This window comes from Bacillus sp. J41TS8, from assembly GCF_018333035.1.
Classification (GTDB): Bacteria; Bacillota; Bacilli; order Bacillales; family Bacillaceae; genus Bacillus; species Bacillus paralicheniformis.
Window position 1 is genome coordinate 172,140 of the sequence record NZ_BORF01000002.1, and the last position, 115,343, is coordinate 287,482.

At 48.3% G+C, this 115,343-nt stretch carries 120 protein-coding genes, 1 riboswitch and 1 other annotated feature (2 of these 122 cut by a window edge); of the genes, 118 read left to right on the plus strand and 2 right to left on the minus strand.

What is annotated here, in order from left to right; all coding sequences use genetic code 11:
• From KI350_RS04330 to KI350_RS04500, 35 genes are all read left to right on the plus strand, one after another.
• Positions 1-1,676, plus strand: partial view of a S8 family peptidase gene (locus KI350_RS04330; RefSeq protein ID WP_212930443.1) — the final stretch only. Its footprint begins 2,623 nt before the window's first position; 1,676 of the gene's 4,299 nt are visible here — the last part of the coding sequence; its start codon lies beyond the left edge, outside the window; the stop codon is at positions 1,674-1,676.
• 182 nt (positions 1,677-1,858) lie between these two features.
• On the plus strand, positions 1,859-2,788 hold the full coding sequence (gene spoIIGA, locus KI350_RS04335) for a sigma-E processing peptidase SpoIIGA (protein ID WP_009328548.1): 930 nt from the start codon (positions 1,859-1,861) through the stop codon (positions 2,786-2,788).
• A 59-nt stretch (positions 2,789-2,847) separates the two neighbouring features.
• A complete protein-coding gene (sigE, locus tag KI350_RS04340) occupies positions 2,848-3,567 on the plus strand; it encodes an RNA polymerase sporulation sigma factor SigE (protein ID WP_003181573.1) in 720 nt (239 codons plus the stop codon).
• A 139-nt stretch (positions 3,568-3,706) separates the two neighbouring features.
• Complete coding sequence (gene sigG / locus KI350_RS04345; RefSeq protein WP_003181576.1) at positions 3,707-4,486, plus strand: RNA polymerase sporulation sigma factor SigG; 780 nt, start codon at positions 3,707-3,709, stop codon at positions 4,484-4,486.
• A 135-nt stretch (positions 4,487-4,621) separates the two neighbouring features.
• The gene (locus KI350_RS04350; RefSeq protein WP_009328547.1) at positions 4,622-5,419 is read left to right on the plus strand and encodes an ABC transporter ATP-binding protein; all 798 of its coding nucleotides are present in this window, start codon (positions 4,622-4,624) and stop codon (positions 5,417-5,419) included.
• Positions 5,420-5,686: 267 nt separating this feature from the next.
• Complete coding sequence (locus tag KI350_RS04355; RefSeq protein WP_073411173.1) at positions 5,687-6,574, plus strand: putative RNA methyltransferase; 888 nt, start codon at positions 5,687-5,689, stop codon at positions 6,572-6,574.
• Between the two features lie 84 nt (positions 6,575-6,658).
• Positions 6,659-6,892: a YlmC/YmxH family sporulation protein gene (locus KI350_RS04360; protein WP_011197962.1), complete on the plus strand. Its 234-nt coding sequence runs from the start codon at positions 6,659-6,661 to the stop codon at positions 6,890-6,892.
• A gap of 223 nt (positions 6,893-7,115) precedes the next feature.
• The gene (gene pgeF, locus KI350_RS04365; RefSeq protein WP_026080858.1) at positions 7,116-7,955 is read left to right on the plus strand and encodes a peptidoglycan editing factor PgeF; all 840 of its coding nucleotides are present in this window, start codon (positions 7,116-7,118) and stop codon (positions 7,953-7,955) included.
• Positions 7,956-7,962: 7 nt separating this feature from the next.
• On the plus strand, positions 7,963-8,658 hold the full coding sequence (locus KI350_RS04370) for a YggS family pyridoxal phosphate-dependent enzyme (protein WP_003181591.1): 696 nt from the start codon (positions 7,963-7,965) through the stop codon (positions 8,656-8,658).
• Positions 8,655-9,107 carry a cell division protein SepF gene (gene sepF / locus KI350_RS04375; protein WP_003181594.1) on the plus strand — a complete coding sequence of 151 codons (453 nt, stop codon included), beginning with the start codon at positions 8,655-8,657 and terminating at the stop codon, positions 9,105-9,107. Before KI350_RS04370 ends, sepF begins: the two co-directional genes overlap by 4 nt.
• Before the next feature lie 10 nt (positions 9,108-9,117).
• Positions 9,118-9,384 (plus strand): YggT family protein, encoded by a 267-nt coding sequence (locus KI350_RS04380; RefSeq protein ID WP_025804499.1) that lies wholly within the window; start codon positions 9,118-9,120, stop codon positions 9,382-9,384.
• A 135-nt stretch (positions 9,385-9,519) separates the two neighbouring features.
• Positions 9,520-10,296, plus strand: a complete 777-nt coding sequence (locus KI350_RS04385; RefSeq protein ID WP_009328544.1) for a YlmH family RNA-binding protein — start codon at positions 9,520-9,522, stop codon at positions 10,294-10,296.
• 95 nt (positions 10,297-10,391) lie between these two features.
• Complete coding sequence (locus tag KI350_RS04390; protein ID WP_003181601.1) at positions 10,392-10,886, plus strand: DivIVA domain-containing protein; 495 nt, start codon at positions 10,392-10,394, stop codon at positions 10,884-10,886.
• Between the two features lie 62 nt (positions 10,887-10,948).
• Positions 10,949-11,178: a binding site (T-box leader), on the plus strand.
• A 51-nt stretch (positions 11,179-11,229) separates the two neighbouring features.
• The gene (gene ileS / locus KI350_RS04395; RefSeq protein WP_061576667.1) at positions 11,230-13,998 is read left to right on the plus strand and encodes an isoleucine--tRNA ligase; all 2,769 of its coding nucleotides are present in this window, start codon (positions 11,230-11,232) and stop codon (positions 13,996-13,998) included.
• A gap of 260 nt (positions 13,999-14,258) precedes the next feature.
• On the plus strand, positions 14,259-14,624 hold the full coding sequence (locus KI350_RS04400; protein ID WP_003181606.1) for a TraR/DksA C4-type zinc finger protein: 366 nt from the start codon (positions 14,259-14,261) through the stop codon (positions 14,622-14,624).
• A 44-nt stretch (positions 14,625-14,668) separates the two neighbouring features.
• Positions 14,669-15,208, plus strand: a complete 540-nt coding sequence (gene lspA, locus KI350_RS04405) for a signal peptidase II (protein WP_009328542.1) — start codon at positions 14,669-14,671, stop codon at positions 15,206-15,208.
• A gap of 1 nt (position 15,209) precedes the next feature.
• The gene (locus KI350_RS04410) at positions 15,210-16,124 is read left to right on the plus strand and encodes an RluA family pseudouridine synthase (RefSeq protein WP_003181613.1); all 915 of its coding nucleotides are present in this window, start codon (positions 15,210-15,212) and stop codon (positions 16,122-16,124) included.
• Positions 16,125-16,301: 177 nt separating this feature from the next.
• Entirely contained in the window at positions 16,302-16,850 is a 549-nt protein-coding gene (gene pyrR, locus KI350_RS04415) for a bifunctional pyr operon transcriptional regulator/uracil phosphoribosyltransferase PyrR (protein ID WP_003181615.1), read from the plus strand.
• 202 nt (positions 16,851-17,052) lie between these two features.
• A complete protein-coding gene (gene pyrP / locus KI350_RS04420; protein ID WP_003181617.1) occupies positions 17,053-18,357 on the plus strand; it encodes a uracil permease PyrP in 1,305 nt (434 codons plus the stop codon).
• 143 nt (positions 18,358-18,500) lie between these two features.
• Complete coding sequence (locus KI350_RS04425) at positions 18,501-19,421, plus strand: aspartate carbamoyltransferase catalytic subunit (protein WP_003181618.1); 921 nt, start codon at positions 18,501-18,503, stop codon at positions 19,419-19,421.
• Entirely contained in the window at positions 19,405-20,691 is a 1,287-nt protein-coding gene (locus KI350_RS04430; protein ID WP_003181620.1) for a dihydroorotase, read from the plus strand. The genes KI350_RS04425 and KI350_RS04430 overlap by 17 nt, the downstream gene beginning before the upstream one ends.
• Positions 20,688-21,782: a carbamoyl phosphate synthase small subunit gene (locus KI350_RS04435; protein WP_003181622.1), complete on the plus strand. Its 1,095-nt coding sequence runs from the start codon at positions 20,688-20,690 to the stop codon at positions 21,780-21,782. Before KI350_RS04430 ends, KI350_RS04435 begins: the two co-directional genes overlap by 4 nt.
• A complete protein-coding gene (gene carB / locus KI350_RS04440; RefSeq protein WP_212930444.1) occupies positions 21,767-24,979 on the plus strand; it encodes a carbamoyl-phosphate synthase large subunit in 3,213 nt (1,070 codons plus the stop codon). Before KI350_RS04435 ends, carB begins: the two co-directional genes overlap by 16 nt.
• Complete coding sequence (locus tag KI350_RS04445; RefSeq protein WP_003181626.1) at positions 24,976-25,746, plus strand: dihydroorotate dehydrogenase electron transfer subunit; 771 nt, start codon at positions 24,976-24,978, stop codon at positions 25,744-25,746. Before carB ends, KI350_RS04445 begins: the two co-directional genes overlap by 4 nt.
• Entirely contained in the window at positions 25,746-26,681 is a 936-nt protein-coding gene (locus KI350_RS04450; RefSeq protein ID WP_011197965.1) for a dihydroorotate dehydrogenase, read from the plus strand. Before KI350_RS04445 ends, KI350_RS04450 begins: the two co-directional genes overlap by 1 nt.
• Positions 26,650-27,369 (plus strand): orotidine-5'-phosphate decarboxylase, encoded by a 720-nt coding sequence (gene pyrF, locus KI350_RS04455; RefSeq protein WP_003181630.1) that lies wholly within the window; start codon positions 26,650-26,652, stop codon positions 27,367-27,369. The genes KI350_RS04450 and pyrF overlap by 32 nt, the downstream gene beginning before the upstream one ends.
• A complete protein-coding gene (gene pyrE, locus KI350_RS04460) occupies positions 27,366-27,995 on the plus strand; it encodes an orotate phosphoribosyltransferase (protein ID WP_306420062.1) in 630 nt (209 codons plus the stop codon). Before pyrF ends, pyrE begins: the two co-directional genes overlap by 4 nt.
• 163 nt (positions 27,996-28,158) lie before the next feature.
• Positions 28,159-28,265: riboswitch (SAM riboswitch) on the plus strand.
• 102 nt (positions 28,266-28,367) lie between these two features.
• Positions 28,368-28,484 (plus strand): YezD family protein, encoded by a 117-nt coding sequence (locus KI350_RS04465; protein WP_369878884.1) that lies wholly within the window; start codon positions 28,368-28,370, stop codon positions 28,482-28,484.
• An 85-nt stretch (positions 28,485-28,569) separates the two neighbouring features.
• Positions 28,570-29,271 (plus strand): phosphoadenylyl-sulfate reductase, encoded by a 702-nt coding sequence (locus tag KI350_RS04470; RefSeq protein ID WP_023857233.1) that lies wholly within the window; start codon positions 28,570-28,572, stop codon positions 29,269-29,271.
• 11 nt (positions 29,272-29,282) lie between these two features.
• Positions 29,283-30,347, plus strand: a complete 1,065-nt coding sequence (locus KI350_RS04475) for a sulfate permease (protein ID WP_079289137.1) — start codon at positions 29,283-29,285, stop codon at positions 30,345-30,347.
• A 25-nt stretch (positions 30,348-30,372) separates the two neighbouring features.
• The gene (gene sat / locus KI350_RS04480) at positions 30,373-31,509 is read left to right on the plus strand and encodes a sulfate adenylyltransferase (protein ID WP_020451336.1); all 1,137 of its coding nucleotides are present in this window, start codon (positions 30,373-30,375) and stop codon (positions 31,507-31,509) included.
• A gap of 13 nt (positions 31,510-31,522) precedes the next feature.
• Positions 31,523-32,116, plus strand: a complete 594-nt coding sequence (gene cysC / locus KI350_RS04485) for an adenylyl-sulfate kinase (protein ID WP_020451337.1) — start codon at positions 31,523-31,525, stop codon at positions 32,114-32,116.
• Positions 32,117-32,267: 151 nt separating this feature from the next.
• On the plus strand, positions 32,268-33,041 hold the full coding sequence (cobA, locus tag KI350_RS04490; protein ID WP_020451338.1) for a uroporphyrinogen-III C-methyltransferase: 774 nt from the start codon (positions 32,268-32,270) through the stop codon (positions 33,039-33,041).
• Position 33,042: 1 nt separating this feature from the next.
• Positions 33,043-33,828, plus strand: a complete 786-nt coding sequence (locus KI350_RS04495) for a sirohydrochlorin chelatase (protein ID WP_023857232.1) — start codon at positions 33,043-33,045, stop codon at positions 33,826-33,828.
• Positions 33,809-34,303 carry a precorrin-2 dehydrogenase/sirohydrochlorin ferrochelatase family protein gene (locus KI350_RS04500; protein ID WP_079289136.1) on the plus strand — a complete coding sequence of 165 codons (495 nt, stop codon included), beginning with the start codon at positions 33,809-33,811 and terminating at the stop codon, positions 34,301-34,303. Before KI350_RS04495 ends, KI350_RS04500 begins: the two co-directional genes overlap by 20 nt.
• 18 nt (positions 34,304-34,321) lie before the next feature.
• Here the strand turns inward: KI350_RS04500 and KI350_RS04505 are convergent, their stop codons facing one another.
• Positions 34,322-36,034 carry an Rqc2 family fibronectin-binding protein gene (locus KI350_RS04505; protein ID WP_023857230.1) on the minus strand — a complete coding sequence of 571 codons (1,713 nt, stop codon included), beginning with the start codon at positions 36,032-36,034 and terminating at the stop codon, positions 34,322-34,324.
• Positions 36,035-36,180: 146 nt separating this feature from the next.
• Between KI350_RS04505 and KI350_RS04510 the strand changes: the two genes are divergently transcribed.
• The 17 genes from KI350_RS04510 to spoVM all read left to right on the plus strand — a co-directional run bounded on the left by KI350_RS04510 (position 36,181) and on the right by spoVM (position 53,792).
• Positions 36,181-38,853: a calcium-translocating P-type ATPase, SERCA-type gene (locus tag KI350_RS04510; protein ID WP_020451342.1), complete on the plus strand. Its 2,673-nt coding sequence runs from the start codon at positions 36,181-36,183 to the stop codon at positions 38,851-38,853.
• A 109-nt stretch (positions 38,854-38,962) separates the two neighbouring features.
• The gene (locus tag KI350_RS04515) at positions 38,963-39,838 is read left to right on the plus strand and encodes a YicC/YloC family endoribonuclease (RefSeq protein ID WP_020451343.1); all 876 of its coding nucleotides are present in this window, start codon (positions 38,963-38,965) and stop codon (positions 39,836-39,838) included.
• A gap of 75 nt (positions 39,839-39,913) precedes the next feature.
• Positions 39,914-40,183, plus strand: a complete 270-nt coding sequence (gene remA, locus KI350_RS04520; RefSeq protein WP_003181657.1) for an extracellular matrix/biofilm regulator RemA — start codon at positions 39,914-39,916, stop codon at positions 40,181-40,183.
• 7 nt (positions 40,184-40,190) lie between these two features.
• Entirely contained in the window at positions 40,191-40,805 is a 615-nt protein-coding gene (gene gmk, locus KI350_RS04525; protein ID WP_003181659.1) for a guanylate kinase, read from the plus strand.
• Positions 40,806-40,807: 2 nt separating this feature from the next.
• Positions 40,808-41,008, plus strand: a complete 201-nt coding sequence (gene rpoZ, locus KI350_RS04530; RefSeq protein WP_020451344.1) for a DNA-directed RNA polymerase subunit omega — start codon at positions 40,808-40,810, stop codon at positions 41,006-41,008.
• Between the two features lie 82 nt (positions 41,009-41,090).
• On the plus strand, positions 41,091-42,308 hold the full coding sequence (gene coaBC / locus KI350_RS04535) for a bifunctional phosphopantothenoylcysteine decarboxylase/phosphopantothenate--cysteine ligase CoaBC (protein ID WP_023857227.1): 1,218 nt from the start codon (positions 41,091-41,093) through the stop codon (positions 42,306-42,308).
• Complete coding sequence (gene priA / locus KI350_RS04540) at positions 42,305-44,722, plus strand: primosomal protein N' (RefSeq protein ID WP_020451346.1); 2,418 nt, start codon at positions 42,305-42,307, stop codon at positions 44,720-44,722. Before coaBC ends, priA begins: the two co-directional genes overlap by 4 nt.
• A gap of 29 nt (positions 44,723-44,751) precedes the next feature.
• On the plus strand, positions 44,752-45,234 hold the full coding sequence (gene def / locus KI350_RS04545; RefSeq protein ID WP_020451347.1) for a peptide deformylase: 483 nt from the start codon (positions 44,752-44,754) through the stop codon (positions 45,232-45,234).
• Positions 45,235-45,238: 4 nt separating this feature from the next.
• Positions 45,239-46,189 (plus strand): methionyl-tRNA formyltransferase, encoded by a 951-nt coding sequence (gene fmt, locus KI350_RS04550; protein WP_020451348.1) that lies wholly within the window; start codon positions 45,239-45,241, stop codon positions 46,187-46,189.
• Positions 46,179-47,525, plus strand: coding sequence for a 16S rRNA (cytosine(967)-C(5))-methyltransferase RsmB (gene rsmB / locus KI350_RS04555; protein WP_025811373.1), 1,347 nt, complete (start codon positions 46,179-46,181; stop codon positions 47,523-47,525). The genes fmt and rsmB overlap by 11 nt, the downstream gene beginning before the upstream one ends.
• Positions 47,525-48,610 (plus strand): dual-specificity RNA methyltransferase RlmN, encoded by a 1,086-nt coding sequence (rlmN, locus tag KI350_RS04560; RefSeq protein ID WP_023857226.1) that lies wholly within the window; start codon positions 47,525-47,527, stop codon positions 48,608-48,610. The genes rsmB and rlmN overlap by 1 nt, the downstream gene beginning before the upstream one ends.
• 7 nt (positions 48,611-48,617) lie before the next feature.
• Positions 48,618-49,382 (plus strand): Stp1/IreP family PP2C-type Ser/Thr phosphatase, encoded by a 765-nt coding sequence (locus KI350_RS04565; RefSeq protein WP_023857225.1) that lies wholly within the window; start codon positions 48,618-48,620, stop codon positions 49,380-49,382.
• Positions 49,376-51,349 carry a Stk1 family PASTA domain-containing Ser/Thr kinase gene (pknB, locus tag KI350_RS04570; protein WP_023857224.1) on the plus strand — a complete coding sequence of 658 codons (1,974 nt, stop codon included), beginning with the start codon at positions 49,376-49,378 and terminating at the stop codon, positions 51,347-51,349. The genes KI350_RS04565 and pknB overlap by 7 nt, the downstream gene beginning before the upstream one ends.
• 12 nt (positions 51,350-51,361) lie before the next feature.
• Positions 51,362-52,246 (plus strand): ribosome small subunit-dependent GTPase A, encoded by an 885-nt coding sequence (gene rsgA, locus KI350_RS04575; protein WP_025811374.1) that lies wholly within the window; start codon positions 51,362-51,364, stop codon positions 52,244-52,246.
• A 3-nt stretch (positions 52,247-52,249) separates the two neighbouring features.
• Complete coding sequence (gene rpe / locus KI350_RS04580; protein WP_025811375.1) at positions 52,250-52,906, plus strand: ribulose-phosphate 3-epimerase; 657 nt, start codon at positions 52,250-52,252, stop codon at positions 52,904-52,906.
• Positions 52,907-52,981: 75 nt separating this feature from the next.
• On the plus strand, positions 52,982-53,626 hold the full coding sequence (locus tag KI350_RS04585; RefSeq protein WP_025811376.1) for a thiamine diphosphokinase: 645 nt from the start codon (positions 52,982-52,984) through the stop codon (positions 53,624-53,626).
• An 85-nt stretch (positions 53,627-53,711) separates the two neighbouring features.
• Complete coding sequence (gene spoVM, locus KI350_RS04590; RefSeq protein ID WP_003221545.1) at positions 53,712-53,792, plus strand: stage V sporulation protein SpoVM; 81 nt, start codon at positions 53,712-53,714, stop codon at positions 53,790-53,792.
• 122 nt (positions 53,793-53,914) lie between these two features.
• On the opposite strand, the gene rpmB is transcribed toward spoVM, so the two are convergent.
• Complete coding sequence (rpmB, locus tag KI350_RS04595) at positions 53,915-54,103, minus strand: 50S ribosomal protein L28 (protein WP_003181685.1); 189 nt, start codon at positions 54,101-54,103, stop codon at positions 53,915-53,917.
• 286 nt (positions 54,104-54,389) lie between these two features.
• On the opposite strand from rpmB, the gene KI350_RS04600 reads away from it, so the two are divergent.
• From KI350_RS04600 to KI350_RS04925, 66 genes are all read left to right on the plus strand, one after another.
• Positions 54,390-54,752, plus strand: a complete 363-nt coding sequence (locus KI350_RS04600; RefSeq protein ID WP_003181687.1) for an Asp23/Gls24 family envelope stress response protein — start codon at positions 54,390-54,392, stop codon at positions 54,750-54,752.
• A 17-nt stretch (positions 54,753-54,769) separates the two neighbouring features.
• Complete coding sequence (locus KI350_RS04605) at positions 54,770-56,443, plus strand: DAK2 domain-containing protein (protein ID WP_025811378.1); 1,674 nt, start codon at positions 54,770-54,772, stop codon at positions 56,441-56,443.
• A 179-nt stretch (positions 56,444-56,622) separates the two neighbouring features.
• Positions 56,623-57,285 carry an L-serine ammonia-lyase, iron-sulfur-dependent subunit beta gene (gene sdaAB / locus KI350_RS04610; protein ID WP_020451357.1) on the plus strand — a complete coding sequence of 221 codons (663 nt, stop codon included), beginning with the start codon at positions 56,623-56,625 and terminating at the stop codon, positions 57,283-57,285.
• 17 nt (positions 57,286-57,302) lie between these two features.
• On the plus strand, positions 57,303-58,205 hold the full coding sequence (gene sdaAA, locus KI350_RS04615) for an L-serine ammonia-lyase, iron-sulfur-dependent, subunit alpha (protein WP_020451358.1): 903 nt from the start codon (positions 57,303-57,305) through the stop codon (positions 58,203-58,205).
• Positions 58,183-60,231: an ATP-dependent DNA helicase RecG gene (gene recG, locus KI350_RS04620; protein ID WP_023857219.1), complete on the plus strand. Its 2,049-nt coding sequence runs from the start codon at positions 58,183-58,185 to the stop codon at positions 60,229-60,231. Before sdaAA ends, recG begins: the two co-directional genes overlap by 23 nt.
• 117 nt (positions 60,232-60,348) lie before the next feature.
• On the plus strand, positions 60,349-60,915 hold the full coding sequence (gene fapR, locus KI350_RS04625; protein ID WP_020451360.1) for a transcription factor FapR: 567 nt from the start codon (positions 60,349-60,351) through the stop codon (positions 60,913-60,915).
• Between the two features lie 17 nt (positions 60,916-60,932).
• Positions 60,933-61,925 (plus strand): phosphate acyltransferase PlsX, encoded by a 993-nt coding sequence (gene plsX / locus KI350_RS04630; protein ID WP_020451361.1) that lies wholly within the window; start codon positions 60,933-60,935, stop codon positions 61,923-61,925.
• A 17-nt stretch (positions 61,926-61,942) separates the two neighbouring features.
• Positions 61,943-62,902: an ACP S-malonyltransferase gene (fabD, locus tag KI350_RS04635; RefSeq protein ID WP_065644115.1), complete on the plus strand. Its 960-nt coding sequence runs from the start codon at positions 61,943-61,945 to the stop codon at positions 62,900-62,902.
• Complete coding sequence (gene fabG, locus KI350_RS04640) at positions 62,889-63,632, plus strand: 3-oxoacyl-[acyl-carrier-protein] reductase (RefSeq protein ID WP_023857217.1); 744 nt, start codon at positions 62,889-62,891, stop codon at positions 63,630-63,632. Before fabD ends, fabG begins: the two co-directional genes overlap by 14 nt.
• Positions 63,633-63,708: 76 nt before the next feature.
• Entirely contained in the window at positions 63,709-63,942 is a 234-nt protein-coding gene (gene acpP / locus KI350_RS04645; protein WP_003181706.1) for an acyl carrier protein, read from the plus strand.
• Positions 63,943-64,086: 144 nt separating this feature from the next.
• Positions 64,087-64,836 (plus strand): ribonuclease III, encoded by a 750-nt coding sequence (rnc, locus tag KI350_RS04650; RefSeq protein ID WP_023857216.1) that lies wholly within the window; start codon positions 64,087-64,089, stop codon positions 64,834-64,836.
• 99 nt (positions 64,837-64,935) lie between these two features.
• Complete coding sequence (gene smc, locus KI350_RS04655) at positions 64,936-68,496, plus strand: chromosome segregation protein SMC (protein ID WP_065644116.1); 3,561 nt, start codon at positions 64,936-64,938, stop codon at positions 68,494-68,496.
• 16 nt (positions 68,497-68,512) lie between these two features.
• Positions 68,513-69,499, plus strand: a complete 987-nt coding sequence (gene ftsY / locus KI350_RS04660; RefSeq protein WP_065644117.1) for a signal recognition particle-docking protein FtsY — start codon at positions 68,513-68,515, stop codon at positions 69,497-69,499.
• Positions 69,500-69,632: 133 nt separating this feature from the next.
• A complete protein-coding gene (locus KI350_RS04665) occupies positions 69,633-69,956 on the plus strand; it encodes a putative DNA-binding protein (RefSeq protein WP_065644118.1) in 324 nt (107 codons plus the stop codon).
• Between the two features lie 15 nt (positions 69,957-69,971).
• Entirely contained in the window at positions 69,972-71,312 is a 1,341-nt protein-coding gene (gene ffh / locus KI350_RS04670) for a signal recognition particle protein (protein ID WP_020451368.1), read from the plus strand.
• Positions 71,313-71,419: 107 nt separating this feature from the next.
• The gene (gene rpsP, locus KI350_RS04675; protein WP_006638197.1) at positions 71,420-71,692 is read left to right on the plus strand and encodes a 30S ribosomal protein S16; all 273 of its coding nucleotides are present in this window, start codon (positions 71,420-71,422) and stop codon (positions 71,690-71,692) included.
• The gene (locus KI350_RS04680) at positions 71,692-71,937 is read left to right on the plus strand and encodes a KH domain-containing protein (protein WP_023857213.1); all 246 of its coding nucleotides are present in this window, start codon (positions 71,692-71,694) and stop codon (positions 71,935-71,937) included. Before rpsP ends, KI350_RS04680 begins: the two co-directional genes overlap by 1 nt.
• Positions 71,938-72,074: 137 nt before the next feature.
• On the plus strand, positions 72,075-72,461 hold the full coding sequence (locus KI350_RS04685) for a YlqD family protein (RefSeq protein WP_020451370.1): 387 nt from the start codon (positions 72,075-72,077) through the stop codon (positions 72,459-72,461).
• 4 nt (positions 72,462-72,465) lie between these two features.
• Positions 72,466-72,990: a ribosome maturation factor RimM gene (gene rimM, locus KI350_RS04690; protein ID WP_065644119.1), complete on the plus strand. Its 525-nt coding sequence runs from the start codon at positions 72,466-72,468 to the stop codon at positions 72,988-72,990.
• Complete coding sequence (gene trmD, locus KI350_RS04695; protein ID WP_065644120.1) at positions 72,987-73,718, plus strand: tRNA (guanosine(37)-N1)-methyltransferase TrmD; 732 nt, start codon at positions 72,987-72,989, stop codon at positions 73,716-73,718. The genes rimM and trmD overlap by 4 nt, the downstream gene beginning before the upstream one ends.
• Before the next feature lie 138 nt (positions 73,719-73,856).
• Entirely contained in the window at positions 73,857-74,204 is a 348-nt protein-coding gene (gene rplS / locus KI350_RS04700; RefSeq protein WP_003181728.1) for a 50S ribosomal protein L19, read from the plus strand.
• A 114-nt stretch (positions 74,205-74,318) separates the two neighbouring features.
• Complete coding sequence (gene ylqF / locus KI350_RS04705; RefSeq protein ID WP_065644121.1) at positions 74,319-75,170, plus strand: ribosome biogenesis GTPase YlqF; 852 nt, start codon at positions 74,319-74,321, stop codon at positions 75,168-75,170.
• Positions 75,171-75,247: 77 nt separating this feature from the next.
• Positions 75,248-76,015 (plus strand): ribonuclease HII, encoded by a 768-nt coding sequence (locus KI350_RS04710; RefSeq protein WP_065644122.1) that lies wholly within the window; start codon positions 75,248-75,250, stop codon positions 76,013-76,015.
• A gap of 24 nt (positions 76,016-76,039) precedes the next feature.
• Entirely contained in the window at positions 76,040-77,737 is a 1,698-nt protein-coding gene (locus KI350_RS04715; RefSeq protein ID WP_065644123.1) for a hypothetical protein, read from the plus strand.
• Positions 77,734-78,018: a FlhB-like flagellar biosynthesis protein gene (locus KI350_RS04720; RefSeq protein ID WP_025811381.1), complete on the plus strand. Its 285-nt coding sequence runs from the start codon at positions 77,734-77,736 to the stop codon at positions 78,016-78,018. Before KI350_RS04715 ends, KI350_RS04720 begins: the two co-directional genes overlap by 4 nt.
• 175 nt (positions 78,019-78,193) lie before the next feature.
• Positions 78,194-79,354 (plus strand): ADP-forming succinate--CoA ligase subunit beta, encoded by a 1,161-nt coding sequence (gene sucC / locus KI350_RS04725; protein ID WP_020451378.1) that lies wholly within the window; start codon positions 78,194-78,196, stop codon positions 79,352-79,354.
• An 18-nt stretch (positions 79,355-79,372) separates the two neighbouring features.
• On the plus strand, positions 79,373-80,275 hold the full coding sequence (sucD, locus tag KI350_RS04730; RefSeq protein WP_020451379.1) for a succinate--CoA ligase subunit alpha: 903 nt from the start codon (positions 79,373-79,375) through the stop codon (positions 80,273-80,275).
• Between the two features lie 112 nt (positions 80,276-80,387).
• The gene (gene dprA / locus KI350_RS04735) at positions 80,388-81,290 is read left to right on the plus strand and encodes a DNA-processing protein DprA (RefSeq protein ID WP_065644124.1); all 903 of its coding nucleotides are present in this window, start codon (positions 80,388-80,390) and stop codon (positions 81,288-81,290) included.
• A 202-nt stretch (positions 81,291-81,492) separates the two neighbouring features.
• Complete coding sequence (topA, locus tag KI350_RS04740) at positions 81,493-83,568, plus strand: type I DNA topoisomerase (RefSeq protein ID WP_065644125.1); 2,076 nt, start codon at positions 81,493-81,495, stop codon at positions 83,566-83,568.
• A 75-nt stretch (positions 83,569-83,643) separates the two neighbouring features.
• Positions 83,644-84,948: an FADH(2)-oxidizing methylenetetrahydrofolate--tRNA-(uracil(54)-C(5))-methyltransferase TrmFO gene (trmFO, locus tag KI350_RS04745; protein WP_065644126.1), complete on the plus strand. Its 1,305-nt coding sequence runs from the start codon at positions 83,644-83,646 to the stop codon at positions 84,946-84,948.
• Positions 84,949-85,014: 66 nt separating this feature from the next.
• Positions 85,015-85,929: a tyrosine recombinase XerC gene (gene xerC, locus KI350_RS04750; protein WP_065644127.1), complete on the plus strand. Its 915-nt coding sequence runs from the start codon at positions 85,015-85,017 to the stop codon at positions 85,927-85,929.
• 13 nt (positions 85,930-85,942) lie between these two features.
• Entirely contained in the window at positions 85,943-86,488 is a 546-nt protein-coding gene (gene hslV, locus KI350_RS04755) for an ATP-dependent protease subunit HslV (RefSeq protein ID WP_020451384.1), read from the plus strand.
• A 16-nt stretch (positions 86,489-86,504) separates the two neighbouring features.
• Positions 86,505-87,908, plus strand: coding sequence for an ATP-dependent protease ATPase subunit HslU (gene hslU / locus KI350_RS04760; RefSeq protein ID WP_025811384.1), 1,404 nt, complete (start codon positions 86,505-86,507; stop codon positions 87,906-87,908).
• Between the two features lie 38 nt (positions 87,909-87,946).
• Positions 87,947-88,726, plus strand: coding sequence for a GTP-sensing pleiotropic transcriptional regulator CodY (gene codY / locus KI350_RS04765; protein WP_003181756.1), 780 nt, complete (start codon positions 87,947-87,949; stop codon positions 88,724-88,726).
• Positions 88,727-89,077: 351 nt separating this feature from the next.
• Positions 89,078-89,467 (plus strand): flagellar basal body rod protein FlgB, encoded by a 390-nt coding sequence (gene flgB, locus KI350_RS04770; RefSeq protein ID WP_020451387.1) that lies wholly within the window; start codon positions 89,078-89,080, stop codon positions 89,465-89,467.
• Complete coding sequence (flgC, locus tag KI350_RS04775) at positions 89,467-89,919, plus strand: flagellar basal body rod protein FlgC (protein WP_025811385.1); 453 nt, start codon at positions 89,467-89,469, stop codon at positions 89,917-89,919. The genes flgB and flgC overlap by 1 nt, the downstream gene beginning before the upstream one ends.
• 13 nt (positions 89,920-89,932) lie before the next feature.
• Complete coding sequence (fliE, locus tag KI350_RS04780; protein WP_020451389.1) at positions 89,933-90,250, plus strand: flagellar hook-basal body complex protein FliE; 318 nt, start codon at positions 89,933-89,935, stop codon at positions 90,248-90,250.
• 50 nt (positions 90,251-90,300) lie between these two features.
• Complete coding sequence (fliF, locus tag KI350_RS04785; RefSeq protein ID WP_020451390.1) at positions 90,301-91,902, plus strand: flagellar basal-body MS-ring/collar protein FliF; 1,602 nt, start codon at positions 90,301-90,303, stop codon at positions 91,900-91,902.
• 13 nt (positions 91,903-91,915) lie between these two features.
• Positions 91,916-92,932, plus strand: a complete 1,017-nt coding sequence (gene fliG / locus KI350_RS04790) for a flagellar motor switch protein FliG (protein ID WP_020451391.1) — start codon at positions 91,916-91,918, stop codon at positions 92,930-92,932.
• On the plus strand, positions 92,916-93,683 hold the full coding sequence (fliH, locus tag KI350_RS04795) for a flagellar assembly protein FliH (RefSeq protein ID WP_020451392.1): 768 nt from the start codon (positions 92,916-92,918) through the stop codon (positions 93,681-93,683). Before fliG ends, fliH begins: the two co-directional genes overlap by 17 nt.
• Positions 93,683-94,996, plus strand: coding sequence for a flagellar protein export ATPase FliI (gene fliI / locus KI350_RS04800; protein WP_031305149.1), 1,314 nt, complete (start codon positions 93,683-93,685; stop codon positions 94,994-94,996). Before fliH ends, fliI begins: the two co-directional genes overlap by 1 nt.
• 2 nt (positions 94,997-94,998) lie before the next feature.
• Positions 94,999-95,442, plus strand: coding sequence for a flagellar export protein FliJ (fliJ, locus tag KI350_RS04805; RefSeq protein WP_020451394.1), 444 nt, complete (start codon positions 94,999-95,001; stop codon positions 95,440-95,442).
• 13 nt (positions 95,443-95,455) lie between these two features.
• A complete protein-coding gene (locus KI350_RS04810; RefSeq protein ID WP_023857208.1) occupies positions 95,456-96,070 on the plus strand; it encodes a MotE family protein in 615 nt (204 codons plus the stop codon).
• Position 96,071: 1 nt separating this feature from the next.
• Positions 96,072-97,454: a flagellar hook-length control protein FliK gene (locus KI350_RS04815; protein WP_023857207.1), complete on the plus strand. Its 1,383-nt coding sequence runs from the start codon at positions 96,072-96,074 to the stop codon at positions 97,452-97,454.
• Positions 97,454-97,921: a flagellar hook assembly protein FlgD gene (flgD, locus tag KI350_RS04820; RefSeq protein ID WP_023857206.1), complete on the plus strand. Its 468-nt coding sequence runs from the start codon at positions 97,454-97,456 to the stop codon at positions 97,919-97,921. The genes KI350_RS04815 and flgD overlap by 1 nt, the downstream gene beginning before the upstream one ends.
• A 27-nt stretch (positions 97,922-97,948) precedes the next feature.
• Positions 97,949-98,749, plus strand: a complete 801-nt coding sequence (flgG, locus tag KI350_RS04825) for a flagellar basal body rod protein FlgG (protein ID WP_025811386.1) — start codon at positions 97,949-97,951, stop codon at positions 98,747-98,749.
• Positions 98,750-98,791: 42 nt separating this feature from the next.
• A complete protein-coding gene (gene swrD, locus KI350_RS04830) occupies positions 98,792-99,007 on the plus strand; it encodes a swarming motility protein SwrD (protein WP_003181786.1) in 216 nt (71 codons plus the stop codon).
• Positions 99,004-99,435, plus strand: a complete 432-nt coding sequence (fliL, locus tag KI350_RS04835) for a flagellar basal body-associated protein FliL (protein WP_020451399.1) — start codon at positions 99,004-99,006, stop codon at positions 99,433-99,435. The genes swrD and fliL overlap by 4 nt, the downstream gene beginning before the upstream one ends.
• A 35-nt stretch (positions 99,436-99,470) precedes the next feature.
• Positions 99,471-100,469, plus strand: a complete 999-nt coding sequence (gene fliM / locus KI350_RS04840; RefSeq protein WP_020451400.1) for a flagellar motor switch protein FliM — start codon at positions 99,471-99,473, stop codon at positions 100,467-100,469.
• Positions 100,459-101,595, plus strand: coding sequence for a flagellar motor switch phosphatase FliY (gene fliY, locus KI350_RS04845; RefSeq protein WP_020451401.1), 1,137 nt, complete (start codon positions 100,459-100,461; stop codon positions 101,593-101,595). The genes fliM and fliY overlap by 11 nt, the downstream gene beginning before the upstream one ends.
• A 26-nt stretch (positions 101,596-101,621) precedes the next feature.
• Positions 101,622-101,984 (plus strand): chemotaxis protein CheY, encoded by a 363-nt coding sequence (gene cheY / locus KI350_RS04850; protein ID WP_003181796.1) that lies wholly within the window; start codon positions 101,622-101,624, stop codon positions 101,982-101,984.
• 12 nt (positions 101,985-101,996) lie between these two features.
• On the plus strand, positions 101,997-102,689 hold the full coding sequence (gene fliZ, locus KI350_RS04855) for a flagella biosynthesis regulatory protein FliZ (protein WP_065644139.1): 693 nt from the start codon (positions 101,997-101,999) through the stop codon (positions 102,687-102,689).
• Positions 102,682-103,347: a flagellar type III secretion system pore protein FliP gene (fliP, locus tag KI350_RS04860; protein WP_043926382.1), complete on the plus strand. Its 666-nt coding sequence runs from the start codon at positions 102,682-102,684 to the stop codon at positions 103,345-103,347. The genes fliZ and fliP overlap by 8 nt, the downstream gene beginning before the upstream one ends.
• 15 nt (positions 103,348-103,362) lie before the next feature.
• On the plus strand, positions 103,363-103,632 hold the full coding sequence (gene fliQ / locus KI350_RS04865) for a flagellar biosynthesis protein FliQ (protein WP_003181801.1): 270 nt from the start codon (positions 103,363-103,365) through the stop codon (positions 103,630-103,632).
• Between the two features lie 7 nt (positions 103,633-103,639).
• On the plus strand, positions 103,640-104,416 hold the full coding sequence (gene fliR / locus KI350_RS04870; protein ID WP_043926383.1) for a flagellar biosynthetic protein FliR: 777 nt from the start codon (positions 103,640-103,642) through the stop codon (positions 104,414-104,416).
• Positions 104,416-105,495, plus strand: a complete 1,080-nt coding sequence (gene flhB / locus KI350_RS04875; protein ID WP_212930447.1) for a flagellar biosynthesis protein FlhB — start codon at positions 104,416-104,418, stop codon at positions 105,493-105,495. Before fliR ends, flhB begins: the two co-directional genes overlap by 1 nt.
• 33 nt (positions 105,496-105,528) lie before the next feature.
• Positions 105,529-107,565 (plus strand): flagellar biosynthesis protein FlhA, encoded by a 2,037-nt coding sequence (gene flhA / locus KI350_RS04880; RefSeq protein ID WP_020451407.1) that lies wholly within the window; start codon positions 105,529-105,531, stop codon positions 107,563-107,565.
• Positions 107,562-108,674 (plus strand): flagellar biosynthesis GTPase FlhF, encoded by a 1,113-nt coding sequence (gene flhF, locus KI350_RS04885; RefSeq protein WP_025811388.1) that lies wholly within the window; start codon positions 107,562-107,564, stop codon positions 108,672-108,674. Before flhA ends, flhF begins: the two co-directional genes overlap by 4 nt.
• A 2-nt stretch (positions 108,675-108,676) precedes the next feature.
• Positions 108,677-109,564, plus strand: a complete 888-nt coding sequence (locus KI350_RS04890) for a MinD/ParA family protein (protein ID WP_033155132.1) — start codon at positions 108,677-108,679, stop codon at positions 109,562-109,564.
• Positions 109,561-110,634: a protein-glutamate methylesterase/protein-glutamine glutaminase gene (locus tag KI350_RS04895; RefSeq protein ID WP_025811390.1), complete on the plus strand. Its 1,074-nt coding sequence runs from the start codon at positions 109,561-109,563 to the stop codon at positions 110,632-110,634. Before KI350_RS04890 ends, KI350_RS04895 begins: the two co-directional genes overlap by 4 nt.
• 5 nt (positions 110,635-110,639) lie before the next feature.
• The gene (locus KI350_RS04900; protein ID WP_145608119.1) at positions 110,640-112,661 is read left to right on the plus strand and encodes a chemotaxis protein CheA; all 2,022 of its coding nucleotides are present in this window, start codon (positions 110,640-110,642) and stop codon (positions 112,659-112,661) included.
• 23 nt (positions 112,662-112,684) lie between these two features.
• On the plus strand, positions 112,685-113,161 hold the full coding sequence (locus tag KI350_RS04905; RefSeq protein WP_003181816.1) for a chemotaxis protein CheW: 477 nt from the start codon (positions 112,685-112,687) through the stop codon (positions 113,159-113,161).
• A gap of 10 nt (positions 113,162-113,171) precedes the next feature.
• A complete protein-coding gene (locus KI350_RS04910) occupies positions 113,172-113,801 on the plus strand; it encodes a chemotaxis protein CheC (RefSeq protein WP_003181818.1) in 630 nt (209 codons plus the stop codon).
• Positions 113,798-114,304: a chemotaxis protein CheD gene (locus tag KI350_RS04915; protein WP_065644146.1), complete on the plus strand. Its 507-nt coding sequence runs from the start codon at positions 113,798-113,800 to the stop codon at positions 114,302-114,304. Before KI350_RS04910 ends, KI350_RS04915 begins: the two co-directional genes overlap by 4 nt.
• 22 nt (positions 114,305-114,326) lie before the next feature.
• Complete coding sequence (locus KI350_RS04920) at positions 114,327-115,091, plus strand: FliA/WhiG family RNA polymerase sigma factor (RefSeq protein WP_003181822.1); 765 nt, start codon at positions 114,327-114,329, stop codon at positions 115,089-115,091.
• A gap of 94 nt (positions 115,092-115,185) precedes the next feature.
• Positions 115,186-115,343: the beginning of a DUF6115 domain-containing protein gene (locus KI350_RS04925; RefSeq protein WP_065644165.1), read on the plus strand. Its footprint extends 355 nt past the window's final position; the window shows 158 of its 513 coding nt (coding positions 1-158); the start codon lies at positions 115,186-115,188; its stop codon lies beyond the right edge, outside the window.

The window sequence follows — 115,343 nt, forward strand, 5'->3', positions numbered from 1 at the left end:
CGGAAGCGTACGGATATGAATCAACCGCCCAAACCGTAAAAATCGAGTCCGACAAGACAACAACGGCAGACTTTGTTTTAAAAGAACTAAAAAAAGGGACGCTCACCGGAACGATAAAAAATAAAAAAACGGGCGAACCCGTCCGGCATGCAAAGTTGTATATCGTTGAAGATGCAGCTGTAAAACCAGTCCAGACGGATGATGACGGAAGCTATTCATTAACGGCCTATGAAGGCTCGTATACGGTAAAGGTCTCTGCAAACGGATATTACAGCAGCGAGTTTTCCGTTGATTTAAAAGGCGATGTCTCGAAAGATATCGAGCTCGATCCTTTCATCGGCTATCCGGGGGAAATAGGCTATGATGACGGAACCGGGGAAAACGCCTGGGCTTTCTATGAATCCGGCAACGGGCTGGCCGTTAAAATGACGCTTGAAAACGGGCAGGAAAAAGCCATGCTGAAAGGCGGTTTGTTTAAATTCTGGGATACAGAATTCCCTGATCCGGGCGGCACTGATTTTGCAGTAGAGGTCTATGATGCTTCGGGTGAAAAAGGCTCTCCGGGCAAAAAAATCGCCGGCCCGTTCAAGGCTGAAGCGCTCCGCACAGGCGAATGGACGACCGTTGATTTAGGTGACGAAGGCATCATCGTCGGAAAAGACTTTTACCTCGTATACGTCCAGACAGAGGATCTGGCCAACTCACCTGGACTTGCTACAGACGAAGACGGAGAATATTCCGGCCGCAACTGGCAGTATACGGACGGCTCATGGTCAAAAGCGCCATCAGACCAAGGCAACTTTATGATCCGCGCTTTGGTCGACTATGAATTGTCGGTGCCTGTGATTACGTCTCCTAAAGACGGATTCATCACCAACCAAAAGAACGCTGTCATTGAAGGGACATCCTCGCCGAATACGACCGTTCATCTCTTTAACGGGGATGAAGAAGCCGGAACAGCGGAAACGGCGGCAGACGGCACTTTCTCAAAAGAAATACCGTTGAATAAAGGGGAAAATGTCATCACCGCGAAATCGTCATCGGCTTCCGGAACGACTGATGCTTCAGAACCGGTCCGGATCGTCCTTGACCAGAAAAAGCCGAAGCTTACAATCGACACGCCGGAAAGCGGCTCAAAACTCAATAAAGAGACCGTCACCGTGAAAGGAACAGTATCAGACGATCACTTAGAATCTGTTCATGTAAACGGCAAAAAAGCAGCTGTTGACAATGGCGAATATTCTGCAAGGATTATGCTTGACAACGGCAAAAATGAAATCAAAGTAACGGCATCGGATGCGGCAGGCAACAAAACGACCAAAAAGGTCACGGTAGATGTCAACTTTGAAGCGCCGCAAATCACCGGCTTGAAACCGGCCGAAGATCTCGAGCTCAAAACGGGAGAAACCGTGAAAATCGAGTTTGAAAGCGCCGCTGATTTGGATGCTGTCTTTGTGATCAGAATGCCGCTGACCAATTTCAAAACCGCTGCCCAAAACGTAACGGAGCTGCCGATCAGAGAAGTCTCAAAAGGAAAATATGAAGGATATTGGACCGCTACTTCAACTGCAAAAGCAAAAGGAGCGGAAATCGAGGTCATCGTCAGAGATGATTACGGCAATGAAACGAGACAAACGGCAAAAGGCAAGCTGTATATCAATGAAAAGCTGAAATAAAGGTGAAAAGACGCTGTCTTTAATGGCAGCGTTTTTTTCGTTTTACGATCGACAAATTCAGTACGAAAACTTCAAAAAATGTACGATTTACGCAACATTAATTGACAGACTTTACCTTTGGGCTTGATTTATACTTAGGAAAACAAACACTAAGGTCACCGAGCCGCAGAAAGGGGAAGGATGTGGAAATCTATTTAGATGCGATATGGCTGTTAAACTTTTGTTTTGACTTGCTGCTTTTAATGATGACCGCATTTATTTTAAAGCGAAGGGTTAAAAAGCGGAGGCTGATCCTAGGGGCATTTGTCGCGTCAAGCATCGTTCTGTTTATGTTTACACCTTTTTCACCGTACGTCCTTCATCCTGCCGGCAAACTGTCGTTTTCGGTTGTGATCGTTCTTGTGGCATTTGGTTTTAAGCGGTTCCGGTTTTTTTTGCAGAATTTGTTTTCTTTTTATTTTGCCACTTTTTTAATGGGAGGAGGGATTATCGGAGCGCATTCTTTGCTTGAAACGGATTCGATCATGGAAAACGGCGTCTTTATGACGAATTGGTCCGGTTTTGGAGACCCCGTCAGCTGGCTGTTTGTCTGTGTGGGTTTTGCGGCTGTATGGCTGTTTTCAAAAAAGCGTTTTGAAGATGCTGAAGCGAAGAAAATTCAATACGAAGAACGCGTCCGCCTAGAGGCCTGCATTGGTGAACATACGCTTCATTTCACCGGATTGATTGACTCCGGAAACCAGCTCTACGATCCAATCACAAAAACGCCCGTCATGATCGTCAATATTGAAAAATTGAAAGTTGTATTGGGAGAAGAGGCAAGTGTGACCATCAAGGAAATGAGCCCGCTTGATGCCGTCGGGAAACTGGATGAAGCACTGCCGTATATCGGGCGGATCCGCCTGATTCCGTACCGCGGGGTCGGCCATCAGCATCAGTTTCTGCTCTGCTTAAAGCCGGATCATGTGCTCGTTTGTACGGAAAGAGAAGTGATTGAAGCGCCGAAATGCCTGATTGGCATCAGCACATCACCGCTTTCCGCTGACGGCGAATTTGACGCCATCGTCCATCCGAAAATGCTGGCCGGAAACCCGGTCAAACACGTTTCTTAAACTTGAAGTCTGTTACATTATCATACTCCTGAAGACGTTTATTTAGAAGGGGGAGGAAGATGAAAAAACTAAAATTAAGGTTAACCTATCTATGGTACAAACTTTTAATGAAACTGGGGCTGAAAAGCGACGAAATTTATTATATCGGCGGAAGCGAGGCGCTTCCCCCGCCATTGTCAAAAGATGAAGAGCAGGTGCTTCTCCATAAGCTGCCTGACGGTGATCAGGCGGCACGAGCGATTTTGATTGAACGAAATCTCAGACTGGTCGTGTACATCGCGAGAAAATTTGAAAATACAGGAATCAATATCGAGGATTTAATCTCCATCGGCACGATCGGGCTCATCAAAGCGGTGAATACGTTTAATCCCGAGAAAAAAATCAAACTGGCTACATATGCTTCCAGATGCATTGAAAATGAAATTTTGATGTATTTAAGAAGAAACAATAAAATCCGTTCAGAGGTATCATTCGACGAACCGCTGAACATCGATTGGGACGGAAATGAGCTGCTTCTCTCAGATGTGCTCGGAACAGAAAACGACATTATTACAAAAGACATCGAAGCAAACGTTGACAAGAAGCTGCTGAAAAAAGCGCTTGAACAGCTCAATGACAGAGAAAAACAGATCATGGAGCTCCGTTTCGGGCTTGTCGGAGGGGAAGAAAAAACACAAAAAGACGTTGCCGATATGCTCGGGATCTCCCAGTCATATATTTCCCGACTTGAAAAAAGAATTATTAAAAGGCTCCGAAAAGAATTCAACAAGATGGTTTAATTTTTTTATGAAATTTGAAGCATTGACAGTCAAGGGTTTTCGGCTCGATCTTCTTATTTTTGGAAATTAACGATGCATATTTTTCCCACCCGAGGAGATACTGAACTTTGTACAGCAGCTCCTGTAGGGAGGGAAAAAAGTGTCGAGGAATAAAGTTGAAATCTGCGGGGTTGATACATCAAAACTGCCCGTACTGAAGAACGAAGAGATGAGAAAGTTATTCAAGCAAATGCAGGATGAAGGAGACACAACAGCGAGAGAAAAGCTTGTTAACGGCAATTTGCGCCTTGTCTTAAGCGTCATTCAAAGGTTTAACAACAGAGGAGAATATGTTGATGACTTATTCCAAGTCGGCTGCATCGGACTAATGAAATCAATTGATAATTTTGACCTGAGCCACAATGTTAAGTTTTCAACATATGCTGTACCAATGATCATCGGAGAAATCCGCAGATATTTGCGCGATAACAACCCGATCCGCGTCTCACGGTCACTCAGGGATATCGCGTACAAGGCGCTGCAAGTGAGAGAACGGCTGATCAGTGAGACAAGCAGGGAGCCGACTGCTCAGGAGATCGCTAAAGAGCTTGAAGTGTCCCATGAAGAAATCGTTTTTGCGCTTGACGCCATTCAAGATCCTGTATCTTTGTTTGAGCCGATTTACAATGACGGAGGAGATCCGATTTATGTCATGGATCAAATCAGCGATGAGCGCAACAAGGATTCGCAATGGATCGAAGAGCTCGCCTTAAAAGAAGGCATGAGACGGCTGAATGAACGGGAAAAAATGATCCTCAGAAAACGCTTCTTCCAAGGCAAGACGCAAATGGAAGTCGCTGATGAGATCGGAATCTCCCAAGCCCAGGTCTCAAGGCTGGAAAAAGCCGCCATTAAACAAATGAATAAGAACATTCACTAAGCCGCAGTCAATCTGCGGCTTTTCACATGCTAAAAATGGAAAATCTCTCATTCACTTTATTAAATATATAAGCTATAATAAAAGAATTATATTTTAATTTATCAGAATATTTACATAAAAAAAGGGGGATTTTAAGTGGTTCTGCAGCTTGAGCATGCTTCACTAAAACGAAACGGAGAGTGGATATTAAAGGATATTGATTGGACGGTGGAAAAGGGGGAGCACTGGGCGTTATACGGATTGAACGGAGCCGGCAAAACCGCACTGCTCAATATGCTGTGCGCTTATTATTTTCCGACAATAGGAAAAGTCACCGTGTTAGGGCGCGAATTCGGAAAAACGGAGCTTGGCGAGAAGCTTCGGCGAAAAATCGGCCTTGTTTCAGCCGCCCTGCAGCAGAAGCTTTATCCTGAAGACAGTGCATTTGAAATTGTTTTAAGCGGCGCCTTCGCTTCGATCGGCCTTTATGAATCGCCTTCACAGTCTGTCAGAGAGAAAGCGGTCGCCCTCTTGGAGGAATTCGGCTCCATCCGCTATGCGGACAGGAGATATGAAACGCTCTCCCAGGGAGAAAAGCAAAAGGTGCTGATCGCAAGGGCCTTGATGGCCGATCCTGAGCTGCTGATTCTCGACGAACCTGTCACCGGTCTAGATTTTATCGCGAGGGAGCAGGTGCTGGATACGGTTGAACAAATTGCCAAGAAAGACAGTGCGCCGTCCATGCTTTACGTTACTCACCATGCAGAAGAAATTCTCCCCGCTTTCAGCCAAACCCTGCTGTTAAAAAAAGGGGAAGTGTTTGCGTTGGGAAAGACAAGAGAGATGATGTCCGGCGAGGTTCTGTCCGAATTTTTCGATATGCCCGTCCAGGCGGTATGGACGGAAGATCGGCCGTACTTGTCCAAGAAAAAAACTGCAAACCTCAATGTTTAAAGCTTCGGATGTGTTTGGGAGCCTCCTTCTATTATGGAGGCTCTTTTTCAGCTTTCATCATCTTAAAGAAGCTGGTAAGATAATAAAGAACGTCATGTTTTAGGGGAGTTCATCATTATGATCATTCAATTCATTCGCTACAGATAATGAAAGGTATAGACAAACGCTTAGCCCATCCACACCTATGGCTTTAAAAATGCCGAAGGAGCGGGTTTATTTGTCTATGCCTTTTTCATTGATCTAAATACGAATGAATGAGGTGTAACAATGATGAATAAAAAATTAAAAAGAGCAGCGCTTATGAAGGAGCATGAAACGATGTTTCAGTGCCCGCTATGCGCCGCGAACATGGCGATCAGCGAGTTAAAAAGCCTTATATGTTCAAACAGACATACGTTTGATATCGCAAAAGGAGGGTATGTCAATGTCGCGACGCATTCTCCTTCTGTTAAATATGATATAGATTTATTTGAAGCCAGAAGAATGTTAGCAGCCGCCGGCTTTTTTGAACCGATGAGAGGCGCGTTGACAGACCGTCTTAAACAAGCCGGCCTGCCGTTTTGCAATTTTGTCAGGATCCTCGATGCCGGCTGCGGGGAAGGTTCGCATTTGACGCGAATCGCTGAAACGCTAGAAGCGCGTTTCGGAACGCCTGTCCTTGGAGTCGGGCTGGATTTGGCGAAAGCCGGGATTGTATCGGCGGCTAAGCAAGAAAGAGAGGCGATCTGGTGTGTCGCCGATCTGGCTGCCGCACCGTTTCGGAATCGTTCATTCGACGCGATCCTCAATATATTGTCGCCTTCTAATTACGCGGAATTCGAGCGGCTGTTATCGGATGACGGCATCGTTTTGAAAGTGATTCCGAGAAGCGGCCATCTGAAAGAACTGAGGAGATTTTTGTACGACGGCTCGGACAAACAAGCCTATACGAGCGAGGATACGGCTGAGCGCTTCGCGTCTCATTTTGATCTGATCGACAGAACGGAGATCGCCTACAGCAAACGTTTAGACCGAATCCAGCTCCCGCCGCTCATCAAGATGACGCCTTTATCATGGCGCGCGCGAAAGGAGCGGATCAATGCCTTTCTAAAGAAGGAATCCGCTGTTATGACCGTCCATCTCGATATTTTAGCCGGCAGGAAAAAAACGAAATAAACCACTGAAAAGGCAGTCTAAATAAAGGACTGCCTTTCATATAATCTTAAAAGGACATTTGATCAGAGGAGGCGTGCGGTGGACATGATGAATATTTCTGATTTCCAGATAAAAGATGTCGTTAACGTATCAAACGGAAAAAAGCTCGGCAGCATCGGCGATATCGATATAAATGTAACGACAGGCAAAATACAGGCGATCGTCATCGGAGGAACGGGGAAAGTTTTCGGATTTTTCGGAAAAGAAGAGGAAATCGTCATTCCGTGGCGAAATATTGTTAAAATTGGAGAAGATGTGATTCTTGTGCGTTTAAGCTGATCTAGCACAATCAGATGCTGCCTGATCAATCGGCGGACCTTTATCCGCCTGCTTTTTTCAAAATGTTGTGAACGATGAGAACGTCTGCAAAAGCAGGGATAAATGTTGCAAACAATACATTTCGTTTAGTTTTTTGAAACGAAACTAAACGAATGCATCAAGATGTGTTAAAATAGGAGCGATATGATGAAAGACTACGATGTTTGTCGAAAGGCTGATCACCATGAATACATATAACCCCTTTCGTCTTGATGCTCCGTCAATGCTTTTGATTGAGGAATGGAATCAGACGGCGGAAACCGGCGGAGCCGTCACAGCCGGATTTACGACAAAAAACGGCGGAGAAAGCGAACCGCCTTTTCACTCATTGAATACAGGGCTGCACGTTCAGGATCATGAACAGCATGTCATCAATAACAGAAAAAAGGTTGCCGACATCCTAAAAACAGATCTGCACGACTGGGTATTTGCTGATCAGACGCATGAAGACCGGATTCATAAAGTGACGGATGGCGATCGCGCCAGCGGCGCTTTCCGATACGATACGGCGCTGAAGGCTACGGACGGACTTTATACAGACAGGCCAAACCTGTTTTTGGCGCTTTGCTTTGCCGACTGCGTTCCCGTTTATTTTTACGATCCGGTCCGCTCGCTGGTCGGCATCGCTCACGCGGGCTGGAAAGGCACCGCACTTGGGATCGCCGCCAGCATGGTTGACACGTGGATCAGGCGGGAAGGGTCGAATCCCGCAGACATCCGTGCCGTGATCGGGCCTGCGATCGGTTCGTGCTGCTACACTGTCGACGATCATGTAATAGACAAAATCAGAAATCTTCCTCTTCAGCAAGAAGACAAAGCCTTTTTGACGATAAAAGAAGGGGAGTACCGTCTCGAATTAAAAGAAGTGAACAGGCAGCTGCTTGTACACGCCGGAATTCCAAACGGCCAGATCGAAGTGAGTTCCCTTTGTACGAGCTGCGAGCGTTCACTGTTTTTCTCCCATCGGAGAGACCGGGGAAAAACCGGACGGATGATGTCCTTCATCGGATTAAAGGAGGTATAGCTTACAGGTGGATGTAAAAAGCAATTTACGACATATAAATGACAGGATCAACGAAGCGTGTATCAAAGCGGGCAGAACGCCCGACGAAATATCCGTCATCGCTGTCACGAAATATGTTTCCCCGGAACGGGCGCAGGCAGCGCTGGATGCAGGAATCAGGCATTTGGGTGAAAACCGTGATACCGGGCTGCTTCACAAGCTCGACGTTCTGAAAGACAGCGAACCGGTATGGCATTTTATCGGAACCCTGCAGACGAGAAAGGTAAAAGCAATCATCGATCATGTCTCATATATCCATTCTTTAGACAGGCTTTCACTGGCCGATGAAATTCAAAAGAGGGCAAAAAAACCGATTGACTGTTTTGTCCAGGTCAACACATCCCTTGAACCTTCAAAACACGGCATGGCAAAAGAAGAAGTTCTTCCTTTTGTAAAAAAACTGTCTGGATACGAAAACATTCGGATCGCGGGATTAATGACGATGGCTCCTTTTACGGATGATGAGAAGGCAATCAGAAGCTGTTTTCGCTTGCTGAGAGAGCTGCGCGACGAGGTGCGCGGCCTTGATCAATGGAACGCTCCGTGCAGCGAGCTTTCGATGGGTATGTCTAACGACTATGCGATCGCAGTCGAGGAAGGCGCGACATTCGTCAGAATCGGATCTTCCTTAGTCGGAAATGAAACTGGAGGTGGACAATCATGAGTTTGAAAAACAAATTTAAAAACTTTTTTTCCTTGGATGATGAGGAATACGAATACGAGTATATTGAAACAGACAGGGAGGAAATCCCTGAAGAGCATGAATCAAAAGACAGAACCGCCTACCAGTCTAAAGCGGCTGGGAAGCAGAATGTCGTAAGTTTGCAAAGCGTTCAGAAATCTTCTAAAGTAGTGTTAAGTGAGCCTCGGGTGTACGCGGAAGCCCAGGAAATCGCAGACCATATCAAAAACCGACGCGCCGTCGTCGTGAACCTGCAGCGCATCCAGCACGATCAGGCGAAAAGAATCGTTGATTTCTTGAGCGGAACTGTATATGCTCTCGGCGGCGATATTCAGCGGATCGGAGCGGACATCTTTTTATGCACGCCTGAGAACGTCGATGTTTCCGGCACGATTTCCGAGCTCATAGAAGAAGAACATCAGAGGTGGTAAATCGCAGATGATCCTACTTTATCAAATTTTAAGCACGCTTTTAACCGTCTATTCTTTTGCGCTCATTATTTACATTTTTATGTCTTGGGTGCCTAATGCAAGGGAATCTTCATTCGGCCGGGTGCTTGCTTCACTTTGCGAGCCTTATCTCGAACCGTTCAGAAGGATCATTCCTCCGCTCGGGATGATTGATATTTCTCCGATTGTGGCGATTTTCGTCCTGAAATTCGCAGATGCAGGGCTTCTTGCGGTTTTCAGAATGCTCGGCGCTTTTTAATTGAGATCATGCCGATTTCCCGTAAGGACTTGCCGGCGGCAGCGGCGCCGCTTTTCATGAGTGTGCCTTCAATCTTTGCGGGCCGAGTATCGGGCTTGGCTGTAGCCAGGCCTCTTTACATAGAAAGGAAAGACAATGAGCGATATTTACCAGCATTTCAGAAAAGACGAAGAGCCGTTTATCGACCAGGCTCTTGAGTGGAAAAGAATCGTAGCGGAACAGTACCGGATGAAGCTGACCGATTTTTTGGATCCGCGGGAACAGGTGATCCTGCAGTCTGTCATCGGTCAGTCGGACGAAGTGAGGCTTGAATTTTTCGGGGGGTTCCCTGAGGCTGAACGAAAGCGGGCTGTGCTGTTCCCCGAATATGCCGAGCCGTCTGCCGAAGATTTTCAGCTTCAAGCCTGGGAAGTCATCTACCCGCAAAAATTTGCCTCCATCGAGCATCGCGAGCTTCTCGGCTCATTGATGGGCATCGGATTGAAGCGCCAAAAGTTCGGCGATCTGATCTTTTCGGACGGAACATGGCAGTTTATCTGTTCGGAAGAAGTCGCTGATTTTGTTTTCACCCAGCTGACACAAATCGGCAAGGTGAAAGTTTCCCTTGAAAAAATTCCGCTTTCAAAGCTTAAAGTACCGGAGCAGGATGTCGAAATAAGGGATGATACGGTTTCATCTTTGAGGCTTGATGCGATTTGCTCGGCAATGAGCAGGCAATCCCGGCAGAAAGCACAGGTTCTTGTGAAAAACGGCCTCGTGAAAGTGAACTGGAAAGTCATCGAAGACCCTTCATATGCACTGGCTGAAGGGGATATGGTTTCGATCCGGGGATTTGGCCGCTTCAGAATGAAAAACATTGACGGCAAAACGAAGAAGGGCAAATGGAGATTGACGTTTGAAAAACAAAAATGACGCGTTTTAACAGTTTTTTCTCCGCCCGGTCGAATTTTGCTTTATAATGTTGACTAGGACAAGTGTACATAAAGAAAAAAATGGAGGTGGGCAGCATGCCTTTGACGCCAAATGACATTCATAATAAAACATTTACGAAAGCGTTCCGCGGCTATGATGAAGATGAAGTGAACGAATTCCTGGCCCAGGTGAGGAAGGATTATGAGATCATTCTGCGCAAAAAAAATGAGCTTGAAACAAAGGTGAACGAGCTTGACGAGCGTCTCGGCCATTTTTCGACCATCGAAGAGACGTTGAATAAATCGATCCTTGTCGCACAGGAAGCGGCAGAAGACGTAAAGCGCAATTCCGAGAAAGAAGCGAAGCTCATCATCCGTGAAGCTGAGAAAAACGCTGATCGGATCATTAATGAGTCTCTTTCAAAATCGAGAAAGATCGCGATGGAAATCGAAGAGCTGAAAAAGCAGTCAAAAGTGTTCAGAACCCGTTTCCAAATGCTGATCGAAGCGCAGCTTGACCTGTTGAAAAACGATGACTGGGATCATTTGCTTGAATACGAAGTAGACGCAGTAATGGATGAAAAGGAATAGATTTTCGTTTGCAATCTTGACATACCGTCATCTGTTCGCATATAATACGTTCATAAATTGAGTGAAAAACGTTTGAGAGGGACAGACATTGATTCCTGAAAACAATGAAAGCGACCCGGGGGCGGTGTAAGCCCGGGATTGTTGGAATCGTTGTGTATCAGCCCTCAAGTTTCCTTTCTGAACCGTCCAGTAGGAAAGGACGTCCCATCACGTTACGATGTTTGAGCGGATAAGCCGAATCGGCTTGTCTAAAAGGGTGGTACCGCGAGATCAAAGCCTTCTCGTCCCTTATGGGATGAAAAGGCTTTTTTTGTTTTAGAAAAGATGTTTTGGAGGAATGGTAATGGATTATAAAGACACGCTCTTAATGCCGAAAACAGATTTTCCGATGAGAGGAAACCTGCCGAACCGCGAACCTGAAATCCAGGGGAAATGGGAGGATATGGACATTTACAGCCTCGTTCAGAAACGTACCGAAGGCCGGCCGATGTTCGTGCTTCATGACGGACCGCCGTATGCGAACGGCGATATTCATATGGGGCATGCGCTTAACAAAGTACTGAAGGATTTCATCGTCCGTTCGAGATCGATGAGCGGCTATCATGCGCCGTACGTTCCGGGCTGGGACACACACGGCCTGCCGATTGAAACAGCGCTCACGAAGAACAAAAAAGTGAAGCGCAAAGAAATGACAGTTGCCGAATTCCGCAAACTTTGCGAAGAATATGCATGGCAGCAAATCGAAGGCCAAAAAGCGCAATTTAAGCGGCTCGGTGTCAGAGGAGATTGGGAAAATCCATACGTGACGCTTAAGCCTGAGTTTGAAGCGCAGCAAATTAAAGTATTCGGCGAAATGGCGAAAAAAGGCTATATTTACAAAGGGAAGAAGCCGGTTTACTGGTCTCCTTCAAGTGAGTCTGCTCTGGCTGAAGCGGAAATCGAGTACCATGATAAACGCTCTCCGTCTATCTATGTTGCATTTGATGTAAAGGATGGAAAAGGCGTATTAACAAACGGCGAAAAGATTGTCATCTGGACGACAACGCCGTGGACAATCCCGGCCAACCTCGGCATCGCCGTACATCCTGAACTGGAGTACAGCGTCGTTGCTGCCGGCGGCGCGCGCTACGTGATGGCAAGCGCATTGATTGAAAGCGTGGCAAAAGCGATCGGCTTTGAAGATCATGAAGTCGTTCAGACTGTTAAAGGTAAAGATTTGGAACATATCGTCGCAGTTCATCCTCTATACGGCAGAGATTCGCTTGTGATGCTCGGCGAACACGTAACAACAGATGCCGGTACAGGCTGCGTTCATACCGCTCCAGGACACGGGGAAGACGACTTTATCATCGGTCAAAAATACGGGCTTGACGTGCTTTGTCCGGTTGATGAAAAAGGACATATGACGAGCGAAGCCCCTGGTTTTGAAGGACTGTTTTACGATCAGGCCAACAAGCCGATTACAGAACAGCTCGAAGAAAAAGGCGCTTTGCTGAAGCTTGATTTCATCACTCACTCCTATCCGCACGACTGGAGAACGAAAAAACCGACTATTTTCCGTGCAACCGCCCAATGGTTCGCTTCCATCAAAGACTTTAGAGGCGAGCTTCTTGAAGCGGTTAAAGAAACTAAATGGGTGCCTGAATGGGGCGAGACACGCCTCTACAATATGATCCGCGACCGCGGCGACTGGTGTATTTCAAGACAGCGCGCATGGGGCGTGCCGATTCCGGTATTTTATGCGGAAAACGGGGAGCCGATCATCACGGACGAAACGATCAACCACGTTTCTGAACTATTCAGGGAGCACGGTTCGAACATTTGGTTTGAAAAAGAAGCGAATGAACTGCTTCCGGAAGGCTTTACTCACCCTGGAAGCCCGAACGGCAAGTTTACAAAAGAGCAGGACATCATGGACGTCTGGTTTGATTCAGGTTCGTCTCATCAGGCCGTACTGGAAGAGCGCGAAGGTCTTGTAAGACCTGCCGACTTGTATCTGGAAGGATCTGACCAATACCGCGGCTGGTTTAACTCATCGATTTCGACAGCGGTTGCCGTAACAGGCAAAGCACCTTATAAAGGCGTGCTTTCGCACGGTTTTGCTCTTGACGGAGAAGGCCGCAAAATGAGTAAATCACTCGGCAATGTCGTTGTTCCTGCAAAAATCATGAACCAGTTCGGGGCAGATATTTTAAGGCTGTGGGTTGCGTCTGTCGACTATCAGGCAGATGTCCGCGTGTCTGACGCGATCTTAAAGCAAGTCGCAGAAGTGTACCGGAAGATCCGCAACACGTTCCGCTTCCTTCACGGAAACATTGCTGATTTTGACCCGGCGAAAGATGCAATCGCTGTGGAAGATCTGAGAGAAGTCGATCAGTACATTTTGATCAAGCTGAACAGCCTCATTGAAAAAGTCAAAAAAGCGTATGAAGAATACGATTTTGCAGTCATTTACCATGCTGTCCACAACTTCTGTGCGATCGAGCTCAGCTCATTCTATATGGACTTTGCTAAAGACGTCGTTTATATTGAACACGCCGATCATAAAGACCGCCGCAGCATGCAGACCGTTTTTTACGAAACGCTGCTTGCGCTTGTCAAGCTGATCGCGCCGATTCTGCCGCATACTGCGGACGAAATGTGGAGCCACTTCACATTCGTATCGGAAAAAAGCGTGCAGCTTACAGATATGCCGGAAACAAGAGACATTCCGAATGCAAAAGAGACGGAAGAGAAGTTCGACAGCTTCATGAAGCTGCGCGACGATGTTCTTAAAGCGCTTGAAACAGCACGGAATGAAAAGATCATCGGAAAATCTTCGGTTGCCAGCTTGACGCTGTATCCGAATGAAGAAGCTAAAGCGCTGCTTTCTTCAATCAAGGAAGACGTCAAACAGCTGTTCATCGTGTCGGAGCTTGCCATCGGCGGAACGGAAGCCGATGCGCCTGAGGATGCGCAGTCGTTTGAAACAGGAAAAATCGTCGTTGCTCAGGCAGAAGGCGAGACTTGCGAGCGGTGCCGCATGGTTTCCAAAGAAATCGGCGAGGATCCCGATCATCCGGAACTCTGCCCTCGCTGTGCTGGAATTGTGAAGACGTATTATCAAAATTAACCATGAAGCGGTTCGGAGTTTTTCCGAACCGCTTTTAGCATGCCGCCAAACCTTATCATTTGCTGTCATGCCTGCTAAGTAAATAAAAAGGATCGGCAGCTAACCTGCTTGAACGCCGCCGCCACATCCTGTGAAAGTCCGCAGTAAGGATGCCATTGCTGACATCGTTTTGTACGTCAGGAAAAATCTTTTGGGCTTGGATACCGGCATTGTCGGTAACACTAAGGTCACAAACGATAAGAGCAGGAGTTGATGTAGGCGTGAACGAGCAGCTGGCGGCAATTCATACCGAACTTCTTCAAATGAAGGAAGAGTTGGAAGCAAGGCTTTTTGAATACTCCTTTTTTCAGCAGGATTCTCAGGGCATCAGTTCGTATCAGCAGGCAACACTTATGTATCATGTAAAAGAAGAGCTTCAGGACGTGCTTTTGGCCCTTTCAAAAATCGAAAACGGAACATACGGCATTTGCGAAGAAACAAATCAGGCTATTCCGCTGGCAAAGATGGCTATTCTGCCGACGGCGCGCACTGCGAACGATTTTTTATATCATGCCCAATTTGAAAAAAAGACGCTTCCTATTTGGGCTGAGACGGATGAAACGTTCAACCGGGCGCTCTACTCATAACATTCTGCAAGAGGGGAGGGCATTTGCCCTCTTGCAGGATGTCAATGAATATTCCTTTACTCCTTTTCTTTTTCTTGTTAAAATGCTTAAATGAAGAGAAACAGAAACTGGAGGAACGGTTTGTGCCTTATTACATAATTGCGCTGCTCATTATCGGTATCGATCAATTTACAAAATGGCTGGTCGTCAGCAAAATGGAGTACGGTGAAAGCATCCCCGTCATCGATGGCTTCTTTCAGATTACGTCGCACAGGAATACAGGTGCGGCATGGGGCATTTTGGCCGGGCAGATGTGGTTTTTTTACATCATTACGACGGTGGTGATCATCGGCATTGTATACTACATTCAAAAACATGCAAAAGGACAAATCCTGCTCGGAATCGCTCTCGGTTTGATGCTTGGCGGTGCTGTCGGCAATTTCATCGACCGCGTGTTCAGACAAGAAGTTGTCGATTTTATCCACGTGACGATCGTCAATTATCACTATCCGATTTTCAACATTGCCGATTCATCTTTATGCATCGGAGTCCTGCTCTTATTTATACAAATGCTGTTAGACGGAAAGAAGAAGAAGGAGCTGTAACATGGAGCATTATGATATGACCGTTCATGAAGAACATAAAGGTGAACGGATTGACAAGTACTTGACCGCAGTTGAAGCGGATTGGTCGCGGACTCAAGTACAGCAGTGGATTAAAGAAGACCGTGTGCTGGTTAACGGAAATGCGGTGAAAGCCAATTATAAAGTTCAGGAAGGGGATGCGGTGTCAGTCCAGGTTCCCGAACCGGAACCGCTGGATGTCACGGCTGAACCGATGGATCTTGATATTTATTATGAGGACCAGGACGTACTGGTCGTCAACAAGCCGCGGGGAATGGTCGTTCATCCGGCTCCCGGCCATTTGACAGGGACGCTAGTCAATGGTTTGATGGCGCATTGTGACGACCTGTCAGGCATCAACGGCGTGATGAGACCGGGGATCGTCCACCGGATTGATAAGGACACTTCAGGCCTGTTGATGGTTGCCAAAAACGACATGGCGCATGAGTCGCTCGTGAACCAGCTTGTCAACAAAACAGTAACGAGAAAATACACCGCGCTCGTCCACGGCGTCATCCCGCATGACCACGGGACGATCGACGCGCCGATCGGCAGGGATAAAAAAGACAGGCAGAGTATGACGGTTACAAGGGAAAACGGAAAGCATGCCGTCACTCATTTTGAAGTAATCGAACGGTTCGACGATTTTACTGTCGTTGAATGCCAGCTTGAAACGGGGAGAACCCATCAAATTCGCGTGCATATGAAATATATCGGCTTTCCTCTCGCGGGAGATCCGAAATACGGACCGAAAAAGACGGTCGATTTCAACGGCCAGGTGCTGCATGCGGGCGTATTGGGGTTTGACCATCCGCGTACGGGAGAATATGTTGAATTTGAGGCGCCTCTGCCTGACGACATGAAAAACCTCCTCGACAAAATTCGAAATAAACGTTGACAGACGTTTTCTTTTTTGAAATAATAAATGCAGTTAAATCAGATTCTTTAACACAGTCCAGAGAGGCTGAGAAGGATACCGGACAAGCGAATCAATGAATTCGTTTAAAGACCCCTCTCTGCCTTTATGCAGAAGGGGTTTTTGTTTTATCCTTTAAAAGATGCGAGGTGTTTGGCCATGCAAGAGCAGGAAAAGGCTGTTGTGCTTGACGAACAGGCGATCAGAAGGGCGCTGACAAGAATCGCCCACGAAATGATTGAACGAAACAAAGGAATGAACAACTGTATCCTTGTCGGAATCAAAACGAGAGGCATCTATCTGGCCAAACGGCTTGCCGAACGGATTGAGCAAATCGAAGGAAACAAAGTCACCGTAGGAGAGCTGGACATCACCCTTTACCGGGATGATCTCTCCAAAAAAACGTCCAATAAAGAGCCGCTTGTCAAAGGAGCGGACATTCCGGCGGACATCACCGATCAAAAGGTGATCCTCGTCGATGACGTGCTTTACACGGGACGGACGGTCAGAGCGGCCATGGATGCGCTCGTCGATGTCGGGCGGCCTTCATCCATCCAGCTTGCGGTGCTTGTCGACCGCGGCCACAGAGAGCTGCCGATCAGAGCCGACTTTATCGGGAAAAACATCCCGACGTCGAAAACCGAAAAGGTCATGGTTCAATTGGAGGAAGTTGACGGACGCGACCTTGCGGCGATTTATAAAAAGTGAATGATAATCCTATAATCCTTTTTTAAATGCATTCCAGTGAGTTTGCAAAGAGGGATGGAACGAAAGAAAGCCGCCTTACCGTGCGGCGGTCTTTGTCTGCCTCTTTGCGCAATTTAAGCAAAGAGGCTTTTTTAATGGGCATAAATCATTTCAGGATATGAAGACATCATAGACAGTGAGTCGATCATCAGGAGGAAAAAATATGAGTCAGAAAAAAGTGAACCTTGGTGTCAGAGAAGTACCAAAACCTTTGAATTGGATATCTTTCAGCCTGCAGCATCTGTTTGCCATGTTCGGAGCGACGATCCTTGTGCCGAAGCTTGTAGGCTTAAGCCCGGGCGTGGCCCTCATTACAAGCGGGCTTGGAACGCTTGCGTATCTCTTGATTACAAAAGGACAGATCCCGGCTTACTTAGGTTCATCCTTTGCATTTATTGCCCCGATTATCGCGGCAAAAGCCGCCGGAGGCCCTGGCGCGGCCATGATCGGCGCATTTATGGCAGGCATCGCCTACGGGCTGATCGCCCTTCTCATCCAGCAGCTTGGAACGGACTGGCTGATGAGGCTTCTGCCGCCTGTTGTCGTCGGTCCGGTCATTATCGTCATCGGACTCGGGCTGGCAAGCACGGCTGTCAATATGGCCATGTATGAAGATTCGGGAGCAAAAGTGCTCGTCTACAGCGCCAAGCATTTTGGCGTCGCAGGATTCACACTCGCGCTCACCATAATCTGCGCGATTTTCTTGAGAGGATTTTTCAGCCTGATTCCTGTCTTGATCGGAATTATCGGCGGATACTTGTTCGCCCTGACCCAGGGAATCGTCGACTTCCAGATGGTTCTTGACGCCAAATGGTTTGCTGTTCCGGACTTCGTGCTTCCGTTTGTCGACTATACGCCGAGCGCGGCGGCTGTCGGAATCGGAATCGCCATGGTGCCCGTCGCTTTCGTGACAATGTCAGAACATATCGGACACCAAATGGTATTAAGCAAGGTCGTCGGCCAGGATTTTATTAAGAAGCCCGGGCTTCACCGCTCGATTTTCGGCGACAGCGTCGCAACGATGCTTGCATCATGCATCGGCGGACCCCCGACAACGACTTACGGAGAAAACATCGGCGTACTCGCCATCACAAGAGTATTCAGCGTATTTGTCATCGGCGGAGCGGCTGTCATTGCACTGTGCTTCGGATTTATCGGCAAAATTTCGGCCCTGATCAGCTCTGTTCCTTCCGCAGTCATGGGAGGCGTTTCCTTCCTGCTGTTCGGTATCATCGCATCCAGCGGACTGCGCATGCTGATCGATAATAAAATTGACTTGGAAAACAAGCGAAACCTGATCATCTCATCCGTCATTCTCGTCATCGGAGTGGGCGGCGCATTTATCAAGATCTCAGGGTTTGAGCTGTCAAGCATGGCGCTTGCGGCGATCGTCGGAGTGGTTTTAAACCTTGTCCTGCCTGAATCAAAGGGAGATCAGGACGGAATTGAAATAGAAGAGCATATTTAAAAACCTTTTAAATGAAGTCCAGAGAGGCTTGAAAGGGTTGCGGAGAGAGAAGTGCAAAAAAGCGCATTCTCTGATTCACTGTACCCCAAGCCGTTATGGCCTGGGGTTTTTTTACGGGAAATTAAGCCTGAGGGGGAGAAAAAATGAAACACTTGACCGCAATGAATGAGCTTAGTCTTGAGGATATTCACGAGCTGATTGAAGAGGCGAGAGAGCTGAAAAAAGGCAAGTCCGATTCCGTTCTCTCCGGAAAGTTCGCTGCCAACCTGTTTTTTGAACCGAGCACAAGAACGCGCTTCAGCTTCGAAGTGGCTGAAAAGAAACTCGGCATGAATGTGTTGAACCTGGACGGTGTTTCAACGAGCGTACAAAAAGGAGAATCGTTGTACGATACCGTCAAGACCCTCGAATCCATCGGCGCTGATGTATGTGTGATCAGACACTCTCATGATCATTATTACGATGAACTCATCGGACATGTCGGCATTCCGGTGATCAATGCCGGAGACGGCTGCGGTCAGCATCCCACTCAGTCTTTGCTCGATTTGATGACGATTCACGAGGAATGGGGCAGATTTGCCGGACTGACGGTATCCATACACGGAGATATCAAGCACAGCAGAGTGGCAAGGTCCAATGCCGAAGTGCTGACAAGACTCGGAGCAAAGGTTCTTTTCTCAGGTCCAGACGAATGGCGGGATGAAGACAATCCATACGGGACATATGTGTCGCCTGACGAAGCGGTTGCACATTCGGATGTCGTGATGCTTCTCCGGATTCAGCACGAACGGCATGAGAAAAAGGCGGCAGAACGCGATTATCTCGAAACATTCGGATTGTCGCTCAAGCGGGCGGAGCTCTTGAAAAAAGACGCGGTCATCATGCACCCCGCACCTGTCAACCGAGGCGTCGAGATTGACAGTGCACTGGTCGAATCCGGCCGGTCGAGGATTTTCAAACAAATGGAAAACGGAGTATATATCAGAATGGCGGTTTTAAAAAGAGCGCTTCTAAACGGCGAAAACAAAAAAAGGGGAGATCAGGCTTATGTCTTATTTAATTAAAAACGGCTTCATGCTCGACGAAAAAGGCGAAAAAGTACAGCGCGATATCAGGGTTGAAGGCGATGCAATCAGCGAGATCGGAAGCCTTGAGGCCGCTTCGGGGGAAACGGTCATCGATGCGGATGGACTTTTCGTCTCGCCAGGGCTTGTTGACCTTCACGTTCACTTCAGAGAGCCGGGCGGCGAGAAGAAAGAAACGATCGAAACAGGTGCAAAAGCCGCAGCGAGAGGCGGGTTTACAACTGTCGCCGCAATGCCGAATACCCGGCCTGTCCCCGATACGAAAGAGCAGATGGAGTGGCTTGTCAACCGCATTGACGAAACGGCATCAGTGAGAGTGCTGCCGTATGCTTCAATCACCATCAGGCAAACAGGTCGGGAAATGACCGATTTCGAAGGGCTGAAAGACGCCGGCGCGTTCGCGTTTACCGATGACGGCGTCGGCGTTCAAACGGCGGGGATGATGTATGAAGCGATGAAAAAAGCGGCTTCGATTAATAAAGCGATCGTCGCTCACTGTGAAGACAATTCACTGATCTACGGCGGCAGTGTACACGATGGGGAATTTGCCAAAGCCAACGGTTTAAACGGGATTCCTTCGGTGTGCGAAGCGGTTCACATCGCAAGGGATGTGCTTCTTGCCGAAGCGGCAGGCTGCCATTACCACGTCTGTCATATCAGCACGAAGGAATCGGTCAGGGTCGTCCGCGACGCCAAAAAAGCGGGAATCCGCGTGACGGCGGAAGTGACGCCGCACCATCTGCTCCTTTCAGACAGCGACATTCCCGGCCTTGATACGAATTATAAAATGAATCCGCCGCTTAGAAGTCCGGAAGACAGGGAAGCGCTCCTTGAGGGGCTTAGAGACGGAACAATTGATTTTATCGCAACGGATCATGCCCCGCATACAGAAGAAGAAAAACAACAGACAATGAGCCTTGCGCCTTTTGGAATTGTCGGCTTGGAGACGGCTTTTCCGCTCCTTTACACGCACTTTGTCAAAACAGGCAAATGGACGCTGAAACAGCTGCACGATTATATGACGGTCAAACCTTGCGAGGCGTTCGGGCTGCCGTACGGGAAGCTTGAAGCCGGACGGTCCGCGGATATTACGCTCATTGATCTTGAACGCGAAGAAAAAATTGATAAAAGCACCTTTCTTTCTAAAGGGAAAAACACGCCGTTTGACGGCATCAGCTGCTTCGGCTGGCCGGCTATGACAATGGCAAAGGGAAAACTCGTTTACCAAGAGGGGAGACTTGTAAAATGAAAAGACGTCTTATATTAGAAAACGGAACGATTTTTGAAGGGGAAGCATTCGGCAGCCTGGAAAACACCATGGGAGAAGTCGTCTTCAACACGGGGATGACAGGCTATCAGGAAATCCTCTCAGACCCGTCATACTGCGGACAAATTGTCACCCTGACCTACCCTTTGATCGGGAACTACGGGATCAACAGAGACGACTTTGAATCCATCACCCCTTATGTAAAAGGGTTTATCGTAAAGGAATTATGTCAACTTCCATCAAACTGGCGCTCTGCTTATACACTTGATGAATATTTAAAAATGAAAAACATCCCGGGACTCTCAGGGATAGACACGAGAAAGCTGACAAGAATGATCAGAACGGCAGGTACGCTGAAAGGGGTATTTGCCGGCCCTGAAGAAGATGCTGGGGCTTTGGTTCAAAAGCTGAAAGAAACGAACCTTCCGACCGATCAGGTCAGCCAAGTATCAACAAAAACGGCATATCCGAGCCCTGGGAGAGGGAAGCGAATCGTGCTCGTCGATTTCGGAATGAAACACGGCATCTTAAGGGAGCTGAACAAGCGCAAATGCGATGTGATCGTCGTTCCCCACAATATAACGGCAGAAGAAGTGATGCAGCTGAAGCCTGACGGCGTAATGCTGTCAAACGGACCCGGAGATCCAACGGACGTACCGGAAGCGATTGCGATGATCCAAAACATTCTCGGCAAGGTTCCGCTGTTCGGCATCTGTCTCGGCCATCAGCTGTTTGCCCTCGCCTGTGGAGCAAAGACGGAGAAAATGAAGTTCGGACACCGCGGTTCCAACCATCCGGTTAAAGAGCTTGAAACCGGCAGAGTATCAATTACGGCTCAAAACCACGGCTATACCGTATCGTCTGTTGAAAACACGCCGCTTGAAGTGACCCATGTGGCGATAAACGACGACACAATCGAAGGGCTTAAACATAAACACGAACCGGCTTTTACGGTTCAATACCATCCTGAAGCTTCACCGGGGCCGGAAGACGCAAACCATTTATTTGATCAATTTTTAGACATGATTGAAACCACAGAGAAAGAAGGGGAAGCGGTATGCCTAAACGCGTAGATATCAAAAAGATTTTGGTGATCGGATCGGGGCCGATTATTATCGGGCAGGCGGCGGAATTTGATTATGCAGGCACACAGGCCTGCCTCGCTTTAAAAGAAGAAGGCTATGAAGTTATTCTCGTCAACTCGAATCCGGCGACGATCATGACGGATACGGAAATGGCCGACCGCGTGTATATCGAACCGCTGACGCTTGAATTCTTAACACGGATCATCCGCAAAGAGCGGCCGGACGCCATATTGCCGACATTGGGCGGGCAGACGGGCCTCAACTTGGCGGTCGAACTGTCAGAGCACGGCATCTTGGCTGAGTGCGGCGTCGAAGTGCTCGGCACGAAATTGGCGGCGATCCAAAAAGCGGAGGACCGCGATTTGTTCAGAAGCTTGATGAATGAGTTGAATGAGCCTGTTCCGGAAAGCGAGATCATCCACTCGCTCGGCGAAGCGCGCGAGTTTGTCGAGCGCATCGGTTTCCCCGTCATCGTCAGGCCGGCATACACGCTTGGCGGAACAGGCGGAGGCATCTGCTCAAACGAAGACGAGCTGAAGGAAATCGTTGAAAACGGCTTAAAAATGAGCCCGGTTCATCAATGCCTGCTTGAAAAGAGCATCGCCGGCTACAAAGAAATCGAGTATGAAGTCATGAGAGACTCGAGCGACCATGCGATCGTCGTCTGCAATATGGAAAACATCGATCCGGTCGGGATTCATACCGGGGACAGCATCGTTGTAGCACCGAGCCAAACGCTGAGCGACCGCGAATACCAAATGCTTCGCAATGTCTCGCTGAAAATCATCCGCGCGCTTGAAATCGAAGGCGGCTGTAATGTTCAGCTGGCGCTTGACCCGGACAGCTTTCAGTACTACATCATCGAGGTTAACCCGCGGGTCAGCCGTTCTTCTGCGCTTGCCTCAAAAGCGACGGGCTATCCAATCGCAAAGCTTGCCGCAAAAATCGCTGTCGGTTTGTCTCTTGACGAAATGATGAATCCTGTTACAGGAAAAACGTACGCGTCTTTCGAACCTGCACTCGACTATGTTGTGTCAAAAATACCGCGCTGGCCGTTTGACAAATTTGAATCAGCAAACCGCAGGCTCGGCACGCAGATGAAAGCGACAGGCGAAGTGATGGCGATCGGAAGAACGTGGGAGGAATCTCTCCTGAAAGCGGTCCGTTCTCTTGAAGCGGATGTCTACCATCTGGAACTGAAAGATGCCGGTGAGATCTCGAATGAAGTGCTTGAAAAACGGATTAAAAAAGCGGGAGACGAACGGCTCTTTTACCTGGCCGAAGCGTTCAGAAGAGGATACACAGTCAGCGACCTCCACGAATTTTCGGCAATTGACCTGTTCTTCCTCCACAAGCTTGAGGGAATCATCCGCTTTGAAGAGAAGCTGAAAGCCGGACGCGGCGACCTCGGCCTTTTAAAAGAAGCGAAAGAGCTCGGCTTTTCAGACCGCTTTATCAGCCTTCTCTGGGAGATGCCTGAACGAAAGCTTTATGATCTTAGAAAAGAAGCAGGCATCACGCCTGTTTATAAAATGGTTGATACATGCGCGGCCGAATTTGAATCGGAGACGCCGTATTTCTACAGCACGTATGAAGAAGAAAACGAATCGGTCAGAACGGACAAAAACAGCGTCATCGTTCTTGGCTCCGGTCCGATCCGGATCGGCCAGGGGGTCGAATTCGACTATGCGACCGTGCATTCGGTCTGGGCGATTAAAGAAGCCGGCTATGAAGCCATTATTATCAACAACAATCCTGAGACGGTTTCAACAGACTTCAGCATATCCGACAAGCTCTACTTTGAGCCGCTTACTGTTGAAGATGTCATGCATATCATCGATTTGGAGCAGCCGAAAGGCGTCGTCGTTCAGTTTGGCGGACAGACTGCGATCAACCTTGCCGACGAGCTCGCAGAAAGGGGCGTCGCCATTCTCGGAACATCCCTTGAAGATTTGGACCGCGCCGAGGACCGCGACAAGTTCGAACAGACGCTTGAAATGCTGCAGGTACCCCAGCCGCTTGGAAAAACGGCGACATCTGTGGAAGGCGCCGTTGAAATCGCAGCCAATATCGGCTATCCGGTGCTTGTCCGCCCATCGTATGTACTCGGCGGACGTGCGATGGAGATCGTCTACCATGAAGCAGAGCTTCTCCATTATATGGAAAATGCAGTAAAAATCAATCCGCAGCACCCTGTCCTGATCGATAAATATTTGACCGGAAAAGAAATAGAAGTGGATGCCATTTCTGACGGTGAAACGGTCGTCATTCCGGGGATTATGGAGCACATCGAACGGGCGGGCGTCCACTCGGGGGATTCGATTGCCGTTTACCCGCCGCAATCCCTTTCAGAGGACATCAAGAAAAAGCTTGAAGCATACACGATTAAGCTAGCAAAGGGCTTAAACATCGTCGGCCTGCTCAACATTCAGTTTGTCCTTTCAAAAGATGAGGTTTACGTCCTTGAAGTCAACCCGAGATCGAGCCGAACGGTGCCGTTTCTCAGCAAAATCACCGGCATTCCGATGGCCAATCTCGCAACAAAGGTGATTCTCGGAGGGAAGCTTGCCGATATGGGCTATACAGAAGGCCTCCAAAAAGAGCAGGAAGGCGTATATGTGAAAGTGCCGGTCTTCTCGTTTGCGAAGCTTAGAAGAGTGGATATCACGCTCGGACCGGAAATGAAATCGACCGGGGAAGTCATGGGCAAAGACAGCACATTGGAAAAAGCGCTATATAAAGGACTGATCGCTTCAGGCATTCAAATTCCGAACTACGGCTCTGTTCTCCTGACAGTTGCTGATAAAGATAAAGAGGAAGGGCTGTTGATCGCCAAGCGGTTCCATGCGATCGGCTATAAAATCTTGGCTACGGAAGGAACGGCAGGCTATTTAAGAGATGCATCCGTACCTGTTAAAACCGTCGGGAAAATCGGCGAAGAAGGTACAAATCTCCTTGATGTCATTCGAAACGGGGAGGCGCAGTTCGTCGTCAATACGCTGACAAAAGGGAAGCAGCCGGCAAGGGACGGCTTCAGAATCAGACGCGAATCCGTTGAAAACGGCGTTGCCTGCCTGACATCCCTTGATACGGCGGAAGCGATTTTGCGGGTGCTTGAAAGCATGAGCTTCCGCGCCGATCATATGCCGGCGATTAAAATCGCCCAAAAGGCGGCCGTCAGATGAGAAAAGGGTATATGACAGTCCGTTCAAACAAGTGCATCGCGGATCATATTTATCAAATGGTGCTTGAAGGGGAGATTGCCGAAGTTTGCGGCGCTCCCGGCCAGTTCCTTCACATCAAGGTCTCAGACTCCCTCACGCCGCTTTTGAGGCGGCCGATCAGCATCGCTGATATCAACAAAGCCGCCCGGCAGGTGACCATCATCTTTCGCAAAGATGGGGAAGGAACGAGACTCCTTTCTTTAAAACAGGAAGGAGATCAGCTCGATGTTCTCGGTCCGCTCGGCAACGGTTTTCCGGCTGAATCGCTTGAACAGGGGAAAACGGCTCTTCTCGTCGGAGGAGGGATCGGTGTTCCGCCGCTTTACGAGCTGAGCAAACAGCTGACAAACAGAGGGGTGCACGCGATCCATGTGTTAGGATTTGCTTCTGCAAAAGATGTCTTTTACGAACAGGAATTCAGCCGTTTCGGCCGGGTGTATGTGGCAACCGCAGACGGCACCCGCGGTTCAAAGGGATTTGTTACAGATGTCATTGAAAACGAGGGGCTTCAGTTTGACTGCATAATGGCCTGCGGACCGACGCCGATGCTGAAAGCTTTAAAACAGCGCTATCCGGATAAAGAGGTATATCTGTCAATGGAGGAGCGCATGGGATGCGGGATCGGCGCTTGCTTTGCCTGTGTCTGCCATACGGAAGAAAGCGAAACGTCTTATGTGAAGGTATGCCTTGACGGTCCTGTTTTCAAAGCCCAGGAGGTGCTGTTATGATGCTTGAAATCAATTTGCCGGGCCTTCAATTGAAAAATCCGATCATGCCGGCCTCAGGCTGCTTCGGATTCGGGAGAGAATTTGCGAACTTTTACGATCTTTCGCGTCTCGGTGCGATCATGATTAAAGCGACGACGAGCGAGCCGCGCTTCGGGAATCCGACGCCGCGCGTCGCCGAGACGCAAGCCGGCATGCTTAATGCCATCGGCCTGCAAAATCCGGGTTTAAAGGCTGTCATGGAACGCGAATTGCCGTGGCTCGAACAGTTCGATACACCGATTATCGCCAATGTCGCCGGCTCGCAGATCGAGGATTATGTTGAGGTGGCTGAAGAAATCAGCAAAGCGCCAAACGTTCATGCGCTCGAGCTGAATATTTCCTGTCCCAATGTGAAAACCGGAGGCATCGCCTTCGGCACGCAGCCGGAAATGGCCGGCGAGCTGACGAAAGCGGTGAAAGAGGTTGCGAGCGTCCCCGTCTATGTGAAGCTGTCGCCGAACGTCGCGAACATTACCGACATCGCTCTTGCCATAGAAGAAGCGGGAGCGGACGGTTTGACGATGATCAACACGCTGATCGGGATGCGGCTCGACTTAAAAACGGGAAAGCCGATTTTGGCGAACAAAACCGGCGGATTATCAGGACCTGCCGTTAAACCGGTGGCCATCAGAATGGTGCATGAAGTCAGCCAAAAGGTCAGCATTCCGATCATCGGCATGGGCGGCGTCCAGTCAGCCGAAGATGTGCTTGAGTTTTTGCTGGCGGGTGCGAGCGCAGTCGCCGTCGGCACGGCAAACTTCGTTAATCCGTTTGCTTGTCCCGACATCATCGACGATTTGCCGCGCGTTTTAGAAAAATACGGATACCGTTCGTTGAACGAGTGTATCGGAAGGAGCTGGAAGGATGAACAATACGCCGCCCATCATCGCGCTTGATTTTGCATCAGCACAGGAAACATATGCGTTTTTGGACCGGTTTCAAGGAGAAGAGCTGTTCGTTAAGGTGGGCATGGAGCTTTTTTATCAGGAAGGACCTGCCATCCTTGAAAATCTGCAGGAGCGCGGCTGCCGCATTTTCCTCGATCTAAAGTGCCACGACATTCCAACGACCGTATACAAGGCGATGAAAAGGCTGGCGGGATTTGGCGTCAGTCTTGTCAATGTGCACGCAGCAGGCGGAAAGCAAATGATGGAGTCGGCGCTTGAAGGCCTTGAAGCGGGGACTCCGGCAGGCCAAAAACGCCCTTCATTAATTGCCGTGACTCAGCTGACAAGCACGTCCTCAGAAATGCTTCAGCGTGAGCTCCTGATTGAAACGCCGCTTCTCGATACAGTTGTCCACTACAGCCGGCTGGCTGAAGAAAGCGGTCTTGACGGCGTCGTCTGCTCCGTTCATGAAGCCGAACACATTTACCGGGCTGTGTCTGTAGATTTTCTGACCGTGACACCCGGAATTCGCATGGCAGATGACAAAAACAACGACCAGGTCCGGGTGGCGACGCCTGGCTACGCAAGGGAAAAAGGCGTGTCGGCGATCGTTGTCGGCCGTTCGATTACCCAGGCGGAAGATCCTGTGTCAGCCTACAGAAGAATAGGACATGAGTGGGAGGGAACCAAGGCATGAAAACAGACATTGCAAACCATTTATTAAAAATCAAAGCGGTTTTCCTGCGCCCGAACGAACCGTTTACATGGGCGAGCGGCATTCTGTCGCCCATCTACTGCGACAACCGTTTGACGCTTTCATATCCGGAAGTAAGAGATGATATCGCTTCAGGGCTTGCCGGACTGATTCAAGACAAATTTCCCGGAGCCGAGATGATCGCCGGTACAGCGACCGCGGGAATCCCTCATGCCGCGCTTGCCGCTGACAGGCTGAGCCTGCCGATGTGCTACGTCAGAAGCAAACCGAAGGCGCACGGCAAAGGAAACCAAATTGAAGGGGCCGTTGTAAAAGGACAGAAAGTCGTTGTGATCGAAGATTTAATTTCAACGGGAGGAAGCGTTCTTGAAGCCGCCGCCGCCCTCACAGAGGCGGGATGTGAAGTGCTCGGCGTCGCCGCCATTTTCACTTACGGGCTTCCAAAAGCCGCCGCCGCCTTCAGCGAAGCAGGCGTTGAATACCACACGCTGACTGATTACGATACGCTGACCGAGGCTGCGCTTGCCGGTGGATATATTACTGAACAGGATGCCGCCAAACTGAAAGAATGGAAAGCGGATCCTGAAAGCAAGTCTTGGATGGATTAATGAAAAAAGCCGTATTCTCCTAATGGGAGAACGGCTTTTTTTGCGTCTTTTTGCAGATTTAAAAATAGTAAAATCGGATTATTTTTATTTTTTATTAATCCTATAAAAAAAGTCGGGTTGACTTTTGTTCGAATTGTGCTAAAATTTTAAAATAACAAAAGCAAACTTATCAAGAGCGGTGGAGGGACTGGTCCGATGAAACCCGGCAACCTGCGTGTGAAGCGTAAGGTGCTACTTCCAGCAAAATGCCCTCATTTTGAGAGATAAGGAATAGCGGAGTTCCTCGTCTTTCTTTCAAATTTGGAAGAAAGATTTTAATTTTTAGGGGCAGAGGAGGAGCTAGAAGTGAAGACAGATGAACAGCTTGAAAAGGTGATCATCAAAATGAAAGACATGCTGAAAGACATGAATTACGGATCGATCACATTCGTTGTTCAGGACGGCAAAGTCATTCAAATCGAAAAAAATGAAAAAATAAGATTGAAATAGCTGACTAGACAAACTAGAGGCGGTTTTCACAGTTTTTTTCTGCTGGAAGCCGTTTTTTTGTTGGCGAAAAAAGGGGGAACCGAAAATTTTTACTTACAGCACATGGGAAGAACCAAATATCTCTTTTCAGGAAGATGACTCTTATAAAGGAGCGCTGTCCGTCTTGAAATGGGCGTACGGACATTACGGAAATCAGCTTGTATATGCGTGCAGCTTCGGAATTGAGGGAATCGTCCTGATCGATTTGATTTATAAGGTGAAAAAAGATGCGGTCATCGTTTTCCTTGATACGGGATTTCATTTTAAAGAAACGTATGAAACGATCGACGCTGTCAAAGAACGATATCCAGGCCTTCAGATTATCATGAAAACACCGGAGCTTACCGTCGAAGAGCAGGCGAAAGAATATGGGGACGAACTATGGAAGACCGCTCCGAATTCCTGCTGTGAAATGAGGAAGGTCATTCCTCTCCGCGAGACGCTTTCAGGCTACCCGGCGTGGCTGTCGGGCCTGCGCCGCGAGCAATCGCCCGGGCGGAGCAAAACGAATTTTTTGAACAAAGATGAAAAATTCAAGTCTATCAAAGTTTGTCCGCTCATTCATTGGACGTGGAAGGATATTTGGAGATATGTGACAAAGCACGATCTCCCGTATAATCCGCTTCATGATCAAGGCTACCCGAGCATCGGCTGCGCTCCGTGCACCTCTCCGGCCTTTACAATGGATGATCTTCGATCAGGCCGCTGGAACGGATCGGCTAAAACAGAATGCGGATTACACGAGTAAGGAGATGAGTCATGGAACTTGCCGCCATTTTATTTAGCATGTTTTTTGCGATGAATATCGGAGCGAGCGGTGCAGCTGCTTCAATGGGAATCGCCTATGGATCTGAAGCCGTCAAAAAGAAGTTTCACGCACTAATAATCTGTGCAGCAGGCGTTCTCTCGGGCGCCGTCATCGGCGGAGGAAACGTCGTGAAAACGATCAGCTCAGGCATCATTCCCGAACGGGTGATTTCGCTTGAAATCGTCTGCATTATTATCGGCTCGGCGGCACTGTCGCTCTTTATCGCAAATGTACTCGGCATCCCGCTTTCGACAAGTGAAGTGACGGTCGGATCTGTTGTCGGAGTAGGTGTTGCTTACCAGGTTTTATATGTGAAATCTTTGCTTGTCATCGTCTCATTTTGGGTCGTTGTACCAATCGTCGCTTTTACCTTTACATTTGCGATGGCAAACATCATGAAAAAAACGATCAAACGTCCAGCCTCGGGAAAGAAAGCAAAGGTTTTGGCGGTCATTCTGTTGATCACCGGGTTTTTTGAAGCCTTCTCAGCAGGCATGAACAATGTCGCAAATGCTGTCGGACCTCTGGTGGCGGCGCATGTTTTGACAGTCGGGGAAGGAACGCTCTACGGCGGACTGTTTGTCGCGCTGGGCGCCCTTTTACTGGGCAGGCGCGTTCTTGAAACAAACGGCAAAAAAATAACGAAATTTTCAAAAGGAGAGGGGATCATCCTTTCCGGAACAGGAGCCGGGCTTGTCATCATCAGTTCGATTTTCGGTTTGCCGGTTCCGCTTGCGCAAGTCACATCATCTTCTATTATAGGGATGGGAATGGCAAAAAACGGCGGCAATGTCTTTCATAAACAAGTGGTCAAAACGATGCTGAAAGTATGGGTCGTCTCGCCGTTCCTTTCATTATGCTTGTCTTATATGCTGGTCAGCCTTTTATTAAAAGGAGACTATTATGCTCTCATCGTCGTCACAAGCGTCCTTCTGGCATCTGTCGGGACGATCAGCCTGATGAGAGCAGTCAAAAAAGAGCACAGCTCCGTCCATGAACAAGGCGGAGGAATTTAAACACAAAGTAGGGGGAAACAAGTTTATGAGTTTAGCACCACACGGCGGTGTATTGGTTAACCGCGTCAATGAAGCATACGATTTTCAACATATCGCACAGGAAATTGAACTGGATTTAATGGCTTTTTCAGATTTGGAGCTGATCGGAATCGGAGCGTACAGCCCGATCCAAGGCTTTATGACAGAGAAAGACTATCTGTCCGTTGTCGAAAATATGAGACTGTCAAGCGGCGAAGTATGGACGCTTCCGATCGCTCTGCCTGTTGACGAGCAAAAAGCTTCAAGCTTAAAAGCGGGGGACACCGTCCGCCTCACCTATAATGGGGAAACATACGGCGTCATCGAGATCGAAGACATCTATACGCCGGACAAGAAAACGGAAGCCGTCAATATCTATAAAACCGACGAACTCGAGCATCCGGGCGTCAAAAAATTGTTTGACCGCGGCAGCGTTTATGTGGGCGGGCCGATCACTCTCATTAAACGGAGTGTAAAGCAATTCCCGGCCCACACATTCGAACCTCTGGAAACAAGAAAAAAATTCGCAGAACTCGGCTGGAAAACGATCGTCGGATTCCAGACGAGAAATCCGGTTCACAGAGCGCACGAATACATTCAAAAAACGGCGCTCGAGACGGTAGACGGTCTTTTCCTCAATCCGCTCGTCGGGGAAACAAAATCAGACGATATTCCGGCTGATGTCCGCATGGAAAGCTATCAGGTGCTGCTTGACGGCTACTATCCAAAAGACCGCGTCTTTCTCGGCGTTTTTCCGGCGGCGATGCGCTATGCGGGGCCGAAGGAAGCAATCTTCCATGCGCTTGTCAGAAAGAACTACGGATGTACGCATTTTATCGTCGGAAGAGACCATGCCGGAGTCGGCGATTACTACGGCACATATGAAGCGCAGGAACTGTTCGATCAGTTCGCGCCGGAAGAGATCGGCATTACGCCGCTGAAATTCGAACACAGCTTCTACTGCAATGTCTGCGGTTCAATGGCTACGGCGAAAACGTGCCCTCACAGCAAAGAACATCATGTCATTTTGTCCGGCACAAAGGTGAGGGGCATGCTGAGAAACGGCGAGTTCCCGCCGAGCACATTCAGCCGTCCAGAAGTCATTCAAACATTAATCAAAGGCTTAACGGCCGGGGTTTCTTAAGGGGGAGCATCTCTTGGTAAATAAAGATATTGTCTGGCATGAAGCGTCCATTACAAAACGGGAATATCATGAGAAAAATAAACATAAAAGCTCGATCGTTTGGCTGACGGGCTTGAGCGGTTCAGGAAAATCAACAATTGCCAATGCCGCAGCGCGTGAGTTGTTTGAACAAGGCTACCAGGTCACGGTGCTCGACGGCGACAACGTCAGGCACGGACTGAACAAGGACCTCGGGTTTTCCGATGAAGACCGGAAGGAAAACATCCGCCGGATCGGCGAGGTCGCGAAGCTCTTTGTCGAACAGGGGACGATCGTCATTACGGCGTTCATTTCCCCTTTTAAAGAAGACCGCGGGCTTGTCAGACAGCTCGTCGAGGAAGATGAGTTTCATGAAGTCTATGTGAAATGCGATTTGGCGACGTGCGAGGAGCGCGACCCGAAAGGCTTGTATAAAAAAGCGAGAAACGGAGAAATTCCATTTTTCACGGGGATCGATTCGCCTTATGAAGAGCCTGAAACGCCTGAGCTAGTCCTTGATACAGGCGCACATAATCGGGAAGAGTGCAAAAATCAGCTCGTCCAATACGTGAAAGATCAAACGAAATAAAATGCGGGTGAAATAGGAAAGTGCTGCACATGCACTTTCCTATTTCATAAAGAAAACGTTTGGTTTTTGTGATATTTTCAGGCACCAAACGCTTTCTTTATGATTTATAATGATTGAAGAAGACGTTGATCAGATCGGGGGGAGATCTAAGATGGGGAAAGTATATATCGTTGGGGCAGGTCCTGGAGACCCCGATTTACTGACGATCAAAGCTTTAAAAGCCATCCAGACAGCCGATGTCATTTTGTATGACAGGCTTGTGAATAAACAGATTTTACAGCACGCCAAGGAGGGAGCGGATCTCATCTACTGCGGAAAGCTTCCGGACTACCACATGATGAAGCAGGAAACGATCAATCATTTTCTCGTCAAGTATGCGAAAAAAGGGAAAATCGTTGTCAGGCTGAAAGGCGGCGATCCTTTCGTATTCGGCAGAGGCGGCGAGGAAGCGCAAACCCTCGCTGAACACGGAGTTGCTTATGAAATCGTGCCGGGAATCACCTCGGGGATTGCCGCCGCTGCTTATGCGGGCATTCCAGTGACACACCGGGAAGCGAGTTCAAACGTCGCTTTCGTGACAGGACATTATCAAAAAGATGAACATTTTGAAGAGAAGTGGAAAGCGCTAGCCACAGGGATCGATACGCTTGTCATTTATATGGGGATTAAAAACGTGAAGCAAATTGAAAGGCTTCTGATCGAAAACGGCAGAGATCCGTCTACCCCTGCCGCTTTCATTCATTGGGGAACGACGGACAAACAAAAAACGGTGCTTTGCACGGTTGAAACGCTTGCAGGTACAGTCGAAAGCGAAAAAATTGAAAACCCGAGCCTGATTGTCATCGGGGATGTCGTTCAATTCAGCTCACAGTTAAGCTGGTTTGAACCCGAGCTGAAAGATCCGGCATTAAGCGAGGCGCTTTAATATGAAACAAGCGATTTTATATATCGGCCACGGGAGCCGTCTGAAAAGAGCTCAAACAGAGGCAGCCGCTTTTTTGGTGTGCTGCAAAGAAACCATGTCCGCCCCCATTCAGGAAATTTCTTTTTTGGAACTGGCGGCACCGGATATCGAAACCGGTTTTAAAGCGTGTGTGGAAAAGGGCGCGACGCATATCGCGGCTGTGCCGCTTCTCCTCTTGACAGCCGCGCATGCCAAAAGGGACATCCCTGAGGAGCTTGCCCGCGCTTCTTCGCAGTATCCTTCCGTCAGCGTCACTTACGGAAAGCCGATCGGCGTCGATCAGGAAGTCGTCAAAGCGGTTTTTACAAGGATCGAAGAAACGGGGACGCCATATGAACATGCAAGAGTCGTGGTGATCGGAAGGGGGAGCTCTGATCCGGATGTCAAACGGGATGTCAATGACATTTGCGAGCGGCTGAGAGACCTCGCGCCCGTTGACGAGGTCATTCCCTGCTTTATGACAGCCTGTGAACCGCACTATCTGGATGTGTTTAAACAGCTTAAAGAACGGGACGGAAAAACGACATTTATCGTACCGTATTTGCTGTTTACCGGTATGCTGATGAACGAGATTGAAAGGGAAACCGCCAAGCTGAAAGAAACCAATCCGGACGTCGTGCTGACGGATTACCTCGGCTTCCACCCTCATGTGAAAAACGCCTTTTTGCACCGCGTTGAGGAAGCGGTTATCAACAAAGCCGGCCGCTTTGATTTTACAGGAGCATCAGATGCTGCCGCTTCACATTAACATCAAAGGCAAATCCGCAGTCATTGCAGGCGGGGGGGAGATCGCGGCGCGGCGTCTGAAAACGGTGCTGGCAGAACGTGCGTCTGCAACCGTCATCAGCCCCGAAGCATCAGAAGAGATGCTCGGATTGATCAAAGAGCACGGCATCGAATGGAAGAAGAAAAAAGCGGAACCCGTCGATTTCAAGGATGCATTTCTGATCATTCTCGCGACCGATGATCACGAGGTGAACAAGCGGATCGCCGCATCAGCTGCTCCTGATCAGCTTGTTAATGTTGCGAGTGAAGCGGAGCTTGGAAATGTATATGTTCCGAAAATAATCAACAGAGGAAACATCACCATATCCGTCTCGACAAACGGAGCCAGCCCGCGTCACACGATCAAACTGGCCGGACAGATTGAAGATTTGATCGATGATGAGCTTGTCCAAGAGATCGACGAGCTTCTCCGTAAAAGAAGAGGCCTGAACCAGTGAGGTTCAGGCCTTTTAGCATTATTTTTTCAGCTTGATGATCAGGTCTTCGTCAGGTGTTACAAAAACGGTTTGCTGGCTGTCGTAGGTGACAAAACCGGGCTTTGCGCCATTCGGCTTTTTGACATGGCGTATTTTTGTATAGTCGACAGGAACCGAAGCCGAGTTTTTCGCTTTGCTGTAATAGGCAGCGATCTGCGCTGCTTCAAGGATGGTTTGCTCGTCCGGATCGCTCGATTGGATGACGACGTGCGACCCCGGAATATCTTTCGTGTGAAGCCAGATGTGGTCGCGGGCGGCAAGTTTCATCGTCAAATATTCGTTCTGCTTGTTGTTTTTGCCGACGAGAATCGTTTCTCCTGCGCTGGATTCGTATGTTTCGAGCGTCGGCGCCTGTTTCTTCTGTTTTTTCTGGCCTCCTTGCTGTTTGGCCCGCAAATACTTTCCTTCGGCGAGCTCTTCGCGGATTTCGGTTATATCTTTCGGAGAGGCAGACGAAAGCTGCTGAATCAGCTGGTCGAAATAAGCGATTTCCTCTTCTGCTAATCTGATCTGCTCCTTCACGACTTCCACCGAATTTTTCGCTTTTTGATATTTTGTAAAATAGCTTTGCGCGTTTTCGGAAGGCGTTTTATTCGGATTGAGCGGTATCGTGATTTCTCCGCCGTTTTCATCATAGTAGTTGATGACTCTCGCCGCTTTGTCTCCTTTTTTCAGCTGGTACAGGTTCGCTGTCAACAGCTCTCCGTACAGCTGAAAATCCTTCGCGTGTTCGGACTGCTCAAGCGTTTTTTTCAGCTTTTTGATTTTGTTTTCGTTCTTTTTCTTTTCGTTTGCCGCGAAACGCTCTAAATCATGAGCCTGCTGTTTGACGCGGTCCCGCTCCGCTTTTCCGAAATAGTAGCGGTCAAGAAGTTCGCTCAGCGTATGAAAGGGTCTGTTATCGCCTTTTATATGGGTCAGCTCAAGAAGGTAAAAATATTCTTTTCCATCTTCTGTCGTGATAAGCTGGGGCTGAAAACGCCGGTTTTTGATTTCGCTGAACATCTCTGTCAAGACGTTTGGCAGTGTCGCCCTGTTGGCAAGGCCCGCGCGAAAGACGGCTTCTTTCGCAAACAGAGGCGAGACGCCGGAAAAGGTATCGACGATCTGCCTGTCCAGTTTGCCTTCCTGGAAATTCAAATGGCGGAGAATATCTTCAGTTTCCGCTTCCAGCGGTGACAATTTGTTCTGGGCGGGAGGGAGAATGTAATCGTATCCCGGAAGCACGGTGCGGTAGCTGTTCACCGAAGGTGACAGGTGCTTCAAACTGTCGATGATGACATCTTTTTCTCCGTCGGTTAACACGATGTTGCTGTGCCTTCCCATGATTTCAACCATCAGCTTTCTTGTCAGCGTGTCGCCGATTTCGTTCCGGCTCCTGATATGAAAGACCATCATTCTGTCCATGCCGACTTGCTCGACTCGGTCGATAAAGCCGCCTTCCAGATGCTTCCGGAGGAGCATGCAGAACATCGGAGGGGTGCTCGGGTTGTCATAGGTTTCGTTTGTCAGGTGAACCCGCGCATAACTCGGGTGGGCGGAGAGCAGCAATTTGCGGTTCTGCCCGTTCGCTCTGATATGAAACACCAGCTCGTGCTTAAACGGCTGGTGGATTTTTGCGATTCGTCCGCCTCGAATCGTTTCATTTAATTCTTCGATCATTCCGTATGTAAAAATGCCGTCAAAAGACATATGAAAAACTCCCTTTTCTCGTTAATCCTCTTCGTAAAGCGTCTATTCAATAATTATAGCATGATTTGGGACGAGTCTGAATAAATTGACTTATAGAGATGGATATACCAAGAGCAACCTTTAGGGCAGGAGGAGTGGACGATTCAATGAAATGGCACGAGATGGGACAAACCGAATTGTTAAACATAACAAAAACGTCCATCGGCAAAGGTTTAACAGAAAAAGAGGCCGAAAAGCGGCTGGAAAGACACGGAACAAACGAACTTCAGGAAGGGGAAAAAACATCGGCGATCGCACTGTTTTTTTCTCAATTCAAGGACTTCATGGTTCTTGTTTTGCTTGCGGCCACGTTGATCTCTGGTTTCCTCGGGGAGTATATTGACGCCATCGCGATCATTGCGATCATCTTTGTAAACGGCATTCTCGGCTTCTTTCAGGAGAGACGAGCGGAAAGATCGCTCGAGGCTTTGAAGGAACTGTCGGCTCCTCAAGTGGCTGTGCTCCGGGAGGGGGAATGGGTAAAGATCCCTTCCAAAGAGCTCGTTCCGGGAGATGTTGTCCGTTTTGCAAGCGGAGACAGAATCGGCGCCGATCTCAGGCTTGTCGAGACAAAGAGCCTTGAAATAGAAGAATCGGCTCTTACGGGTGAATCGCTTCCCGTGTCTAAACAGGCAGAAGCTTTTCAGGCGTCCGACGTATCGCTGGGCGATCTGAAGAATATGGCTTTCATGGGAACGTTGGTCACAAGGGGGAGCGGCACCGGCGTCGTTATCGGCACGGGAATGAACTCTGCGATGGGAAAAATCGCCGATATGCTCGAATCTGCCGGGAATACGGCGACCCCGCTGCAAAGAAGGCTTGAAGAGCTCGGCAAAATTTTGATTGTCGCCGCTTTGTTCCTGACGCTGCTTGTCGTTGCTGCCGGAGTCATCCAGGGGCATGACCTATACAGCATGTTTTTAGCGGGCGTTTCCCTTGCCGTCGCTGCCATACCTGAAGGGCTGCCGGCCATTGTCACGGTCGCTCTGTCTCTCGGCGTACAGCGGATGATCAGGCAAAAGTCGATCGTCAGAAAGCTCCCCGCTGTTGAGACGCTCGGCTGCGCGTCCATAATTTGCTCCGATAAAACCGGGACGATGACGCAGAACAAAATGACGGTCACCCATGTCTGGTCAGGCGGGAAAACGTGGAACGTGTCAGGGATCGGCTACGAACCCGAAGGCTCCTTCACCATGAACGGGCGCGACGTGCAAGCCAGGCATCATAAACCGCTCCAACAGGTCCTTCTGTTCGGCGCATTATGCAATTCATCTTCGATTATCGAAAAAGACGGGGAGTTTCGTCTTGACGGCGATCCCACCGAAGGCGCTTTGCTGACGGCAGCACGAAAAGCGGGTTTTACGGACAGATATGTTGACGAACATTTTAAAATCATCGAGGAGTTTCCGTTTGATTCGACGCGGAAAATGATGTCTGTCATTGCGGAAGATAAGAGCGGCAAGCGCTTTGTCATCACAAAGGGCGCGCCTGATGTATTGATGAAGCGTTCGTCGCATACGCTGACGGACGAAAAGCGCGAAATCTTCACAAAGGCAAGACTCGCCGAAACAAGCGCGGCGCTGGAAACGCTTGCGTCCCAAGCGCTGAGGACGATTGCTGTCGCGTATAAACCGATCAAAGAAACAGAAAATCTCTCGCTCGAAAAAGCGGAGTCAGGCTTAACTTTCATCGGGCTGTTAGGGATGATCGATCCGCCGCGGCCCGAAGTGAAAACAGCGATTAAAGAGTGCCGGGAAGCGGGGATCAAAACAGTGATGATCACCGGCGATCATGTGATAACGGCAACAGCCATCGCAAAAGATCTCGGGTTATTGCCGCCGCGCGGAAAGGTCGTGGACGGCCAGATGCTGAACGAGCTCTCGCAGGAAGAATTGGCGGAAATTGTTGACGATGTTTACGTGTTTGCAAGGGTGTCGCCCGAACATAAGCTGAAGATCGTGACCGCCTACCAGGAAAACGGCCACATCGTCGCCATGACTGGAGACGGAGTCAATGATGCCCCTGCGATTAAACAGGCGGATATCGGCATTTCGATGGGGATTACGGGAACGGATGTTGCCAAGGAGGCATCATCGCTCATTCTTGTCGATGATAATTTTGCGACGATTAAATCGGCCATCAAGGAAGGACGCAATATCTATGAAAATATTAGAAAGTTCATCAGATATTTGCTCGCATCCAATGTCGGCGAAATTTTGGTCATGCTGTTTGCGATGCTGCTCGCTCTGCCGCTGCCGCTTGTTCCGATACAGATTCTATGGGTCAACCTTGTGACGGACGGCCTGCCTGCCATGGCGCTCGGCATGGATCAGCCTGAAGACGATGTGATGCAGAGGAAGCCGCGAAGTCCGAAAGAAGGCGTGTTTGCAAGGGGGCTCGGCTGGAAGGTCGTATCGCGCGGCTTTTTAATCGGAATTGCCACACTCGGGGCGTTTATGTTCATTTACAATCGCAACCCGGAAGCGCTTGAGTATGCTCAGACGGTCGCTTTTGCAACGCTCGTCCTTGCACAGCTGATCCATGTGTTCGACTGCCGGAGCGAGCGGTCTATCTTTGACCGCAATCCGTTTGAAAACATTTATTTGCTCGGCGCAGTATTGTCTTCGATTCTTTTAATGCTTGTCGTTATTTATTATCCGCCGCTGCAGCCGATTTTCCATACGGTTCCGATTTTAATGGCAGACTGGCTCCTGATTGTCGGAATGTCGGCGATTCCAACTTTTTTATTGGCCGGGTCACTTTTGACAAGAAAAAAATAGGCTTGTATGATATAATCTTAAAGGTAATAGAGGTTTCTATTGCCTTTTCATCTTGCGTAAATTTAAATCAAAGAAGTCTTTTTCACTTATACGGAATTGGGTGTGTTTTATGATACGGAGTATGACCGGTTTCGGCAGCGCGAGCAAAACGAAGGATGGGCTGACAGCAGCTGTTGAGCTGAAATCTGTCAACTATCGGTTTAAAGAAGTAAACGCACGCATGCCAAGACCTTTGCTCTATTTAGAAGACAAAATAAAGCAAACGATTTTTAAACATATACAAAGGGGGCGGCTGGAGCTGTTCGTGTCCGTTGACGACGAGGCTCTGGTCACCCGGAAAATCCAGGTTGACTGGCCGCTGCTTGAGGAGTACCAGAAAGCCGCGCGCGAAATGAAAGAGCGCTGCCGGCTTTCAGGAGAGATCACGCTTCAAGACGCCTTTCAGTTTGACCATGTCATCCAAGTTGAAGAAGAGACGATCCAAAACGACAAGCTTGAAGAAGTCCTTCTTGAAGCGGTCGAGGCTGCCGTTCTTGAATTATGCAGCATGCGCGAAGCAGAAGGGCTGAGGCTGAAGGATGACTGCCTTCAGCATATTGAAAGGCTTGAAAAGCTGACAGACGACATTGCAGAGCTTGCTCCCAAGGTCGTCGGCCACTATCGGGAACGCCTTGAGGCGCGCCTTGAAGAATGGTCAACAGACGGTCTCGATGAAAGCCGTCTGCTGACGGAAGTCGCACTGTTTGCAGACCGATCGGATATCACGGAAGAAGTGACGAGGCTGAAAAGCCATTTCCGCCAGTTCCGCGATATTTGCGAAGCGGGCGGGGCCGCGGGGAGAAAGCTCGACTTCCTCGTCCAGGAGCTGAACCGTGAAGCGAACACGATCGGTTCAAAAGCGAATGATCACCAGATCACAAAACATGTGGTCGAAATGAAAAGCTCTATTGAAAAAATAAAAGAACAAGTGCAAAATATAGAATAGCGATTGTGCGTATTGTTTACGGATGTTCTCTGCAGGTTAAACTAGAGACGTCCAAGTACAGGGGGAACGTATAGGATGACGATTAAACTGATCAATATCGGCTTTGGTAATATCATATCCGCGAATCGGCTGATCTCGATTGTGAGTCCGGAGTCCGCGCCTATTAAGCGGATGATCCAGGATGCCAGAGACCGCGGCATGCTTATAGATGCTACATATGGAAGAAGAACCCGTGCGGTTGTCATTATGGACAGTGACCATATCATCTTATCTGCCGTCCAGCCTGAGACAGTAGCACAAAGGCTTTCCGTTAAAGAAGAAATTATGGATGAAGGGCAGGGATAAGAGCTTTATGAAAGAAAGAGGTTTATTAATCGTTCTCTCCGGCCCTTCCGGCGTCGGAAAAGGAACAGTCAGGCAGGCGCTGTTTGCTCAGGAGGACACAAAATTTGAATATTCGATTTCGGTGACGACAAGAAAACCGCGGCAAGGCGAAAGAGACGGCGTCGACTACTTTTTTAAGACGCGCGAAGAGTTCGAAGAGATGATCGAGAACAACAAGCTGCTCGAATGGGCCGAATATGTCGGCAACTATTACGGAACACCCGTTGACTACGTCGAACAGACCCTTGAAAGCGGCAGGGACGTTTTTCTCGAAATTGAAGTCCAAGGTGCGCTGCAAGTCAGAAAGGCATTTCCTGAAGGCCTGTTTATCTTTTTGGCGCCTCCGAGTCTCGCCGAATTGAAAAACCGGATTGTCACAAGAGGGACAGAAACAGAAGCCCTGATCGAAAACCGGATGAAAGCGGCGAAGGAAGAAATCGAACTGATGGACGCCTACGATTATGTTGTCGAAAATGACAGCATTGAGCTTGCGTGCGAAAGAATCAAAGCAATCGTTCTCGCCGAACATTTACGGCGCGACCGCGTTGCTCCAAGATATAAGAAAATGCTGGAGGTTGAATAATTATGCTAGATCCGTCAATTGACTCTTTAATGAATAAACTGGATTCAAAATACACGCTCGTTACCGTATCGGCCCGACGCGCGCGCGAAATGCAGATCAACAAAGACGCGCAGATCGAAAATCCGAAGTCGCATAAATTTGTAGGCAAAGCGCTGGAAGAAATTGATGCCGGACTGCTTACATTCGAAAAGGAAAATCGCTAATAGCCTTAAAAATAGCAACCTATACACTAGGTTGTTATTTTTTTCAGGGCCGGCGAACAGAACATAAGGGGGAGAAAAAACGATGCTGAAAAATCGCAACATCCTGCTGGGAGTAAGCGGAGGAATCGCAGTATACAAAGCGGCCGCCTTGACGAGCAAGCTCGTACAGGCAGGAGCCAATGTGAAAGTCATCATGACAAAATCCGCCTGTGAATTTGTGTCTCCGCTCACCTTTCAAGCGCTTTCGCGCAATGAAGTATATACCAACACGTTTGAAGAACCGAATCCCCGTGTCATCGCCCATATCGATGCCGCGGATTGGGCTGATCTTGTGATCGTTGCTCCGGCAACGGCCAATGTGATCGGAAAACTCGCTTCAGGCATTGCCGATGACATGCTGACGACGACGCTTTTAGCGACGACTGCGCCGGTTTGGATCGCTCCGGCCATGAACGTCCATATGTACGACCACCCGGCCGTTCAGCGGAACATTAGCGTTCTTTACAAAGACGGCTGCCGGTTTATCGAGCCGAGTGAAGGCTACCTTGCGTGCGGCTATATCGGCAAAGGCAGACTTGAAGAGCCCGAACGGATCGTCCAGTTGGCCGAGTCGTATTTTTCAAACGAAAACAGCGGTTTGCTTGAAGGAAAGCGTGTCTTAATTACAGCGGGCCCGACAAGAGAACAAATCGATCCCGTCCGCTTTTTCTCCAACCGTTCGACAGGGAAAATGGGCTATGCTTTCGCTGAGGAAGCGGCGAAAATGGGAGCGCGCGTAACGCTGATTGCCGGCCCGACATCGCTTGATGATCCCGCAGGAGTTGATGTTATTCATGTTCAGTCTGCAGAAGATATGTATCAAGCGGCTTTATCTGTTTTCGATGAGAGCGACATCGTCATCAAAACGGCAGCTGTCGCTGATTACAGGCCAAAGCATATTTACGATCAAAAAATGAAGAAAAAGGACGGCGGTCTCGTCATTGAGCTTGAGCGGACGAAGGATATTTTAAAAGCGCTGGGAGAACGGAAAACAAAGCAAGTCTTGGTCGGCTTTGCAGCTGAAACGCAGCACGTCGAAGACTATGCCAAACAAAAGCTGGAGAAAAAAAATCTCGATCTGATTGTCGCCAACAATATCACGGCCGAAGGGGCCGGTTTTGGAACGGAAACCAACATCGTGACGGTGTTTCACCGAGACGGCAAAAAGACGGCGCACCCTCTGATGTCAAAACGGGAGGTTGCCGCCGAAGTCTTGAAGGAAGCCGCTGAGCTTGCCGGCCGGAGCGGAACGTCCTCATGAATTTCGCTGAAGTGATCGTCGATGTTACAACCAAAAATATCGACAGACCGTTTGACTACCGCATTCCTGACAAATTCAAAGGGATGATTAAAAAAGGGATGCGCGTGATTGTTCCGTTCGGCGCCCGCAAAATCCAGGGATTTGTCACCGGCGTGAAAGAATCGTCTGAGCTCGCCGGCCGTTCGGTTAAGGATATCGAGGATATCCTTGATCTGACGCCCGTTTTGACGGAGGAGCTGCTTGAGCTGTCAGATTGGCTGACAGAAAAAACACTTTCTTTTAAAATTACGGCTCTTCAGGCGATGCTCCCCGCGGCTATGAAAGCAAAATACGGCAAAGAAATCAAGGTGATCGGTGATAAGCCGCTTCCCGAACCGCTTAAAACCCTGTTTTTGCAAAAAGAAACACTTTCTTATTCCGATATAGATGACCATGGGACATTAAAGCTGATTCAGCGCCAGGTTCAAGAGGGCAACCTTGAAGTGGCCTATAAAGTAAAGCAGAAAACAAACAAAAAAACGCGGAGAATGATCGCTCCCCTTTGTGCGAAAGAACATTTAAAAGAAGCGCTTGACAGCCTCTCCCCGCAAGCTGTCAAACAAAAAGCGGTCCTTCAGTTTTTCATCGACCGCAAAGAATCCGGTGCTGTTCCGGCAAAAGAGCTGATCGGCAAAACGGGAGGCTCTTCCGCGTCCGTAAAAGCGCTGATCGACAAGGGGCTGTTAAAGGAAAGCGAAGAGGAGGTTTACAGGGATCCTTATCAGGACAGAATGTTCAAAAAAACCGAACCGCTTCCGCTGACTGAAGAGCAGGCGCAGGCCTATGAGGCGATAGCAGAGGCGATCGAAGACAAGCGGCACGATGTGTTTCTTCTTCACGGAGTGACTGGAAGCGGAAAAACGGAAGTCTATCTGCAATCGATCGAAAAGGTGCTGGAAGCCGGCAAAGAAGCGATCGTTCTCGTTCCGGAAATTTCGCTGACGCCGCAGATGGTCAACCGCTTTAAAGGCCGCTTTGGCTCACAGGTAGCCGTCCTGCACAGCGGGCTTTCAACAGGAGAAAAATATGATGAATGGCGGAAAATCCACCGCAAAGAAGTCCGGCTTGTCGTCGGGGCGCGCTCGGCGATTTTCGCGCCGTTTGAAAATCTCGGCATGATTATTATCGATGAAGAGCACGAAACATCGTACAAGCAGGAAGAGATGCCGAGATACCATGCGAAAGAAGCGGCGATTCAAAGGGCCGAATACCACCGCTGTCCTGTCGTCCTCGGCAGTGCGACGCCGACGCTCGAATCGTTCGCAAGGGCGAAAAAAGGCGTGTACAAGCTTCTTTCTCTCAAGCACCGCGTCAATCACCAAGTCATGCCTGACGTGTCTCTCGTCGATATGAGGGAGGAACTGCGCAGCGGAAACCGCTCGATGTTTTCCAAAGACTTAATGGCCGGACTTGAGGAAACCCTTGAAAAAGGAGAGCAGGCCGTTCTGTTTTTAAACAAAAGGGGATATTCCTCATTTGTCATGTGCAGGGACTGCGGATATGTCATCCAGTGCCCTCATTGCGAAATCTCGTTGACGTACCACAGGTATGGACAGCGTCTGAAGTGCCATTACTGCGGCTATGAAACCGGCATGCCGTCAAGCTGCCCCGAATGCGGAAGCGAGCATATCCGCTACTTTGGCACAGGCACACAGCGGGTCGAAGAAGAATTGACGAAGGTACTGCCGGCTGCAAGGGTGATCCGCATGGACGTCGATACAACCTCGAGAAAAGGAGCGCATGAAAAGCTGCTCACATCCTTTGGCAAAGGTGAAGCCGATATTCTGCTCGGAACACAGATGATCGCCAAAGGGCTCGATTTTGAAAACGTCACGCTCGTCGGTGTTTTGAGCGCGGATACGATGCTGCACATCCCCGATTTCAGAGCCGCTGAAAAAACGTTCCAGCTGATGACACAGGTGAGCGGAAGAGCGGGGCGCCACGAAAAGCCGGGCAAGGTGATCATTCAGACGTACACCCCGTCCCATTACAGCATTCAGCTCACGAAAACGCACGATTATGAAACGTTCTTCCGGCAGGAGATGCTGCACAGAAGGGAACAGGCCTATCCTCCCTATTATTATTTGGCGCTCGTCAGCGTATCGCACGAAGAAGTGACGAAGGCGGCGCTCGTGACTGAAAAAATCGCCAACTATTTAAAAAAGAACATTTCAAGCGAGGCGAAGATTCTCGGCCCAGTCGCATCGCCGATCGCCAGGATCAAAGATAGATATCGCTATCAATGCGTGATAAAATACAAACAGGAAAACCAGCTTACATCGTTGCTTAAAAACATTATGGATCATTACAAACGAGATATTGAACAAAAGCAATTGATGATTTCGATCGACATGAATCCATATATGATGATGTAAAAATAACAGTGTGATGGAGGGCTTCTAGATTGGCAGTAAAACCGATCGTAACGTATCCGGCGGAGGTTCTTGAAACCCCTGCCGAACCCGTTGCGTCTTTTGATAAATCATTAAAGAAACTGCTCGACAATATGTATGATACGATGCTTGAGCTGGACGGAGTCGGGCTTGCCGCCCCGCAAATCGGCGTTTTAAAAAGAGCGGCAGTCGTCGATATCGGCGATGACACGGGCAGAATTGAACTGGTCAACCCGGAGGTCATCGAAGAGAGCGGCGAACAGACGGGCCCTGAAGGCTGTTTGAGCTTTCCCGATCTATACGGTGAAGTGAAGCGTTCGGATTATGTAAAGGTCAAGGCGTTCGACCGCCGCGGAAAACCGTTCACGATTGAAGCTGAAGGCTTTTTGGCCCGGGCGCTGCTGCATGAAATCGACCATTTGGACGGTATTTTATTCACATCAAAAGTTACGCGCTATTATGATGCGGAAGAACTTGAGGAAATGGAAGGATGATTGGATGACAAGGATCGTTTTTATGGGAACGCCGGATTTTTCCGTCCCGGTGCTCAGCACATTGATTGATGACGGCTATGAGGTGGTGGGTGTCGTCACCCAGCCTGACCGCCCGAAAGGCAGAAAAAAAGTGATGACCCCTCCGCCTGTCAAGGAGGAAGCGCTGCGCCGCGGCATTCCCGTGCTCCAGCCTGAAAAAGTGAGGGAAGATGCGGAGACGGACAGGATTTTGGCGCTTGAACCCGATCTAATTGTAACCGCGGCATTCGGGCAGATCCTGCCGAAAAAGCTCCTCGATTATCCGAAATACGGCTGTATCAATGTCCATGCCTCTCTTCTGCCCGAGCTGCGCGGAGGAGCTCCGATCCATTACGCCATTCTGGAAGGCAAAGAGAAAACGGGCGTGACGATCATGTACATGGTCGAAAAATTGGATGCAGGCGATATGCTTGCCAAAGTCGAAGTTGACATCGAAGAAACCGATAATGTCGGCACGCTCCACGACAAGCTGAGCAAGGCCGGGGCTGAGCTTCTTTCCGAAACGGTTCCGAAGGTCATTGACGGTTCGGCAACCCCTGAAAAACAGGATGAACGGGAAGCGACATATGCGCCGAACATTAAACGCGAACAGGAACTGATCGACTGGTCAAAGCCCGGCGAAGTCCTGTACAACCAAGTTAGGGGCTTGAATCCTTGGCCTGTCGCATACACGGTTTTAAGCGGACAGACGCTGAAAGTATGGGCTGCGAAAAAATGCGAAGCCTTAAAACAGGCAGAGCCGGGAGAAATCGTCTCCGTTGAAAAAGACGGCATTGTCGTCGCTACCGGAAATGGCACCGCGTTAAAATTAACGGAAGTGCAGCCTGCGGGCAAAAAAAGAATGAAGGCCGAAGATTTTGTCAGGGGAGCGGGTCTTCAAGCCGGAATGAAATTGGGTCATAGCGATGAAAAATAATGTGAGGGAAGTCGCGCTTGATGCACTGATTAAGCTTGACCAGAATCAGGCATACAGCAATCTTTTGCTTCAGTCTGTCATGAAAGCGAACGATTTAAGCGACAAAGACAGAGGCCTTTTGACAGAACTCGTTTACGGCACACTTCAAAACAAGCTGGCGCTCGATTATATGCTGAAGCCGTTTATTAAAAAGCCGGAAAAAGTGAAAGACTGGGTCATCCATCTGTTGAGAATGTCGCTGTACCAGATGGAATACCTGGAGAAAATCCCTGACCGGGCCGCCCTTTTTGAAGCTGTTGAAATCGCTAAAAAACGCGGGCATAAAGGAATTTCTTCATTTGTTAACGGCGTTCTGCGCTCTGTTCAGAGAGAAGGCGTGCCTTCTTTTGCTGATATTGCCGACCCGGTTGAACGCCTTGCGGTTGAGACAAGCCATCCGGAATGGCTTGTCAGGGAATGGACCGATGCCTACGGGTTAGAAGCGGCAGAACAAATCTGCCGGATTCACATGATCCCGCCGAAGCAGACGATCCGCGTCAACAGGCTGAAACACGACCGGGATACGCTTCTTTCCCGCCTGAATGAAGCGGGGATTGAGGCGGAAGAAGGCGACTTGTCCGAAGACGCTGTCAAACTGCAAAAAGGAACGATTGCGTCCACTCCTTTTTTCAAAGAAGGCGAAGTCACCATACAAGATGAAAGCTCAATGCTGGTAGCGCGAGCCCTCGGTCCTGAACGGGGAGAAACGGTGCTGGACGCCTGCGCAGCGCCGGGAGGAAAATCCACTCATATCGGCGAACTGCTCGAAGATACGGGAAAGATCATTTCCCTTGACCTTCATCAGCATAAAGTAAAGCTGATCAAAGAAGCGGCAGGCCGGATCGGGCTTTCCAACATTGAAGCAAGGGCGCTGGATGCCAGAAAAGCCGGCGAAGCCTTCGAACCGGAGCAGTTTGACCGGATTCTCGTCGACGCTCCGTGTTCGGGCTTCGGTGTCATCCGCAGAAAACCGGATCTCAAATACAGCAAAACGCCCGAAGACAGCGCGCGTCTCGCTGGGATTCAGCTGGCGATTTTAAACGAAATTGCACCTTTATTGAAAACAGACGGGACATTGGTCTACAGCACATGCACAATGGACCCGACCGAAAATGAACAAGTCATGCATGCTTTTTTGAAAGAACACGACGAATTTGAAGCAGACCCCACCCTCGCCGAGCGGCTGCCCGAAAAAGCGGCGCCGTATGTCAAGGATGGAAGCATTCAAATCCTTCCCCACTACTTCGGAACGGACGGCTTCTTTATTTGCAGCATGAGAAAGAAGGGATCACAATAATGGAATCGAAACAAAAAGTAAGAAAAGAATTGCGGGCAGAAAGACCGTCCATCTATTCTTTTGAAATAGAAGAACTGAAAAGCTGGCTTTCGGAAAACGGCGAAAAGCCTTTCCGCGCCGCGCAAATATTCGAATGGCTTTACGAAAAGAGAGTCACGTCATTTGAAAAGATGACAAACCTTTCAAAAGAGCTGCGGACAAAGCTGAACGAGCATTTCGTATTAACGACGCTGAAAACGGCCGTCAAGCAGACTTCACAAGATGGAACGATGAAGTTTTTATTTGAGCTTCATGACGGCTACACGATCGAAACCGTATTAATGCGGCACGAATATGGCAATTCTGTTTGTGTAACGACACAGGTGGGCTGCCGAATCGGCTGTACGTTTTGCGCGTCGACCCTCGGCGGCTTAAAGCGGAACCTGGAAGCCGGAGAGATCGTCGCCCAGGTTGTCAAAGTGCAGCAGGCGCTTGATGAAACAGATGAACGCGTCAGTTCCATCGTCATTATGGGAATCGGCGAGCCGTTCGATAATTTTCAGGAAATGCTTGCATTCCTGAAAATCGTCAACCATGATAAAGGGCTGAATATCGGGGCGCGTCATATCACCGTATCAACGAGCGGGATCATTCCGAAAATCTATGAGTTTGCAGACGAGAAGCTGCAGATCAACTTTGCGATTTCTCTGCACGCCCCGAACACTGAGATCAGAAGCCGGCTGATGCCGATCAACAGAGCCTACAAGCTGCCGGAGCTGATGAAAGCGGTCGATTACTACATTAAGAAAACCGGCAGAAGGGTTACGTTTGAATACGGGCTTTTCGGCGGTGTTAACGATCAGGTTGAACACGCGGAAGAGCTGGCTGAATTGCTAAAAGGAATCAAATGCCACGTCAACTTGATTCCGGTCAACTATGTACCTGAACGAGACTATGTCAGAACACCGAAAGAACAGATTTTCGCCTTTGAAAAAACATTAAAGTCTCATGGAGTAAATGTCACGATCAGAAGAGAGCAAGGCCATGATATTGACGCTGCCTGCGGACAGCTTCGTGCAAAGGAGCGCCAGGAAGAGACGAGGTGAATCAAGGTTGAAAACAGCCTTAAAAACGGACAGGGGAAAAATACGCCAGCACAATGAAGACGATGCCGGCATTTTTACAGAAAAAAACGGACTGGTTTTCGCTGTTGTCTGCGATGGAATGGGAGGTCATCTGGCCGGCGACGTCGCCAGCAGGATGGCCGTCTCAGCCCTTCGGGATATCTGGGAGGAAACCGAAGAAGTCCCGGCTTCGCCGGCTGAATGCGAAGCTTGGCTGAAAGAGCAGATTTCAGCCGTCAACCAAAAACTTTTCGACCATGCGAGGGAGCATGAAGAGTGCCAGGGAATGGGAACAACGGTCGTCTGCGCTTTATACACGGGAAAAACGCTGACAGTCGCCCATATCGGAGACAGCCGCTGCTATCTCCTGCAAGGCGGCCATTTCATACAGCTGACGGAAGATCACTCGCTTGTCAATGAACTCGTGCGGACAGGGGGGATTTCGAAGGAAGATGCCGAACACCATCCGCGGAAGAACGTGCTGACAAAAGCGCTTGGCACTGATCCGGAAGTGAAGGTTGAAGCCCATACTTTTGAAATCGAACCGGGCGATCAAGTTCTATTATGCTCTGACGGGCTGACGAATAAAGTAGACGATGAGTCACTGAAGGATATGCTTACAGCTCTTTCTTCTGCGGAGGAGAAAGCGGAACAGCTCGTTCAGCTGGCCAATGACAACGGCGGCGAGGACAATATCACCGTCGCGCTATTGGAACTTCCTTCTCAAATAGAAGAAGGTGAAGACAAGTGTTAATCGGCAGACGGATCAGCGGACGTTACGAAATCCTGCGCGCCATCGGCGGCGGGGGGATGGCGAACGTTTATTTAGCGCTGGACATCATCCTCGACCGTGAAGTCGCGATAAAAGTGCTGCGGTTTGACTTCGTTCACGATGCCGATTTTATCAGGCGGTTCAGAAGAGAAGCGCAGTCCGCTGCAAGCCTCGACCACCCGAATATCGTCAGCATTTATGATGTCGGAGAAGAAGATGACATCTATTATATCGTGATGGAGTATGTCGAGGGGATGACCCTGAAAGAATACATAAACCGAACAGGCCCGCTTCATCCAAAAGAAGCGGTCCAAATCATGGAGCAGATCGTATCCGCCATCGCACACGCTCATGATAACCAGATTGTTCACCGGGATATTAAGCCCCACAACATTTTGATCGACCATATGGGCCACATTAAAGTGACCGATTTCGGCATCGCCATGGCGCTCAGTTCGACGACCATCACGCACACCAACTCGGTTTTGGGCTCTGTCCATTATTTGTCGCCCGAACAGGCGAGAGGCGGATTGTCTACGAAAAAATCCGATATCTACTCGCTCGGCATCGTGCTTTTCGAGCTGCTGACGGCGCGTATGCCGTTTGAAGGAGAATCGGCGGTCAGCATCGCGCTGAAGCATCTGCAATCAGAAACGCCGTCGGTGAAAAGGTGGAACCCGGCTGTGCCGCAAAGCATAGAAAACATCGTCCTGAAAGCGATGGCAAAAGATCCATTCCACCGCTATGAAGCGGCCGAAGAGATGGAATCCGATTTAAAAACGGCTTTCGACCCGGACAGGCTCAACGAAAAGCGATTCACGATTCCAGCTGATGATGAGATGACGAAAGCTGTTCCGATCATCAAAAACCTGCCGGAAGACGAGAGCGGTGACAAGTCCGGCGACGGAGAAGCGGAAGCGGCTCCGTTATCAAAGAAAGAAAAGAAGAAGCAGGCAAAAGCAAACAAGAAGAAAAAAAGAAAGAAATGGCCGCTTATATTGCTGACGGTGTTTTTCGTTCTCGTTGTGTCAGCCGTCTTGGCTTTGACGGTGTTTCCGTCGCTCTTTATTCCAAAAGATGTAGCCGTTCCCGATGTAGCAGGCCTTGAGTATGAAGAAGCCGTCATCAAGCTTGAAGACGAAGGGTTTGAAGTGGATCCGAATGCTGAAGACATTGCCGACGATAAAATTGAAGAAGGGCTGATCGTGAAAACGGACCCTGCAGCCGGCGATATCGTAAAGGAAGGCTCAACTGTCAAGCTTTATAAAAGCTCAGGCAAAGAGAAAACAGAAGTGGAAGATGTGGTCGGCCAGAAAGTCGACGCCGCCAAAAAGCTTCTCGAGCAAAAGGGCTTTAAAAACATCAAGACAGAAGAAGTGCACCATGAAGAAGAAGCAGGCACCATCATCGAACAGGACCCCGCAGCCGGCACCGAAATCGTTGCCGCCGACGACGAGATCAAATTAACGGTCAGCCTCGGTCCGGAAGCCATTACTTTAAGGGATTTAAAAACATACAGCAAACAGGCGGCTTCGGGCTATTTGGACGACCATCAGCTTGTCCTTGTCGAAAAGGAGGCGCATTCTGAAGATGTGCCGGAAGGTCAGGTCATCAAACAAAAGCCGGGGGCGGGGGCATCCGTCAAGCCGGGAGACAAAGTCGAGGTTACGTTTTCGCTCGGACCTGAGAAAAAACCCGTCAAAACGGTGACCGAGAAAATTGATATCCCTTATGAACCGGGAGCGGAGGGCGAAGAACAAAACGTCCAAATTTCGATCGATGATGAAGAACACAGCATTTCCGACGTCTATGAAAATTTTAAAATCACGGCGCCGGCAGAGCGGACGATCAAATTCAGGATTGCGCCCGGGCAAAAAGGGTATTATCAAGTAACGATCAACGATAAAGTAGTCAGGTCAAAAACGATTGAATATCCTGAGGATGAATAAGGGAGGTGCGATATGCCTGAGGGCAAAATCATTAAAGCATTAAGCGGATTTTACTATGTTTTGGATGGTGATCAGATCATTCAGTGCAGGGGAAGAGGGGTTTTCAGAAAAAATAAAATCACCCCTCTCGTCGGCGACGATATCGTCTACCAGGCCGATAACGATAAAGAAGGCTACATTCTCGAGATTAAAGACAGATTCAATGAATTGGTCAGACCTCCGATCAGCAACGTGGATCAGGCGGTTCTCGTGTTTTCGGCAAAAGAGCCGACATTCAGCACGTCGCTATTGGATCGTTTTTTAGTGCTGGTTGAGGCAGGTGGCATCAGGCCGATCATATGCATTACGAAAATGGACCTCGTGGATGATGACGCGCTCAAAGAGCGGATTCACCAATATGCCGAAGACTACCGGAACATTGGGTACAGCGTCTATATGACATCGATGAAAAACGGAAGCGGCATCGAAGACATCGTCTCCCATTTTCAAGACAAAATCACCGTATTCGCCGGCCAGTCCGGCGTGGGCAAGTCTTCGCTTTTAAATGCGATCAGTCCCGAGCTTGAACTGAAAACCGCCGGGATTTCCGCTCACTTGGGAAGGGGAAAGCATACGACCCGCCATGTGGAGCTGATCGATATAAACGGCGGGCTCGTCGCCGACACCCCGGGTTTCAGCTCGCTTGAGTTTGCCGGTATTGAAGCTGAAGATTTAGGGTCTGCGTTTTTGGAAATCAGCGAAAAAAGCGCCGAATGCAAGTTCCGCGGGTGCCTGCATATGAAAGAGCCGAACTGCGCCGTCAAACGCGCCGTGGAAAATGGTGAAATCGCCCAGTATCGCTACGACCATTATGTTGAATTTTTAACAGAGATCAAAGACAGAAAGCCGAGGTATTAAGATATGGTATATGTTGCTCCTTCGATTCTTTCAGCCGATTTCGCCCGTCTAGGGGAAGAGATTCGGGATGTTGAACAAGGCGGCGCCGATTTCATCCACATCGATGTGATGGACGGCCATTTCGTTCCCAACCTGACCATCGGGCCGCTTGTAGTGGAAGCCGTCCGCCCGATCACAGAACTTCCGCTCGACGTTCATTTAATGATTGAAGCGCCTGACCGCTATATACCTGCTTTTGCAAAAGCGGGCGCCGATATTTTGTCCGTCCATGTTGAAGCGTGCCCGCACCTTCACAGGACGATCCAGCTCATCAAAGAGCAAGGAGTCAAAGCGGGTGTTGTCTTGAATCCGCATACCCCTGTGCAGCAGATCGAGCATGTGCTTGAAGGCCTTGATCTCGTACTATTGATGACAGTGAATCCGGGCTTCGGCGGACAGTCGTTTATTTCCTCAGTCCTGCCGAAAATCAGGCAGGTCAAGGAGATGGCCGAGCAAAAAGGGCTCGCCGACCTGCTGATTGAAGTGGACGGCGGCGTCAACAAAATGACGGCAAGACAGTGTATCGAAGCAGGGGCAAATCTGCTTGTTGCGGGCTCTGCCGTTTATAACGAAAAAGACCGCAAAAAAGCCATTTCCGATATAAAAGGTGCGCTTGGGTAAGGTTTCCCGATGAAAAAGAGCCGGCTTTCTCAAGCTGAGCTCTTTTTTTACGGCGTTTACAGAAAGGACAATGCGATGAAAACGATCAATATTGTAGCGGGAGGTCCCGATCATCTCATTCCCGACTTGCTGCAGTATCAGGACGGCGATGCGCTTTGGGTCGGGGTTGACAGAGGTGCTGTAACCCTTTTGGCAGCGGGGATCGTGCCTGATGAAGCGTTCGGGGATTTTGACAGCATCACAGACGAGCAAAAAAAAGCGATTGAAAAGGCGGCTCCCCGCCTCCATATTTATCAGGCGGAAAAAGATCAGACGGACTTGGACCTTGCGTTGAGCTGGGCGGTCGGACAGCGGCCTTCATGCATTAGAATGTTCGGCATTTCGGGAGGCAGAGCAGACCATTTTCTCGGGAATCTGCATCTCCTTTACACCGCGATGAAGCAAAATGTCAAGACCGTCATGATCGACCGCCAAAATACGATCAGCATGCACCCCCAAGGCTCTTACACCGTCATGCGTGATCAAACAAAACCGTACATTTCATTCCTGCCGTTTACGGAGACGGTAAAAAACCTTTCCCTCGAAGGATTTAAGTATTCTTTAAATAAGTGTCATATTGCTCTAGGTTCGACACTATGTATTAGTAACGAACTCATCCATTCACAAGGTGCTTTTTCGTTTTCTGAAGGCATATTAATAATGATAAGAAGCACTGATTAAATATCCTGGCGCTTCCGCTCGCTTTGTGTTTGGGATCCGATGTTGAAGGTGGATGCGGTTGCGGACTCTTTGAGGAGGGAAGGGAATGAAATTTTACACCATTAAATTACCGAAGTTTTTAGGGGGAATCGTCCGGGCGATGCTTGGCTCGTTTCGCAAAGACTAAGAAGCGCCGGGTGCGCTTTTTTTGCGGAGCGGGTCAAAGGGCTCTCCCCGGATGGCAAGCAAAAGAACGAAAAAACGCCTGCCTAAAGCGTACAGTCGCTCTTGGCAGGCGTTTATTTTTTCTTATACACGCTCAACTTTTCCAGATTTCAAAGCTCGAGCAGATACATATACTTTTTTAGGCTTGCCGTTCACAAGGATGCGCACTTTTTGAACGTTAGCGCCCCATGTGCGTTTAGAAGCGTTCATCGCGTGAGAACGAGAGTTGCCAGAACGTGATTTTCTGCCTGTAATAACGCATTTACGTGCCATTTGTTTCCCTCCTAACTATCAAAAAAAACATCATCATTCATTATCAGTTGATCACCTGTGATGCTTCAGATACTTTAATAATTTACCACAGCTGAAAACCGTTTGCAACTATTGATTGCTCTGCTTTCAAGAAAAATCCCTTGACATCTTGAAAAAATGAACGCGCTGTAGTATAAGTAGGGTTAGGTTTGGAGAGAAGCCTGCCTGTTCTTTTAAAAAGAAGGTCCTTATAGTAGAATGATGTTAACCAGAGGTCAGAAGCGAGACTCGAAAAGGAGGAACCAACGTGTCCATTGAATTCCGAACAAAATACGGACAGATTGATATATCAAACGAAGTGGTCGCCATGGTTGCGGGAGGCGCAGCGATCGACTGCTACGGGATCGTAGGTATGGCATCCAAGAACCAAATTAAAGACGGACTGACTGAAATCCTCAGAAAAGAAAACTTTGCAAGAGGCGTCATCGTCCGCCAGGAAGAAGATCGTATTCATATTGACATGTACATCATTGTCAGCTACGGAACAAAAATTTCAGAAGTGGCACATAATGTTCAAACAAAAGTCAAATATACGCTCGACCATACAGTGGGTCTTGCAGTGGATTCCGTAAATATTTACGTTCAAGGAGTACGAGTGACGAACCCGTAGTTAGGAGGAAAACAAGAGTGTCTATACGAAATCTGGATGGAAAAGCTTTTGCAGAAATGGTTCTGTACGGCGCACGCCATCTGTCTCAAAACGCAAATGTAGTTGATGCGTTAAATGTATTTCCGGTTCCGGACGGAGATACAGGAACGAACATGAATCTGTCGATGACATCCGGTGCAAAAGAAGTGGAGCAGATCGATGCCGCCAATATCGGCAAAGTGGCACAAAGCCTGTCAAGAGGGCTTCTGATGGGAGCGCGGGGAAACTCGGGCGTCATTTTATCCCAGCTGTTCAGAGGCTTTGGCAAATCGATTGAACAGAAATCGGAAATTAACGCCAAAGAATTTGCCGCCGCGTTCCAGGCCGGAGTGGACACTGCCTACAAGGCCGTCATGAAGCCTGTCGAAGGCACGATCTTGACGGTTGCCAAAGATGCGGCAAAAAAAGCAGTGCTCACCGCTCAAACTGAAACCGATATCATCAAGGTGATGGAAGCCGTCGTGAATGAAGCGGAGGCTTCATTGGAGCGGACGCCTGAGCTGCTTCCGGTTTTAAAGGAAGTCGGTGTCGTCGACAGCGGCGGAAAAGGGCTTCTTTACGTGTATGAAGGGTTTCTCGCTTCTTTAAAGGGAGAAAAGCTTTCTGAAAAAGCGGCCGCTCTTCCGTCATTGGATGATCTTGTCAGCGCGGAGCACCATAAAAACGCTCAAAGCCACATGAATACAGAAGACATCGAATTCGGCTATTGCACGGAATTTATGGTAAAGCTCGACAGCGGTAAAAGAAACTTTAATGAAGATGCGTTCCGCCAGGATTTAAGCGGCTTTGGTGATTCACTGCTCGTCGTCTCAGACGAAAATATCGCCAAGGTGCACATCCACGCCGAATATCCGGGGGAAGTCATGACTTATGCTCAAAAATACGGCAGCTTAATCAACATGAAAATCGAAAACATGAGAGAGCAGCACAGCGCGATTCTCAATCAGAACAAACAGGAGGCAGCTGCCCCGGCAGAAAAAGCGCCGGCTGAAAAGCAGCCGTACGGCGTCGTCACAGTGGCCATGGGAGAAGGAATCGCCGAACTTTTCGAAAGCATCGGCGCCACAAAGGTCATCGAAGGCGGTCAGACGATGAATCCGAGCACGGAAGACATCGTTCAGGCGATAAAAGACGCCAACGCGGACACGGTCGTGATTCTGCCGAATAATTCAAACATTGTCATGGCGGCGAACCAGGCCGCGGATGTTGCCGGACAACATGTGATTGTCATCCCGACGAAGACCGTTCCTCAAGGAATGGCCGCGCTCCTCGCATTCAACCCGGCCCTTGGAGCGGACGAGAATCAAGCCGCTATGCTCGGTGCGATCGGCGAGGTGAAAAGCGGACAAATCACCTATGCGGTCAGAGACACTAACATTGACGGCATCGATATTAAAAAAGGCGATTTTATGGGCATCTTAAACGGTAAAATCGTTGAGACGGCATCTGACCAGTTAGCAGCAGCGAAAAAGCTGCTCGCAGGCATGATCGATGAAGACAGTGAAATCGTCACTGTGATCAAAGGGGAAGACGCGCCGGAAGAAGAGGCCGAAGAACTCGCAGCCTTTATCAGCGAGACGTACGAAGACGTTGAAGTGGAAGTGCACGACGGAAAACAGCCGCTGTATTCCTACATTCTGGCTGTTGAATAATCGATCAAAGGCAGAAGGGCATGATGATAAAAGCCCTTCTCTTCTTTTGGCTTTTTTTAAAGCATCAGCCCGCTCGGACGTTGTCTGCTTGCCAATTGGGGAATGATCGATTAGTCTAAAAAAAACGGCTTTTTTTCCTCCGTACAGCGGGGGAATCTGTGTGTAAAAGGGGGATAAGGATGAAGTACAGAAGTGTGTTTGATATTATCGGGCCCGTCATGATCGGTCCGTCAAGTTCTCATACGGCCGGCGCGGCCAGAATCGGCAGAGTCGCCAGAAGCGTGTTTGGGAGGGAGCCGAAACAAATCGTTGTGTCATTGTACGGTTCTTTTGCCGAGACGTATAAAGGACATGGAACAGATGTTGCGATCATCGGCGGCCTTTTGGATTTTGATACATTTGATGAAAGAATCAAAGATTCGATCCGCCTAGCTGAAGAAAAGGGAATCGCCATCGAGTTCCGGGAAGAAGAAGCGGTTCCAACGCATCCCAATACAGCCCGCATCCTCATCTCTGATGATGAAGGCTCCCTTGAACTCGCAGGCATCTCAATCGGCGGGGGGAAAATCGAAATCATTGAGCTGAACGGCTTTGAGCTCAGATTGTCGGGAAATCACCCTGCTATTTTAGTCGTCCATAACGACCGCTACGGAACGATTGCAGGCGTAGCCAATGTGCTTGCAAAGTTCGCAATCAACATCGGCCATATGGAAGTGGCCCGCAAAGACGTCGGCCAGGAAGCGCTCATGACGATTGAGGTCGATCAAACGATCGATCCGGCTGTTTTTGAAGAATTGAGAGCGCTGCCGAACATCATTGAGGTGACCCAGATCGCTGACTAAAAGGAGGGTGAGACGATATGTTTCGAAATGTAAAAGAATTAATTCAGCTGACAAAAGAAAAGAACGTGTCCATCTCTGAAATCATGATCGCGCAGGAGATCGAGGTGTCAGGCCGGACGCGGGAAGAAATATTCGAGCAGATGGAAGCCAACTTGACCGTGATGGAAGATGCTGTGCAAAAAGGTGTTGAAGGCGTCGTGTCGCACTCCGGATTGACGGGGGGAGACGCCGTTAAGCTTCAAGCTTACCTCAAATCGGGCAAAGGGCTGTCAGGGGATGTCATCCTTGACGCTGTCAGCAAAGCGGTTGCGACAAATGAAGTCAACGCTGCGATGGGAACGATTTGCGCAACGCCGACGGCCGGTTCGGCCGGCGTTGTCCCGGGGACGCTTTTTGCGGTAAAAGAGAAACTTCAGCCGACGAAAGAGCAGATGGTCCGCTTTTTATTTACATCGGGAGCGTTTGGATTCGTCGTTGCCAACAATGCGAGCATTTCGGGAGCCGCGGGAGGCTGTCAGGCTGAAGTCGGCTCGGCCTCGGGCATGGCGGCTGCCGCCATCGTCGAAATGGCGGGCGGAACCCCTGAACAGTGCGCCGAAGCGATGGCCATCGCTTTAAAAAACGTACTCGGTCTAGTCTGCGATCCTGTCGCAGGGCTTGTTGAGGTGCCGTGTGTGAAGCGGAACGCAATGGGCGCAGCCAACGCGATGGTCGCGGCTGATATGGCGCTTGCCGGCATTACAAGCCGCATTCCATGCGATGAAGTGATCGATGCGATGTATAAAATCGGGCAGACGATGCCGACGGCACTGAGGGAAACAGGCCGGGGCGGTCTTGCTGCAACACCGACGGGCAAAGAATTGGAGAAAAAAATATTCGGAGGAGCGTCAGCTGCACGTGGAACACAATCTGCAACTTAGTATATCTGTTATAAAAGGCGTCGGGACGGAAACGGAAAAAACGTTAAATGAGCTCGGAATCTATACGGTTCTTGATCTTTTAAACTACTTCCCGTACCGATATGACGATTATGAATTGCGCGATTTGGAAGAAGTGGCACACGACGAACGAGTGACGGTAGAAGGGAAGGTTCACAGCGAGCCTTCTCTTGCCTATTACGGGAAAAAGCGGAGCCGCCTCACGTTCCGGCTATTGGTCGGAAACTATTTGATCACAGCAGTTTGTTTTAACAGGCCTTATTTGAAAAAAAAGCTTGCGATCGGTTCGATCGTTACCGTAACCGGAAAATGGGACAAGCACAGACAATCCGTGATGGTACAGGAGCTGAAAAACGGGCCGCACCAAGGTGACCAGTCGATTGAGCCCGTTTACTCCGTCAAAGAAAATATCACCGTAAAGACAATGAGGAAATTGATTCAGGAAGCCGTCCGCAGCCATTTGCCGTCTGCCGAAGACCCCCTTCCGGAAAAGCTTAGGACCGCCTATAAACTTCTGTCTTACCAGGAGGCGGTGAAGGCGATGCACAAGCCCGAGTCGAGGGAAGCTTTAAAACATGCGCGGCGCCGCTTTGTATATGAAGAATTTTTACTGTTTCAGCTGAAAATGCAGGCTTTACGGAAGTTCGAGCGGGAGGCGTCCGACGGAATCAGCCACACCTTTAAAACGGAAGACGTCAATTCGTTTGTCAAAAGCCTCCCGTTTCCTTTGACAAACGCGCAGGCGAAAGCGCTCGACGACATATTAAGGGACATGGCTTCAGGGTATAAAATGAATCGGCTTTTACAAGGAGACGTCGGATCAGGCAAAACGGCCGTCGCCGCGATTGCGTTATACGCCTCGCTGCTTTCGGGATTCCAGGGAGCGATGATGGTGCCGACCGAAATACTGGCGGAACAGCACGCCGATTCATTGGTATCCCTCTTTGAGCAGTACGATGTCAATGTTGCGCTTTTAACAAGCTCTGTGAAAGGGAAAAGGAGAAGAGAGCTTTTAGAAAGATTAAAAGAAGGAGAAATTGATATTTTGGTGGGGACGCACGCCCTTATTCAGGACGATGTCCATTTTAAACAGCTCGGTCTCGTGATCACCGATGAACAGCACCGCTTCGGTGTCGAGCAAAGAAAAAAACTGAGAAGCAAAGGGAAAGATCCCGATGTCTTGTTTATGACGGCGACGCCGATTCCAAGGACACTGGCGATTACGGTTTTCGGGGAAATGGATGTGTCCGTCATCGATGAAATGCCGGCTGGGCGAAAGCGGATCGAGACTTATTGGGTGAAGCACGACATGCTCGAACGAATTCTCGCGTTTATCGAAAAAGAACTGAAAAAAGGCAGACAGGCATATGTGATTTGTCCCTTGATCGAAGAATCGGACAAGCTCGACGTTCAAAACGCCATCGATGTGCACAGCATGCTGACACATGCTTTCAGAGGAAGGTGGCAGACCGGTCTCATGCACGGAAAGCTCTCAAATGACGAGAAAGAACAGGTGATGAGGCAGTTCAGCAAAAACGAATGCCAGATTCTCGTTTCCACAACCGTCGTTGAAGTCGGCGTAAACGTTCCGAATGCGACGGTCATGCTGATCTATGATGCCGACCGGTTCGGTCTTTCCCAGCTGCACCAGCTTCGCGGCCGGGTCGGGCGGGGCGACCACCAGTCGTATTGCATCCTGATGGCAGACCCGAAATCTGAAACGGGCAAAGAGCGCATGAGCATCATGTCTGAGACGACCGACGGCTTTGAGCTTTCTGAAAAGGACCTTGAACTCAGAGGACCCGGGGACTTCTTCGGCAAAAAACAGAGCGGGATGCCGGAGTTTAAAGTCGCTGACATGGTTCACGACTACCGCGCGCTGGAAACGGCAAGAAGAGACGCTGCAGAACTTGTCTCTTCAAAGGCGTTCTGGACGGATGCTGAATATGAAAGCCTGCGGGAACACTTGCAAAACAGCGGGGTGATGGAAGGAGAAAAGCTGAGCTGACCTGGAAGTCCTGTGAAAATTTATTGTCGGCGGGTAAAGAAAGATTGCATTCCAATCTATGAAATTATATACTACTATTAGTACCTAGTCATAATTGCGCGGATGGTGTTTAAAAACATGAGAAAAAGTAAGAGAGAACGCCAAGAATTGCTGCAGCAGACGATTCGTACGACCCCGTTTATTACGGACGAGGAGTTAGCGGAGAAATTTAACGTCAGCATTCAGACGATTCGCTTGGACCGTTTGGAACTTTCCATACCTGAACTGAGAGAAAGAATCAAAAGTGTTGCCGAGAAATCTCTTGAAGATGAAGTCAAGTCTCTCCCGCTCGACGAGGTCATTGGCGAGATCATTGATTTGGAGCTGGATGAGCACGCGATTTCCATTCTGGAGATCAGAACGGAGCACGTTTTCAGCCGAAATCAAATCGCCAGGGGACACCATTTGTTTGCCCAGGCCAACTCGCTCGCCGTTGCCCTCATCGACGATGAGCTCGCATTGACGGCCAAAGCGGACATCCGCTTTACCAGGCAGGTCAAGCAAGGCGAACGGGTCGTTGCAAAAGCGAAAGTCGTAAAGCTTGATAAAGATAAAGGCAGAACGGTTGTTGAAGTGAACAGCTATGTTGCCGAAGAGCCTGTGTTTTCAGGCGAATTTGTCATGTATCGTTCAAAACAATCATAGAAGGTGGCGCGTAAGTCATGAAAATTGCTGTAGATGCCATGGGAGGAGACAATGCTCCCAAAGCGGTTATTGAAGGCGTGATGAAAGCGGTCGAAGATTTTGAAGACCTCGAGATTACGCTGATCGGCGACCGGGAAAAAATTGCCGCCCATTTAACGGAGCACGGGCGGATCACTGTCAAGCACGCGGAAGAAGTCATCGAGGCGACAGACGAACCTGTCAGAGCCGTCAGAAGAAAGAAGAATTCATCGATGGTTCTGATGGCCGGAGAAGTCGCCGAAGGCAGGGCGGATGCCTGCATTTCCGCCGGAAACACCGGAGCGCTTATGACGGCCGGGCTCTTTATCGTCGGCCGGATTGAAGGGATTGAAAGGCCTGCGTTGGCGCCGACATTGCCGACTGTCTCCGGAGACGGCTTTCTCCTTCTTGATGTCGGAGCGAATGTGGACGCCAAGCCCGAACATCTCGTTCAATATGCCATTATGGGATCTGTTTACGGAGAACAGGTGCTGGGCGTCAAAAATCCGCGCATCGGACTTTTAAACGTCGGAACCGAAGACAAAAAAGGAAATGAGCTTGCCAAGCAGACCTTTCAAAAATTAAAGGAAACCGATTTGAATTTCATCGGCAATGTGGAAGCGCGCGACATGCTGGACGGAGTCGCTGATGTCATCGTGACAGACGGCTTTACCGGTAACGTTGCCTTGAAAACGGTCGAGGGCGCGGCGCTGTCCATTTTTAAAATGCTGAGAACGACGCTGACTTCGAGCTTCACGGCGAAGCTCGCCGCCTCTGCGCTGAAGCCGAAGCTGAAAGAAATGAAAACGAAGATGGATTACTCTGAATACGGCGGAGCCGGATTGTTCGGCTTAAAGGCGCCCGTCATCAAAGCGCACGGATCATCTGACGGACGGGCCGTTTATCACGCGATCCGCCAGGCCAGAGAGATGGTCAGCCAAAATGTCGCTGAATTTATCGAAGAAAAAATTCAACAAAAAGCTGATGAATAGTCTGGAGGTTTTAACATATGGGCAAGATTGCTTTTCTATTCCCGGGCCAAGGTTCGCAGCATATCGGCATGGGACACGAATTGTATGAAAAAGAACCGAATGCAAAGAAGATTTTTGAAGAAGCGGATCAAACGCTTGAAACAAAACTGAGCACCCTCATGTTTGAAGGGGATGCAAAAGAACTGACACTTACATACAACGCGCAGCCAAGCCTTTTAACAGCGAGTACCGCAGCGCTTCAAAAACTGAAGGAATACGGCATTAAAGCCGACTATGCGGCAGGGCACAGCCTCGGCGAGTACAGCGCATTGGTAGCTGCCGGCGCCTTGTCGTTTAAAGACGCGGTTTATGCCGTCAGAAAGCGCGGCGAATTCATGAATGAAGCCGTGCCCGCAGGTGAAGGCGCGATGGCGGCCATTCTCGGCATGGATAGCCAGGCGCTGAAAGAAGTGACGGACAAAGTTTCCGAAGAAGGAAACCTTGTTCAGCTCGCCAATTTGAACTGCCCCGGGCAGATCGTCATCTCAGGAACAGCTAAAGGCGTCGAGCTCGCTTCAGAGCTTGCCAAAGAAAAGGGCGCAAAACGCGCGATTCCTCTCGAAGTCAGCGGGCCGTTCCATTCCGACCTGATGAAGCCGGCAGCTGATAAGCTTCGTGAAGTTCTTGATGCGTGCAAGATCAGCGATGCAGCTATTCCGGTCGTCTCCAACGTAACAGCCGACTTTGTAACAGATAAAGACGACATTAAGAATAAACTGATTGAACAGCTGTATTCTCCTGTGCGATTTGAAGAAACAATCAGCCGCCTGATTGACGAAGGCGTGACGACGTTCATCGAAATCGGTCCCGGAAAGGTTTTGTCAGGGCTTGTGAAGAAAGTGAACCGCAGAGTCAAAACGATTGCTGTGTCAGACCCGAACACAATTGAACTTGCCGTTCAAACGTTGAAGGAGGAAAACAAAAATGCTGGAAAATAAAACAGCCGTTGTTACAGGAGCCTCAAGAGGGATCGGCCGCGCGATCGCCCTGGACCTGGCGAAAAACGGAGCGAATGTCGTCGTCAACTACGCGGGCAATGAAGCGAAAGCGAACGAAGTCGTAGACGAAATCAAAGCGCTCGGCCGCGATGCGTTTGCTTTTAAAGCGGACGTTTCAAATGCGGATGAGGTTCAGGCGATGATGAAGGAAGCGGTCGGACGCTTCGGTACGCTTGACATCCTTGTCAACAATGCGGGCATTACAAAAGACAATCTGTTCATGAGAATGAAAGAAGATGAATGGGACGACGTCATTAACATAAACTTAAAAGGTGTGTTCAATTGTTCAAAAGCCGTAACAAGACAGATGATGAAACAAAGAAGCGGCCGGATCATCAACATCACCTCGGTTGTAGGCGTCGTCGGTAACGCCGGACAGGCCAACTATGTCGCGGCTAAATCAGGCGTGATCGGCTTGACGAAAACGCTGGCGAAAGAGCTTGCGTCAAGAAATATCACCGTTAATGCAATCGCTCCGGGGTTTATTTCGACGGAAATGACGGACAAGCTGACAAAAGATATTCAAGACGAAATGCTGAAGCAGATTCCACTTGCACGGTTCGGCGATCCGTCTGACATCAGCAGCGCCGTTGTTTTCCTCGCATCTGACCATGCGAGCTACATGACCGGCCAGACGCTGAACATCAACGGCGGAATGGCTATGGTTTAAACGAAATCAAAAATTGAATTATCTCTGGTTTTTTAAAAACGAATCAACTATAATACTTGAGGGGAGGTGAATAGCTATGGCAGACGCATTAGAGCGTGTAACAAAAATCATCGTAGACCGCCTCGGCGTGGATGAAGCCGACGTCACTCTTGAAGCTTCTTTTAAAGAGGATTTAGGCGCTGATTCCCTTGATGTAGTTGAGCTTGTCATGGAACTTGAAGACGAGTTTGATATGGAGATTTCTGACGAAGATGCTGAAAAGATTGCAACAGTCGGTGACGCTGTGAACTACATAAATAGTAAGCAGTAAGCTCATTTAAAGTCCCGTTTAAAGACGGGGCTTTATCCCTTTATAAATGCGGCTTTAATTTTAATGTTTTGCTGCCCAATGATACACGAACCTGCCTTTTCATAGGAGGTGAGGTGAACTTGATGTGCCCATATGGAGGTTGCTATGTCAAAACATTCACATTTCAGAGACAAAAAAATGTTTCAAAAGAAAGCGGAGCAGTTTAAAAAGTTTCAGGAACGGATTTCGGTTCAATTTCAAAACGAGAAGCTTTTATATCAAGCATTTACACATTCATCTTATGTGAATGAGCATCGAAAGAAGCCATATGAAGATAATGAGAGGCTTGAATTTTTAGGAGACGCCGTTTTGGAACTGACGATTTCTCAATTTTTATACGCCAAATACCCGGCGATGAGCGAGGGTGATTTGACGAAATTGAGAGCGGCGATCGTATGTGAGCCTTCTTTGGTTTCCCTGGCCCATGAGCTTTCTTTCGGAGAGCTTGTTCTATTGGGAAAAGGAGAGGAAATGACTGGAGGAAGAAAGCGTCCGGCGCTTTTAGCCGATGTGTTTGAAGCTTTTATCGGTGCGCTCTATCTGGATCAGGGGCTTGAAGCTGTCGTGGCCTTTCTGAAAGCGTACGTTTTCCCTAAAATCGACGATGGTGCTTTTTCTCATGTGATGGATTTTAAAAGCCAGCTGCAGGAATTTGTACAGCGCGACGGACGAGGTATTCTGGAGTATAAAATCCTTCAGGAAAAAGGACCGGCGCACAACCGCGAATTTGAAGCAAACGTATCGCTAAAAGGAGAAGTACTTGGGGTGGGAAGCGGCCGTTCCAAAAAAGAAGCAGAACAGCATGCCGCTCAAGAAGCGCTCGCGAGGCTGCAAAAACACCATATGAAACAATAAATCCCCCTTGCAAAACTCAGGGGGATTTCAATGTATTTTAAGCCTTTTCGATGGGGTTATGATAGAATTGTAATACTTTAATACATAAGGAGGATCACCATGTTCCTCAAACGTTTAGACGTGATAGGATTTAAATCGTTTGCAGAACGAATTTCTGTAGATTTTGTAAAAGGCGTGACAGCTGTCGTCGGTCCGAACGGCAGCGGAAAAAGCAACATTACCGACGCGATCCGCTGGGTGCTCGGTGAACAGTCCGCCAAATCGCTCAGAGGCGGTAAAATGGAAGACATCATTTTTGCAGGCAGCGATTCGCGGAAAAAGCTGAATCTTGCCGAAGTGACGCTGACGCTTGACAATGACGACCGCTTTTTGCCGATCGATTTTCACGAAGTCAGTGTGACGAGAAGAGTCTACAGATCTGGGGAAAGCGAATTTCTCATCAACAACCAGCCGTGCCGTCTGAAAGATATCATTGATCTTTTTATGGATTCGGGGCTTGGAAAAGAAGCGTTCTCCATCATCAGCCAAGGCAAAGTCGAAGAGATTTTAAGCAGCAAGGCTGAAGAGCGGAGAAGCATCTTTGAAGAAGCTGCCGGCGTATTAAAATATAAAACGAGAAAGAAAAAAGCCGAAAACAAGCTGTTTGAGACACAGGACAACTTGAACCGGGTTGAAGACATCCTCCATGAGCTCGAGGGGCAGGTGGAGCCGCTGAAAGTGCAGGCATCGATCGCCAAAGACTACCTTGAAAAAAAGGATGAGCTTGAAAAAATCGAAATCGCGTTAACGGCGTATGATATCGAAGAGCTTCACGGAAAATGGGAAGCCCTTCAGCAAAAAGTCGAAAAGGCGAAAGACGAAGAAATGTCCTCGTCTGCGGCCATCCAGGCAAAGGAAGCCAAAATCGAAGAGGCAAGAGACAAAATTCAAGCGCTCGACGAATCTGTCGATGAGCTTCAGCAAGTGCTGCTTTTGACTAGCGAGGAACTGGAGAAGCTCGAAGGCCGGAAAGAAGTGCTGAAGGAACGCAAAAAAAACGCGACGCAAAACAGAGCTCAGCTTGAAGAAGCGCTCGTCCAGCGCAGTGAAAAAGAGCGCAGCCTGAAAGAGAAAATCGCCGCGCAGAAGCTTGTGTTTGAAAAGCTCGAGGCCGAAGCAAAAGAGCTTGCCCGAAAGGTGAAAGAAAAGAATCAGGCTCTCTCCGGATACAGCGAAAATGTAGAAGAAGAAATCGAACAGCTGAAAAGCGATTATTTCGAGCTCTTGAACGAACAGGCATCCGTCCGGAACGAGCTTCAATTTCTTGAAGACCAAATGTCCCAATCCGCGGCGCAGCAAAAACGGCTCGCGCAAAACAATGAAAAATATTTAAGCGAGCGGAAGGAAATCGCCGACCGAAAGATGAAAACCGAACACGAATTCAGCCTCGTCGACGAGCGCCTTCACAGCCAGATTCAAGCATTCAGGGACGCGCAAAAAAGCTATGAACAGAAAAAAAGCCAGTACGAGAAAAAGGAATCCGCCCTTTACCAGGCATATCAATACGTTCAGCAGGCGCGCTCCAAAAAGGAAATGCTTGAAGCGATGCAGGAGGACTTCTCAGGGTTTTATCAAGGCGTCAAAGAAGTATTAAAGGCCAAGAGCGAGCTTCCGGGAATTCGCGGCGCGATTGCAGAGCTGTTAAAGACGGACGAGCGGTATGAGACAGCGATCGAAATCGCGCTCGGCGCAACGGCCCAACATGTTGTCACAGACGATGAAGACGCCGCCAGACGGGCGATTCAATATTTGAAAAAGCATTCGTTCGGAAGGGCGACCTTTCTCCCGCTGTCCGTCATCAAAGAGCGCCGCATCCAGTCGCGAGACATCGAAGCGGCGAAAGAAAATCCGTCGTTCATCGGCATCGCCAGCGAGCTTGTTTCGTTTGATCCGGCCTACCGGACCGTCGTGCAAAACCTGCTTGGCACCGTGCTGATCACCGAGCATTTAAAAGGCGCCAACGATCTTGCCAAACGGCTCGGCCACAGATACCGGATCGTCACCCTTGAAGGGGATGTCGTCAATCCGGGCGGTTCAATGACGGGAGGAGCCGTTAAGAAAAAAAGCAGCTCGCTGCTGGGACGCAACAGGGAGCTGGAAGCCCAGACAAAACGTCTCGCCGAGATGGAAGAGAAAACCGAATTACTCGAAAAAGAAGTGAAAGCCCTGAAGCAGACCATGCAAGAGCTTGATGCCAAACTTCAGTCACTCCGCGAGGACGGGGAACGCTTAAGAACCGAGCAGCAGGAAATCAAAGGGCGTCTGTACGAACTCGAAATCGCCGAGAAAAACGTCAACAGCCATCTGGAGCTCTACGACCAGGAAAAATCGGCTCTGCTCGAAGGGGACGAAGACAAGAAACGGCGTAAAAAAGAGCTTGAAGAAAAGCTCACATCGATCGCCGGCGGGCTGAAGCGCCTCGATTCCGAAATCGAAGCCATGACGGAGCGGAAGCAGACGCAGACCTCGACGAAAGAAGCGCTGCAAAGCGAGCTGACCGATTTGAAAGTCGTGCTGGCGAAAACCGAACAGTCGTGTGCGAATGAACGGGAAAAGCTCGCAAGACTTGAAGAAGAGTATGCCGAGAATGCGGAAGCGCTCAAGATTGCCGAAGAGGATCTCTCTTTCTTGACGACAGAAATGTCCTCCAATACTTCCGGCGAGGAAAAACTTGAAGAAGCTGCGAAAAAGAAGCTGAACGACAAAAATAAAACCGCAGAGCTGATCGCATCAAGAAGAGAGCAGCGGATGAAACTGCAAAAAGGCCTTGAAACCGAAGAGCTGGAACTGAAAGAAATGAAGCGCCAGTATAAGCAGATGGCAGGCCTATTAAAAGACGAAGAAGTCAAGCTCGGCCGCATGGAAGTCGAACTCGACAACCTGCTCTCTTTCCTGCGGGAAGAGTATGGACTTTCATTTGAAGGAGCGAGGGAAAAATATCCTTTGGAGCTTTCCCCTGAAGAAGCGAGGAAGCGCGTCAAGCTGATCAAGCTTGCAATCGAAGAGCTGGGCACGGTGAACCTCGGCAGCATTGAGGAATTCGAAAGGGTCAATGAACGCTACCTCTTCCTCTCGGAGCAGAAAGACGACCTGCTCGAAGCGAAAAATACGCTCTTTAAGGTTATCGAGGAAATGGATGAGGAAATGACGAAGCGTTTTGCGGAAACATTTGCACAGATCAGTTCTCATTTCGAAGACGTCTTCCGGGCGCTGTTCGGCGGCGGAAGAGCCGAACTCAAGCTGACAGATCCGAATGACCTGCTCCAATCGGGCGTCGATATTATCGCTCAGCCTCCGGGCAAAAAGCTGCAGAACCTGAGCCTTCTTTCCGGCGGAGAACGGGCCTTGACGGCGATCGCGCTCCTGTTTTCAATCCTCAAAGTCAGACCGGTTCCGTTCTGCGTGCTGGATGAAGTCGAGGCGGCGCTTGACGAAGCGAACGTGTTCCGCTTTGCCCAATACTTGAAAAAATACAGCCATGAAACCCAGTTTATCGTCATCACCCACCGGAAAGGAACGATGGAAGAAGCCGATGTTCTTTACGGCGTGACGATGCAGGAATCAGGCGTGTCCAAGCTGGTCTCAGTCAAGCTTGAAGAAACAAAAGAACTAGTTCAATAAAGCGAGGTTACAGGACATGAGCTTTTTTAAAAAACTGAAAGAAAAAATCACACAGCAGACCGATTCGGTTTCAGGCAAATTTAAAGAAGGCCTGGCGAAAACGAGAAATACGTTTCAGGAGCGGGTCAATGAGCTTGTCTCCCGCTACCGGAAAGTGGACGAGGATTTTTTTGAAGAGCTTGAAGAGGTTCTGATCAGCGCTGATGTCGGCGTTGCAACGGTGATGGAGCTGATTGACGAACTGAAAAGCGAGGTCAAACGAAGAAATATTCAGGACCCGAAAGAGGTTCAGTCCGTCATTTCTGAAAAGCTCGTCGAAATCTATGAAGGCGGGGAGCAGGAAGCAGCAGAGCTCCGCGTCGAAGACGGCCGCTTAAACATCATTTTATTCGTCGGCGTCAACGGCGTCGGCAAAACGACGACGATCGGCAAGCTTGCCCATCAATTCATCAAAGAAGGCAAAAATGTCGTCCTTGCTGCCGGAGATACATTCAGAGCCGGCGCGATCGACCAGCTTGAAGTGTGGGGAGAGCGCGTCGGCGCGCATGTCGTTAAACAGGCGGAAGGCTCGGATCCTGCGGCCGTTATCTATGACGCCGTTCAAGCCGCGAAAGCGCGCGGCGCCGATGTCCTGCTTTGCGACACGGCAGGCCGTCTCCAAAACAAAGTGAACTTAATGAAAGAACTCGAAAAGGTAAAGCGCGTGATTCAGCGCGAAGTGCCTGATGCACCTCATGAAGTGCTGCTCGTACTCGATGCGACGACAGGACAGAACGCGATGACTCAGGCGCGCGAGTTTTCCAAAGCGACTGATGTCTCCGGCATCGTGCTGACGAAGCTCGACGGAACGGCAAAAGGCGGCATCGTCCTCGCCATCCGCCACGAGCTCCAGATTCCGGTCAAGTTTGTCGGACTGGGAGAAAAAATGGATGACCTGCAGCCGTTTGAAGCAGAGTCATATGTATACGGCCTGTTTTCCGATCTGATCGAGAAAGAAGAGTAGGCGCGGAAAACCCCTTCGCCGGGGTTTTCTTTTTCGCCGTTATGTATGACAAGATAAAAACTTGACAGATCAAATATTTCAGCGTAAACTAATGTATCGTAAAGGGATTTGACTTAACAAAGGGGAGAGTCTCATGACGCTTGAAAAAACAACGAGAATGAATTACTTATTCGATTTCTATCAGTCGTTGTTGACATCAAAACAAAAAAGCTACATGTCGCTTTACTACTTAGACGATTTCTCCCTTGGCGAAATAGCTGAAGAATATCATGTCTCAAGGCAGGCGGTCTATGACAATATCAAACGGACCGAAGCCATGCTTGAGCAATATGAAGAAAAGCTACTTTTGTTTAAAAAATTTCAAGAGCGCAAGAAGATTTTTGAAGAGCTGAGAAAGCTGACTGCCGGTCAGCCCGAAGCGGAATCCCTGATCGACGCGCTTGAGAAATTAGATTAGGAGGCGGCACTTAATATGGCATTCGAAGGATTAGCCGACCGACTGCAGCAAACGATCTCAAAAATCCGCGGAAAAGGAAAAGTAACGGAGCAAGACGTCAAAGACATGATGCGCGAAGTCCGTTTAGCGCTCCTTGAAGCGGACGTCAATTTTAAAGTCGTGAAAGATTTTGTGAAAAAGGTAAGCGAACGCGCCGTCGGACAAGACGTCATGAAAAGCCTGACGCCGGGGCAGCAGGTCATTAAAGTCGTCAAAGAAGAGCTGACGGAGCTGATGGGCGGCGAGGAAAGCAAGATTGCCGCGGCCAAACGCCCGCCAACCGTCATCATGATGGTCGGTCTGCAAGGGGCCGGTAAAACGACGTCGACCGGAAAGCTTGCCAACCTGCTTCGCAAAAAACATAACCGCAACCCGCTGCTCGTGGCAGCAGACATCTACCGCCCGGCGGCGATCAAACAGCTGGAAACGCTCGGCAAGCAGCTCGATATGCCGGTATTTTCGCTGGGTGACAAGGTCAGTCCGGTGGAGATTGCCAAGCAGGCGATCGAAAAGGCGAAAGAAGATCATCATGACTACGTTCTCATCGATACGGCGGGGCGTCTTCACATTGATGAAGACCTGATGGATGAGCTTGAGCAGGTAAAAGAAACAGCTCAGCCGGAAGAGATTTTCCTTGTCGTTGATTCCATGACGGGTCAAGATGCGGTCAATGTTGCCAAAAGCTTCAACGAACAGCTCGGTGTGACGGGTGTCATTCTGACGAAGCTTGACGGTGATACAAGAGGCGGGGCGGCCTTGTCGATCCGCGCCGTGACAAACACGCCGATCAAATTTGCCGGGATGGGCGAAAAGCTTGATGCGCTGGAGCCGTTTCATCCCGAACGGATGGCTTCGCGGATTCTCGGAATGGGCGATGTGCTCACCCTTATCGAGAAAGCCCAGGCCAACGTAGACGAAGAAAAGGCGAAAGAACTCGAGCAAAAAATGAAAAATATGAGCTTTACGCTCGACGACTTTTTGGAACAGCTCGGACAGGTCCGCAATATGGGGCCGCTTGAAGATCTGATTCAAATGATGCCCGGCGCAGGCAAAATGAAAGGCTTAAAAAACGTTAAGGTTGATGAAAAACAGCTCAGCCATATCGAAGCCATCATCAAATCGATGACCGGGAAGGAAAAAGAGCAGCCTGAGATCATCAATGCAAGCAGGCGCAAACGGATTGCGAAAGGAAGCGGGACATCCGTACAGGAAGTCAACCGTCTTTTAAAGCAATTTGAAGAAATGAAAAAAATGATGAAACAGATGACAAACATGACAAAAGGCAAGAAAAAAGGGTTTAAACTGCCCTTCATGTAAACCTGTTTTCAGATGATAAAAACGTTGTTAAGAAAAAACACTTTACAAACACTTTTATCATTGTTAATATACTATCTTGTTGAAATATTTTCGGAGGTGCTAGTAAAATGGCAGTAAAAATTCGTTTAAAACGTATGGGAGCAAAAAAATCTCCTTTCTATCGTATTGTTGTAGCAGATTCTCGTTCACCGCGTGACGGCCGTTTCATCGAAACAGTCGGAACTTACAACCCGGTTGCAAAACCAGCGGAAGTCAAAATCGACGAAGAGCTTGCGCTTAAATGGCTTCAAACAGGAGCTAAACCGTCTGACACGGTTCGCAATTTGTTCTCTAAAGAAGGCATTATGGAAAAATTCCACAACGCTAAACAAAGCAAATAATGAGTGATCTGCACTTGGAAGAGCTGATTGTATCACTGGTCAAACCGCTTGTGGATCATCCGGATGACGTTCAGGTTTTCAGAGAGGAAAATCCAGAGCGGACGATGTTCCGCTTGTCTGTCAACAGAGAGGATACCGGCAAGATCATCGGCAAAAAAGGGCGCACTGCAAGGGCGATACGCTCTGTCGTATTTGCGGCAGGCGCACAGTCTTCTAAGAAAGTTCAACTTGAGATCGCAGACTAAGGGGAGAGGGTGAAAACCTCCCCCTTTTTTAACATGTAAGAAAAATAGAAACAGATGAACGATTCCGATTGTCAGCTTATGCCAGGCTGCCGGATTTCAGGGAAAGGAAAAATCACGGGACAGTAGGTGATGATGCCATGCAAATTATCCAACGTGTTACCGTTATGCAGGTTTTGACTGAAAACAGCAAAAAAAAGCTGCTGGCTTCTTTTGAAGAACGAAAGGAAATCCTTGAGCGCGAATGCAACCAGCTCTATTTTCAGCTCAGGAAACACGAAAAGGAACACCACAATCCGGCAGCGACTGAATCATTTAAAAAAGAAATTGAAAAACGCCAGGACAAGATTAAAATGATCGTTTTTCAAATCAATCAAATCCACACACTGCCGCTTGGCAGCGAAGTAAAGGAAAAAGAAATCGACGCTTTAATGGACATTGAAGTCGGGGATAATTGGCATGATATGACGACGGGAAAAACAATCGTGATTAAAGACGGGATCGTCATTGAAATTCGTCCGAGGTGAAGAAATGCTGAAACAATGGTTTAATGTAGGGAAAATTGTTAATACTCATGGGGTAAAAGGCGAAGTCCGCGTCATTTCAAGAACCGATTTTCCTGAGGAACGGTACAAGCCCGGAAACGCGCTCTACTTGTTCCGTGAAGGAACAGACGAGCCTGTCCAGGTGACCGTCAGCGCCCACAGGCTTCATAAACAGTTCCACCTTTTGCAGTTTAAAGAGGTTGAAACGCTCACCGAAGCCGAAAAATTAAAGAATGCCTTGATTAAAGTTCCCGAAGACCAATTAAGCCAGTTGGCGGAAGACGAGTACTACTTTCACGAAATCATCGGCTGCGATGTTTTCTCGGAAGACGGGGATTTAATCGGCAAGGTCAAAGAAATTTTAACGCCGGGCGCCAACGATGTCTGGGTCGTGGCCAGACCGGGAAAGAAAGACGCGCTCATCCCTTATATCGACGCCGTTGTCAAAGAGATTAATGTGGCGGATCAAACGATCAAGATTCATATCATGGAAGGGTTACTTGACGAATGAAAATCGATTTTTTAACGCTTTTTCCGGAAATGTTTGAAGGCGTGCTCGGCTCGTCGATCCTGCAAAAAGCCCAGGATAAGGACGCTGTCCGCTTTCGCGTGGTGAACTTTCGGGCCTTTTCCGACAACAAGCATCAAACCGTTGACGATTATCCATACGGCGGGGGATCAGGAATGGTGCTGAAACCGCAGCCTGTCTTTGATGCGGTCGAAAAGCTGACGGCTGAAGCCGAAGGGTCTCCGCGAATCATCCTCGTCTGCCCCCAAGGGGAACGCTATACCCAACAGAAGGCGGAAGAACTGGCGCAGGAAGAGCATTTAATGTTCATTTGCGGGCATTATGAAGGGTATGATGAGCGGATCAGAGAGCACCTGTCTACAGACGAAATTTCGATCGGAGATTTCGTTTTAACAGGGGGAGAGCTGCCGGCAATGATGATCGCAGACAGTGTTGTGCGGCTTTTGCCGGGCGTGCTCGGCAAGGAAGAATCGCATCTTGAAGATTCTTTCAGCACGGGGCTTCTTGAACACCCCCATTACACGAGGCCGGCAGATTATAAAGGCCTGAAGGTGCCGGACGTTCTGACAAGCGGGAACCATGCGAAAATCAAAGAATGGCGGCGGAAGGAGTCTCTCAGGCGTACTTTTTTAAGGCGGCCCGACCTTCTGGAAAACTATCCTTTATCTGAAGAAGAGCGAAAATGGATTTCTGAATGGAAAAACCGGTAGATTCTATTGCACCCGGGAAAAAGGTGTGGTATGATACTACTTGTGACTTGAACGGGAACGCTCGTTTAAGTTTGAAAACGATGTTCCGCTGTGTCGGTTAACTCGCGCAAGAGCATCTGTTGGAAGGAGTTGAAGACGATGCAAAAATTGATTGAAGAAATCACAAAAGAACAATTGCGCACTGATTTGCCTGCGTTCCGTCCTGGTGATACTTTACGTGTACACGTTAAAGTTGTCGAGGGTAACCGTGAGCGTATCCAGGTTTTTGAAGGTGTCGTGATTAAGCGTCGTGGTGGCGGAATCAGCGAAACTTTCACAGTTCGTAAGATTTCTTACGGTGTCGGAGTTGAGCGTACATTCCCATTGCACACACCGAAAATCGCGAAAATCGAAGTTGTCCGTCATGGTAAAGTACGCCGTGCGAAACTTTATTACCTGCGCGAACTTCGTGGAAAAGCGGCTCGTATTAAAGAAATCAGACGATAAAGATAACGAACGAAAAGAGCTTGTTAACCATAACAAGCTCTTTTTTTGTCAAACAAGTATAAATGCACCGCACCATTAAAAGAATAGCAATAACAGAAAGTAGGTGTCAGACAAATGGTGATCCAATGGTTCCCAGGGCATATGGCCAAAGCGAGGCGGGAAGTAACGGAGAAACTCAAGCTGATCGACATTGTATACGAACTGGTCGACGCCAGAATTCCAATGTCTTCAAGAAACCCGATGATTGAAGAGATTTTAAAAAACAAACCGAGAATCATGCTGCTCAACAAAGCGGATAAAGCGGACGCCTCCGTGACAAAGGCTTGGAAACAGCACTTTGAAAAAGACGGAATTCCTTCCCTCGCCATCAACTCGGTCAACGGACAGGGGCTCAATCACATTCTTCCCGCTTCAAAAGAGCTGCTGAAAGAAAAGTTTGATAAAATGAAAGCAAAAGGTGTAAAGCCGCGCGCGATCAGAGCGTTGATCGTCGGCATTCCGAACGTCGGCAAATCGACTTTAATCAACCGGCTGGCGAAAAAAAACATCGCCAAAACGGGCGACAGACCCGGGATCACAACGGCGCAGCAGTGGGTGAAGGTCGGAAAAGAGCTCGAGCTTCTCGATACCCCGGGGATTTTATGGCCGAAGTTTGAGGACGAGCTTGTCGGGCTGAGACTTGCGGCAACGGGCGCAATTAAAGATTCGATTATCAACCTGCAGGATGTCGCCATCTACGGTTTGCGCTTTTTGGAAGAGAATTACCCTGAGCGCTTAAAAAAGCGCTATGACCTGGAGGAGATTCCAGAAGAGATTGCAGCGCTGTTTGATGAGATCGGAAAAAAACGCGGCTGTCTCATGGCCGGAGGCGAGATCGATTACGACAAGACGACAGAAGTCATCATCCGCGATATCCGCACCGAAAAGTTCGGTCCGCTTTCTTTTGAAAAGCCGGAGGATATGTAAAAAGGCGCGCTTTTAAAAGAGCGGGCCTTTATTTTTGCAGGAGATGCGCCGATAAGAACATTAGGGGAGAAGAGAAAGTGAAAACATTAACCGTCAAAGAAATTAAAGAACATCTTCAATCGGTGAGTGATGAAAAAGACCCTTTTATAGAGCAGTGTAAAAATGATGGGCGGAAAAGTGTCCAAGCGCTTGTCGACGCCTGGCTGAAGAAAAATGAAAGGCTTTCGGCCATGCGGGAAGAGTGGCAGGTGATGACGTCTTTCGAACGGTCGTTGAGAGCGCGGGGCTATCAATATATCGCCGGAATCGACGAGGCGGGCAGAGGGCCTCTCGCAGGGCCGGTTGTTGCCGCCGCTGTCATCCTCAAAGAAGACTGTGAAATATTAGGGCTGACAGATTCGAAAAAACTGTCAAAGCAAAAAAGAGAAGACTATTATTCATACATTATGGAAGAAGCCGCAGCAGTCGGCGTCGGGATCGCTGACGCTGATGAGATCGATGAGCTGAATATTTATGAAGCCTCGAAAGCGGCGATGCTGAAAGCGGTCCAAGCGCTGGACGTCGCTCCGGATTATCTTTTGATCGACGCCATGTCGCTTGCAGTCGATACAGAGCAGTCATCGATCATTAAAGGGGATGCCAAAAGCGCATCGATAGCGGCAGGCGCATGCATTGCAAAAGTGACGAGGGACAGGCTGATGGATGAATACGCCGAAAAGTATCCTCTCTACGGGTTTGAAAAGCATAAAGGCTACGGAACAAAGGAGCATCTGCATGCCCTTGCCAAATACGGCCCGTCGCCGATACACCGAAGATCGTTCGCCCCTGTTAAAGCACATGAATAACGTTCCGGAGGAAGAATGACTTTGATGATGCTGAACGATGTACATAACAGCTTAAGAAAACAATTTGAACAAGCGGATTCTCTCCAGCGGATCAGCGGAACGGAGACGGATCAGAAAAGGCTGATGCTCGGCAAAGTGCTCCGCTTTATCAGCGAGCAGTTCGCTGAAATACAAATCGGCAATACGAAATGGCAGGGGAAGCTCGAGGCACCCCTGAAAGCGGGCGCTCATTACTGGTTTTCGTATGAAAAGAAGCCTGATGAAGCGACAGGCCGCCTTCAGGTCGTTGAAGCGTTTGACAAAAACCCGAAGACAGTGCAGGATGCCGCTTTTAAGCTGTTGAACGGGCTTTCTCTGAAGCGGACGAAGGAAGCTGTCTTTCTGGTCGGAGCGTTGCTGAAGGAGCAGCAGCCGATCAGGGAAAACGATTTAAGAGCCGCCATCAAGTGGCTTGAAAATCTGCCGAAATCTGATGCCCAAAAAGGCGCCGACGCCGTCATGTTCGCTCTTAAACGCGAACTTCCCGTCCATCCCGGCGTGCTCGATTCGATTTTGGCCGTCAAAAACCCCGTACCGCTGAACGAGCAGATTGCCAAAACATTTGAGATGATCACGAACGCCGCTCAGCCATCCGCAGGCATGGAAAAGCTGAAGCAGGCGCTTTTGCCTGTTTTACAAGCGGAGACCGAGGTGCATGCCGAAAGGCTGATTCAAAAGCTTGCAGAACACGTCAGGTCGCTCGAAAAAGGAGAACTGCAGGGCGTTCAGCCATTAAAGCCACAGGCTCAGTCAGAAGTCGGAAATCCTTTGCAAAAAGCTGACGCCGGCGGCACCCAAGGACAAGAAGCAAAAGCTGTTCAGCAGAAGCCGCAAATCGCCGAAATCGCGGCAGCTAAAGACCTGCTCGCTAAATTGGCGGCACAAGCCGAAACGAACGGGACGCATATTGTAAGAGAAGCGGCAGGCGTCATCAGAGCGCTTGAATCGCGCGGATCTCTCGGACAAGCTCCGGCCGTTCCGGGCGGATTCACGGCAAAAGAGACGGAATTATTGCAGCATATCATGAAAGAAACAGCGCCTGCATTAACGAATAAAGCCGATGTATTTTCCGTTCTCCTCAAGATCAAAGACCTGTTAGGCGTCAGAGATGAACTCTCATTGTTGAGAGCGATGGAAAACGGCGCTGTTCTCAAAGAGCAGGGCCTTCAATCTTTAAAGCTTGTGCTGAATGAAATGAGGCATGCTTCAGATCTTCCGGCACCTGTAAAACAAGAAGCGGACCAGATCTTTCACCGTTTAAACGGACAGCTGTTTTTGCAGAATGATCAGCCTGCCCAAAGCCAGCTTTTTCTGTCGTACCCTTTGTTTTCAAAGAACGGCGTCCAGGATTTGACGGTTTTCTTAAAAGGGCAAAAAAAGGACGACGGAAAGATCGACCCTTCCCAGTGCCGCCTCATGTTTTACCTTCAGTTGGAGGCCTTGGAAGAGACGGTGATCGATTGTTTAATCCAGCAAAACGTCATGACGGTTACAATTGAAACAGGGTTCGACTTGGAGCCTTTGCTTGCACCGCTGGTCCCCGCTTTAAAGGAAAACCTGAAAGAACTGGGCTACAGCTTGTCAGGCGTCACAGCAAAAAAACGGGAAAACATGAAGCTTGCTCCTTTTCTGGACGCCCGTTTTGAACAAATTACAGAGAGCGCAGTGGATGTGAAAATATGAAGGAAGAATCTGTTCCATTAAGAAGAGCTGTTGCGCTTCACTACGATGAAATGAAGGATAAGGCGCCGAAGGTGGTTGCCAAAGGATCGGGATACACGGCGGAGAAGATCATTGAAGAGGCGCAGAAAGCCGGTGTACCGATTCAGGAAGATGCGACGCTTGTCGAATTAATGCGCCACTTGGAGCTTGACGATCACATTCCTGAAGCGCTCTACGAAATCGTCGCCGAGATCTTTTCATTCGTCTATACGCTTGATGAAAAAATGAAAAAGAGGGAATGACTTTTGAAAAAAAGCCGTTTCCTCTATTAATTTTATATTTTTAATAAAATAAAAGTGTGAATGTTTAGAAGGATTTTACGATTTCTCATCGAAACCTAGACAATCGATCTATGATTATATAAAATGAAAGCGCAGTCTATTTTTATTTTTGCTACATAAGTTAGGAGGATGGGAAATGAATATCCATGAGTACCAAGGGAAAGAAGTACTCAGACAATACGGAGTGGCTGTTCCGGAAGGTAAAGTGGCATTTACAGCAGATGAAGCGGTCAAAGCAGCGGAAGCGCTGTCCAGCTCGGTTTATGTCGTGAAAGCTCAAATTCACGCCGGCGGACGCGGTAAAGCTGGCGGGGTTAAAATTGCAAAATCAAAAGAAGAAGTCAAAGCCTATGCGGAAGAATTGTTGGGGAAGACGCTTGTCACTCACCAGACGGGTCCCGACGGCCAGCAAATAAAACGCTTACTTATTGAAGAAGGCTGCGATATCAAAAAAGAATACTATGTCGGTCTGGTTCTCGACAGGGCGACTTCACGCATCGTGCTGATGGCTTCCGAAGAAGGCGGCACGGAAATTGAAGAAGTCGCTGAAAAAACGCCGGAAAAAATCGTCAAAGAAGTAATCGATCCGGCTGTCGGACTGCAGGGTTACCAGGCGAGAAAAATCGCCTTCGCCATCAATATCCCGAAAGAGCTTGTCGGCCAGGCCGTTAAGTTTATGATGGGACTGTACAAGGCGTTTACTGAAAAAGACTGTTCCATTGCTGAAATCAATCCGCTCGTCGTCACGGGAGACGGAAAAGTCATGGCCCTTGACGCCAAGCTGAACTTTGACAGCAATGCGCTATACAGACAAAAAGACATCTTGGAGTACAGAGATCTCGATGAAGAAGATCCGAAGGAAATCGAAGCATCCAAGTATGATTTAAGCTATATTTCGCTCGATGGAAACATCGGCTGCATGGTCAACGGAGCGGGGCTTGCGATGTCGACCATGGACATTATCAAGCACTACGGAGGGGAACCGGCCAACTTCCTTGACGTTGGAGGCGGCGCGACAGCTGAAAAGGTAACGGAAGCGTTCAAGATCATTTTGTCTGATCAAAACGTCAAAGGGATCTTTGTCAATATTTTCGGCGGCATCATGAAATGCGACGTCATTGCAGAAGGCGTTGTTGAAGCGACGAAACAAGTCGGTCTGACATTGCCGCTTGTCGTTCGCCTTGAAGGCACCAATGTCGATCTCGGCAAGAAGATCCTTGATGATTCAGGACTCAATATTACGTCTGCGGAATCAATGGCTGACGGCGCGCAGAAAATCGTATCCTTAGTGAAGTAAGAAAGGCAGGGGACCAAAATGAGTGTATTTATTAATAAAGACACAAAAGTCATTGTTCAGGGGATAACGGGTTCAACCGCTTTGTTTCACACAAAGCAGATGCTTGAATACGGAACGAAAATTGTCGGCGGAGTCACACCGGGCAAAGGCGGAACAGAGGTTGAAGGGGTGCCTGTGTTCAACACGGTCGAAGAGGCTGTCAAGCAGACCGGGGCAAATGCGTCTGTCATTTACGTTCCTGCGGCTTTTGCGGCCGATGCGATTATGGAAGCGACAGATGCTGAGCTTGATCTTGTCATCTGTATTACTGAGCACATTCCGGTGCTGGATATGGTAAAAGTGAAAAGGTATATGGAAGACAAGAAAACAAGGCTCATCGGTCCGAACTGTCCGGGAGTCATTACGCCTGAGGAGTGCAAAATCGGGATCATGCCCGGATATATCCATAAAAAAGGCCATGTCGGTGTTGTGTCGCGTTCAGGAACCCTTACATATGAAGCGGTTCATCAGCTTTCAGAAGCAGGAGTCGGCCAGTCGACTGCAGTGGGCATCGGCGGTGACCCTGTCAACGGGACAAACTTCATCGATGTGCTGAAGGCGTTTAATGAAGACCCTGATACACATGCGGTGATCATGATCGGCGAAATTGGCGGAACAGCTGAAGAGGAAGCGGCCGAATGGGTGAAAGCCAACATGACCAAACCTGTCGTCGGTTTCATCGGAGGAAAAACAGCGCCTCCTGGCAAGCGCATGGGGCATGCCGGCGCCATCATTTCCGGAGGAAAAGGCACGGCGGACGAAAAGGTCAAAACGATGAACGCCTGTGGAATCGAAGTGGCTGAAACGCCTTCTGTCATGGGAGAAACATTGATTAAAGTGCTGAAGGAAAAAGGCCTTTACGAAACGTGTAAAACACACTGATCTTAACATGAGCGGGAATAGTCCGATTGGTCTATTCCTGCTTTTTCATAACTGGTTAAATCGTTTAGTACTTTCATATTGTTTTGTTTTAAAAATGTTTGGAGGTTTTTGAATGAACGAAAGCAGCGAGCTTTTGATATTGCTCCGCCTTCGCGGCACACTCTCCCCTTCTCTGCTGACCAAGTGGTGGAAGCAGGATCCTTCCTTGTCTCTTACGGGCGAAAAAAACCATCTTTTAACGAAGCTTTCATTAAAAAGATCAGACTTGTGCTCCATACGAAAACTGGCGGAACAAGAACTGTCTAATGTTAAACAGCTCATCCGTTCTTACGAAGCAGCCGGTGTCCGCATGACCGCCATATGTTCCCCCGATTATCCAGCCAGCCTGAAAACCATTCATGACCCGCCTCCCGTCCTTTTTTTAAAAGGAAACGTTAAACTTCTCCATGAACAAAGACTGATCGGAATCGTCGGAACCCGCAGCCCGTCATTATACGGAAAAAGAGCAGCGGTTCACCTTGTCAGGGAGCTTTGCAAAAAAAGCTGGACGATCGTCAGCGGCCTTGCAAAAGGAATTGACGGTCTTGCCCATCAGGAGAGCATCCGTTCAAAAGGAAGGACAATCGGCGTCATCGCGGGCGGATTCAACAGCATATATCCCCGTGAACACCGCCAGCTTGCCGGTCAAATGGCCGAAAACCACCTGCTGGTATCAGAGCACCCTCCCGACGTTAAACCTCAAAAATGGCACTTTCCGATGCGAAATCGGCTGATCAGCGGATTAACGGAAGGAATCGTTGTCGTCCAGGGAAAGGAAAAGAGCGGGTCGCTCATCACCGCATATCAGGCCCTAGAGCAGGGGCGGGAGGTGTTCGCGGTGCCGGGTCCGATCTTTGACGCCAGCTCGTTCGGTCCTTCAAGGCTGATCCAGGAAGGGGCGAAACTCGTATTGAATATAGAAGATATTTTGAGCGAACTGCCGCCTTCACGCACTCAATATATAGAACCGGTTTAGAATTATCGTTTGACAAACTGTATTGTAATATTTAATAATAGTGAGGATTTCAAGTTTAAACGCTTTAATCGGCGTTCAACATATAAAGGATTAAATCAGACACTTTTCGTAAAAATAATGTTTATATAAACGACGATTATGCTGAATACAATAAAAGGCTAAATTGAAAAGAGAGAGAACACCTCTTGAGGGGGATAATGTTATGTCCGAATACTTAGTCATCGTGGAATCGCCTGCAAAGGCAAAAACGATTGAGCGATACTTAGGAAAAAAATATAAAGTGAAAGCTTCGATGGGACACGTCAGAGACTTGCCGAAAAGCCAGATGGGCGTTGACATCGAGCAGAACTTTGAACCAAAATACATTACGATCCGCGGGAAAGGCCCCGTGTTGAAAGAATTAAAAACGGCCGCCAAAAAGGCAAAAAAAGTCTATCTCGCAGCCGACCCCGACAGGGAAGGGGAAGCGATCGCGTGGCATTTGGCGCACAGCCTTGATTTGGACCTGAATTCCGACTGCCGCGTCGTATTTAATGAAATTACAAAAGATGCGATCAAAGATTCATTTAAGCATCCGCGCATGATCAATATGGATCTTGTCGACGCCCAGCAGGCGAGAAGAATTCTGGACCGCCTTGTCGGGTACAAAATCAGCCCGATTTTATGGAAAAAAGTAAAAAAAGGCTTGAGTGCGGGACGTGTCCAATCTGTTGCGCTCCGCCTTATCATTGACAGGGAAAAAGAAATCAACGATTTTAAACCTGAAGAATATTGGACCATTGAAGGGTCTTTTCTCAAAGGCAAAGAAACGTTTGAAGCGAGCTTCTTCGGAATAAACGGCGAAAAGCACCAGCTGAAAAGCGAAGAAGATGTAAAGCAAATCCTTTCCCAGATCAAAGGGAACAAATTTGAGGTCAAAAAGGTTACGAAAAAAGAACGGAAGCGGAACCCTGCGCTCCCGTTTACGACATCGACGCTTCAGCAGGAAGCGGCGCGTAAATTAAATTTCCGGGCAAAGAAAACGATGATGATCGCCCAGCAGCTTTATGAAGGAATCGATCTCGGCAAAGAAGGAACGGTCGGGTTAATCACCTATATGAGAACGGATTCAACCCGCATCTCGAATACAGCTCAAGAAGAAGCGGCATCATTCATCGGCGAACAGTACGGAAAAGAATTTTTGGGGAGCAAGCGAAAGCCTGCCAAAAAGAATGAAAACGCCCAGGATGCCCACGAAGCGATCAGGCCGACCTCGGTGCTCAGAAAGCCTTCCGATCTGAAGGCGGTATTGGGAAGAGACCAGCTTCGGCTATACAAGCTGATCTGGGAGCGCTTTGTCGCAAGCCAGATGGCACCGGCGACACTCGATACGATGAGCGTCGACCTTGAAAACAACGGGTTGACATTTCGGGCGAACGGCAGTAAAGTCAAGTTTTCAGGTTTCATGAAGGTGTACGTTGAAGGAAAAGACGATCAGATGGAAGAGAAAAATAAGATGCTTCCGGATCTCGCTGAAGGCGACACCGTTCTTTCAAAAGATATCGATCCCGAACAGCACTTCACACAGCCGCCTCCGCGCTATACGGAAGCAAGGCTGGTCAAAACGCTTGAAGAGCTGGGAATCGGTCGGCCGTCCACATACGCGCCGACGCTTGACACAATTCAAAAGCGCGGGTATGTCGCCCTTGATAACAAACGCTTTATCCCGACTGAGCTCGGTCAGATCGTGCTTGACTTGATCATGGAGTTTTTCCCTGAGATCATTAATGTTGAGTTCACCGCCAAAATGGAGAAAGAGCTCGATGGCGTTGAAGACGGAAACATTCAATGGGTGCAGATCATCGATTCCTTTTACAAGGACTTTGAAAAACGCGTTGAAAAGGCGGAAGCCGAGATGCAGGAAGTGGAAATCGAACCGGAGTATGCGGGTGTGGACTGTGAAGAGTGCGGTCATCCGATGGTCTATAAAATGGGCCGCTACGGCAAATTTATGGCCTGCTCCAATTTTCCCGACTGCCGCAACACCAAGCCGATTGTAAAAGAGATCGGCGTCAAATGTCCTTCATGCAAAACCGGCAACATCGTCGAGCGCAAATCGAAAAAACGCCGCATTTTTTACGGCTGTGACCGCTATCCTGAATGTGAATTCGTATCATGGGATAAACCGCTTGAACGGAAATGTCCGAAATGTGAGGACATGCTTGTGGAGAAAAAGCTCAAAAAAGGCGTTCAAGTGCAGTGCGTGAATTGCGATTATAAGGAAGAACAACAAAAGTAGCGGTGAGCAGGGCTTTGCTCACCTTCTTTGTTGTGTTAAAAGATGAAGTCAACTCATAAATTAGGAGATGTGAATATGAATCAAACAGTAAATGTCATCGGTGCAGGACTTGCCGGAAGCGAAGCGGCATGGCAGCTTGCCAAGCGCGGTATCAATGTCCGTTTATACGAAATGAGACCTGTTAAGCAAACGCCGGCACACCATACAGATAAATTTGCAGAACTTGTCTGCAGCAACTCGCTACGGGCGAATGCATTAACGAACGCTGTCGGTGTATTAAAGGAAGAAATGCGGGTTCTTGACTCGGCCATCATCGCTGCTGCTGACGAATGTTCTGTTCCTGCCGGCGGTGCGCTTGCCGTAGACAGGCATGAATTTGCCGCAAACGTTACCGAAAAAGTAAAGAATCATCCGAATGTCGCCGTGCTTAATGAAGAAGTTACGGAAATACCGGAAGGACCGACAATTATTGCGACAGGACCGCTGACGTCAGAAGCGCTTTCCGCAAAGCTCCGGGAGCTGACAGGCGAAGACTATCTGTACTTTTATGACGCCGCTGCGCCGATTGTTGAAAAAGACAGCCTTGACATGGATAAAGTTTATTTGAAATCCCGCTATGACAAAGGGGAGGCAGCGTATTTGAACTGTCCGATGACTGAAGAAGAGTTTGACAGGTTTTATGACGCCCTTGTGTCTGCGGAAACTGTTCCATTGAAAGAATTTGAAAAGGAAATCTTCTTTGAAGGCTGCATGCCGATTGAAGTCATGGCGAAGCGCGGCAAAAAAACGATGCTGTTCGGCCCGATGAAGCCTGTCGGACTCGAAGATCCCAAAACAGGAAAGCGTCCATACGCCGTTGTCCAGCTGCGCCAAGATGATGCAGCCGGCACGCTTTACAATATCGTCGGTTTTCAGACCCACCTCAAATGGGGCGACCAAAAGGAAGTGCTCCGCCTCATTCCGGGATTGGAACAAGCTGAAATCGTCCGCTACGGCGTAATGCACAGAAATACGTTCATCAACTCGCCGAGTCTTTTAAAAGCGACCTACCAGTTTAAAAAACGGGATGATCTGTTTTTCGCCGGCCAAATGACAGGTGTTGAAGGGTATGTTGAATCAGCGGCTTCAGGTCTTGTTGCCGGAATAAATGCGGCTCGGCTCATCCAGGGAAAAGAACCGGTCACTTTTTCAAATGAAACAGCGATCGGCAGCATGGCCCATTACATCACGGAAACAAACAAGAAAAACTTCCAGCCGATGAATGCGAACTTCGGTCTGTTCAAGGAATTGGGGGTTAAAATTAAAAACAAGCAGGAACGAAACGAACAGTATGCTTCGCGCGCATTGGAGACAATTCAAAATATTTCGAAAACGCTATAGTTATTCATTGCCAGATGAACTTGTTATGTGATAACATTTAAAAGCCCTTTTCGAAGAGGTGTAATGATGGCAAATGTTAAGAATTTTTTAACTTTATTCATTGAATATTTACAAATAGAAAAGAATTATTCAAAATATACAATTGTGGGTTACATTTCTTCCATTGAAGACTTTGAACGCTTTTTACACGTTCAGGGCATAAAAGGTTTTGAAGACGTGACTTATCCGGATGTGAGGATTTTCTTGACGGAAGCGCATGAAAAAGGGCTTACTCGCAGGACGATCAGCAAGAAAATTTCGGCTCTGCGAAGCTTCTATAAATTTTTATTAAGGGAAAAGATGGTAAAAGAAAACCCGTTTCTGCTTGTCAGTCTTCCGAAACAGGATAAACGGATTCCAAAGTTTTTATATGAAAAAGAACTTGAAGAACTGTTTGAGGTTTCGGACCTGAGTACACCGCTCGGCCAAAGAAATCAGGCGCTCTTGGAACTTCTTTACGCAACAGGCATGCGGGTAAGCGAACTTTGCAGCCTGAAGGAATCTGATTTGGATCTGTTTTTAGATACGGTTTTGGTTCACGGGAAAGGCAGGAAGCAAAGGTATATTCCATTTGGTTCATTCGCCCGGGAGGCTTTGGATCTGTATTTGCAAAATGGAAGACGCATCCTTCTGTTAAAAGCGAAAGAGCCCTGCCCTTTTATTTTTTTGAATCAAAGGGGCGGGCCCTTAACCCCGAGGGGGGTTCGTTACATTTTGGGAGAACTGGTCAAGAAGACTTCGGGTACATTACATATACATCCGCATATGCTCCGCCATACTTTTGCCACCCATTTGTTAAATGAGGGTGCGGATCTCAGGAGCGTTCAGGAACTGCTTGGGCATTCAAACCTTTCTTCAACCCAGGTGTATACGCATGTATCTAAAGATATGCTCAGAAAGACATATATGTCTCATCACCCTCGGGCACATAAAGGGAAATAAAGGAGGTTCTTTTATGTCATCTTTTCACGCAACGACGATATTCGCCGTCCAGCACAACGGAAAAAGCGCGATGGCGGGAGACGGCCAGGTTACGTTCGGTCAGGCTGTCGTCATGAAGCATACCGCTAGAAAGGTAAGAAAGCTCTTCAACGGGAAAGTCATTGCCGGCTTTGCCGGTTCTGTTGCGGACGCTTTCACTCTCTTTGAAATGTTTGAAGCGAAGCTTGAAGAGTACAACGGCAATTTACAGCGTGCGGCAGTCGAGCTTGCAAAAGAGTGGCGAAGCGATAAAGTCCTCAGAAAGCTTGAGGCGATGCTGATCGTCATGAACGCTGACAGCATGCTGCTCGTTTCCGGAACAGGCGAGGTGATTGAACCTGACGACGGCATTTTGGCGATCGGCTCAGGCGGAAACTATGCCCTGGCAGCCGGAAGGGCGTTGAAACGTCATGCAGGCGGCCAGCTTGACGCAAGAGCGATTGCGAGGGCCTCACTTGAAACCGCGGGCGAAATCTGTGTGTATACGAACGATCAGATCATTGTAGAAGAACTTGAATAGAAAGGATATGAGGCATATGGAAAAAAAGCCGCTGACTCCTAGGCAGATCGTCGAAAGGCTTGATCAATACATCGTCGGCCAGCTCGATGCGAAAAAAGCGGTCGCCGTGGCATTGAGGAACCGCTACAGAAGAAGTCTTCTTGATGAAAAACTGCGCGAAGAAATCGTTCCGAAAAACATATTGATGATGGGTCCGACAGGTGTGGGAAAAACCGAGATTGCAAGACGAATCGCGAAGCTCGTCGGCGCTCCGTTCGTCAAAATCGAAGCGACGAAGTTCACGGAAGTCGGTTATGTGGGCAGAGATGTTGAATCGATGGTCAGGGATCTTGTGGAAACGTCAATCCGCCTCGTCAAAGAGGAAAAAATGAACGAAGTGAAAGGCATCGCCGAAGAAAACGCAAATAAACGCCTCGTCCGCCTGCTTGTACCGGGAAGGAAAAAACAGTCAGGTGCGAAAAATCCTTTTGAAATGCTGTTTGGCGGAAATCAGGATCAAGAGACGAATGAAGCGGAAAAGCATGAAGACACGGATATCGAAAACAATCGGAAGCGGATTGCACATCAGCTTGCTCTCGGCGAGCTTGAAGACCATTATGTCACCGTGGAGGTGGAGGAGCAGCAGCCATCCATGTTTGATATGCTCCAAGGCTCGGGTATGGAACAGATGGGCATGAACATGCAGGATGCGCTCAGCAGCCTGATGCCGAAAAAGAAAAAGCGCCGCAAGCTGACGGTTAGGGAAGCACGAAAAGTGCTGACGAATGAAGAAGCGGCAAAGCTCATCGATATGGACGAAGCTGCCCAGGAGGCCGTCCTGAGAGCCGAACAGTCGGGAATCATCTTTATCGATGAGATCGATAAAATCGCCAAAAAGAGCGGTGCTTCTTCATCGGCCGACGTCTCAAGAGAGGGCGTGCAGCGCGATATTCTTCCGATTGTAGAAGGCTCTACCGTCATGACAAAGTACGGTGCGGTCAAAACGGATCACGTGCTGTTCATCGCTGCAGGTGCATTCCATATGGCGAAGCCTTCAGATCTAATTCCAGAGCTGCAGGGACGCTTTCCGATCCGCGTTGAGCTTCAAAAGCTGAGCATCGATGATTTTGTGAAAATCTTAACTGAGCCTGACAACGCTCTTCTAAAGCAGTATAAGGCTTTATTGAAGACGGAAGGTATATCTCTTGAATTTTCTGACGATGCTATTCGTAAGATTGCAGAAGTGGCTTATCATGTGAACCAGGACACAGACAATATCGGGGCGAGAAGGCTTCACACCATTTTGGAACGGCTTTTGGAAGAACTGTCATTCGAGGCTCCGGATGTGATGATGGAGGAAGTTGTCATCACGCCTCAATATGTTGAAGAAAAGCTCGGTTCGATCGCTAAGAATAAGGATTTAAGCCAGTTTATTTTATAAACAATTAAATAAGAGTAATTTAGGAGGATCAATTTATTATGGCTTTATTACAAAAAACAAGAAAGATTAATGCAATGCTGCAAAATGCGGCAGGGAAGCCGGTTAATTTTAAAGAAATGGCCGAAACGCTTCGCGATGTGATTGATTCGAACATTTTCGTTGTCAGCCGCAGAGGAAAGCTTCTCGGTTTCTCGATCAACCAGCAGATCGAAAATGACCGGATGAAAAAAATGCTTGAAGAGCGCCAGTTTCCTGAAGACTATACAAAAAGCCTGTTCAACATTCCGGAAACTTCATCCAACCTTGACATTAACAGCGAATATACGGCTTTCCCTGTGGAAAACCGCGATTTGTTCCAAGCGGGTCTGACCACAGTCGTTCCGATCATCGGAGGGGGCGAAAGACTCGGCACCTTGATTCTGTCCCGCCTTCAGGAGAAATTCGAGGATGACGATCTGATCCTTGCTGAATATGGCGCAACGGTCGTAGGAATGGAAATTCTCAGAGAGAAAGCTGAAGAGATCGAAGAGGAAGCACGCAGCAAAGCGGTCGTTCAAATGGCGATCAGTTCATTATCTTACAGTGAGCTTGAAGCAATTGAACATATTTTTGAAGAGCTTGACGGAAATGAAGGTCTGCTTGTCGCAAGTAAAATTGCAGACCGCGTCGGCATCACCCGCTCGGTCATTGTCAATGCGCTGCGCAAACTTGAAAGCGCCGGTGTCATTGAATCAAGGTCATTAGGGATGAAAGGCACATACATTAAAGTCCTGAACAACAAATTTTTAATGGAATTAGAAAAACTAAAGTCTCATTAAAAGACGAAAGCCGCAGAACATGCCGTTCTGCGGCTTTTTTTATTTCACATTTTAAACTATATTATCGTAATTTTTTCATATCAAAAACAACTAAAATGCGGTGCTGAATCAATGCGTTGCTTGAATAAAAAATATACTAACATAATGTTTTGAAACTTTAACAAACGTAACATTACATAGTTCTTATAATCTAGGTCGAAATACCTATTCGCAAAATAGATATTTATTACGATTTTTTTTTGCGTCCAGATCATAGACTTTAAGCCTATTATTCCTTACAATAGGCTTATGGTTTTTACAATTCTCGACAAGATTTTGAGACAGATGGAAAAAGATTGGAGGTATTTGGCGATGGATATATTTTCAGGAACAATACATAGACTAGAGGGAGCCTTGAATCAAGCGAACATTAAGCAAAAAGTCATAACGAACAATCTGGCCAATGTAGACACACCGAACTACAAGGCGAAAAAAGTATCCTTCAAAAATGTGCTGAATGAGGAGTCCTCCCGAATTAACGCTATAAAAACAGACTATAGACACATTGACTTCAAAGGGAATGAGTCAAATTATTCAGTTGTGTCGAGAAAGAATACAAGTTATCAGGAAAACGGGAACAACGTGGACGTTGATCAGGAAATGAGTGAAATGGCGAAAAATCAAATCCAGTATCAAGCGCTGGTTGAAAGAATAAGCGGCAAATTCAACTCACTGCGGACCGCGATTACAGGAGGTAAATAATGGGGGTATTCAATAGCATCAACATCTCAGCTTCGGCGTTGACTGCACAGAGAGTCAGAATGGATACCGTTTCTTCCAACCTGGCAAACATGGACACAACAAGAGCGAAGCTGGTCGACGGACAGTGGCAGCCGTATAGAAGAAAGCTTGTATCGACGGCTCCGAAAGGCGAATCTTTTTCATCCGTGCTCCAATCATCGATGAATGCATCGGCGAGAGTCGGTGAAGGGGTAAAGGTGACCAAGATCACCGAAGACAAAACACCGTTTAAACTCGTTTATGATCCGACGCATCCCGACGCAAACGAAGACGGATACGTGCAGATGCCGAATGTCGATCCGCTAAAAGAGATGGTTGATTTAATGGGCAGCACAAGGTCATATGAAGCGAATGTCACAGCGATGAACGCGACAAAAGGAATGCTGATGAAAGCACTAGAAATCGGAAAGTAGGGTGATGACACGAATGGTTAATGGAATCTCTCCATTTGGAATTCAACCCGTGCAGGCGGGAACGAATGCAACAAATCAGATCACGAACAAGCAGGACGGTTCAGAGAACCAAGTCAGCTTTTCCAACGTGCTGAAAGATTCTATCAATGCTTTGAATCAATCTCAAAATGAATCTGATAAACTGACAAACGCGCTTGCTCTCGGTCAGGATGTCAACCTTGATGAAGTGATGGTTGCAGCCCAGAAGGCAAATATTACATTGACGGCTGCGACGGAATTCCGCAACAAAGCGGTTGAAGCTTATCAGGAAATCATGAGAATGCAAATGTAAGAAAGGAGTCTGAAAGCGAAGAGAATTAGTGTAACTACCGGGGGAGTAAGATGAATCGTACTTTATTGCAAATCAAAACGAAAATAACAGATTTTTGGAAAAACAGATCAAAGCTGCAGAAGTTTTTGATGATCGGCATCGTCGCTCTGGCAGTGATCCTGTCAATCATCATTGGAATTGTTGCTTCGTCGAATAAAATGGTGCCGCTCTATAAAGACTTGTCAGCTGAAGAAACCGGCCAAATCAAAAAAGTGCTCGATGAAAAAGGTGTTCCATCTGAGGTTGCAGCTGACGGTTCAGTCATTAAAGTTCCGGAAGAAAAAGTCGACGGGCTGAAAGTCGATCTTGCGGCAGAGGGTCTTCCGAAAAGCGGAAGCATCGATTATTCGTTCTTTGGTCAAAATGCCGGTTTCGGTATGACGGACAACGAATTTGACGTATTGAAAGTGAAAGCAACGCAAACCGAGCTTTCCAACCTCATCAAAGGAATAGACGGGATTAAAGATTCAAAGGTCATGATTAACCTGCCGAAGGAATCCGTCTTTGTCGGAGAGGAAAAGCCGGAAGCATCCGCTTCGATTGTTCTTCAGGTGAAGCCCGGCCACACGCTTGATCAAAATGAAATCAACGGCCTTTATCATCTCGTATCGAAAAGCGTGCCGAACCTTGATCCGGAAAACATCGTGATCATGGATCAAAACTCCACGTATTACGATCAAACCGGCAAAGATTCAGGTTCATACGCTGACAGCTACTCTTCACAAAGGCAAGTCAAAGCTCAGATCGAAAAGGACCTGCAGAGACAAATTCAAACCATGCTCGGCACGATGATGGGACAGGATAAAGTAGTTGTATCCGTCACATCCGACATCGACTTCACAAAAGAAAACAGGACGGAAGATCTGGTTGAACCTGTCGACAAAGAAAATATGGAAGGGATCACGGTCAGCGCAGAGCGCGTCAGTGAAACGTATTCCGGACAGGGAGCGCAAGCTGGAGGCGTCAACGGAACAGGTGAAAACGATGTAACAAACTATGCGGAGACAGAAGGCGGAACAGGCAACGGAGACTACGAAAAAAGCGAAGAACGAATCAACAATGAAGTCAACAAAATCCATAAAGAAATCGCCGAAAGTCCGTACAAAATCAGAGATCTGGGCGTCCAGGTCATGGTTGAACCGCCTGATGCGAAGAACCCGCAGTCACTGCCCGCTGAAAGAGAAGATGATATTAAAAAAATCCTCTCAACCATTGTGAAAACATCGATCGACAAGAAGTATGAAGAAGAGCCGCTGACAGATGAGGATATTGAAAATAAAATCGTTGTTTCTGTCCAATCGTTCGACGGCAAGCAGACAATCGATGAAGGAACGGAAACAGGCGGCATACCGATGTGGATTTACATCGCAGGCGGAGCAGCGCTTGTTGCTGTAATCGGCCTCATCATCTGGCTTGTCAGAAGACGTAAAAATAGAGATGACGAATACGAGGAAGAATGGTATGAAACGCCTCAGGAACCGATTCGTGTTGCTGATGTGAACAATGAAAAAGAGACGGAAGAAACTGTCAGACGAAAACAGCTTGAAAAAATGGCGAAAGATAAGCCTGAAGAATTCGCCAAATTGTTGCGCAGCTGGCTGACCGAGGATTAGGAGGAGTATTGAAATGGCAAAAATGAAACAAGACAGGCTTACAGGCAAACAAAAAGCGGCCATTCTCATGATATCCTTAGGGCTTGATGTGTCAGCTTCCGTTTACAAGCATTTAACAGATGAAGAAATCGAAAGGCTGACGCTTGAAATATCAAATGTCAGAGCTGTATCACCAGAGAAAAAAGATGAAATTATTCAGGAATTTCATGAAACGGCTATTGCTCAAGAATATATATCACAAGGCGGCATTCACTACGCCAAGCAGGTGCTTGACAAAGCGCTCGGCGAAGACAAAGCCGCCAGCATTATCAACAGGTTGACATCGTCTCTTCAAGTCAGACCGTTCGATTTTGCCAGAAAAGCGGATCCCGAGCAGATTCTGAACTTTATCCAGCATGAACATCCGCAGACGATCGCATTGATTCTGTCTTATCTCGATCCCGTGCAATCCGGTCAGATATTGTCAGAACTAAATCAGGATGTGCAGGCAGAGGTTGCAAGACGGATCGCTGTCATGGACAGGACGTCGCCGGAAATCATCAATGAAGTCGAACAGATTCTGGAGCAAAAGCTATCCTCCACATTCACTCAGGACTACACGCAGACCGGCGGCATTGAAGCCGTTGTCGAAGTGTTGAACGGAGTTGACAGAGGTACAGAGAAAACGATCCTTGACTCCCTTGAAATCCAGGATCCTGAGCTTGCCGACGAGATTAAAAAGCGGATGTTCGTCTTTGAAGATATCGTTACGCTTGATAACCGCGCCATTCAAAGGGTTATCCGCGATGTGGAAAACGACGATCTGCTTCTCTCCCTCAAAGTGGCCAGCGAAGAGGTCAAAGACATCGTCTTCAGCAATATGTCGCAGCGTATGGCTGAAACATTTAAAGAAGAAATGGAGTTCATGGGTCCTGTGCGTCTGCGTGACGTAGAAGAAGCTCAATCCAGAATCGTAAGCGTCATCCGAAGACTTGAAGAAGCAGGTGAGATCGTAATCGCCAGAGGCGGAGGAGATGATATCATTGTCTAACATTATTAAACAGCGATTATCATCAATACCGCCAAAAGAAAGGCGGACGATTTCATTAAAGGAAGTCAAACTTCCTGAAACAGAAACTGAACTTGATACCGGACAGGATCCGGAATTCCTCCTCGATCATGCCAGACAGGAAGCAGGGAAAATATACGAAAAAGCGAACGCTGAACTCGAACAGGTCAGACGGCAAATCGAAGAGGAAAGGATAAGCTGGGAAACAGAACGCGAAGCGCTGATAGACCAGGCGAAACAAGAAGGCTTTCAAGCGGGGTTTGAACAGGGAAAGGCCGAGGCCCAAAGCACTTATCAATCCTATTTGGATGAAGCCAACGCCATCGTCGGAGCGGCGAGGCGTGACTATGAAGAAAAAATCGAACAATCTTCCGAAGAAATTGTCGAACTTGCCGTGTCGCTGGCTAAAAAAGTTTGGAATCAAAAGGCTGACGACAAAGAAGCTTTTTCAGCCCTCGTCAAACAGGTGCTGTCCGAAATGAAAGAGTTCGATGACATTGCCGTCTATGTGGATCCGGAGTATTACACAGAGGTTCAAAGCCACAAAAACGAACTTGAGCAGCTCCTCCAATATGGCGCCCATCTCGCGATATACGCCGATGAAAAAGCGCCAAAGGGAACGTGCTATGTTGAAACGGCCTTCGGAAGAATTGATGCAGGAATCGACACTCAATTACAGCAGCTGAAACAAAAACTGCTCAGCCTGCTTGAAACGGCAGGTGTTGTCCAGTGATGCTTGAGCAGCTGCTTGAATGTATAGAAACCGCAGACTCCTACAAACGTTACGGAAAAGTCAAACAAGCGGTCGGCCTGATGATTGAATCCAAAGGACCTGAATGCTCAATCGGCGATGTCTGCAAAATCTATACAAAAGGTGACGGGCCAAAGGCCATCAAAGCTGAGGTCGTCGGCTTCAAAGACCAAAATATTCTTCTGATGCCATATTTGGAAGCGGCCAATATTGCACCCGGCAGTATTGTCGAAGCGACGGGAGAATCGCTCAGAGTCAAAGTCGGCTCCGGCTTGATCGGGCAAGTTGTCGATGCATTCGGCAATCCGCTCGACGGCAGCACGCTTCCGAAAGGTTTGGCTCAAGTTTCGACAGAACAGGCGCCGCCTAATCCGATGAAAAGGCCGCCAATCAGAGAAAAAATGGCGGTCGGCGTCAGATCAATCGACAGTCTGCTGACCGTCGGAAAAGGACAACGTGTCGGGATATTCGCCGGAAGCGGCGTCGGAAAAAGCACGCTCATGGGCATGATTGCAAGAGAGACGGCCGCAGACTTGAATGTCATCGCTCTTGTCGGAGAGCGGGGCCGCGAAGTCAGGGAGTTCATTGAGAAAGATCTCGGCGAAGAAGGGCTGAAGCGCACGATCGTTGTAGTGGCTACTTCTGACCAGCCGGCATTGATGCGGCTGAAAGCGGCCTATACAGCAACAGCGATTGCCGAGTACTTCCGCGACAAAGGACAAAACGTGATGTTCATGATGGACTCGGTGACAAGGGTTGCCATGGCTCAGAGGGAAATCGGCCTGGCGACGGGCGAACCGCCGACGACGAAAGGTTATACACCCTCAGTGTTCGCTATTTTACCTAAGCTCTTAGAACGAACAGGAACGACGGAAAACGGGTCAATAACTGCTTTCTATACGGTTCTTGTCGACGGTGATGATATGAATGAACCGATCGCCGATACTGTCAGGGGAATCTTGGACGGTCATATCGTTCTTGACCGGAGCCTTGCGAATAAAGGCCAGTTTCCGGCAGTCAACATTTTAAAAAGCATCAGCAGGGTGATGTCAAACATCGCCGGGAAAGATCATATAAGAGCAGCGAACCGGTTCAGGGAAATGCTGTCAACCTATCAAAACTCAGAGGACCTGATCAACATAGGAGCCTATAAAAAAGGGTCTTCCAGAGAAATTGATGAGGCCATACAATTCCACCCTAAGCTGATCAGCTTCCTCAAGCAGGAAGTGGATGAAGCGGCGTCGCTGGAAGAGAGCATTTCTTTATTAAAGAGTCTTACAGGAAGAGAGGATTAAGAATGGCTTATTCATTTAAATTTCAAAAGCTCCTCGAGCTTAAAGAAAATGAAAAAGACCAATCATTCGCTGAATATCAGCACTCAGTTTCCGAATTCGAAAAGGTCGCGGAAAAGCTGTATGAAAGCATGAACCAAAAAGAAACGCTAGAAAAAAACAAGGAAATCAAGATGCAGACAGGAATGAGCGTTCAGGAAATGCGGCATTATCAGCAATTTGTCACAAATCTTGAAACGACTATCTACCATTATCAAAAGCTCGTCATGATGAAGAGAAATGAAATGAATGAAAAACAGCACGATCTGACGGAAAAAAATATCGAGCTGAAAAAATTTGAAAAAATGAAAGAAAAGCAGTTTGAAATGTATTCGCTGCAAAACAAAGCAAATGAGTTAAAGGAAATGGACGATATCTCCATTGCCCAGTACATAACTCAAGGAAGCTAGGGGTAGAAAAACGATGACCGAAGAAAAAAAAGCCGGTAAATTTCAGACATTTTTGTTTGTCATCGTCATTCCGCTGATCTTTTTAATCGTTGCAGCGTTTGTCGGCATGTGGCTTTTGGGCGTCAATTTCCAGGATGCAGCCTCCAAAATCCCCGTTGTTAAAGAGCTTGTGAAAAACGGCGAGGATCAGGACAAAGATCACGCAGCAAAGCAGCAGGAGAACAAAGCAGAAAAGCTCCAAAAGACGATCGATGAACAAAAAAGCGAAATCGAAACGCTGACGAGTGACTTGAAAACGAGTGATCAAGAGATTAAAAGGCTGAAACAAAAAATCAGCTCGTTCGAAAAAACGGAAAAAGATGAAAAAGAGCAGAAAGAAAAGAACACCGAAGGTCAAGGAGACGGAAAAAAAGTCGTCAAAATTTATGAAAGCATGCAAAGCAATAAAGCTGCAAAAATTTTAAGCGAATTAAAAGAAGAAGAGGCAATCAACATTTTAGATTCTTTAAGCAAAAAGAAAGTGACTGAGATCCTCTCCAAAATGTCTCCTGATAAAGCGGCTGTATTCACAGAAAAGCTTGTGAAAAACGAAGCGAAAAATGAAAAGAAAAAAGAAGGGGGGGAATAGCTTGAGGCTTTTTGACGCAATCTCTTTTGATGCCAAGCCTGCGGCGGATACCGCAACTGCAAAAACGAGCAGGACGCCTCTGGGCGGACTCTTTCAAAATGTGCTCCAAAAGGAAAACAGCTCACTTTCCCCTTTTCAAAAGGGAGAAGAACCTTCTCAGGACACGTCATTGGAAGGGCTTTTGCATGAACTGAAGCAATGGCTTTTAAATAATGAAGGCGGCTCCTTCAATGAAGACTGGTTGAATTCCCTCCAGCATGTTGAAGAGCTGAATCCATCTCCGGATGAACTCGCATTGGCAGAACAGCTGTTACAGCAAATAAAAGAGCTGCTTGAAAATGCCGCTCTGCCTGGACAATCAGGCAAAACAGCTGATGCTATTGAAGCTGTGCCTGCTGACGAAAGCGGGACAGAAGAGCCGAAACTGACTGACCTGCAAATTCTTGGTCAGATTCAGCAGCTGCTCGCTGTGATCGTAAATGAAAATCAACCGGCACTCAAAACTTCACAAATCGCAGAAATATTGAAACAAGCGCCGGAATTTCTCGCCGCTCTTCAGACAAAGGCGGGAACAGAAGGGCTGATTGATGAACTTAAACGCCAATTTTTCACAAAAGATCCGGGTGAGTCGCAGCTTTTGTCCATGTCAAACGCTGAGTTGAAAAGCTTGAAAAGTATAATGGAGCAGATGATGAGCGCAAACGCTGAACCGGATCCAAAAGAGTGGAAAATGGCGGAAAGCGAACTAAAGGCAATGCTCATGAGCAAAAAAACCGATGTCTCTCTTTCTGAGAAGCCGTTGTCCTTTGTTTTGAACGGAAGGGAAATTCAAACTGAAGGAAAGCAAGGCCAAAAGGAACAGCCGATTCAGTCCTCTGTACTGGCCAATCATCGGACAGGCGCAGTGCTGATCCAGGGTCTCCAAACCGCGGCGGCAGAGGAATCTTCCGCTCAGCCGAAAAGCTTTTCAGAACAAATTCTCAGCTCATGGAAACAGATGAAGTATACACCGTTCGGCAGATCGACAGGCAGTTTCACGATCCGCCTGAATCCTGAAAATCTTGGCTTTATCACGATCAAACTCGTCAAACAGCACGGGATGTTTTCGAGCAAAATCATCGCATCGACCCAGTCGGCTAAAGAGCTGCTCGAACACAATCTCGCGCACCTTAAACAGGCGCTGCCCAACATGTCTGTACAAATTGACCGCTTCGGTGTGCCGCTTCAAAACGGCGATCAGACCTTCGGACAGCTGGCGGACGAACAGAAAAACCAACATCAGCCGAAGGAAGATCAGCAAAAAGAGCAGGAAAATGAGGATTTTCAGGAGTTTCTGGATGAGCTTATCGAGACTCGATCACTGGACAGCGAGGAGGAGATCTAATGCCTGACACTTCAATTGATACAAGAACTGCCATAGGGACAACAAACACGAAATCGACGACATCCGATTTTTTATCCGAGGCAAAAAAAGCCGAAAAAGCAGGGAGCGGCTCCAATCTTGGCAAGGATGAATTTTTGAAACTGCTCATGAAACAACTGCAGTATCAAGACCCCTTAAATCCGATGGAAGACCGTGAATTCATTGCGCAAATGGCGACCTTTTCAAGCCTTGAGCAACTAACGAATCTGAACACAACGATGTCGGCGTTTGTCGGACTTCAGGACCCGATGACGATGTATGTCAGCTGGATCGGAAAAGAAGTCACCTATGAAGGTGAAGACAGCGAAGAAAAAACAGCGCTCGTCAAATCAGTTAAAAGCTCAGACGGACAGTATCTGCTTGTCCTTGACGATGGAACCGAAGTCAATCCGTGGAATGTGACGGCGGTCAGTCATTCTGACAAATAAAAACAGATAATTCAGGGAGGAATAATTATGTTACGTTCACTATACTCAGGAATCAGCGGCATGAAAAACTTTCAGACAAAGCTTGATGTCGTGGCAAACAACATTTCGAATGTCAATACGGCAGGCTATAAGAAAAGCCGGATTACGTTTAAAGATATTGTCAGCCAGCAGCTTTCCGGTGCGACGTCGTCTACTGCAAACCGCGGCTCTGTCAACGGCCAGCAGGTCGGGCTCGGTGCGACGACCGGATCGATCGATATCATTCACACAAACGCAGCGCCTTCAACAACAGGCCGCCAGCTAGACATGACTATTACAGGAGACGGCTATTTCCGTGTCGGATTGGGAGACGGAGATTATGAAGTGTACTTTACAAGATCCGGGAACTTCTACCGCTCTGATGAAGGTGATCTCGTCACTGCTGACGGGCTGTTCGTCTTAACGCCTGATAACGGGAGAATCAATATTCCGCAAGACGCGCAAAGCTTCAGCATCGGACCTGACGGAACGGTGACTTATGTCGACAAAAACAACGAGAGCCAGCCCGCCGGCCAAATCTCGCTTGCGACATTCAACAATACATCCGGTTTAACAAAAACGGGGGACAACCTTTACCGCGAAACATTGAGTTCTGGAGCTCCGCAAGTCGTTGTGCCTGGAGAAGACGGCTCAGGAAAGATTCAAACGAGTGCGCTTGAAATGTCGAACGTCGACCTTTCAGAAGAGTTTTCCGAAATGATTATCGCGCAGCGCGGCTTCCAGTCCAATGCGAAAATCATTACAACCTCTGATGAAATTCTTCAGGAACTCGTCAATCTGAAGCGATAGGAGGGAAGGAGGCGCCCTCGTAAAGGCGCCTCTTGAAAACACATGATCAAAGTTACGCGATTAAACGGACAGCCTTTTATTCTGAACGCGCTATTCATTGAGCAAATTGAATGTTTTCCGGATACGACAATTACGCTGTCAAACGGAAAAAAGTTTGTTGTCAAAGAAGATGAAGATACAGTTGTGGATACAATCGTGTCATTCTATCAAAAAATCCAAATACTTTCTTGTGACCAAAGAATTGAGGAATCTGAATGAATAAAAAACTTCTAGGAATTATGCTGACGATTATTCTGGCAATTGCTGTGTTAGGAACCGCTGCGTTCTTTGTCATTAAGGGAAGCGCAAGTGAAAAAGATCAAACGAAAGAACCTTCGATCGATGAAGTGGTCGAATCATCAGTTGAAGTCGCCGAAATCACGACAAACTTGAAATCGGACAATGTGGTCCGTTTGTCAATCAAGCTTGAAACCGATTCGAAAGAGGCGAAAGAAGAGCTTGAAAAGCGGGATTTCCAAATTAAAGATTCAGTCATCTCCCTTTTGGCAAACACGAACGCAGATGATCTTGAAGGACAAAAAGGAAAAGAAAAGTTTAAAGAGCAGCTGAAAGAAAAGCTGAACACGAACTACATGAAAGAGGGAAAAGTGAAAACTGTATACATTACCTCCTTTAATCTGCAGTAGGAACATAGATGACAGAACCATGGAGGTGAAAACAGATGGCAGGAGAAGTACTCTCCCAAAATGAAATCGATGCACTGCTTTCAGCGATATCGACAGGTGAAATGGACGCCGACGAGCTGAAAAAAGAAGAGTCCGTTAAAAAAGTAAAAGTCTATGACTTTAAACGGGCGCTCCGCTTTTCAAAGGATCAGATCCGCAGCTTGACAAGGATTCACGATAACTTTGCAAGGCTGCTAACGACTTATTTCTCGGCTCAGCTGAGAACCTATATCCAGATCTCGGTCAGCTCGGTTGATCAGGTTCCTTATGAGGAATTCATCAGATCCATTCCGAATATGACGATCCTCAATCTGTTTGAGGTTCGCCCTCTTGAAGGAAGAATCATGATGGAGATCAACCCGACCATCGCCTATACGATGATGGACCGGGTGATGGGCGGGATCGGTTCGAGCCACAACAAAATTGACAGCATGACGGAAATTGAGACGAAAATCATGTCCAATTTATTTGAAAGCTGCCTCTCGAATTATAAAGATGCGTGGGAATCCATCACGGAAATCGAGCCGGAAATGTCCGATTTTGAAGTGAATCCGCAGTTTGTGCAAATGGTATCGCCGAATGAGACGGTCGTTGTCATTTCGCTGAACACGCAAATAGGAGACATCAGCGGGGTTATCAACCTGTGCATCCCGCACGTCGTCCTGGAACCGATCATTCCTAAGCTTTCCGTTCACTACTGGATGCAATCAGACAGAATAGAACCAAAACCGGAGGAAACAAAGTCGATAGAAAAGCGGATTATGACGGCGCGAATTCCAATTGTCGCAGAACTCGGATCATCGGAATTAACCATTGAAGAGTTTTTAAATTTAGAAATTGGAGATTGTATCACTTTGGACAAATCAGTAGCAGAACCTCTTACTGTTTTGGTCGGAGATAAACCGAAATTTCTAGCACAAGCCGGCCGAATGAATCGAAAGACTGCGATTCAAATTCTAGATCACGACATAAGAGGTGAAGAATATGGAGAATAACAATAGGTTATCACAGGATGAAATTGATGCGCTGCTTAAAGGCGGCGATGATACGGCTCAAGAGCAGCCGGAATCAGGGTTGTCCCTGATGGAACAGGATACGATCGGGGAAATCGGAAACATTTCCTTTGGGAGCTCTGCAACAGCTTTGTCCACTTTATTGAATCAAAAAGTCGAAATTACAACACCGACTGTTTCGGTGATTGAAAAAAGCCATTTAAATGATGAGTTCCCGCACCCGTATGTTTCAATCGGTGTGAGCTATACGGAAGGTTTTTCAGGAAACAATCTTCTCGTCATCAAGCAGGAAGATGCCGCGATCATCGCTGATTTGATGATGGGTGGAGACGGGACGAACGCAGATCCGTCGCTTGGCGAAATTCATCTAAGCGCCGTTCAGGAAGCGATGAACCAAATGATGGGTTCCGCAGCGACGTCGATGTCCACCGTCTTCAGCAAGAAGATTGATATTTCTCCGCCGGAAGTTGACCTCCTTGATGTGAATGAAGGGGAAGGAACAGAGCAAATTCCGAAAGAGGACCCGCTCGTCAAAGTATCTTTCAGACTGAAAGTCGGAGAACTGATCGATTCGCATATTATGCAGCTTTATCCGCTGACCTTTGCAAAAGACCTGATCGATGAATTAACGAATCAGGACGGCGGAGAAGAGCCTGTGCAGACTGAAGAGGTAAAGCAGCCGCCCGTACAGGAAAACCCGGCGCCTAGTCCGAGTCCGGCACCTGCTCAGACACAAAGACAGGAGCCTGCGCCTAAACGGCAAGGGACGGCAAAAGTTTCAGAGCCTGTGCAGGTGGCACCGGCAGAGTTTCAATCCTTTGCCCCTCAGACTGACGCGCAGCCGCACCTTCAAAACCTTGACATGCTCATGGATATTCCTTTGTCCGTCACAGTCGAGCTGGGGAGGACAAACCGCAGCGTCAAAGAGGTGCTTGAACTGTCAACCGGCAGTATCATTGAGCTTGACAAACTCGCCGGCGAGCCTGTCGACATCCTGGTCAACCAGCGCGTCGTTGCCAAAGGCGAAGTCGTCGTCATCGACGAAAACTTCGGCGTCAGGGTGACAGACATTTTAAGTCAGGCGGAACGAATCAGCAAATTACGATAATAACAGATTGATTGGAGAGATTAATAATGGCTTACAAGATTTTAGTAGTTGATGATGCAGCATTTATGAGAATGATGATTAAAGACATTTTGGTGAAAAACGGCTTTGAAGTCGTCGCAGAAGCGCAAGACGGAGCACAGGCTGTTGAAAAATATAAAGAGCATTCACCTGATCTCGTCACAATGGATATCACGATGCCGGAAAAAGACGGAATCACGGCTCTTAAAGAAATCAAGGAAATCGATCCGCAGGCAAAAATCATCATGTGTTCGGCAATGGGCCAGCAATCGATGGTTATCGACGCCATTCAGGCGGGAGCGAAAGACTTTATCGTCAAACCGTTCCAGGCTGACCGCGTCATGGAAGCGATCAATAAAACGCTAAGCTAAAGGGTGTACAACTTGTTTAAGAAACCTCTTATTTTCATAGCCGGCCTTTGTCTATTTGCCTTTCTCGTACTGCCGTACGCTCCGACTCTCGCAGAGGAATCGGGGGATCAGACCGTTGACCATCTGTTTGAGCAAAAAGGTGCGGGCAAAGAGAAAGAAAAAGAAAAAGAAAAAGCAAATGCAAAAGACAAAGACAAAACCGAGGAAAAAAGTTCTCTAAAGGAAGAGGCGGAGGCCGAACCCCCGTCTCCTTCCGTTTCCATATTTGATTTTGTAAAAATGATCGGCGCGTTACTGTTCGTCATTTTTCTGATCTACGCTTTGGTCAAATTCATGAATAAACGCAACCGTCTGTTAAAACCCTTCCAGTATGTCGAAAACATCGGCGGAACTTCGCTCGGACAAAACAAGTCCGTACAGCTGATTAAAGTAGGGAACAGGGTGCTGGTCGTCGGTGTCGGCGAGAATATCCAGCTGCTGAAAGAGATCGATGATGAAAAGGAATATAAAGAAATTCTCACGCAGCATGAAGCTGCGATGAACAGCAAGATTGAATGGCAGAAATGGATGGATCAAGTCAAAGTTCCAAGCGTGCAAAAGCAAAGCGGCACGGCATCTTTTTCCGAGTCGTTAAAGGCACAGCTCGCGGAACTGAAACAAAATCGCGCAGAAGGCAGAAAGAAAGGCCAAAATCAACATGAATGAGTTTATGGATTTATTTAATTCAAGCGATGCGGCAAATGTCAGCGCCAGCGTCCGGCTCTTGCTGCTTTTGACAGTATTTTCGATCGCTCCGGGGATCTTGATCCTGATGACGTGTTTCACAAGGGTTGTCATCGTATTGTCCTTTGTCAGGACATCGCTGGCAACGCAGTCAATGCCCCCAAACCAGGTGCTGATCGGACTTGCACTGTTCCTGACATTTTTCATTATGGGACCGACTTTTTCAGAGATTAATAAAGAAGCGCTGACGCCATTAATGAACAATAAAATCACCTTGGATGAAGCTTACACAAAAGCGGAAGCCCCGATCAAAACCTTTATGAGCAAGCATACGAGACAGAAAGATCTGGCTTTATTTATGAATTACGCAAAGATGGAGACGCCTGAATCCATCGATGATATTCCGCTTTCAACGATGGTTCCCGCGTTTGTCATCTCGGAATTGAAAACCGCGTTTCAAATGGGATTTATGATATTTATACCGTTTCTGATTATCGATATGGTTGTGGCAAGTGTTTTGATGTCGATGGGGATGATGATGCTTCCGCCGGTCATGATTTCACTGCCGTTTAAAATTTTGCTGTTTGTGCTTGTAGATGGCTGGTATTTAATCGTTAAATCTTTGCTGCAAAGCTTTTAGAGTAGGTGCTAATACATGAATTCAGAATTTGTTATATCGATGGCTGAAAGGGCTGTATACGTTACATTGCTTATCAGCGGGCCGCTTTTGGCGCTCGCTCTTCTCGTCGGGCTGATCGTCAGCGTTTTTCAGGCAACCACCCAAATACAGGAACAGACTCTTGCATTCATTCCGAAAATCGTCGCCGTTTTGGTCGGACTCGTCGTTTTCGGACCGTGGATGCTGTCGACGATTTTGTCATTCGCGACTGAGCTGTTCTCTAATTTAAACCGTTTTGCAGGGTAGTTTTAACATGTCAATAATCGAATCATTTCCAGCCTTTTTACTTGTATTTGTCAGAATCACAGCATTCTATGTAACGGTGCCTCTATTTTCTTATCGGACAATTCCGGCCGTTCATAAAATAGGTTTTGCATTTTTTCTTGCGCTCGTCAGTTTTCAGGCGATTGAAAAGCCTCCTCAGCTTGATGTTGACGGAGTTTACATGATGCTGGCCATGAAGGAAGCGCTGATCGGGCTTCTGCTCGGGCTGATCGCCTACATGATGATCTCGGCCGTTCAAATCGCCGGATCATTCATTGATTTTCAAATGGGATTTGCGGTGGCGAATGTGATCGATCCCCAGACAGGGGCGCAAAGCCCGCTTGTCGGCCAGTTTTTATACACGATGGCGCTGCTTCTTATGCTGAGTCTGAATGCGCATCATCTCCTGCTTGACGGGATTTATTACAGCTATCAATACATCCCGGTCGACAAGATGGCGCTGTCGTTTGGAAGCGAAGGATTTGCCGAGTTTATTGCAAAAAGCTTCAACACGATGTTTATAACAGCATTTCAATTGTCTGCGCCTGTTGTGGCTTGTTTGTTTTTAGTCGATCTGGCATTGGGGATTGTGGCGAGAACGGTGCCGCAGCTCAACGTGTTTGTCGTCGGGCTTCCTTTGAAAATCGCGATCACCTTTATCATGCTCATCATCTGCATGGCCGTTATGTTCAGCATGATGCAGCACGTCTTCGAATTTGCCATTCGGACAATGAGAGATCTATTAACTTTGCTTGGGGTGGCATGATGAAGCTGACGTTGGATTTGCAATTTTTCGCAGGTGAGAAAACGGAAAAAGCGACGCCGAAAAAACGGCGGGAAAGCAGAAAAAAAGGACAGGTTGCCAAAAGCGCAGATATCAATACAGCGATCACGCTTCTTATCGTGTTTTTATCATTTTTATTCATCGGACCTTTTATGAGAGACCGCCTGCTCGCCCTGATCGAAAAGTATTACAAAGAGTTGATCACGATGAAGGTGTCAGTCGCCAATATTCCCGGCCTGTTTCAAAGTCTTGTGCTTGAATCGGGCTTCATTATGGCACCGCTTTTACTGACAGCCGTCGTCTCCGGGGTTTTGAGCAACTATCTGCAAGTCGGGTTTTTATTTGCCCCTGAAGCGATCAAGCCTGATTTGAAAAAGCTTGACCCGCTTAAAGGATTCAAGCGGATTTACAGCATCAGAGCGATCGTTGAACTGCTTAAATCGATTTTAAAAATCGTGATTGTCGGCGGTGTGACATTCACCGTTCTCTGGCTGAACTTTGACAAAATTCTCAGAATCCCGGCGCTGTCCGCGGGCGAGGCTTTGTCATATGTCGGCTGGCTCACCTTTTTAATGGGGGTTTCCGCTGCAGTCGCCCTGATTTTTCTCGCGGTGCTCGATTACCTCTATCAAAAATTTGATTATGAAAAAAATATTCGCATGTCAAAACAGGACATTAAAGACGAATACAAAAAAACCGAAGGCGATCCTCTGATTAAGTCGAAGATCAAGCAGAAGCAAAAGGAAATGGCGATGCGCCGCATGATGCAGGATGTGCCAAAAGCGGATGTCATCATAACAAACCCGACCCATTACGCCGTCGCGCTGAAATATGACGAAAACAAAATGGATGCGCCGTTTATCATCGCAAAAGGGGTCGATCTGATGGCTCTGAAAATCAGGCAGATCGCCAAAGAACACGATGTCATGACAGTCGAGAACAGACCTTTGGCGAGGGCGCTTTATGACCAGGTTGAGATCGATCAGGCCGTTCCGGAAGAATTCTTTAAGGCCGTAGCCGAAATCCTGGCGTATGTTTACAAAACAAAGCAAAAAATCTAGTGAATTTTTCAGTTTTAAAAGGAGAGAAACAGCATGTCAGCAAGAGATTTATCAGTTTTATCAGGCGTTGTCCTCATTGTGGCAATGCTTATCATACCCTTTCCACCATGGTTGTTGAGCGTTTTAATTATCGTGAATATTTCTCTTGCGTTAATCGTGCTTCTCACCACAATGAACATGCAAGAACCGCTGCAATTTTCGATATTTCCTTCTTTGCTGCTCCTCTTGACGCTGTTCCGCCTCGGGCTGAATGTATCGACGACACGTTCGATTCTGTCCAACGGAGATGCGGGAAAAGTAGTCGAGACGTTCGGGTCTTTCGTTGTCGGCGGAAACGTTTTGGTCGGTCTCGTTGTCTTTATCATTTTGATCATTATCCAATTTATCGTCATAACGAAAGGGGCGGAACGGGTTTCTGAAGTTGCTGCCAGATTCACGCTCGACGCCATGCCGGGGAAACAGATGAGCATTGATGCCGATTTGAACGCCGGAATGGTGACCGAACAGGAAGCGAAAGTGCGCCGTGAGAAAGTGGCCCGTGAAGCCGACTTCTACGGCGCGATGGACGGTGCGAGCAAATTCGTGAAAGGGGATGCGATCGCAGGGATCATCATCGTCCTCATTAACGTCCTTTTCGGAATTGTCATCGGCATGCTGCAAAAACAAATGAGCATTCAGGAAGCCGCTTCACACTTTACGCTCTTGTCTGTAGGCGACGGGATCGTATCTCAGCTGCCTGCGCTCTTGATCTCAACGGCGACGGGTATCGTCGTCACAAGAGCAGCGTCGGACGGGAACCTCGGACACGATATTACAGGCCAGCTGTTTGCTTATCCAAAGCTTTTGTATGTGACGGCGGGAACGATTTTGCTGCTCGGGATTTTCACACCGATCGGCATTCTCCTGACAGGCCCTCTGGCTCTTCTTCTCGCCATCGGCGGCTATACGCTCTCCAAAGCCGGTGAAGAGAAGGAAAAAGTGGAGGATATCCTTGAGGAAGAAGCTGAAGTGGACGAATTAAAAAGTCCCGAAAGCGTCGTTCATCTGCTCGATATTGATCCGATCGAATTTGAATTCGGCTACGGATTGATTCCACTTGCAGATGCAAATCAAGGCGGCGACCTTTTAGACAGAATCGTCATGATCAGGCGTCAGCTTGCGCTTGAACTCGGTCTCGTCATTCCGGTCGTCAGAATCAGGGATAACATCGCTCTTCAGCCGAACGAGTACAGGCTCAAAATTAAAGGAAACGAAGTCGCAAAAGGCGAGCTTCTCCTCGATCACTTTTTGGCGATGTCTCCGACAGGCGAAGACGATCAGATCGAAGGAATTGACACGATCGAACCGTCCTTCGGCCTCCCGGCAAAATGGATACCGGAATCTCAGAAAGATCAGGCCGAAATGCTCGGATATACGGTTGTCGATCCGGCTTCAGTCGTGTCGACCCACATTACAGAGCAGGTGAAAAAGCACGCCCATGAGCTGATCGGAAGACAGGAAACAAAACAGCTGATCGACCACTTGAAAGAATCTTATCCTGTACTGGTCGAAGAGGTCTCGCCGAATCCGCTGTCTGTCGGTGATATTCAGAAAGTGCTGGCCAAACTTCTGAAAGAAAAAGTATCGATCAGGAACTTGGTGACAATCTTTGAAACACTGGCCGACTACGGAAAGCTGACGACGGATTCAGATATGCTGACCGAGTATGTAAGACAGGCGCTTGCCAAGCAGATCACCGCCCAATATGCGAAGGAAAATGAGACGCTGAAAGTGGTGACGTGTTCGGGCCGTGTCGAAAAGGCCGTGGCGGAAGGAATTCAGCAGACTGAACACGGCAACTTTTTATCTCTTGAACCTGCATTATCCGAAAATATCATTCAATCTGTAGCAAGAGAAATCGAACAGCTCTCATTAAGGCAGGAAGTGCCGATCCTTCTATGTTCACCGCCTGTCAGAATGTATGTCAAACAGCTGTTAGAGCGCTATTTCCCTGATCTGCCGGTTCTTTCTTATAACGAACTGGAAGCCAATGTAGAAGTTCAAAGCATCGGAGTGGTGGATATTCAATGAAAATTAAAAAATTTGTAGCTGGTTCTATGCAGGAAGCCACAAAGCAAATTATACAAGAGCTCGGGAATGACGCCGTAATCTTGAATTCTAAAAAAATTCATACGAGAAAATTTCTCGGCTTTGTGAAAAAAGCCGGGGTTGAAGTGATTGCGGTTGTCGACCAGGACTTTTCCGACGCGAGGAAACCGGAGCGGCAAAAGCCAGTTTTACGTGAACAAAGCCCTTCGCCTGTCCCGCAGCCGGACCACCTCGATTTGGCAAGCCAAGTGAAAGAGCTGAAAGAACTGCTGGAAATGCGGCATCATGAGCAGCCTGTTGATGTGCTGCCTGAGCCGCTGAAAAAGGCGGACCAGCTTCTGGCAAAGCAAGGGGTATCGCCGGCCATCCGTACGAAAGCGCTCGGCCGGTTGATCAGCACTTCTTTAAAAAACGGCGAAGAATGGACGGATGAAAAGGCGCTGGCCCACTTAACAGATGCTTTGGCCGATCTTCTTCCCGATAATCGGGAACAGGACGTGGCGATTCATTCCCAATATGTCGTGCTCTTCGGATCGACCGGAGTCGGCAAAACGACGACATTGGCAAAGCTTGCCGCTTCTTCCGTGCTGGAAAGGCAGAAAAAAATCGCTTTTATCACGACGGATACGTACCGGATTGCAGCGGTTGAACAGCTCAGGACATATGCCGAGCTTCTGAATGCGCCGCTCGAGGTGTGCTACACGAAAGAAGAATTTAAAGCGGCCCAGCAAAAGTTCGCCGATTTTGACCACGTCTTTATCGATACGGCGGGCCGGAATTTCAAAGACGGGCAATATGTCAGGGAGCTGAAGGAAATCATTCCGTTTGAGCGTAAGATACAGGCGTTTCTCGTCATGTCCGCGACGAGCAAGTACGAGGATATGAAGGAGCTCATTAAGCAGTTCTCAAGCATTCCGATCGATCAGTTGATATTCACGAAAGTGGATGAAACCGATTCATTGGGAAGCGTCCTGAATCTGCTCGCCGAATCGAGAATCGGCCTCGGCTATATGACAAACGGACAAAATGTTCCGGAAGATATCCGCTACTTGTCAAATGCATCATTTGTCAGACTGCTTACGGGGTGTTGAACATGGATCAGGCAGAAAGCTTACGAAGGCGGATGGGGCAGCGCTTCGCCGAACCGCCCGCCCCTGTCGCTCATCCAAAAGCGAAAACGCTCGCTGTTATGAGCGGAAAAGGAGGCGTCGGGAAGTCGAATATATCGCTGAATACGGCTCTCGCCTTCTTGGAAAAAGGGAAGAGCGTGCTGTTGATCGATCTAGATGTCGGAATGGGGAACATCGATATTTTGATCGGCCGGCAATCGCTCTGCACCGTGATAGATCTCCTTCAGCAAAAAATACCGTTTGAGCGCGCCTTGTCAGCCGGTCCGCGTGGCCTTCAATACATTTCGGGCGGAACGGGACTGGATGCGATGTTCGAATTGAACGGGGAAAACTGGGCGTTCTTTCTGAAAGAATTAACGCGGGCTTTGACAAACTTCGATTATGTCATATTTGATATGGGAGCAGGGCTGTCGAAAGATCAGCTGCCATTCGTCCTGTCAGCGGATGAAATTCTGGTCGTCACCACGCCGGAGCCGACATCGATCATGGACGCTTACAGCGCGATCAAGCATTTGGCATTAACGGGACGCGATCTTCAGCTGAAAGTCGCTGTCAATCGCTGTACAACCCAAAAAGACGGAATTTCCACCTTTCTCCGCCTTTCCAACACGGTAAACGCTTTTTTACAGCAAAAGCTTGCATATGCAGGGCCGATTCCTGAGGATCCCCTGGTACCAAGAGCCGTTGTGGAGCAGCAGCCGTTTCTGATGAAGAACCCGCGTTCCAAGCCGAGCAGGGCGGTTTACCTGCTGGCAGAATCGCTGCTTGATAACGGAAGAACGGAAATAGGCGAAAACCGGTCCTTTATCGATAAATTATCTTCATTCCTGAGGAGGGGCAATACATTATGATTCGTGTTCTTGTCGTTGACGACTCTGCTTTTATGAGAAACATGATCACCAAGTTTTTAACATCCAATCACGAGATTGCTGTAGCAGGAACGGCAAGAAACGGCGAGGAAGCGCTCCAAAAAATCAAGGAGCTCCGCCCGGATGTGATCACATTGGATATTGAAATGCCTGTGATGAACGGAAAAGAAACATTGAAAAGGATCATGGCGAGCGATCCGCTTCCGGTTGTCATGGTATCGAGTCTGACGCAGCAGGGGGCTGATATCACGATCGAATGTCTTGAGCTGGGGGCGATCGATTTCGTCGCAAAGCCGTCGGGTTCAATTTCAATTGATTTATATAAAGTAAGAGACATGCTGATTGAGAAAGTGTTGACAGCAGGGCGGGTGAAACTGAAAGGCCGGCCTGTTCCGATTTCAAAACCCGCCATCGAGACGGCAAAGCGGCCGCCGGTGAGCGGCAGCGATTCAGTCCGTGTTCGGGCTGGAAAACAGCTCATCTGCATCGGTACATCGACAGGGGGACCGAGAGCGCTGCAAAGAGTGCTTCCCAAGCTTCCCAAAACGTTGAAGGCGCCTGTTTTTGTCGTTCAGCACATGCCAAAGGGGTTTACAGCCTCATTAGCGAACAGGCTGAACCACCTCTCAGAAGTAACCGTGAAGGAGGCTGAAAACGGTGAGAGAGCGAAAGACGGCTGGGTTTACATTGCACCCGGAGGGAAAAACATGGCAGTCGGCCTTGAAAAGGGCGAATTGGTGATCACGCTCGATGACCGCGACACAGAGAGCCGTCACAAGCCTTCTGTTGACTATTTGTTCCATTCCCTGGCCTCACTTCGGGAGTTTGAAAAAATCGCCGTCATTATGACGGGGATGGGAAGCGACGGAACAGAAGGCGTAAAAAGCCTTTTGAAACATGGAAGCAAAACGGTGATCGCCGAAGCAGCCGAGTCGTCCGTCGTTTTCGGAATGCCGAAATCGGTCATTAACAACGGGCTTGCAAACGACATCAAGCATGTTGATGAGATTGCCGCAGCCATTATGACGTATATGAAAAAAGAGAGGGCGTGACTCATATGGATATGAATCAATATTTAGACGTCTTTATTGAAGAAAGCAGAGAACATTTGCAAACCTGTAACGAAAAATTGCTCGAACTCGAAAAAAATCCGACAGACCTGCAGCTTGTCCATGATATTTTCAGAGCGGCTCATACTTTGAAAGGGATGAGCGCTACGATGGGCTATGAAGATATGGCTCATTTAACGCACAGTCTGGAAAACGTGCTGGACGCGATCCGAAATGAAGAAATGACCATTACGTCAGAGTGGATGGACGTCATGTTTGAAGCGCTCGATGACCTTGAAGCGATTGTCCTTTCGATCATTGAAGGGGGCGATGGCAAAAGAGACGTTTCAGAAGTCTGCGTCAAGCTTGATGTGACAGGCGCAAACAAGGAGGCGGCCGCATCGGCAGAAGCGCCTGAAGCTGCGTCGTCTGAAACGAAATGGGCCTATGACGAATTTCAGCGGACGGTCATCGCCGAAGCTGAGGAACAAGGCTTTAAATGTTACGAAATCAATGTTGCGTTGAAAGAGGACTGCCTGTTGAAAGGCGTTCGGGTGTACATGGTATTTGAACAGCTGAACGAAATCGGCGAAGTCGTCAAAACGATTCCAGAAACAGAAGTTCTCGAGTCGGAAGATTTTGATTCCGAATTCGTCGTGTGCTTTTTAAGCAAACACGGGGAAGAAGAGATTTTCAACAAAATCAACGGCGTATCTGAAATCGAAAAAATTGAAGTAACCGAGCTTAAAAACGATTTTTCGGCACAGGAAGAAGCTGCGCCTGCCGCGCCTGAAAAAGAAACGGCACCGAAAGACGCGGAGAAAACCCCGGCTAAGCAGCCGGACGGCAAAAAAGAAGCGGCGAAACCTGCAGCAGGCGGCGGAACGAAGACGATCCGCGTCAACATCGACCGCCTCGATTCATTAATGAACCTGTTTGAGGAGCTGGTCATTGACAGAGGGCGCTTAGAGCAGATCGCCAAAGAGCTTGAACACGGCGAATTAACAGATACCGTCGAACGGATGACAAGAATTTCAGGCGACCTGCAATCGATCATCCTCAACATGAGAATGGTTCCGGTAGAAACGGTGTTCAACCGCTTCCCGCGCATGGTCCGCCAGCTGACAAAAGAATTAAATAAAAAGATCGAGCTGTCGATTTTCGGGGCGGAAACCGAGCTTGACAGAACGGTAATAGATGAGATCGGCGACCCGCTTGTCCACCTCTTGAGAAACAGCCTTGATCACGGGATCGAGGCGCCTGAAGTCAGGGTGAAAAACGGTAAGCCTGAAACGGGTCAAGTCCGTCTGAAAGCATATCACAGCGGGAACCACGTCTTTATCGAGGTCGAGGATGACGGAGCCGGCATCAACCGCAAAAAGGTGCTTGAAAAAGCGCTTGAACGCAACGTCATTACCGAACGTGACGCCGAAACGATCGAAGATCATGAAATCGACGCACTCATTTTTGCACCGGGATTCTCAACCGCAGATCAAATCTCGGATATTTCAGGACGCGGGGTCGGCTTGGACGTTGTCAAAAGCAAGCTGGAATCTTTGGGCGGTTCTGTCAGCATCAAATCGAGCGAAGGCGAAGGTTCGCTTTTCTCCATTCAGCTTCCGCTTACACTGTCGATCATATCCGTGCTGTTAGTCAAACTTGAAAACGAAACGTTTGCGATTCCGATTTCTTCTATTATAGAAACGGCTGTCATCGATAAGAAAGATATTCTTCAGACGCACGACCGCGAAGTGATCGATTTCAGGGGCCATATCGTACCGGTGGTTTACCTGAAAGAACAGTTTAACGTTGAGGATTCGTCGGATGATCTTGATCAGCTTCACGCCATCGTCGTGAAAAAAGGAGACAAGCTGACGGCATTTGTTGTCGACTCCTTTATCGGCCAGCAGGAAGTCGTACTAAAATCACTCGGCGATTATTTAACAAACGTCTTTGCCATTTCCGGCGCGACGATTTTGGGAGACGGACAAGTAGCCCTGATCATCGACTGCAACGCCCTTATTAAATAGAAAGCGAAAGGAGAGCGATCCTCTTGACCACACAGACTACCACCGGTGAAAAAATGATTGTGTTCAAAGTAAATCATAAAGAGTATGCCATCTCTGTATCCGAAGTGATGTCCATTGAAAAATGGCAGCAGCCAACAAGGGTGCCGGGAGTGGAACCGTATATTTGCGGCGTCATTAATTTGAGAGGTGTTGTCACACCTGTCATCGATTTAAGAAAGCGGATTGAAGCGCCTGGAGATACGATTACAGATGAAACGAGAATCATCATCATCACCCATCAGGACATTGAAGTCGGCTGGGTGGTGGATGAAGCGAACGATGTCATCACCGTCGAGGAAGAGGAAATTGAATCGGCTCCCGAAACGGTAGGAAAAGACGGCAGGCAATGGATTAAAGGTATCGTCAAGCAAGGGTCCAGACTTCTCAATCTGATTGACTCTGAAGCTGTTTTAAACCGGAAGTCGAGCCTTGCCGCCGCTTCTGAAAATGTGAAGAAATAAGGAGCCTATGATGAGCGTATTTAACGGAATTAGAGAAGAGCATCTTGATATATTGCGGGAAGTCGGGAATATCGGAGCGGGTCATTCCGCTTCGGCCCTGGCTCTATTGCTGAACAGGAAAATCGAAATGGAAGTGCCGTTTGTCAAGCTGATGTCGTTTGATGAGCTTGTCAACCTATTCGGCGGTGCAGACCTTCCTGTCGCTAGCATCTTTTTGCGCATGGAAGGGGATTTTCCCGGTTCTATGTTCGTGATCATGCCTTTTTCAGAGGCCGAGCAGCTGATCAGGGAGCTTGTCGGCAATCCGGAATTCGAGATTGACAGCATGACGCCGAACGATATCGGAGCCTCCGCTCTGCACGAACTCGGGAATATTATGGCGGGATCTTATTTGACCGCTCTCGCTGATTTGACAAACCGGCAAATGTACCCGAGCGTCCCTGAACTGACGCTTGATATGTTCGGAGCTGTCATCAGCGAAGGGCTGATCGAGCTCAGCCAAGTCGGAGATCAGGTTATCGTGATCGACAACTCCATTTTTGACGAGGAGCACAACCGGAAAGTAAAAGCGCATTTGTTCCTTCTGCCGGACTATGATTCTTTTGAAAAGCTCTTTCATGCATTGGGTGCAGCGCTATGAAAATCTTAGAAAAAGAAACATCGATTATCAGAGTGGGAATTGCCGATGTGAAAATAGTCCGCACTCCCGACAAGATCAGGACATCGGGTCTCGGTTCGTGCGTCGGACTCGTGCTCTATGATTTGGAAGTGAAGACGGCCGGTCTCGTCCACGTCATGCTTCCCGACTCTTCCTTATCCAAGACACCGGACATCAATGTGGCAAAGTACGCGGACACAGCTGTCGAAGCGACGGTCAAGATGCTGCTTGAAGCCGGATGCCGAAAATACGCTTTGAAAGCGAAAATGGCCGGAGGAGCCGAAATGTTTAAATTTAAGATGACAAATGATTTGATGAAAGTCGGGCCAAGAAATGTGCTTGCGATTAAAAAACATCTATCTCTCTTAAACATTCCGATTGTAAGCGAGGATACAGGCGGAAACAGCGGAAGAACGATCGAGTTCGATCCGCAGTCAGCTGAACTTGTCATCCGGACAGTTAAACAAGGTGTAACGACGATTTAATATGCAATATAGGGGGATAAAGATGCAATCCTTGAACTATGAAGATCAGATGCTTTGGTCGCGGTGGAAAGAATGGAAAGATCCTCAGGCAGGCGATGATTTAATCCGCCGCTATATGCCGCTTGTGACATATCATGTCGGCCGGATAGCCGTCGGCTTGCCCAAGTCCGTTCATAAAGACGATTTGGTCAGCCTTGGCATGCTGGGTTTGTATGACGCCCTTGAAAAATTTGATCCGGGAAGGGATTTGAAGTTTGATACATACGCTTCCTTCAGAATCAGAGGCGCTATTATCGACGGCCTTCGCAAAGAAGACTGGCTTCCGAGAACATCCCGTGAAAAAACGAAGAAAGTGGAAGCTGCGATCGAAAAGCTCGAACAGCGTTACTTAAGAAATGTTTCGCCGAGCGAAATCGCCGCTGAGCTGGGAATGAGCGAGCAAGACGTCGTGACCACTATCAATGAAGGTTTCTTTGCGAATCTCCTTTCAATTGATGAGAAGCTTCACGACCATGAAGACGGGGAGAACGTCCAAGTGATGATCAGGGACGACAAAACGAGCACCCCGGAAGAAAAAATGCTCAAAGACGAACTGATCTCCCAGCTTGCGGAAAAAATAAACGAGCTTTCAGAAAAAGAACAGCTCGTGATCAGCTTATTCTATAAAGAAGAGCTGACCCTGACGGAAATCGGCCAGGTTTTGAATTTGTCGACTTCCCGCATTTCACAGATTCACTCCAAGGCGCTTTTGAAACTGAAGCATCTGCTCGATAAAGTGGTACAATAACATGTAAGCTGCCGGCATGAAACCGGCAGCATTTTTTAAGCGTCCGACAGGGAAGTCTTTTTTGATTAAATTTCATGGTTAGCGAGTGAAAAATATGTCAACAATATTATGGCTTGTGAGCTTTACGCTCCACGGTATATTGATTTATTTCGTCATCATTCTGAATGCGAGGCTCAGCGCTTTTAAGGCCGCGGAGAAAGAGCAAAAACAGCTTTTGGAAGAAACCGAGAATACATTGACCGCTTTTTTGAT

Bases quoted from the DNA above. Each gene is read 5' to 3' on its own strand.
- sigE (WP_003181573.1), top strand. From the start codon at position 2,848: ATGAAAAAACTAAAATTAAGGTTAACCTATCTATGGTACAAACTTTTA.
- KI350_RS04355 (WP_073411173.1), top strand. From the start codon at position 5,687: ATGATGAATAAAAAATTAAAAAGAGCAGCGCTTATGAAGGAGCATGAA.
- KI350_RS04360 (WP_011197962.1), top strand. From the start codon at position 6,659: ATGATGAATATTTCTGATTTCCAGATAAAAGATGTCGTTAACGTATCA.
- pgeF (WP_026080858.1), top strand. From the start codon at position 7,116: ATGAATACATATAACCCCTTTCGTCTTGATGCTCCGTCAATGCTTTTG.
- sepF (WP_003181594.1), top strand. From the start codon at position 8,655: ATGAGTTTGAAAAACAAATTTAAAAACTTTTTTTCCTTGGATGATGAG.
- KI350_RS04385 (WP_009328544.1), top strand. From the start codon at position 9,520: ATGAGCGATATTTACCAGCATTTCAGAAAAGACGAAGAGCCGTTTATC.
- KI350_RS04390 (WP_003181601.1), top strand. From the start codon at position 10,392: ATGCCTTTGACGCCAAATGACATTCATAATAAAACATTTACGAAAGCG.
- ileS (WP_061576667.1), top strand. From the start codon at position 11,230: ATGGATTATAAAGACACGCTCTTAATGCCGAAAACAGATTTTCCGATG.
- lspA (WP_009328542.1), top strand. From the start codon at position 14,669: ATGAATATTCCTTTACTCCTTTTCTTTTTCTTGTTAAAATGCTTAAAT.
- KI350_RS04410 (WP_003181613.1), top strand. From the start codon at position 15,210: ATGGAGCATTATGATATGACCGTTCATGAAGAACATAAAGGTGAACGG.
- pyrR (WP_003181615.1), top strand. From the start codon at position 16,302: ATGCAAGAGCAGGAAAAGGCTGTTGTGCTTGACGAACAGGCGATCAGA.
- pyrP (WP_003181617.1), top strand. From the start codon at position 17,053: ATGAGTCAGAAAAAAGTGAACCTTGGTGTCAGAGAAGTACCAAAACCT.
- KI350_RS04425 (WP_003181618.1), top strand. From the start codon at position 18,501: ATGAAACACTTGACCGCAATGAATGAGCTTAGTCTTGAGGATATTCAC.
- KI350_RS04430 (WP_003181620.1), top strand. From the start codon at position 19,405: ATGTCTTATTTAATTAAAAACGGCTTCATGCTCGACGAAAAAGGCGAA.
- KI350_RS04435 (WP_003181622.1), top strand. From the start codon at position 20,688: ATGAAAAGACGTCTTATATTAGAAAACGGAACGATTTTTGAAGGGGAA.
- carB (WP_212930444.1), top strand. From the start codon at position 21,767: ATGCCTAAACGCGTAGATATCAAAAAGATTTTGGTGATCGGATCGGGG.
- KI350_RS04445 (WP_003181626.1), top strand. From the start codon at position 24,976: ATGAGAAAAGGGTATATGACAGTCCGTTCAAACAAGTGCATCGCGGAT.
- KI350_RS04450 (WP_011197965.1), top strand. From the start codon at position 25,746: ATGCTTGAAATCAATTTGCCGGGCCTTCAATTGAAAAATCCGATCATG.
- pyrF (WP_003181630.1), top strand. From the start codon at position 26,650: ATGAACAATACGCCGCCCATCATCGCGCTTGATTTTGCATCAGCACAG.
- pyrE (WP_306420062.1), top strand. From the start codon at position 27,366: ATGAAAACAGACATTGCAAACCATTTATTAAAAATCAAAGCGGTTTTC.
- KI350_RS04475 (WP_079289137.1), top strand. From the start codon at position 29,283: ATGGAACTTGCCGCCATTTTATTTAGCATGTTTTTTGCGATGAATATC.
- sat (WP_020451336.1), top strand. From the start codon at position 30,373: ATGAGTTTAGCACCACACGGCGGTGTATTGGTTAACCGCGTCAATGAA.
- cobA (WP_020451338.1), top strand. From the start codon at position 32,268: ATGGGGAAAGTATATATCGTTGGGGCAGGTCCTGGAGACCCCGATTTA.
- KI350_RS04495 (WP_023857232.1), top strand. From the start codon at position 33,043: ATGAAACAAGCGATTTTATATATCGGCCACGGGAGCCGTCTGAAAAGA.
- KI350_RS04500 (WP_079289136.1), top strand. From the start codon at position 33,809: ATGCTGCCGCTTCACATTAACATCAAAGGCAAATCCGCAGTCATTGCA.
- KI350_RS04505 (WP_023857230.1), bottom strand. From the start codon at position 36,034: ATGTCTTTTGACGGCATTTTTACATACGGAATGATCGAAGAATTAAAT.
- KI350_RS04510 (WP_020451342.1), top strand. From the start codon at position 36,181: ATGAAATGGCACGAGATGGGACAAACCGAATTGTTAAACATAACAAAA.
- KI350_RS04515 (WP_020451343.1), top strand. From the start codon at position 38,963: ATGATACGGAGTATGACCGGTTTCGGCAGCGCGAGCAAAACGAAGGAT.
- remA (WP_003181657.1), top strand. From the start codon at position 39,914: ATGACGATTAAACTGATCAATATCGGCTTTGGTAATATCATATCCGCG.
- gmk (WP_003181659.1), top strand. From the start codon at position 40,191: ATGAAAGAAAGAGGTTTATTAATCGTTCTCTCCGGCCCTTCCGGCGTC.
- rpoZ (WP_020451344.1), top strand. From the start codon at position 40,808: ATGCTAGATCCGTCAATTGACTCTTTAATGAATAAACTGGATTCAAAA.
- coaBC (WP_023857227.1), top strand. From the start codon at position 41,091: ATGCTGAAAAATCGCAACATCCTGCTGGGAGTAAGCGGAGGAATCGCA.
- priA (WP_020451346.1), top strand. From the start codon at position 42,305: ATGAATTTCGCTGAAGTGATCGTCGATGTTACAACCAAAAATATCGAC.
- fmt (WP_020451348.1), top strand. From the start codon at position 45,239: ATGACAAGGATCGTTTTTATGGGAACGCCGGATTTTTCCGTCCCGGTG.
- rsmB (WP_025811373.1), top strand. From the start codon at position 46,179: ATGAAAAATAATGTGAGGGAAGTCGCGCTTGATGCACTGATTAAGCTT.
- rlmN (WP_023857226.1), top strand. From the start codon at position 47,525: ATGGAATCGAAACAAAAAGTAAGAAAAGAATTGCGGGCAGAAAGACCG.
- rsgA (WP_025811374.1), top strand. From the start codon at position 51,362: ATGCCTGAGGGCAAAATCATTAAAGCATTAAGCGGATTTTACTATGTT.
- rpe (WP_025811375.1), top strand. From the start codon at position 52,250: ATGGTATATGTTGCTCCTTCGATTCTTTCAGCCGATTTCGCCCGTCTA.
- KI350_RS04585 (WP_025811376.1), top strand. From the start codon at position 52,982: ATGAAAACGATCAATATTGTAGCGGGAGGTCCCGATCATCTCATTCCC.
- spoVM (WP_003221545.1), top strand. From the start codon at position 53,712: ATGAAATTTTACACCATTAAATTACCGAAGTTTTTAGGGGGAATCGTC.
- rpmB (WP_003181685.1), bottom strand. From the start codon at position 54,103: ATGGCACGTAAATGCGTTATTACAGGCAGAAAATCACGTTCTGGCAAC.
- sdaAB (WP_020451357.1), top strand. From the start codon at position 56,623: ATGAAGTACAGAAGTGTGTTTGATATTATCGGGCCCGTCATGATCGGT.
- sdaAA (WP_020451358.1), top strand. From the start codon at position 57,303: ATGTTTCGAAATGTAAAAGAATTAATTCAGCTGACAAAAGAAAAGAAC.
- fapR (WP_020451360.1), top strand. From the start codon at position 60,349: ATGAGAAAAAGTAAGAGAGAACGCCAAGAATTGCTGCAGCAGACGATT.
- plsX (WP_020451361.1), top strand. From the start codon at position 60,933: ATGAAAATTGCTGTAGATGCCATGGGAGGAGACAATGCTCCCAAAGCG.
- fabD (WP_065644115.1), top strand. From the start codon at position 61,943: ATGGGCAAGATTGCTTTTCTATTCCCGGGCCAAGGTTCGCAGCATATC.
- fabG (WP_023857217.1), top strand. From the start codon at position 62,889: ATGCTGGAAAATAAAACAGCCGTTGTTACAGGAGCCTCAAGAGGGATC.
- acpP (WP_003181706.1), top strand. From the start codon at position 63,709: ATGGCAGACGCATTAGAGCGTGTAACAAAAATCATCGTAGACCGCCTC.
- rnc (WP_023857216.1), top strand. From the start codon at position 64,087: ATGTCAAAACATTCACATTTCAGAGACAAAAAAATGTTTCAAAAGAAA.
- smc (WP_065644116.1), top strand. From the start codon at position 64,936: ATGTTCCTCAAACGTTTAGACGTGATAGGATTTAAATCGTTTGCAGAA.
- ftsY (WP_065644117.1), top strand. From the start codon at position 68,513: ATGAGCTTTTTTAAAAAACTGAAAGAAAAAATCACACAGCAGACCGAT.
- KI350_RS04665 (WP_065644118.1), top strand. From the start codon at position 69,633: ATGACGCTTGAAAAAACAACGAGAATGAATTACTTATTCGATTTCTAT.
- ffh (WP_020451368.1), top strand. From the start codon at position 69,972: ATGGCATTCGAAGGATTAGCCGACCGACTGCAGCAAACGATCTCAAAA.
- rpsP (WP_006638197.1), top strand. From the start codon at position 71,420: ATGGCAGTAAAAATTCGTTTAAAACGTATGGGAGCAAAAAAATCTCCT.
- KI350_RS04680 (WP_023857213.1), top strand. From the start codon at position 71,692: ATGAGTGATCTGCACTTGGAAGAGCTGATTGTATCACTGGTCAAACCG.
- KI350_RS04685 (WP_020451370.1), top strand. From the start codon at position 72,075: ATGCAAATTATCCAACGTGTTACCGTTATGCAGGTTTTGACTGAAAAC.
- rimM (WP_065644119.1), top strand. From the start codon at position 72,466: ATGCTGAAACAATGGTTTAATGTAGGGAAAATTGTTAATACTCATGGG.
- trmD (WP_065644120.1), top strand. From the start codon at position 72,987: ATGAAAATCGATTTTTTAACGCTTTTTCCGGAAATGTTTGAAGGCGTG.
- rplS (WP_003181728.1), top strand. From the start codon at position 73,857: ATGCAAAAATTGATTGAAGAAATCACAAAAGAACAATTGCGCACTGAT.
- ylqF (WP_065644121.1), top strand. From the start codon at position 74,319: ATGGTGATCCAATGGTTCCCAGGGCATATGGCCAAAGCGAGGCGGGAA.
- KI350_RS04715 (WP_065644123.1), top strand. From the start codon at position 76,040: ATGATGCTGAACGATGTACATAACAGCTTAAGAAAACAATTTGAACAA.
- KI350_RS04720 (WP_025811381.1), top strand. From the start codon at position 77,734: ATGAAGGAAGAATCTGTTCCATTAAGAAGAGCTGTTGCGCTTCACTAC.
- sucC (WP_020451378.1), top strand. From the start codon at position 78,194: ATGAATATCCATGAGTACCAAGGGAAAGAAGTACTCAGACAATACGGA.
- sucD (WP_020451379.1), top strand. From the start codon at position 79,373: ATGAGTGTATTTATTAATAAAGACACAAAAGTCATTGTTCAGGGGATA.
- dprA (WP_065644124.1), top strand. From the start codon at position 80,388: ATGAACGAAAGCAGCGAGCTTTTGATATTGCTCCGCCTTCGCGGCACA.
- topA (WP_065644125.1), top strand. From the start codon at position 81,493: ATGTCCGAATACTTAGTCATCGTGGAATCGCCTGCAAAGGCAAAAACG.
- trmFO (WP_065644126.1), top strand. From the start codon at position 83,644: ATGAATCAAACAGTAAATGTCATCGGTGCAGGACTTGCCGGAAGCGAA.
- xerC (WP_065644127.1), top strand. From the start codon at position 85,015: ATGGCAAATGTTAAGAATTTTTTAACTTTATTCATTGAATATTTACAA.
- hslV (WP_020451384.1), top strand. From the start codon at position 85,943: ATGTCATCTTTTCACGCAACGACGATATTCGCCGTCCAGCACAACGGA.
- hslU (WP_025811384.1), top strand. From the start codon at position 86,505: ATGGAAAAAAAGCCGCTGACTCCTAGGCAGATCGTCGAAAGGCTTGAT.
- codY (WP_003181756.1), top strand. From the start codon at position 87,947: ATGGCTTTATTACAAAAAACAAGAAAGATTAATGCAATGCTGCAAAAT.
- flgB (WP_020451387.1), top strand. From the start codon at position 89,078: ATGGATATATTTTCAGGAACAATACATAGACTAGAGGGAGCCTTGAAT.
- flgC (WP_025811385.1), top strand. From the start codon at position 89,467: ATGGGGGTATTCAATAGCATCAACATCTCAGCTTCGGCGTTGACTGCA.
- fliE (WP_020451389.1), top strand. From the start codon at position 89,933: ATGGTTAATGGAATCTCTCCATTTGGAATTCAACCCGTGCAGGCGGGA.
- fliF (WP_020451390.1), top strand. From the start codon at position 90,301: ATGAATCGTACTTTATTGCAAATCAAAACGAAAATAACAGATTTTTGG.
- fliG (WP_020451391.1), top strand. From the start codon at position 91,916: ATGGCAAAAATGAAACAAGACAGGCTTACAGGCAAACAAAAAGCGGCC.
- fliH (WP_020451392.1), top strand. From the start codon at position 92,916: ATGATATCATTGTCTAACATTATTAAACAGCGATTATCATCAATACCG.
- fliI (WP_031305149.1), top strand. From the start codon at position 93,683: ATGCTTGAGCAGCTGCTTGAATGTATAGAAACCGCAGACTCCTACAAA.
- fliJ (WP_020451394.1), top strand. From the start codon at position 94,999: ATGGCTTATTCATTTAAATTTCAAAAGCTCCTCGAGCTTAAAGAAAAT.
- KI350_RS04810 (WP_023857208.1), top strand. From the start codon at position 95,456: ATGACCGAAGAAAAAAAAGCCGGTAAATTTCAGACATTTTTGTTTGTC.
- flgD (WP_023857206.1), top strand. From the start codon at position 97,454: ATGCCTGACACTTCAATTGATACAAGAACTGCCATAGGGACAACAAAC.
- flgG (WP_025811386.1), top strand. From the start codon at position 97,949: ATGTTACGTTCACTATACTCAGGAATCAGCGGCATGAAAAACTTTCAG.
- swrD (WP_003181786.1), top strand. From the start codon at position 98,792: ATGATCAAAGTTACGCGATTAAACGGACAGCCTTTTATTCTGAACGCG.
- fliL (WP_020451399.1), top strand. From the start codon at position 99,004: ATGAATAAAAAACTTCTAGGAATTATGCTGACGATTATTCTGGCAATT.
- fliM (WP_020451400.1), top strand. From the start codon at position 99,471: ATGGCAGGAGAAGTACTCTCCCAAAATGAAATCGATGCACTGCTTTCA.
- fliY (WP_020451401.1), top strand. From the start codon at position 100,459: ATGGAGAATAACAATAGGTTATCACAGGATGAAATTGATGCGCTGCTT.
- cheY (WP_003181796.1), top strand. From the start codon at position 101,622: ATGGCTTACAAGATTTTAGTAGTTGATGATGCAGCATTTATGAGAATG.
- fliP (WP_043926382.1), top strand. From the start codon at position 102,682: ATGAATGAGTTTATGGATTTATTTAATTCAAGCGATGCGGCAAATGTC.
- fliQ (WP_003181801.1), top strand. From the start codon at position 103,363: ATGAATTCAGAATTTGTTATATCGATGGCTGAAAGGGCTGTATACGTT.
- fliR (WP_043926383.1), top strand. From the start codon at position 103,640: ATGTCAATAATCGAATCATTTCCAGCCTTTTTACTTGTATTTGTCAGA.
- flhB (WP_212930447.1), top strand. From the start codon at position 104,416: ATGAAGCTGACGTTGGATTTGCAATTTTTCGCAGGTGAGAAAACGGAA.
- flhA (WP_020451407.1), top strand. From the start codon at position 105,529: ATGTCAGCAAGAGATTTATCAGTTTTATCAGGCGTTGTCCTCATTGTG.
- flhF (WP_025811388.1), top strand. From the start codon at position 107,562: ATGAAAATTAAAAAATTTGTAGCTGGTTCTATGCAGGAAGCCACAAAG.
- KI350_RS04890 (WP_033155132.1), top strand. From the start codon at position 108,677: ATGGATCAGGCAGAAAGCTTACGAAGGCGGATGGGGCAGCGCTTCGCC.
- KI350_RS04895 (WP_025811390.1), top strand. From the start codon at position 109,561: ATGATTCGTGTTCTTGTCGTTGACGACTCTGCTTTTATGAGAAACATG.
- KI350_RS04900 (WP_145608119.1), top strand. From the start codon at position 110,640: ATGGATATGAATCAATATTTAGACGTCTTTATTGAAGAAAGCAGAGAA.
- KI350_RS04910 (WP_003181818.1), top strand. From the start codon at position 113,172: ATGAGCGTATTTAACGGAATTAGAGAAGAGCATCTTGATATATTGCGG.
- KI350_RS04915 (WP_065644146.1), top strand. From the start codon at position 113,798: ATGAAAATCTTAGAAAAAGAAACATCGATTATCAGAGTGGGAATTGCC.
- KI350_RS04920 (WP_003181822.1), top strand. From the start codon at position 114,327: ATGCAATCCTTGAACTATGAAGATCAGATGCTTTGGTCGCGGTGGAAA.